Origin of the sequence: Erwinia sp. S43, assembly GCF_016624745.1 — a bacterium.
Classification (GTDB): Bacteria; Pseudomonadota; Gammaproteobacteria; order Enterobacterales; family Enterobacteriaceae; genus Erwinia; species Erwinia coffeiphila.
Map to the genome: position 1 here is coordinate 229,544 of NZ_JACVTX010000005.1, position 115,343 is coordinate 344,886.

The window sequence follows — 115,343 nt, forward strand, 5'->3', positions numbered from 1 at the left end:
ATCAGTTCCCGCTCATCAACTCCGTCCCCCGGGAAGACGGCGACGCCGATACTGAGCGATACCTGCAGCTCGTAGCGGGAAATATCGAACGGCTGCTCGATGCTTTTCACCAGCGCTCCGGCCACAACAGCCGCATCGTTGGGGTCTTCAATCTCCATCAGCAGCACAAATTCATCGCCACCCAGACGCGCCAGCGTGTGGTGCCCCAGCAGCAGCGATTTCATTCGTTCGGTAACGGCGATCAGCAGGCTGTCGCCGATATGGTGGCCGAAGGCATCGTTAACGCCCTTGAAGCCGTCCAGATCCATAAACATCAGGGCAAACTTCGAGTTTTCCCGCGTGGCTTTGTTGATCGCCTGATCGAGCCGGTCTTCCAGCAGAATGCGGTTAGGCAGGCGCGTGAGGTTATCGTGCAGCGCCAGCTGGGCCAGCTCGCGGTTGGCTTCCGCCAGTGAGGTTGCCAGCAGCGAAGTCCGCGCCTGCAAGCGGGCATCCAGCATGGATATCAGCAGGGTAATGCCAAGGATAGACAGCGTGACCACCACCACCAGCACCGCCAGCCAGTTGCTGTTGACCCCCATGTGCGTCGCGTGGCTGTCCATCGGGAAGCTGGCTGCTGCCATACCGGTGTAGTGCATTCCGGCAATCGCAATACCCATAATCAGCGATGCACCGCTGCGCATCAGGGTTAAATGGCTGGTCCCCTGGCGAAGATGGAAGGCCAGCCACAGCGCGGCTCCGGAAGCCACCAGCGCGATCAGCACCGACAGCGCAACCCAGCCCCAGTGCCAGACGATGCCCGGCTGTACCATCAGCGCCGCCATGCCGGTGTAGTGCATCGCGACTACGCCGCTGCCCATGATCACCGCACCTACACTCAGCCGATACCAGGGCAGTTCACCGTAGCAAACCGTCCACAGCGCGAAGATCGATGCCGCAACGGCAATCACCATCGACACGATAGTCAGCGTGGCGTCATAGCTCATCACCATCGGCAGGCTCATCGCCAGCATACCGATAAAATGCATTGACCAGATGCCAATGCCCATAGCGAATCCACCGCCGAACAGCCAGAGCCGGGCGGCTTTACCACTGGCGGTCGCAACCCGCCCGGCCATGTCCAGTGCGGTATAAGAGGCAAGGAATGCGACGATAAACGAGATGATAACCAGCAGCTGGTTGTAGGAACTCATTAACATGTGACGATCTCGGGAGCAGTGTGTCAGGGCATGAATCTCCCCGTCTCAGCTGAACTGACCCGAATCGATTTGGGAGCCAGCCGCCGCTACGGGATGAAAATAATTAAAGAGGCTGATTTAACCATTCAGAATATCCCTATAATTTATAAAGTTTATTAATCTTCCTCTCCATCAGAGTGAAAATAGCATCACCTCAAAATTTCGCCTAGCTCGGCCTAAGATTATTCTTGAAAATGTTTGCTTTCCATCGTGCCGGAAGGGGAACTTTCATTGGTGAATTTCATCGCCATAATTTAATTTTTTTTTCTTGCTGGTGCTTCACAGCGGGAAATCCGCTGCCTATAGTTAATTCAAATAATTTAACCTGTTAAGACAGGTAACATAATATGACCGAAGTACACTTCAGTCATAATTTGGTTATTTTTCCATTGTCCTTGCTGCGTTTAGCGTTGCTGGCGCGGTATTTCATCAGGCGAAAAAGTTCTTTACTCACTCTAATCATTAAGGAATGGTTATGAAAATAAAGCTTTTTCTGCTGGGCTGTGGTCTGACTATGGGTGTGGCCACCTCGGGGATTGCTGCAACCACCGGGACCATCGCTGCAACACTCACCTTAACCGCTGGCTGTCTGGTCAACGGACAACCGGCCACTACCGGTGCCAACTTCGGTACCCTTAACTTCGGTAGTCAGGTCGCCACCTTCGGTGCGCTGCAGGCTGCGGTCACCGGATCGCAGGGGGCGGGTATTTTCGTCCGCTGCACCGCCGGAGAAAACTACAATCTGCAAATCACCGGCAGTCTCAATACTGCACCAGCCACCGTATTCGGCACCGCCCCGGCAACCGGTGCGCGCTACCTGATCCGCTCTACCGACGCAACGCGCGGGGTGGCCTATGGCCTTTACCCTTCCGCAGCGTCAACCGCCCCAATTGTTGATAACACCATCGTCAGCCCACTGGGAACGGCCGATGCAACCTACGGCGATAACTACACCATCTACGGGAAAATCGCAGGCGGTAACAGCACCCTCGTCCCTATCGGGACTTATGTTGACACCATCAACGTAGCAGTAAACTACTGATAATTGGGAAAAAAATGGTGCCGGATCGCATCAATTTATTTTCGTACTGCTGGCACTTACTCACCCCGCTGCTGCTCATCAGCGGCAGCGGGTGGTCAATGCCAACTCCCGTCGCCGTAGAGGTAAAAGCCAGTATCGTTAACGGCTGCGTGGTTTCCGGCACCAACCCAAGTGCAATAGGGACGTTAAATTTCGGTACGCTACCCGGTATCAATTCTGCCGCGACGACGGCCAGTGCCGTCTTTGCCAACAATACCACCATCACCCTGGCCTGTACGCCGGGCACCACGCTGACGATGAGTATTGACGGCGGCGTTAACTACGCCAACAGCAGTCGCAATATGAAGATTGCGAATAATACCAATCTGGTGTCTTACGCTCTGTACACCAATGCCGCGCATACCACGGCCATCCCGCTAAATACGGCTCTGAACGTCACTTATAGCAGTGCTAACAATATTGTCCTGCCAATTTATGGCCTGGCGCAGATCCCCAGAGTTAACCGGGCCGGCACCTACACCGATACGCTGACGGTAACGCTAAATTGGTGATTTATTTCGAAGAAAGGAACCGCTTATTATGAAATGCTCGCGCATCACCGGATTCGGCTTTCTACTTTTAGCCTCTTTAACAGCATCTAACAGCTGGGCGGCAAACTCGGTGCTTCTGTGGCCGATCGACCCGAAAATTGCGAGCGATGAAAAAGCCACCGAGCTGTGGATGGAAAACCGCGGAGACAGCACCACGTTAATGCAGGTGCGCGTATTTCTCTGGCAGCAGCAGGACGGCCAGGATCGGTATCAAACCCAGCAGCAGGTGCTGGCCAGCCCGCCGATGGTGCGGATTGAACCCGGAAAAAAACAGCTGATTCGCCTGGTGAAGCAAACGCCGGTCCCCGCCGGTGAAGAAACGGCGTTTCGCATTCTGATTGACGAGATCCCGTCGCCGCAGACGCAGCCCTCAACGCAAAATCAGGCCGGACTGAACTTCCAGATGCGCTATACCGTGCCGCTGTTCGTTTACGGTAACGGCGCCAGCGCCACCAGCAGCAAGCCGCAGCTGGCATGGCAACTGGTCACTAAGAATGGCCACCAGGCGCTTGAGGTAACCAACAGCGGTAGCGGGCACGCTCGCCTGAGCCACGTCTCGCTCGGCGGGCGCAGCGTTTCCGACAGCCTACTCGGTTACGTTTTACCGCATTCGAGCAATACTTTTCCCCTCAGTTTTTCGGCAGCGGCAAATGCCGAACTGAGTGCGCAATTGAGTGATAAAACCGTCTGGCGCGGCCGCAGTTCCCGCTAACTGATGAGGATTGACTTCGTGGCGTCAACTCCCCTGAAGCTGGCAATGGCCGGGCTGAGCGGCTGCCTGCTGCCGCTGTTCGTCGGTGCCGAAACCTGGACTTCTCTGCCGCCGCCGCCGACGGTGCAGGCACCTGTGGGTGAAGCGCAGAGCTGGATGCTGGGACTGATGCTAAACGGCTACGATACGGGTGAGGTCGTCAGCGTTCAGTTCCAGGGCGATCACTATGTGATGCGCGCCGGTGACTTAATGAAAGTCGGCATCCCCAGCTCGAAGATCAACTCGACGATGATGGACGTCTCGGCAATGGAAAACGTCAAGGCCGAGTATGACAGACAGGGGCAGCGGCTGCTGCTGACGGTGCCACCTGAGTGGCTGCCGCAGCAAACGTTTGGCAAAGCCACGCAAAACGGCCCCCGCTATGATGGCCAAAGCAGCGCCGGTGCGCTGTTCAACTACAATATTTACGGCAGCCAGACCGACGGCGGCGGTAGTCGCATTTCTGCCTGGAACGAACTGCGCCTGTTTGGCGGCTGGGGACAGTTTTCCAACAGCGGCATCGTGCAGCGCCAGCTGTCGGGCGGTGATGCCCTGAACGATGGCTATATCCGCTATGATACCTGGTGGTCGAATCAGAATGAAGATAACGCGCTGACTCTGCGGGTGGGTGATCTGATTACCGACTCCCTGGCATGGAGCAGCAGCGTGCGCGTCGGCGGCATTCAGCTGGCGCGTGATTTCTCACTGCGCCCCGATTTGGTTACCTATCCCCTGCCTTCTTTCTCAGGCCAGGCGGCAGTGCCGTCTACCGTCGATTTGTTTGTGAATGGCTACCGTACCAGTACTAACAGCGTGCAGCCCGGTCCCTGGTCGATGACCAATCTGCCGTTTGTTAACGGTGCGGGCAGCGCGGTGGTGGTCACCACCGATGCACAGGGACGCCAGGTGACTACCACCCTGCCGTTCTACGTTGCCAGTAACCTCCTGCAGAGCGGCCTGTCGGACTATGCGATTTCCACCGGGGCGCTGCGTGAAAACTACGGCCTGGAAAACTTTGATTATGGTCCGTTAACCGCCAGCGGCTCTTACCGCTATGGCTTGACCGACTGGTTAACCCTGGAAAGCCACGCCGAAGCGGCCGAATCGCTGGCACAGTTAGGCGGCGGCGGTCAGCTGCGGATCGGTGCGCTGGGCGTGGTCAACGGCTCCGTCAGCCAGAGCCAGATGATGGGGCAAAGTGGCAATCAGTACAGCTGGGGCTATCAGTACAGCACGGGCCTGTTTTCCGTAGGCATGCAGCAAACGCTTCGCTCCAGCGGCTATGGCAACCTCGCGCTGTACGGTGACCGCAAGAATGGCGAAACGTGGAACAATGCCGAACCGGACTACTACACGCTGAGCCGCCGCAGCTCGCAGTACAGCGCCAGCCTGTCGCTGGATCGTTACGGCAGCCTGGGTGCTGCGCTGATCGACATTACCAGCGGTAACGGCGATCGTACTAAGCTGCTCAATCTGACCTGGAGCCGTGGACTTTGGGGCGGCAGCAGTATTTATGTCTCCGCCAGTCGGGACAATCAGGCAGATAACTGGGCGGGCGCCATTTCGCTCAGCGTGCCGTTCAGTAGCCTGATGAGCGGCGGAGTCAGCGTAGAGCGCGATGCGCAGGGCAAAAATTCCCAGCGCCTGTTTGTCTCCCGCTCCATGCCGAGCGACGGCGGCTTCGCCTGGGATGCCTCATGGGCGAATCAGAGCAGCGGCGGAGACTACCGGCAGGGCAGCCTGCGCTGGCGTAATCAGCAGGTGGAAACATCCGGCGGCTTCTACGGTGACGATGATTACATGACCAAATGGGGCCAGGTTAACGGTTCGCTGGTATTGATGGACAGCCAGCTGTTTGCAGCCAATCAGGTCACCGACTCGTTTGTGCTGGTGAAAACGGGCTACCCGAATGTCGGTGTGCGCTTCGAGAACCAGCTGCAGGGCCAGACCAACAACAAAGGCTACCTCCTGGTACCGCGCGTAACCTCAAACTATGCCGCCAAATATAATATCGACACGCTCGATCTGCCAGCGAATCTGGGCACCGATGACGTGGAAAAACGCGTGGCGGTGAAACGCCAGAGTGGCTATCTGCTGGATATGGAAATCAAACCGCTGCGCGCCGCCAGCGTGATTATCAACGATCAAAACGGCCAGCCGCTGCCGGTAGGGACTGCAATTATTCGCACCGCCCCACCGGAGGAGGTGGTCGGCTGGGATGGCATCGTGTGGATGGATAACCTCGAACAGCGTAACCCGATTCGCGCCCGTACGCCGGACGGCCGCACCTGCGAGACGGAACTCACCCTGCCGAAAGAACTGCCGGACACGCTGGTCACTTACGGTCCATTGGTTTGCCCGCTGTCGCCCCCTTCAGGAACTACGCCATGAAACGAGTATTTTTATCCCTGACCTTTCTTCTGCTGATGAGCGGATCGTGGCTGGCGCAGGCAGCCTGCACCATCAGCCCGACCAGCAGCACCGCCAGCTTCGGTACGATGACCTCGTTCGCGGTGACTACCGCGCAAACCACGCTGAATGGTACCTATACCATTGACTGCGGCGCCGGACTGGTGGTGTTGCTGGGTACAGACAATATTACCGTCAGGTTAACTAATGCCAGCTTCACTTACAGCTCAACCCAGGGGGCGCTCGGACTCGGCAGCGACCGTATTCCGTTACTGCTGTGTACCGACTCCAACTGTGGTTCAGTGGTTACCCTGAACGGCACGGGAGTTGCTATCCCGCGCAGCACTCTGCTAGACCTCGCCGGATTGCTAAACGGGTTTAAATTCCCGATTCCGCTGTTTGTCCGTATGGTACCCGGAGCAGTGGTAGCGGCGGGAAATTATACAGTGGTGCTAACGGCGTCATTCACTTATGACATTTGTACTTCCATTTCGATCGGCAACATTTGTCTGTTGGCGAACCGCCAGCAGGGCACTTTTAATGTGCCTATTACGCTGAATATGACCGTCACGCGCGACTGCACCACCATCACCGCGCCGGGCATTAACTTCGGCAGCGCACCGCTGCCCGCCAGCTTCCAGACGGTCAGTCAGTCGCTGAATGTAATCTGTACCAAAGGCAGTACCTACACCGTCGGCATTACCAACGGCGGCTACGCGGTGGGCACTCAGCGCTATATGGCTTCCGGCAGCAACCGGCTGGCCTATCAGATATATAAAGGCACCACCGGCACCACTTACTGGGGGCCAAACGGCACCGATCGCGTTGACAGCAGCACGGCCAGCGCAACCAGCACCGATGGCTTAACCAAAACCTTTAACTATCGCGCGCTGATTATCAGTACCCAGACGCCACCGCCGGCGGGGAGCTATCTGGATTCGGTGTCGGTGGATGTGACGTTTTAAAAATAATGTGCGGATTTTAATCAATATGTGCATTGTTAATTATTTGTTACCAAAGTAAATATCCTGTGCCCGGTAACGGTGATGTGTATCACATTAATACCGTTACCGGCAGGCTAAAACGGGGGGAAACCACAATAAGGATGTCCCTATGACCCCTGAGACAGTCAGCACTTCATCGCGGCAGGGCGGTGCCAGAACGATCTTCAACGTTACCAGCGGTAACTTCCTCGAAATGTACGATTTTATGGTGTTTGGCTACTACGCCACCGCCATTGCCAAAACCTTCTTCCCCGGCGACGACCCCTTCGCTTCACTGATGCTGACACTGATGACCTTCGGTGCCGGGTTCCTGATGCGCCCGCTGGGGGCAATTATTCTCGGTTCCTACATCGACCGTCAGGGGCGCCGTAAAGGGCTGCTGTTAACGCTGGGGCTGATGGCTATCGGCACGCTGACCATCGCGCTGACGCCGGGTTATGCCACGCTGGGCATGGCCGCACCGGTGCTGATCCTGCTGGGCCGACTGCTGCAAGGATTCTCTGCCGGTGTTGAGCTGGGTGGCGTATCGGTGTATCTCTCCGAGATTGCGCCAAAGGGTAAAAAGGGGTTCTACGTCAGCTGGCAGTCCGGCAGCCAGCAGATTGCGGTGATCTTCGCGGCGCTACTGGGGCTGGGGCTGAACCATCTGCTGGATAAAGGCCAGGTCACCGAGTGGGGCTGGCGTATTCCGTTTGTGATTGGCTGCATGATCGTGCCGTTCCTGTTCTGGATACGCCGTGCGCTGGAGGAGACGGAAGCCTTCAGCCAGCGTAAACATCATCCCACCATGGGGCAGATTACCCGCTCGGTGGCACGCAACTGGGCGCTGGTGCTGGCGGGTATGCTGATGGTGGTCACCACCACCGTGATGTTTTATATGATCACCGCCTTTACGCCGACGTTTGGCAAGACGGTGTTGATGATGAGCGATAAGCAGAGTTTTCTGGTGACGCTGTGCATCGGCGTTTCCAATCTGTTCTGGCTGCCGTTGATGGGTGCCGCATCCGATCGATTTGGCCGCCGTCCGCTGCTGCTGCTGTTTACCGTGTTGATGATTTTGACCGCGTGGCCGGTGCTGCACTGGCTGGTTGGTTCGCCGAGTTTTGCCCATTTGCTGGAGGCGGAGCTGTGGCTGTCGTTCCTGTACGGCAGTTATAACGGTGCGATGGTGGTGTATCTGGCGGAGGTGATGCCTGCCGAGGTGCGTGCAACCGGATTTTCTCTGGCCTACAGTCTGGCGACCGCGTTGTTTGGCGGTTTTACGCCAGCGGTGTGCAGCTATCTGATTCATGCTACCGGCGATAAGGCGATGCCGGGGGTATGGCTGACTGTTGCTGCGGTGTGCGGTCTGGTGGGTACGCTGATTATTAAGCGGCTGGTGAAGCAGTATCAGGTTCGGCGTTTGTCCGAGCCGGCGATTACGGTTTAGTTGGGGTCGGCTGGCAGTTCGGCGATCCCGCCTACGGGCTGTATCCGCTTACCCGGCGGTCCTCGCGCCGCTTCGCGGTGTCATCACTCCGCTCGTCAGCCTCACGGACCGGCACAGACGCGCGTCCTGCACGGCTGTGCCTTTCGTCCGCGTCCATGCGGCCGAATCCTGGCCTCCTCTCTTCGTTCAGCGCTGCGGATTGCCGGGTAAGCGGAGACAGCCCGTCTGCTTTGCTATGTTTGCGTTGCCTTTACGATGACCTTAACCAAAGCGAGCACGTTTTAAGCTGGGAGTGGCCTCTGCGGCGGTCGGGCAATCCGCAGCGCTGAGGCGCAGGCGGCGGGGCCGTAGAGACCAGCATGGATACTGGGCTCAGGCCTGGCGCGCGCAGGACGCCCGCTCCGGGCCGATCCGTAAGGCCCGCTGCCGGAGCCGAAGGCACCACGCAACGCGTGGCGCGAGGACCGCCCAACTGCCGCAGAGGCCGCTCCCCAGGCACCAAACCCACCAGCCACCAGCCACCAGCCACCAGCCACCAGCGACACGCATAAAAAAACCGCTATCTAAAAGACAGCGGCTTTAATTTTAAACCGGAGAAACATCACCTGAAACGGCAGCCCTTAAATCGGCAACCGCAACCCGGTTATTTCGACACGGTTTCCATGCCCATCAGGCCAATCTTCAAGTAACCCGCCTGACGCAGCTTATCCATCACGCCCATCAGCGTTTCATAACTCACTGACTTATCGGCCTGGAAGAAGATAGTCGTATCTTTCTTGCCTTCGGTCTGCTTAACCAACGCATCCACCAGCGTCTCTTCCGATACCGCATAGTTACCGATAAACAGCTGATTATCAGCCTTAATCGACAGATACACCGGTTTTTCCGGGCGCGGCTGCGGCGTACTGGTTGAAGCGGGCAGGTTGACGCGAACGTCAACGGTAGCAAGCGGCGCGGCGACCATAAAGATAATCAGCAGCACCAACATCACGTCGATAAACGGCGTCACGTTGATTTCGTGCATTTCACCGTTGCTATCGAGATCTTCGTTTAATCGCATTGCCATAACGCTTAACCTACCCGCAGTTTCTGCGCCGACTGAACGCGGTGAGAACCTTCGCTGGCGGCAAGGTCAAGATCGCGGCTTTGCAGCAGCAGAACCTGTGCAGCCACATCACCCAGAGACGCTTTATAGCTGGCGATCATGCGAGCAAACACGTTGTAGATAACCACCGCAGGAATTGCCGCAACCAGACCAATCGCGGTGGCCAGCAGCGCTTCCGCGATGCCCGGTGCCACAACGGCCAGGTTAGTGGTCTGGGTTTTGGCAATGCCGATAAAGCTGTTCATGATGCCCCAGACGGTACCGAACAGGCCCACGAATGGCGCAATCGCACCGATGGTGGCGAGGTAACCGTTGCCGCGGCCGGCGTGGCGGCTGAAGGCAGCAACGCGGCGCTCAAGGCGGAAACCGGTACGCTCTTTGATTCCGTTGTTATCGTCGGTGCCAGCGGAAAGCTCCAGCTCGTTTTCAGCTTCTTTAATCAGCAATGCGCTGAGGCTCTGACCGGTGAAACCGGCGCTGGTTTTTGCAGCTTCATCCAGCGAACGTACGGTTGCCAGCTGCTGCTGCTCGCGCTTCAGACGTCGGCGGGCGGAACTCAATTCGATTGTTTTGCTAAAGAAGATGGCCCAGGTGACAACGGATGCCAACAACAGTCCAATCATTACGGCTTTAACCACGATGTCTGCATGCTGGTACATGCCCCAGACGGAAAGGTCCATCTGCATCAAATCATTTGTCACGCTGTGTCTCCAACATCTAATTGCTGATAGCGAAAAAATTCAGGCCAGATCATACCAAACCCGTTAGGAATTGATAGTAGTTCTCATTACTATTTACACCCTATAAGACATTTTTTGAACAATTTTTTTCTCATTTACGGATGTGATGGCGCTCACAGTGAAATTTTATCACTTACCCGCAGGCTGAATACCTCAGGAGAGGTAGCCGTGTTAACGTAAAAAACATAACTGAATAAAGAGATCGTTTTAATGACCAGCAAAAAAATCGAAACGGCCCTGGTGGCCGCCGGACGCAGCAAACGATACACCCAGGGATCGGTGAACAGCGTGATCCAGCGCGCCTCTTCTCTGGTTTTTGACACCGTAGCCGATAAGAAACGTGCCACCGCAGGGCGCGCCAACGGCGAACTGTTTTATGGCCGCCGGGGTACCCTCACCCATTTTTCGCTGCAGGATGCGATGACCGAACTGGAAGGCGGTGCGGGCTGCGTGCTGTATCCGTGCGGTGCCGCCGCCGTCGCTAACGCCATTCTGGCGTTTGTAAACGCTGGTGATAATGTGCTGATGAGCGGCAGCGTTTACGAGCCTACCCAGGACTTTTGCACCAAAATCCTCAGCAAACTGAATGTCAGCACCACCTGGTTCGATCACTGCATCGGGTCTCAAATCGCCGATTTAGTGCAGCCCAACACCCGCGTGGTGTTCCTTGAGTCACCGGCATCAATCACCATGGAAGTGCAGGATATTCCGTCAATCGTGGCGGCGGTTCGCAGCAAAGCGCCCGATGCCATTATTATGGTCGATAACACCTGGGGCGCCGGTATCCTGTTCCGCGCACTGGATTTCGGCGTGGATATCTCCATCCAGGCCGCGACCAAGTATCTGGTTGGCCACTCGGATGCGATGATCGGGACTGCCGTAGCCAATGAACGCTGCTGGGCACAGCTGCGCGAAAACTCCTATCTGATGGGCCAGATGGTCGATGCCGATACCGCCTATGTCACCAGCCGTGGGCTGCGCACGCTGGCCGTGCGCCTGCGTCAGCATCAGGAGAGCAGCATTCAGGTTGCACAGTGGCTGGCAGAACGTGACGAAGTTGAGCGGGTGAATCATCCGGCGCTGCCGCAGTGCAAGGGCCATGAATTCTGGAAGCGGGATTTCAGCGGTTGCAGCGGTCTTTTCTCGTTTGTGTTGAAAGAACGCCTGAGCAGTGAACGCCTGGCGCATTACCTGGATAACTTCAGCCACTTCAGTATGGCCTACTCCTGGGGCGGCTATGAGTCGCTGATCCTTGCCAATCAGCCTGAAGAGCTGGCGGCTATCCGCCCCGCGGGCGGCGTTGATTTTAACGGCACGCTGGTTCGGGTACATATCGGTCTGGAGCACGTGGACGATCTGATCGAGGATCTTCGCGCGGGCTTCGACAGACTTAGCCAATAATCGCCTGTGCTTCAACAAATTATCAATAAGGCGCGCTGTTCGCGCCTTTGATCAAGATATCCGACACGATTTGCGAGTACTATAGGGATATAGCTATAGATGTAGTTAACGGGATAACGAATGGGTGTTTTACACGAGATTGTTCAGGCGCTCTGGCATCAGGACTTTACCGCGCTGGCCAATCCGGATGTGATTTGGGTTGTTTACGGGATTATGTTTATCACGTTGCTGCTTGAAAATGGTTTGCTTCCGGCTTCATTTCTCCCCGGCGATAGCCTTCTGCTGCTGGCCGGTGCCATGGTGGCCAAAGGCGTTATGGCGTTTATTCCCACCATGCTGATCCTGACCGCCGCCGCCAGTATTGGCTGCTGGCTGAGCTATCTGCAGGGCCGCTGGCTGGGCAACACCCGGCTGGTCAAGGGCTGGCTGCTGCACCTCCCCGCGCAGTATCACCAGCGGGCGTGGAGCCTGTTTAACCGCCACGGGCTGCTGGCGCTGCTGGTTGGCCGCTTCCTCGCTTTTGTGCGAACCATTCTGCCCACCATGGCCGGCATTTCGGGGCTGAAAAATGGCCGTTTCCAGCTGTTTAACTGGCTCAGCGGGCTGCTGTGGGTAACGATTCTGGTGACGCTCGGCTATGGCATCAGCCAGGTGCCGTTTATCAAACGTCATGAAGATCAGGTCATGGCGATTCTGATGATCCTGCCGCTGATGCTGCTTTGCGCCGGACTCACAGGTAGCGTTGTGCTGGTTCTGAGGCGTAAAAAGGCCCGCTAATCCGGGCCGGTTTTATCCTGTCTGCCGCATCCGCGTCATCTCTTCCCCTGGCGTTACGCCAAAGTAGCGTTTGAACTCGCGCGAGAACTGCGAGGCGCTTTCATATCCCACTTTCATGGCCGCCACGCTGGCCTTCATCCCTTCCTGCAGCATCATCATACGCGCCTGATGCAGGCGGTAGCTTTTCAGGTACTGTAGCGGCGAGGTGCTGGTCACCGCCTTGAAATTATGATGAAACGCCGAAACGCTCATGTTGGCCTCGGCCGCCAGCAGGTCAACGCTCAGGTTATCGGTGAAGTGATGTTCAATGCGCCGCAGCGCGCGGGCAATCTGGCTGAACTGCGTCTGCCGACTCACCAGCGCCAGCAGCGCGCCACCGCACGGCCCCTGCAGGACGTAATAGAGGATCTCCCGCACCAGCTGCGGCCCCAGTACGCGGGCATCGCGCGGGTTATTCATCATGTCCAGCAGGCGCTCCGTGGCGCAGAGCATCTCCTCCGTCAGCAGCGCCGAATGAATCCCGCAGGTTTTCGGTTCAGGATGGAAGGCATCGTCATCACCTATATCCATCAGCAGATCCTGAAGCTTCAACGGATCGACCCGCAGCATCATGCCAGCCAGCGGCGCTTCCGGAGTGGCGAACGTCTCACATTCAAACGGCAGCGGTACGGTCAGCATCAGGTATTTATTGGCGTCGTAGCTAAACACGCTGTTACCCAAGTAGCCGGTCTTCTGCCCCTGAAACAGGATCACAATCGCCGGCTGATACATCACCGGAGTGCGCGACACATGTTTGTCAGCATAAATCAGGCTGATGCCGGGAACCGACGATACTCCCTTATTCTGCGTCACCAGGCCGATAACCTGACTGGCCAGCCGTTCACACGTCGCGCTTCTGTTCATTCACTCTTCCCGCTGCTGAAAGTTTTACGTCAGCATCATCGCCTGACGCCCGTCATTTCTCCAGTGGTTTGGAGAATCAGGCAAGATTCCGGCAGAAATGTGCATTGAGCAATGCGCACCTGCTGCGCACAATGATCCATCTGATAAACGTCATACTTCCAGGATTATCGCGATGAACAATTTCGTACTGCATACGCCCACCCGCATCCTGTTTGGCCAGGGACAAATCGCCCAGCTGGCCACCTCCATTCCTGCCAACAGCAAAGTGCTGATCCTGTTCGGCGGCGGCAGCGTCAAGAAAAATGGCGTCATGGATCAGGTCTATAGCGCGTTACAGGGCTTTGATCTGCAGGAATTTGGCGGCATCGAGCCTAACCCGGACTTCTCGACGCTGATGAAAGCGGTGGAGATCGTTAAACGGGATAAGATCACCTTCCTGCTGGCGGTGGGTGGCGGCTCGGTACTGGACGGCACCAAGTTTATCGCCGCTGCGGCGCTTTATCCGCAGGACCCGTGGCATATTCTTGAAACCGGCGGTGCTGAAATTGAACAGGCGCTGCCTGTCGGGTCGGTGCTGACCCTGCCCGCGACCGGCTCCGAGTCTAACCGCAGCGCGGTGATTAACCGCCGCGCCACGCACGATAAGCGGGCGTTTCGCAGCAACCACCTGTTCCCGCTTTTCGCGGTGCTGGACCCGGTTTACACCTACAGCCTGCCGCCGCGCCAGATCGCCAACGGCGTAGTGGATGCCTTTGTGCATACCATTGAGCAGTACCTTACTTTCCCGGTTGACGCCCGCGTACAGGACCGGTTTGCCGAAGGCCTGCTGCTGACGCTGATTGAAGAAGGCCCACATGCGCTGGCCGAGCCGGAAAATTATGACGTCCGCGCCAACGTGATGTGGAGCGCCACCATGGCGCTGAACGGCCTGATCGGTGCCGGTGTGCCGCAGGACTGGTCAACGCATATGCTCGGACACGAGCTGACCGCGCTGCACGGCATTGACCACGCGCAGACGCTGGCTATCGTGCTGCCGTCGCTGCTGAATATCAAACGCGATACCAAGCGGGAAAAACTGCTGCAGTATGCGGAGCGCGTCTGGGGAATCACTGACGGCAGCGAGGCGGAACGCATTGACGGCGCGATTGCCGCTACGCGCGAATTCTTCGAGCGGATGGGTATCGCTACCCGGATGTCCGATTATCAGCTCGACGGTTCATCTATCCCCGCCCTGCTGGAAAAACTGGCGGAGAAGGGACTTACCGCGCTGGGTGAACGACAGGACATTACGCTGGAAATCAGCCGCCAGATCTATCTGGACGCACGCTAGTCCCCACGAATCCTCTGCTTATCAACTAGACTTAATTCCATCAACCGGTGCCCCTGCACCGGTTTTTCCGCAGAAAAGGAGCGAACATGGCAGATCAACCAATCATTAAACTGCACGATGGCAACATGATGCCGCAGCTTGGGCTGGGCGTCTGGCAGGCCAGCGTGGATGAAGCGCGAAGCGCGGCAGTGACGGCGCTGGACGTCGGTTATCGTTCGATTGATACCGCGGCAATTTACAAGAATGAAGAGGGTATTGGCCAGGCGCTGCGCGAAACCGACGTGGCGCGGGACGATATCTTCATCACCACCAAACTGTGGAATGACGACCAGCTGAATGCCGAAAAGGCGCTGGAAGCCAGCCTGAAAAAACTGCAGCTGGATACGGTCGACCTCTATCTGATGCACTGGCCGTGCCCGGAAAAAGACACGTTTGTTGCGGCATGGCAGTCGATGATCAAGCTCCAGCAGCAGGGGCTGACCAAAAGTATCGGCGTATGCAACTTTAACGAGCCGCATCTTAAGCGATTGCTGGATGAAACCGGCGTCAGCCCGGTTATCAATCAGGTGGAGCTGCATCCGATGCTGCAACAGCGCACTTTACACTCATGGAACGCGATGCATCATATTCAGACGGAATCATGGAGCCCGCTGGCACAGGGCGGTGAAGGCGTTTTCGATCAGGAGATTATCAAACGGCTGGCGCAGAAGTACGGTAAAACCCCGGCTCAGATCGTTATCCGCTGGCATCTGGATAGCGGACTGGTGGTGATTCCTAAATCCGTGACGCCATCGCGTATTAAAGAGAATTTTGAAGTTTTTGATTTCCGCCTGGAGAAAACGGAAATCAGTGAAATTACATCGCTCGATCGTAATAATCGCCTGGGTCCGGACCCGGAAAGCTTCAATTAATCAGCCACGATTTGCCCGCCTCAACAGCGGGCAATTCGTCCGGGATCTATAACACAGGGTTGACCAGCATCTGCCCCGCCGTGCCGCGATCGGCCATTTCCAGCATCTGGCTGTAATAAACAAACGGGAAGTGCTCGGAAGATGACTGAGTAAATGACACCAGCAGCTCCACGTCACCGTCTATCCAAACCGTATCCTTCCAGCCGCGATCTTCGGCCATGGTCTGTGCGCCATTGACGCTTTTAATCAGAAACATCACGCCCTGAATATGAAACGCCTGCGGTATATCTGAATGAATCATCCAGCGCTCAAAACTGCCCTGCTGTGCCTGGGTGTCAATTCGCGTCATATTCCAGAGCGCGCCGTTAATACCCGGCGTGGAGTCACCCAGGCGGAATTCACGGGTTCGGCTGACGGTGCCGGGAATGATTTGGTCCGCCAGAATGCGCATAGGTAAGTTATCGGTTACTAACGGTAACAGCCCCGTAGGGCGCAGGGTCAGTACCAGTGTGGAGATCAAAATGCTGGAGGGTTCGAAGATACCACGCAGCCGATCGACAAAACCTGCCGCTTCACCTGCGGTAATCGAAACTTCATCCCCCTGGGTCATATCGATCAGGACTTCACGACGCTCACCGGGTGCCAGTGACAGTTGTTCAACCACAACCGGCGCAGGCAAAAAACCCTGATCGCTGGCAATGACATTGAAGGGGCGGGCATCGCTCATACGTAATTGGTAGCGGCGGGCATTGGAGGCATTCAGCAAACGCAGGCGAACCCAACCGCGAGAAACCTCGATGAAAGGATTCTGCACGCCGTTAACCAGCAGCGTATCACCAATAAAGCCTCCGTCGCCGGGCGGGTCATATTCCGGCGAGCCGAAGTTATCGAGTCGTTTGTCCTGAATAATGAGCGGGAAGTCGTCCACGCCATAGTGTTTGGGAATGGGTAAGGACTTACTAACCTCATCCTCTACCAGCCACATTCCCGCCAGCCCGTTATACACATGCGGGGCCATACGATTCGGCGTATTGGCATGATACCAGCAGGTTGCAGCAGCCTGACGAATGGGAACGACCGGCGACCAGTCAACGCCCGGTGACATCATGCGGGCAGCTCCCCCCATCAGCGCACCGGGCACCTGCAGACCGCTGACAGTCATCGCTACCGGTTCATTTAGCCGATTGCTGTAGATCAGCTTGACGTCGTCACCGCTCCATACGCGTACCGTTGGCCCCAGATAGAGACCGTTAAACCCCCACACCTGCGCCTTGCTGCTGCCGTCAAAAGACCAGTGGCTACGCTGCATCGTCAGAAACAGCGGCTGCCCACGGCGAGACTCAATCAGCGGTGGAACCGGCAGTGGCGTGCCCGGTCCTGCCGCCCGCACGCTGAAAGGTAACGAGGAAGCGCAAAGGGCAATGCCTGAGGCCTTAAAGAACTGACGACGACTAAGGGACATACCCGACTCCGTAAGCCAAAAACCGCCAACAGGGCGGCCAAAATCCATTGTTATCATGGTGCGCGGGCTGTTCTGCCGCATCAATAACTGAGAGTGAGCATGGGGCCATGCTCACTCCGATAATTTATAGCTTACCTGATGCTTCGCGTGCAGCGACTTCAGCATTTAACTCATCAAGTTTTGCCGACATTAGCTCGCGGCAGTGGGTCGCAAGCTTTCGAACGGACTGATTTTCAAATGATTTTGTATCGACAGGTGGCATCATTTCGACGATAGCAAGGCCATTTTTCAACCTGTTTAGTTTGATTTTGTCATGCGTGTTGGAAACGACGACCGGAATAATCGGCACACCGGCAGCAACGGCAGCATGAAACGCACCGGTTTTGAACGGCAGCAGCCCACGGCCGCGGCTACGCGTGCCTTCCGGAAACATCCAGAATGAGATTTTTTTCTTCTGAAACTCGTTAACCAGTTCACCAATCGTACCGTGTGCCTTGGCGCGATTATCACGATCGATTAGCAGGTTGCCGGTCAGCCAGTACAGCTGGCCGAAGAAAGGGATCCATAGCAGGCTTTTTTTGCCAACGGTCACGGTCGATGGCTCAACGATATTCGCCGCGGTGATCATGTCGTAGTTGTTCTGGTGGTTACAGATATAGATCGCGTTGGGGAAATTTTCATGGCCTTCGGGGCGGCGCAATTCAACCTTTAAGCCAAACACCGGAGCCAGCCGGCCGAAAAGGCGGCCAAAGGTAGAAACATGCTTCGGGTTTCGCGGACTGAACAGGCAATAAATACAGCCAAAAACACAAACCAGTATCGAATAAATAATAACCACAATGATACGTAAAATAGAGAGCATCACAACCTCGTTATTGCATGCCGACAACGTATGCTGACCGAATGATTTCGGCATCATACGCTGACTAAAAGTGGCTTAACTGTTTTTTTATTTGATGATTTCGGCAGGCTGGCGACATTGGCGTCCCCAGCCTGCAATCGGCACAGGAGAATTACTCCTCGCTGTCATCTACGACAGGACGTGACGGACCATCAACATCAACACGATCGATACGCTGCAGTCCACGCGGCAGCTGAGTGCCACGACGCCCACGTTCTGCACGGAACTTCTGTAAGTCTTCCGCTTTCAGCGTCAGCTTACGCTTGCCGACGTACAGAGTAATGGCACTTTGCGGCGTCAGCAACAGTAGCCAGGCCAACTTATCTTCACCCGATGCCGCCTGAGCCGCCGGAATAGAGATAATCTTGTTGCCCTTCCCTTTGGAGAGCTGCGGCAGGTCGCCAACCGCGAACATCAGCATACGTCCGGCAGCGGTAATCGCCAGCAGCAGATCGTCATCACCATGAATAGCCAGCGGCGTCATGACTTTGGCATTTTCCGGCAGGCTGAGCAGCGCTTTACCGGCACGGTTACGAGAAACCAGATCGCTGAAGGTGCAGACAAATCCGTAACCTGCATCCGATGCCATCAGCAACCGCTGCTCATCAGCCTCCATCAGTACCTGTTCAACTATCGCCCCCGGCGGCGGCGTCAGCTTACCGGTGAGCGGCTCGCCCTGCCCGCGCGCCGACGGCAGCGTGACAGGGTCGAGCGCATAGCTGCGCCCGGTGGAGTCGATAAAGACGACCGGCTGGTTGCTCTTCCCGCGTGCCGCTGCACGATAGCTGTCCCCGGCTTTATAGCTGAGGCCCGCCGGATCGATGTCGTGCCCTTTGGCGCTACGCACCCAACCCATTTGCGACAGAACAATGGTCACCGGCTCGGAAGGCACCAGTTCGTGCTCGCTGATGGCTTTCGCCTCTTCACGCTCGCGCAGCGGAGAACGGCGGTCGTCTCCGTAGGTATCGCTATCGGCCTGCAGCTCTTTTTTCAGCAGCGTATTCATTTTACGTTCAGACGCCAGAATACCCTGCAGGTGATCGCGCTCCTTTTCCAGCTCATCCTGCTCACCGCGAATTTTCATCTCTTCCAGCTTGGCGAGATGGCGCAGTTTCAGTTCCAGAATGGCTTCAGCCTGGGTTTCTGAAATGTTGAAACGTGACATCAGTACCGGCTTAGGCTCATCTTCACTGCGAATGATATGAATCACTTCGTCGATATTCAGGAAGGCCACGAGTAAACCGGCAAGGATATGCAGGCGCTTCAGGACTTTCTCAAGACGATAGTTCAGGCGACGACGAACCGTTTCACGGCGATAAACCAGCCACTCGCTGAGGATCTCCAGCAGGTTTTTCACCGCCGGGCGGTTATCCAGACCAATCATATTAAGATTGATACGGTAGCTGCGTTCCAGATCGGTGGTGGCAAACAGGTGATTCATCACCTGCTCCAGATCGACACGATTGGAGCGCGGCACGATCACCAGACGGGTCGGGTTCTCATGGTCCGACTCATCACGCAGATCCTCCACCATCGGCAGCTTTTTATTACGCATCTGGGCGGCGATCTGCTCCAGCACGCGAGCCCCGGAAACCTGGTGCGGCAGCGCGGTGATCACCACGTCGCCATCCTCTTTTTTCCACACTGCGCGCATCCGTACCGAACCACGGCCGCTTTGGTAAATTTTGCGGATCTCACTACGCGGCGTGATGATTTCGGCTTCAGTGGGATAATCCGGCCCCTGGACGATATCCAGGAGCTCATCCAGCGTGGTTTTCGGGCTGTCGATCAGCGCGATAGCCGCCTTAGCCACCTCACGCAGGTTATGCGGTGGAATATCCGTTGCCATGCCGACCGCAATACCGGTGGTGCCGTTTAGCAGGATATTAGGTAACCGCGCAGGCAGCATCTTCGGCTCCTGCATGGTGCCGTCAAAGTTCGGAATGTAATCGACCGTTCCCTGCCCCAGCTCGCCCAGCAGCACTTCGGCATACTTTGACAGGCGCGACTCCGTATAACGCATCGCCGCGAAGGATTTCGGGTCGTCCGGCGCCCCCCAGTTTCCCTGGCCATCAACCAGCGGATAGCGATAAGAGAACGGCTGCGCCATCAGTACCATCGCTTCATAACAGGCGCTGTCGCCGTGAGGATGGTATTTACCCAACACGTCACCCACGGTACGGGCTGACTTTTTGAATTTCGCGCTGTTACTCAGTCCCAGCTCAGACATCGCGTATACAATACGACGCTGCACCGGCTTAAGACCGTCGCCAATATAGGGAAGTGCGCGGTCCATGATCACGTACATGGAGTAATTAAGGTACGCATTTTCTGTAAACTTGTGCAGCGCAAGGCGCTCGGCACCATCCTGCATCAGATCGCTCATTGTTCTCTTTTCCTCACATTGCGGTGCTCCGGCCTGACAACATCGAACGGAAGCCAACAACAGGTTGATATCTTGCCATTCTCAGTCAGGCAACTCCGCCCCACATCGCGGTAAGTTTGGCGAGGATAGTACCTTATCCGGTTAGGGCATGTCACAGGGTTCAGTAGAGAATACAGCAGGGAATCGCATTAAAATTTAGCGACTTTGATAATTAAAAACATCTAAAATGACAAATTAAAACTCCAAAAATATCTAATATAACTTAAAAACATTAGATTAATTACTATTCCACCGTTGACTTTCAACATCTATACTGCTGACCCACAAAATGTTAATCATCAATAAAATTTAAATTAGATAGCTCAGCAAAGTGGGCTTGTTTGCATTTCATCTAAACATTCGTTTTTCAACGAACCGCATTCTTTAATGACATCATTATCGCTTTGATAGCGTTAACGGCAAGCAAAAAAGGCAAGGAAAGCCAAAACACTGCCAGATTCAATTAATTTTTTCTGGAAGTGTGCTTTTTAATGGAGATTTATCGTGACACCGTATGCTTTTAAACTTCATCACCTGGCAATATTACTCATTTTGGTGACAAAAAGTGCATTTCCTGCCAATCCGGTCGCCAATATTCAACAACAGAATGCGAATCAGCAAGAACAACAAAAAGCGCTACAGTCCCAGTTGGATACAACAGGTAAAGATGTACGTTCAGAACCTGCCCCGGATATAATTAAAGGACAAAAATATCTTGATGAGCCTGATTGTCTAAAAATTAAAGACGTACAGCTGGATAAAGATGGCGCGGTCCCCCACTGGCTTCCTTTACAAAGGATCGCCAATCAGGCCGTGGGTCATTGCATGAATGCCAGTAATATCAAAACAATAGCCATCACCCTACAGAATAAACTTATCGCTTCAGGCTACATAACATCCCGTACTGAGCTACCGGAACAAAACGTTAAAGATGGTGATTTAAAAATCAAGGTAGTATCAGGCCTGATTGGGAATATTTTCTTGCAAGATGGTTCAGATAAATATGTTCACGTGACCAACACCTTCCCAACTCATAAAGGAAAAATTCTCGATCTTCGCGATCTTGAACAGGGACTGGAAAATATGCAGGGGATTCCAACGACGGATGTGCATATTAATCTTCTCCCTTCTTCTGAAGAAGGAAAAAGCGATGTCGCTATCGACCGGTCACAGCAATCATTCTGGCGCGTGGCTGGCTGGGCTGATGACTCAGGCAGCAGAAGTACCGGACGCTATCAGGCAGGACTTGCACTTTACCTTGATAACCCAACGTCGTTGAACGATCTGTTTTACATCTCAGCATCGCATGATCTTCAGGACAGCCATACTAAAGGTAATAAAAGCACCTCACTAAATTATACCGTACCGTTTGGATACTGGTCGTTTAACGTTTATGCCAGTGAAAACAAGTATCATCAGGCTCTTGTCGGTGACTATTCTAATTATCATTATCGCGGAAATAACAAAGTGGTTATTGGTAAAGTCAGTCGTGTTGTGCATCGCGGTGCGCAGCAAAAAACAACATTTAGTACGCAGGTGATCAAGCGCGATGCGCACTATCACATTGGCGATACGGAAATGGAGTTACAGAGATTAAATCTGACTAACCTACGTTTCGATCTCGCCCATCGCCACTATCTTAGAAATTCGGTAGTCGATGCCGATCTGAGCTTCCAGCGAAATGTTCGCTGGTTTGGGAGTAAAGAAACGGCCAGTTCAAAGTATGGTGAAACCAGCGATATTAGCCGGATAGTGACTCTGGATTTACAGGCGCAGGCCCCCTTTGAGCTTGCTGGCCTGGCAATGAGCTGGCAGCCACGTTATTACCAACAATACAGCCCCGACCAATTGATTACGCAGGACCAGTTCAACATTGGCAACCGCTGGACGGTACGCGGTTTCAACGGTGAAAACACCCTTATGGGTGACCGCGGCTGGTACTTTAGCAATACAATTAATATAGATATGCCCCAATCATGGAATAATCAGCTCTATGTGGGCGTGGATTATGGCAGGGTTTCACATATTAATCAGGAGTGGGTTACCGGTAAATCAATTTCCGGCGGTACGATAGGATTTCGTGGTATGAAATGGAAAACCGGGTATGACGTCTTTGCAGGCACCCCGATTTCAAAACCTAAAGGACTGGTTACCGATCATCTGACATTAGGATTCACCCTACAATGGATGTATTGAAAAGTTAAACATTGAAAATAGAATAAATACATTACTATTTATAGAGCATAAAAAGAAATTATAACATTACTGGCTATATTAAGTTCATTTAAACAAACAAGGATCGGTTATGTTATCAATTAAAATAAATCACCAAAGCAACACTGATAGTAAAATTTCAAAGCTTTTCAAAGTAGCCCCGATTTGTCTGATGACATGGGCGATATTCGGTGGCATTTTTTCGGCAGAAGGTGCAGTGATTGCGGATTCGGGCATGGTAAACCGGCCTGGTATCCATGAAAATCTGACCGGACCAACCATTGTTGACATTAACGACCCATCAAAAAATGGCGTTTCACATAATAAATTCACTGAGTTCAATGTTAATAAAAACGGGCTCGTACTTAATAATAACACAAGTGAATCCAGGACTATTCTTGGTGGAAAAATAGCAGGAAACAGTAATTTATCAAATGGACCCGCCACGGTTATCATCAATGAAGTGGCATCAAAAAACATGACTCAGTTAAATGGCATGATTGAAGTTGCAGGTAAAAAAGCAAATGTCATTGTTGCAAGCCCGTCAGGAATATCCTGTGACGGATGCGGTTTTATCAATACGGAACGAGGTGTGTTGACTACCGGTAAAGTGGACATTTCAAACAATCCGTCCATGAGTGTTTCAGAAGGAAATATTATTCTGCAAGGGAATGGTTTGCAGGATCAGTCTGACTACACTGCACTGATCGCTCACACTATCAATATCATTGCTGAAGAAAACTCTGCAAATAATTTAACGCTGATGGCGGGTAAAAACGCTGATATCAATCATGTTGACGGCGTGCTGAAGAGTCACGCAGCCGAAAATGAACAGGTTGATTATGTGGGGATTGATGTTGCTAAACTTGGTGGTATGTATGCAGATAAGATCACGCTTATTGCCGGGCAGAAAGGTGTATCAATAAAAAACAGGGGAATCATATCTGCGGATACCGACCTGGTTATTCAAAATAACGGCACCATCAGAAACACAGGAAGTATATCCAGTGGAAATGATATGACAATTTATGCCGATACGATCAATAATCGCAAAGGCAGCCTGACCGCTGGTGGAAACTTTATGTCATCATCACAAAGACTGGAAAACATATCGGGCAGCATACTTGCCGATGGTAAATTAAATATTTTAGCCGATGCTAACATCAACAACTATCATGGTGCTATCACGGCCGAGAGTGTGGATATTAAATCTGCTTCAATACAAAATATCAAAAATAGTAAACGTGGTTCTTCAGATTCAGATAAGAAAAGTCAAATCATCGCAAAAAATGGTGATGTGATCATTGTGACTAATGGAGAAATGTCAATCGGGAACGGCGGAACAAAAATAACGGCATCAAAAGGTAGTGTTTCTCTCAAAGCAGGCAACAGGTTGGGAATCAACTCAACTGAAATCAATGCGAAAGATGTTGTTATCAATGCTGCTTTTGCCAACAGCCCTATTGTGAATGGCCTGGATGGAACCGTAATCAAAGCAGATCAAGATGTTAACATAAATCTCAATTCACTTTTCGCTATCACATCAGATTCCGCTATTAAAGCAGGAAATGATATCAACCTCAATATTGCTAATCAGGATGAGAATGCAAGAAACCTGAATAACTTAGGCACATTCTCTGCCGGCAATAACTTCAACTATAAAAGTTCCGGTGCATTTTCGAACTTTGGTACAACTGAAGCAGGGAAAGTTATGAACATTCATTCCGCCGGATTTAATAATTACGCAAAAATCAGCGGTAATCAAGTCAATATCAACTCAACAAGTGGATTTTACAATAAGGATAATGGTCAAATATTGAGTAAAACAAACATTGTATTGAGTTCCAAAGGATTCTTTAGAAATACAGGAGGAATCACCTCAATTAATGGAACTAAAGTAATGAGTAATTTCTATCGTAACGATGGAAAAATAGAAGGAAAAGTAGAAGTACAGCCTTACAAGTAATCAACCAGCTCCTCACCGTTTGTGGGGAGCTCATTAGTTTACTTGTATAAATCCAGAATGGAAGCAGGCGACATAAAAAATCAACTATTTGATAACCACCCCTAAAAAATAACAGGCGCGGCACCCATATTAAATAAATTACTATATATGAAATAATTAAAACCTTTAAAATGGATATAAGTACTGGACTCAAGTACTCATTCTTCAATATATGGAGACACACAATGATCAATGGAAAATCATCTAATTTATTTAAAGCATCGACAATCTGCATGATGACATGGTTGGCAATGGGATATATTACCACTGCACAGGCAGCAGTAGTTGTTGATATTAAACAAGCAGAGCGTCCCTGGGTAAAAGCCAACACAAATGGTTCTGTCACGGTTAACATTAATTCTGCATCATCAGCAGGAGTTTCCCATAATAAATACACTCAATTCGACGTTACGAAACAGGGTTTAGTTCTAAACAATAGCAAAGCAGCGATAAACTCACAGTTAGCGGGCCAGATTGCTGGAAATACTAATCTTAGTGCCGGTGAAGCAAAGTTAATTATCAACGAAGTCACATCAAATATCGCAAGCCAGCTTAACGGCCAGATTGAAGTTGCCGGTAAGAAAGCGGATGTTATTGTCGCTAACCCATCAGGAATTACTTGCAGTGGATGCGGTTTTATCAATACCGGCCGCGGTACATTAACCACCGGGACTCCCACTATCGGCAACGATGGCAGCCTTACCGGTATTAATGTACAGAAAGGAAAGATCATCATCAACGGTCAGGGGATGACGGATACCGCTGACTACACCACGCTGCTGGCTGCCGCATTACAGGTTAATGCCAAAATCGATGCCAAAGAAATCCAGGTAATGTCTGGTATTAACAGTAATATCGTTACTTCAGGTAATCAACTGGTCAATACTGGCTATACTAAAAATGCTCCCGCCGTAGGTATTGACGTCTCTGCACTGGGCGGTATGTATGCAGACAAGATTACCTTAATGGCTGCATCAACTCTTGATGGTGTTCGTAACAAGGGTATCATTTCTGCGAACTCAGATCTGAACATTAATCTTGATGGCACTATTACTAATATTGCTGGTACTCTGGAGTCAAAAACTGGCAGCGTGAGTCTGAGTGGAAAACGTCTTAACAATACTACTGGAAAAATTTTTGCTGGTAAGGATATCGACATTCTTTCGGAAGATACCCTGACAAACTCGAAAGGGCTCATTAATGCCGAGAAGATGGTGGCTATCAACGGCACAAACGTAAACAACGATCGTGGATTTATTACCGGGAACGAAGTTAGTATTGTGTCGGGCACGCTGACAAACACCAACAGCAAGTTATTTTCCGACAATCCTAAGGCTGTTAGTGAAGGCGGGATCTATGCTGAAAAAGATGTCAGTGTGAATACCAATGGCTTACTAAACACCTCTGCCGGTTGGATTTATTCTGATTCAGGGAATGTTTCTCTGGTATCAAACACCGACATGGTTCTGAACTATTCTCGAATTTACGCCAACAAGGATATTCTGGTATCATCGAAAACCGTTGACTATCCAGCAAGACCAAAGCCAGACCCAATTGATGCACATCTGGTAGCGGGAAATGATATTAACTTTGTAGTGGGAAATCTTGGCAAGTTTGATGGAACAACCGTACTGGATGCGGGCCATGACATTAATATCAGCAGCCTGGATGGGCGTAATACAGGGACGTTCCTCAACTATGCAACACTTTCCGCATCAAATAACATTAATTATGACCATGGAATCATCAACAACTATGGTGTATTAGATGCTGGCAATGAAATTAGCATTAAAACAAACCAACTTATTAACCATGCCGTTATTAATGGATATGGCAATGTGAAAGTTGATGCCAGTCAGTCCATTTACAATGATCTTAATGGCATGATCTCATCCATGAAAAACCTAACGCTAAGCGGCCCCACCATTAATAACTACCGCGGTCGATTAATCGGTAAAAAAGGCATTGATGTTTATACCAACAAATATACCAATACGGGTTACACTTCTGGAACCCTTAATCAGAACCCATTAAACTAAAAACCATAACACTATTTACTTATAATATTATTTAATTTTTAAGCCCGCAATCTGCGGGCTTTTTTACATCAAAAACAAATAAATTACTATTTTTAAATAATAAAAGTTACATTAATATAATTAACGAATACATCAGGCGATTAGTTAAATCAATTAACAAGGAAAGAATCATGAGCATGAAAAACTCATCATATGGATGTTCTAAAAAAAATCACCTCAGTAAAGTATCACGTATCGCACCAGTATGTGTGTTGACATGGCTATCTCTGGGATATATTTCACCAACCAATGCCGAAATCATTGCTTCACAAAATCAAAGCAACATCCCAACCATTATCAATAACAGTAATCAGTCCACGACAATAAATATCAACAGTGCATCATCATCCGGAATATCTCATAATAAATTCAATCAATTTGATGTAAATCAGAATGGCGTCATTCTTAATAACAACGCCAGTGAAAGCACAACGACTCTGACAGGGAATGTTGCCGGTAATACCAATATGGCGAAAGGCCCGGCGTCATTGATCATAAATGAAGTTATCTCAAACAACCCCAGCCAGCTAAACGGTATGATTGAAGTGGCGGGAAAAAAATCTGATGTAATCATCGCTAACCCTTCGGGAATATCATGCGACGGCTGTGGATTTATCAATACCGGGAACGGCACCCTGACAACTGGAAACATTAAGATTCAGAATGACAAACTGACAAGTATTAATGTCAAAAAAGGTGACATCATCATTACCGGAAATGGAATGAATGATAAATCTGATTTTACCAATCTGCTGGCCAATACAGTTAAGATCAGTGCAGAACTGCGCGCTAATGATTTAAAGGTCAACGCTGGTAAGACGAACTCTCGAACAGCCGCCGAGCCTGGGGCTGTGGGTATCGATATTGCTGCACTCGGGGGAATGTACGCAAATAAAATCACAATGATAATAGATCAGGATGGTCCAGGAATCAGCAACAAAGGGTTAATTTCCGCAGATTCCGAACTATACATTACAACGATGGGGACGATCGGCAATAGCGGTAAGATTAGCACATCCAGTCGCGATGCGAACATTATTGCAATGAATGTTGATAACACGTCTGGCTCTATCTCCAGCGCTGGGGATATTTTCATGATTGCCGCAGACGAACTCAATAACAACCAGGGGACTGTTAGCAGCGCTAAATCCATTGCGCTTAACGGCAGCACCCTGGATAACACTTCAGGGCTAATTTCGGGCAATGATATCAGTCTGGTTGCCAATCAGATAATCAATCAGGATAGCAAAAAATATGCTATCAATGATGAAGAAATGACTAAAACTAACGGTAAAAGAAATCCGACATCAGGTGGAATTATTGCAAAAGGAGACATTGCAATTAATGCAGGAAGTCTGTTGAACAATAGTGCGGGCGTCGTTCATTCTGAGAATGGTACTGTTGCGCTGGCCTCTCAGCAGGATATCAACATGGATAATGCTGATGTCTCCGCCAATACGATCAATATCTATGCCGAAGAACTGAAAGGTAAAGAGTTTGGTATTGTCTCGGGTAAGCTGCTTGCTAAAAATGATATTAGCATTGAAGCCAATACCCTTGGCGAATTCGACCAAAATACCTCCCTTGATTCAGGCAACAATCTGGTTATCAGCAACAATGGAAGCGATGAAAGTATCCAGTTCACTAATGAGGGTATCTTAAAAGCCGGAAATAAATTCAGCTATGATCGCAGTGGTTCATTCGTGAATGCCGGAGAAATTCAGTCTGCTAATGAATTGGTCATTAAGGCGGATACCATTGAAAATCGCAACATTATCAGCAGTGCAAAAAAAGCGCTGCTACAGGCCAGTACGTCGTTGACGAACACCAGCGGAAAGATTTCTGCCGACGAGAAGTTGATGATTAATGCTCCTGAAGTCCTGAATATCAAAGGAGAATTATCATCAACTAATCCTATAGAAATTCAGAGCGATAAGTTTGAAAACACCGGAGAATCATCCGAGGTTACACTGAGCCCTTATCAAACCCCCTATCAGTAAGGTTCAGCCTTACAGCCGCTGAAGCTAAACGCTTTCAGAAGCACCAGCACCTTCGGCCCCGCACATCACTGTACGGGGCCGGTTCATACGCTTTATCGCTCACGCAATTGCTCCCTTATTGTTGCCTGCCAGGCAAGAGTGTTGTGACCCATACCGCATTTTACGCCCCCATATGCTGCTGTAGACTTGCATCAAATTCACAGAATCAGGATTAAGTCATGAGCCATATTTTAATTATCGATGCCGGTAAAACCTTTGCACATTCTAAAGGTGAACTGAACCACACTTTGACCGGTATCGCCGCCAGCTGGCTGCGCGATGCCGGACATCATGTTGACGTCACGGTAGTGGATGACGGATACGTCGTTGCCGACGAGATTGAAAAATACCTCGCCGCTGACACCATCATTTATCAAATGCCTGGATGGTGGATGGGTGAACCATGGACCCTGAAAAAATACATAGATGAAGTCTTTACCGAAGGCCACGGCAAACTGTATGCCAGTGACGGGCGCACGCGCTCAGATGCGGCAAAAAAATATGGTTCCGGCGGCCTGCTGCAGGGCAAAAAGTATATGCTGTCTCTGACGTGGAATGCGCCGCTGCAGGCCTTTACCGACCCGGAACAGTTCTTTGAAGGCGTTGGCGTGGACGGCGTTTATCTGCACTTCCATAAGGCTAACCAGTTCCTGGGTATGGAAGGATTACCGACCTTTATCTGTAATGATGTGATAAAACAGCCTGATATCGCAGGGGATATCTCCCGTTATCGGACTCATCTGAGTACAATTTTTGCTTAACTTAGTCTGTTAATTCGATTCATCGATCCGAGGAGCGCTATGTTAACTGTTGTGGCTGAAATTTGTATCAAACCGGGCCGTCGCGCCGCCGTACTTGAAGCGATCGAGCGGCTGATTCCGCTGGTACTGGAGGAGGAAGGATGCGGCAGCTATCAGGCACTGATCGATCATAAAGCTCAGGTGCCGTGGAAGCAGCACTCACCGGACTCAATTTTTATGGTGGAACACTGGGAATCGCTGCGTCATCTGGAGCAGCATCAGCAGGCGGATCATATGGAAACCCACCGCGCGATCATCAAAGATGATGTGGTCGACGTGAAGATCTTCGTGTTGGAACCCGCGTAAGAAGGTCATTGGCGAGCGGCTTACAGCAAATTTTTGCTGGCAAGCTGCTCGCTGAGGTAGTCCAGAAAACAGCTGATCCGTGCGGCCAGCGTACTGTTACGGTAGTAAACTGCATTGATCGGATGGCGCATTTCGCAGGTTTCGGCCGCCAGTACCGGCACCAGTTGGCCGCTGGCCGTCGCCTCCCGGCAGAGAAAATCTGAAACACGCACTATCCCCTGCCCATGCAGCGCCAGATGCAGCAGCGTTTCACCGCTGGATGCCCCTACGCCAGGTTTAATCTGCAGCAGCTCGCCGTCGGCCTGGCGAACAGGCCAGATATTATGCTGTTCCAGCTGGCTAAATCCCAACAGCCGATGATGCGCCAGGTCGGCTACGCTCTGGGGCGTACCGTGCTTTGCCAGGTATGCCGGACTGGCCATAAGCCGCAGTTTGCTGCTGCCCAGCATGCGTGCGTGCATGGTCGAATCCCGCAGCTCGCCAATACGAATCGCAATGTCGGTTTGCTGTTCGAGCAAATCAATCACCACGTCATCGGTATTCAGCTCCAGCTCGATCAGCGGATAGCGCTGAATAAACCCGTCAATCAGCGGCACAATGACGTGCAGCATAAACGGGGAAGCCGCATTCACCCGGAGTCTTCCTGACGGAATTTCCCGACGCTGTGCGATCTGTTCTTCGGCGGCCTCTACGGAGGCGATAATTTGCCGGGCATGCTGCAAGAAAATCTGCCCCTCTTCGGTCAGCGCAATGCGGCGGGTCGTTCGATGCAACAGCGTGGTTTGCAGCTTGCTCTCCAGCCGACTCAACGCACGGCTGATACCGGAAGTGGTTTGGTCTAGCTGCTCAGCAGCGGCGGTAATCGAGCCACAGTCGACCACTACCACCCACGCACGCAGTTCTTCAAGGGTAATTTTCAATGGGTCGGCCTTTGGGAGAAGAGGAGAATGAGGTTTCTTAGCAGATTATGGATGAGCTGAAGCGGATCGTAAATAACGATCCGCTCCGGCGTTTTATACTTCGATTTCGGCAGTATCGCCTTTTTCCTGCAGCCAGTTACGACGATCTTCGGAGCGTTTCTTCGCCAGCAGCATATCCATGACTGCCAGCGTCTGATCCACATCGGTTTCATCGACCGTTAACTGTACCAGGCGGCGGGTATTGGGATCGAGCGTGGTTTCGCGCAGCTGCAGCGGGTTCATTTCACCCAGACCTTTAAAGCGCTGCACGCCCGGTTTGCCTTTCTTACGCTTCAGCTGTTCAAGGATACCGGCCTTCTCTTCCTCATCCAGCGCGTAGTAAACCTCTTTGCCCAGATCGATACGATAAAGAGGCGGCATGGCGACGTAAACGTGACCATTTTGCACCAGCGTGCGGAAATGGCGAACAAACAGCGCGCACAGCAGCGTGGCGATATGCAGTCCGTCGGAGTCAGCATCGGCGAGGATACAAATCTTACCGTAGCGCAGCTGGCTGAGATCTTCACTGTCCGGATCGATACCAATAGCGACAGAAATATCATGTACTTCCTGCGAAGCCAGCACCTCATCGGAGGAGACTTCCCAGGTATTCAGGATCTTACCTTTCAGCGGCATGATCGCCTGATACTCACGATCGCGCGCCTGCTTAGCCGATCCGCCCGCTGAATCCCCCTCCACCAGGAAAAGTTCAGTACGGTTGAGATCCTGTGCGCTACAGTCAGCCAGTTTACCCGGCAGCGCCGGGCCGCTGGTCAGCTTTTTACGCACCACTTTTTTAGCGGCACGCATGCGGCGCTGAGCGCTGGAAATTGCCAGCTCGGCCAGCAACTCTGCCGTCTGCACGTTGTTGTTCAGCCACAGGCTGAAGGCATCTTTCACAACACCTGAAACAAATGCTGAACACTGGCGCGATGACAGACGTTCTTTTGTCTGACCGGCGAACTGGGGATCCTGCATTTTTACCGACAGCACGTAAGCACAACGATCCCAGATATCTTCCGCCGAAAGTTTAACCCCGCGCGGCAGGATATTACGGAATTCACAAAACTCGCGCATTGCGTCCAGCAGCCCTTGCCGCAGACCGTTAACGTGCGTGCCGCCCTGCATGGTCGGGATCAGGTTAACGTAGCTTTCGGTGAGCAGTTCACCGCCTTCAGGAAGCCACAATAGCGCCCAGTCAACCGCCTCAACATCACCGGAAAATGCGCCAACAAACGGCTTTTCCGGTAATACAGGCAATCCGTTTACCGCTTCCATCAGATAGTCTGTCAGGCCATCGGCATAGCACCAGGTTTGCTCAGTGTTGTTAACCTTATCTTTAAAGACGATCTCAACACCCGGGCAAAGCACGGCTTTCGCCTTCAGCAAATGGCTGAGGCGCGAAACGGAAAAGCGTGGGCTGTCGAAGAAGGATTCATCCGGCCAGAACTGCACGCGGGTGCCGGTATTGCGTTTGCCTACCGTGCCCGTCACCGACAGGTCCTGCACCTTGTCACCGTTTTCAAAAGCCATTTCGTAGACTTCGCCGTTACGGCGCACGGTCACTTCCACGCGTTTTGACAACGCATTTACCACCGAGATACCCACGCCGTGAAGGCCGCCGGAGAACTGGTAGTTTTTGTTGGAGAATTTACCACCGGCATGCAGGCGGCAGAAAATCAGCTCAACGGCCGGCACGCCCTCTTCGGGATGGATATCCACCGGCATACCGCGCCCGTCGTCGATAACTTCCAGCGACTGATCGGCATGCAGAATTACTTCCACACGTTTAGCGTGGCCGGCCAGCGCTTCATCCACGCTGTTATCGATCACTTCCTGACCTAAATGGTTAGGCCGCGCTGTGTCGGTATACATACCCGGGCGACGACGCACGGGTTCAAGGCCGCTGAGAACCTCAATGGAATCAGCGTTATAGCTGGATTGAGTCATGGTAACAATCTGAATTAGTGGCTAAAAATGATTGCCCAAACTCCGTCTGATTTCACGCTTGCGAGGTTAGCCCCAGGAAATCAAACATAGCGGAGAAATGGCGTTCGAATCCGATAAAAGCATGATTTCCGCCCTCTTCTACCGTCTGACGACAGGCGCTGTAATAGTCCAGGGCCTGACGGTAGTCGAGCACTTCATCACCCGTTTGTTGCAGCAGCCAGATCAAATCCGGCGACTCTAACGGGTCAATCTGCATCACTTTTAGATCGTAAATATGGCGCGACTCTAACACATATTGCTGGCCGGTGTAGGGGTTCTGATTTTCACCCAGGAAATCCACCAGCAGCTCAAACGGCCTCACAGCGGGATTCACCACCACCGCAGGCAGCGTAAAACATTGGGAAAGCCAGGTCGCATAATATCCGCCAAGCGATGAGCCGATGATGCCCAGCGGCTCCCCTGACGCCTGCAATACGATATTTTCAAGCAGTGCCGCCGCTTCAGCCGGAAAGGCAGGGAGCTGTGGAACCAGCAAATTGATCGACGGATGGTGCTCCCCCAGCCAGCGACCGAACGCGGTCGCTTTAGCCGAACGGGGTGAGCTGTTAAAACCGTGAAGGTAGAGCAGCGTCGCCATCGATCAGTAACCTTCCGAATCCAGGTCAGGGCTGAAAATTCGCGTTGTCAGCCTACAGACTTCAGTTTCTACGCGGCCATCATCGAACAGATTAAGCCAGCGCCAGCCGGGAGATTCTGCGTCAATGGTAAAGTTGGTGCAGTGCGGCTTGAATTGCACGCAGGTTGAAGGAGAAGCCAGCACGCGCCGGCCCTGCCATTCAAGGTCCAGCTCCTGATGAATATGGCCACAGAGTAGCGTTTTCGCCAGCGGATAACGCTGCAGCACGGCATCCAGCATATGTGGATTTCGCAGGCCGTGCTGATCGAGCCACGTACAGCCAGAAGGCAGGGGATGGTGGTGAAGCAAAACCAGCGTATGCCGATGCGGCTCCCTGGCCAGCGTTTTATCCAGCCATTCAAGCTGATACTCACTCAGCTCGCCGTGAGGCACCCCAAAAACCTGGCTATCCAACAGCACAACCTGCCAGCAGTCACCGATCAGGACGTGTTTTTCATCGGCGATGCTAGCGCTTGCCAACGTACTGAACATCGTCGGCTGAAAGTCATGGTTGCCTGGCAGCCATACGCAAGGAGCAGGCAGACGAGCGATACCCTCAGCAAAATGCTGATAGGCTTCGGTAGTGTGATCCTGAGCCAGATCGCCAGTAGCGACGATCAGGTCATAATGCCGCCGTTGTGCCGCGATGGCTTCCAACACCGCTTCATAACTGGCCCAGGTATTCACACCCAGCAGCGTTTCATGTTTGCCTGCAAAAAGGTGAGTATCCGTTATCTGTAAAATCCTGATACTGGACCCACTCGCCACAGGAAGTTTCAACAAGCTATCCAATCAAAGTCCTTAGGGTTACCGCTCTCTTACAACGTGTTGCAGCGGGTTCAACAAACCGGAACGGCTACCGCTCCATGCGATAAACAGTAGCGCAGCCATTCCGCCAGAAACTGGTTAATCTGGTGTTTTTCATCACGCTGATGCAGCTTTTTATTAGGATAATCATAGCGTGCTTTAAATCGATAGATCTGCTGTGTTGAACACACTTCCGCCACCATGGCATCGTGATAAAGCCTGATCGACATGGAAGGCAGACTCCAGTAGCTCACGGCCGGAGCGGTTTGCTTAATCTCCACCAGCGTGGTGTAACGCGTCGATTCCAAAATGGTAATTTGATAGCTGGCACCGTTTACCTGGTACGCCACTGACACTCCGGCCTGGTCGTCACGCGGTAGTAAGCGCCGCAGTTGTGCAAAGTTAGTTTCGCACACGCGCATCATTTCGGGAAAGTCAGGAACGTAACGCTTCATCGTTAAGGCTTCCACTCATTACATAGTTGTTTATAGTGCAACTCGAGCCATTGTAAGGCAATGATCGCCGCTGCATTATCTATTTTCCCCTCTTCCACCCATTGATAAGCCTGACTACGGCTCACCACATGGACAAGAATATCCTCATTCTCTTCCTCCAGTCCGTGGTTTCCCTTCGCCACACTGGCATCCACTTCCCCAACATACACCATCAATCGCTCGGTCGTGCCCCCCGCGCTGGACAGGTAATTGCTGATAGGTTTGGTTCGCCCGGCGGTCAATCCGGCTTCTTCAACCGCTTCACGTCTGGCGACCTCTTCCGGTGCTTCACCTTCCTCAATCATTCCTGCAACCAGCTCAAGCTTCCACGGGGTCGGACTGGTATCCCAGGAGGCGATGCGTATTTGCTCGATGAGTACGACTTCATCACGCAGCGGATCATAGGGTAGCAGCACCGCAGCATGACCGCGCTCGAAAATTTCCCTGCTCACTTCACCACTCATTTCGCCGTTAAACAAGCGGTGGCGAAAGCGATAACGTTCCACCGAAAAAAAACCGCGATAAAGCGTCTCTCGTGCGATAATTTCTACATCGTCTTTGGTAAACGTTACCGGGAATGTGTTACAGATTGCCATAGGAACCTCTCCTGAAAATGATCGCAATGACGAAAAGTGCAATAGTAATACCGCTAGATTTGTAGTTTCTGAGGAATTATTTGCGTAAATTAAAGCGAGATGGCACTTTCAGCCAACTTACCTTAACGGCACACTCTGCTAGAATCGGCGATAATTTTTTGGCCTACGCCAGCGCTACCATAGCAATTTTGCGGCACTACAAGGAATGCAAATGAACAAACTGCTCCCTTTACTCATTGGTCTGAGCCTGGGCGGCTTCAGTGTTGCCAGCCAGGCTGAAAACCTGCTTCAGGTCTATCAGCAGGCTCGTTTGTCCAACCCTGATCTTCGTAGCTCAGCGGCCGATCGCGATGCTGCTTTTGAGAAAATTAACGAAGCCCGTAGCCCACTGTTACCGCAGCTCGGGTTGGGAGCGGACTATACCTATACTAACGGTTATCGCGATGCTCGTGATTCGAACAGCGATACGAAAAGCGCATCGCTGCAGCTTACCCAGACCATTTTTGATATGTCAAAATGGCGTGCGCTGACACTGCAGGAAAAAACAGCCGGGATTCAGGATGTCACCTACCAGACCGCACAGCAGAAGCTAATTCTGGACACGGCAACGGCCTATTTCAACGTCCTGAATGCGATTGATACCCTTTCCTATACCGAAGCGCAGAAGCAGTCAATCTACCGCCAGTTAGATCAAACCACCCAGCGTTTTAATGTTGGGCTGGTCGCTATCACTGACGTGCAGAACGCCCGTTCACAATACGACAGCGTGCTGGCAAGCGAAGTGAGCGCACGTAACGACCTCGATAACGCCGTAGAGTCTCTGCGCCAGGTTACCGGGAATTACTATCCAAGCCTCGCGTCGCTTAACGTTGATCGTTTCAAAACGGATAAGCCACAGCCGGTGAAAGATCTGCTGAAAGAAGCGGAAAGCCGCAACCTCAGCCTGCTCTCCGCACGTCTGTCACAGGATCTGGCTCGTGAGCAAATTCGCTCAGCCGAAACCGGTCATATGCCAACCGTCGGTCTGACCGCCTCAACCGGTCTGTCCAATAATCGTTACCATGGCGATCGCTCTACCGGCACTGACAATATCAGCGGCAGCAACCAGGTCGGCTTAAACTTCAGCCTGCCGCTGTACAGCGGTGGTTCGGTCACCTCACAGGTCAAACAGGCGCAGTATGCGTTTGTTTCCTCCAGTGAGCAGTTAGAAAGCGCCCACCGTACTGCCGTTCAGACCGTCCGTTCTTCATTTAATAACGTGAACGCGTCTATCAGCAGCATCAACGCCTATAAGCAGGCCGTAGTTTCTTCACAGAGCTCACTGGATGCGATGGAAGCCGGTTATCAGGTCGGTACGCGTACCATCGTTGACGTGCTGGATGCGACAACAACGCTGTACAACGCCAAGCAGCAACTGGCGAATGCGCGCTATAGCTATATGATTAATCAGCTGAACATCAAATCCGCTCTGGGTACGCTCAACGAAGACGATCTGACTGCCTTGAATAATCATCTCGGCAAAGATATTCCCACCACGCCGGATGCTGTTGCACCTGAGAATCCAAAACAGGATGCTGCCGCCGATCGTGATTTGAGCCAATCGGTTAAAGCGCAATAAATAATAAGGCCAGCGATAATCCGCCGGTCAGTAACTATCGAGAAGGGCAGCCTGCGCTGCCCTTCTGCTTTTCAAATGCAATTTGTAAGCCGTCCTTCACAATCAAACGTATAGCTACGTAAAGATCCCCGTACCATCCAGCCGCATCGCTTCATTTTTCACCGCCGTTCCCCTATCCTATGCACTATCTTTGGGCACAGGACAGAAAGCCATGAAACGGACTAAACAGATCAATCACGCCTCTTTTCGTAAAAGCTGGGGCGCACGTCATTTAACGCCGGTGGCCCTTGCGGTGACCGCAGTCATTATGCTGGCGGGCTGTGAGCAAACGGACGAAAGCGTTTCGATGTATCAGAATGCGGATGACTGCTCCAGCGCCAATCCGGGTAAATCAGAGCAGTGCACCGTCGCATTTAATAAAGCGAAAGAAGAAGCTGTTAAGACCGCGCCGAAGTATGCCAGCCGTGAAGACTGCGTGGCCGAATTCGGTGAAGGTCAGTGCCAGCAGGCTCCGGCACAGGCTGGTGTAACCACCAATGCGGAAAATCAGTCCAGCGGCAGTTTCTGGATGCCGCTGATGGCCGGTTACATGATGGGTCGAATGATGAGCGGAGGCATGGGCCAGCAGCAGCCACTCTTTAGCTCAAAAAACCCGGCCAGCCCGGCTAACGGTAAGTTCGTGGATGCCGCCGGTAAGAGCTATGGCCCGGCTGTATCAGGCCGTACGATGAACGTACCGAAAACAGCGATGGCGCCTAAACCTGCAACCACCAGCACGGTAACGCGCGGTGGCTTTGGTGAAAGCGTGGCTAAACAATCCACTATGCAGCGTAGCAGTGCGTCCGGTAGCAATCGTTCCAGCACCACCAACCGCAGTTTAGGGGGCTAACGCCGGATGAAACGCATTGCTATTGCTGAGCGTCCTGACTGGCGAGCAAAAGCCACTGAGTACGGTTTTAATTTTCACACCATGTACGGCGAGCCTTACTGGTGTGAAGATGCCTACTATCAGTTTACCCTGCAGCAGATTGAAACGCTGGAAGATGTCACCAGCGAAATTCATCAGATGTGTTTACAGGCGGTGGATTTGGTCACCGGCAGCGAAGAGCTGCTGGAGAAGTTTCGCATTCCTAAGCACACCTGGGATTTCGTGCGTGAATCCTGGAAAAGCGGCCAGCCATCGCTCTACTCCCGTTTAGACCTTGCGTGGGACGGGCACTCTCCTGCCAAGCTGCTGGAGAATAACGCCGATACGCCAACCTCACTTTATGAAGCCGCATTCTTCCAGTGGGTCTGGCTGGAAGAACAGCTTAACACCGGGAAACTTCCGGCAGGCAGCGATCAGTTCAACAGCCTGCAGGAAAAGCTGATCGAACGTTTTGCCGATCTGCATCAGAAACACGGTTTTGGCCTGCTCCACTTCTCCTGCTGCCGCGATACTGAAGAAGATCGCGCCACGGTGCAATATTTGCAGGACTGCGCGACCGAGGCCGGTTTACCGAGTGAATTCCTGTTTATAGACGAGATTGGTCTGGGGGAAAAAGGCCAGTTCACCGATGTAAATGACCAGGTGATAAGCAACATGTTTAAACTCTATCCCTGGGAGTTTATGCTGCGCGAGATGTTCTCCACTAAGCTTGCCGATGCCGGTGTGCGCTGGCTGGAGCCGGGATGGAAGAGCATCATTTCCAATAAAGCGATGCTGCCGCTGCTATGGAAAATGTTCCCTAATCACCCGAATCTGCTTGCAGCTTACTTTGCCGAAGATAACGTGCCGCATATGGATAAATACGTGGTTAAGCCACTGTTTTCCCGTGAAGGCGCGAATATTCGCATCGTGGAAAATGGTAAAGAGATCGCCCGCGTTGACGGGCCTTACGGCGAAGAGGGAATGATCGTCCAGCAGTTCCATCCGCTGCCGAAGTTTGGCGACAGCTATACGCTGATCGGTTCCTGGCTGATCGACGATCAGCCAGCGGGAATTGGCCTGAGGGAAGATCGCGAACTGATCACCCAGGATCTGTCACGCTTCTATCCGCACGCGTTTATCGAGTAATCTTTTCGGGCGAGGTTACCCTCGCCCAATATCAAAGCGGCAAGTCATCCTGGCAGTCTAGCCCACCTGCACGGACAGCATACTCAACGACCCCATCACAATGCCATCCACCGGCACGGTTACCGCTTCATCCTGCGCTCTGGCGCCCAGCACGTAAAGCAGCGGCAGATAGTGCTCTGGCGTTGGATTCGACAGCGCCGCGCCCTCATGCTGCATAAAGTTAACCAGCGGATGCTGAGCATCGTCACCCTGCCATGCCAGATTATCGCGCACGTACTGATTAAACGACTCAGCCCACGGATAGGCTGGTGCTTCTCCCTGCCAGCGAACCATACGCAGGTTATGCACTACGTTGCCGCTGGCAACGATCATCACGCCCTGCTCGCGCAGTAGCGCCAGTTTGCGTCCCAGCTCAAAGTGATACGCTGCTGGTTTTGTGCCATCAACACTCAGCTGAACAACCGGAATATCGGCATCCGGGTACATCTTAATTAACACTCCCCAGGAGCCGTGGTCAAAGCCCCACTCCTGATCGAGCTGAACGTCAACCGGCGACAGCACTTCCGCAATCTGGCGGGCCAGCGCCGGGGAACCTGGAGCAGGATAGCGCGTGTCAAACAGGGCCTGCGGGAAACCACCAAAATCATGAATGGTACGTGGTTTCTCCATCGCGGTAACCGCGGTTCCGCGCGTATACCAGTGCGCGGAAACCGCAATAATCGCTTTTGGCTTCGGTAATGTTTCACCCAGCTTGCGCCAGGTTTCGGTATAGATATTCTCTTCCAGCACATTCATCGGGCTACCGTGGCCAAGGAAAAGTGCGGGCATACGTTGGTGACTCATGGTCTTACTCCAGAAGTGTTCGTTCAATGACGCTTACATTACGCCCATATGTATCGTGATGAACCTGGATAACCCTGATGAAGATATTCAGATAATTTGAACAGAGATTGCAGAATGGATGACGGTTGGCTGATGTATATCAAGACTGCCGCTGTGGTCTGAAGACAGGAAGCAGGAAGCAGGAAGCAGGAAGCAGGAAGCAGGAAGCAGGAAGCAGGATAAATTAACAGGGCCGGGTAAACCGGCCCAGAGAAGATTAACTTGCCTGACGCGTTTCGTGGCTACGGCGATAAGCCACCAGATCTTCGATAGTGACGACCGGCATGTCATGCTGCTTAGCGAAGACAACGACTTCCCCCGCATGTGCCATTGAACCATCATCGTTAGTCAGCTCACACAGCACGCCCGCCGGCTTGAAGCCCGCCAGCGTCACCAGATCGATAGTGGCTTCGGTGTGCCCACCGCGGGTCAGCACGCCGCCAGCACGACCGCGCAGCGGGAAGACGTGCCCCGGGCGATTCAGATCGGCAGGCTTGGCATCATCAGCAATAGCGGTACGGATAGTGGTAATGCGGTCTGAAGCGGAAACGCCGGTAGTGACACCCTGCGCAGCTTCGATGGTGACGGTGAAACCTGTGCCGTAGGCGCTGGTGTTATCTTCAACCATCATTGGCAGGTCAAGCTGACCGAGACGTTCTTCGGTCAGACAAAGGCAGACGATACCGCTGCCGTGACGAATAGTTAATGCCATCTGCTCTACGGTCATGGTTTCGGCGGCGAAGATCATATCACCTTCATTTTCACGATCTTCATCATCTAAAACCATTACACCGCGGCCAGCGCGAAGCGCTTCGATAGCACGGGTTACACGCTGTTCAGGCGTGCCAAATTCAGAAAGTAGCGACTGATTCATGGTAAATAAACCTTAATAAATGTATGGGTTACCAGAATCAGGGCGTGCTTAGGAGTGTCAAGCTGTGACAAAAAAATAACGCGAGGCGAGCGCAGGCCCGACAAGATACGTTACTCTCTCCCATCCGGACTCTAACCGTCGGCCCCGGAATTACACCGGATCTGCTGTCCTTCAGGAATGACCCTGAAGCGCTCGCGGGCTTTCAGCCGAAGCTGATTTACCGCCGGTGGGGAATTTCGCCCCGCCCTGAGAATAAGCAGACTTACTATAACGCTGATAATGAACGCGGGCAACGAACAAAATTGGCAAATTTATATCCATTTATTCGCTATGCTCATTTCCGGTTTATCCTTTCCCCCGGAGGGATTACACTTAGAGAAAATTTGCTGCTACCAGGAAGCTGACATGATTGATGCTAAAAAAATTGAACAACTGGCCCGCCAGATCCATGAATCTATGCCAAAAGGTATCCGCGAGTTAGGCGATGATGTGGAAAAGAAAATTCGTCAGACCATCCAGGCCCAGCTGACCCGTCTTGATGTCGTAAACCGTGAAGAGTTTGATGTGCAGACTCAGGTGCTGTTGCGCACACGCGAAAAGCTGGCAGTGCTGGAACAACGCCTGGCGGCGCTAGAGAATCAGTCTGCTGCACCAGCGGCGGCGGCAGGAACGGCCACTGCACCGGTCACGACGGCACCTGCTGCGCAGGCAGCATCAGAGCCTGGGGATGCAAAAGATCCTGTCTGATTTACAAAGAAAAAGCTGCCCAACCGGGCAGCTTTTTTTAGCTCTGACGACGGGTATCGGCTCATTCTGACAATCGATACCTGTGTGTTCTTACAATCGATACCGGTTAGTTCTTACGATTGATAATCGTCTTAATGATATTGCTGGTTGAGATACCGTCTTCGAAGTTCAGCACGCGTACGTCACCGCCGTTAGCCCACACTTCTTTACTGCCTGCGATATCCTCTGGCTTATAGTCGCCGCCTTTAACCAGCAGGTCCGGTAGCACTTCAGCAATCAGACGCTGCGGTGTGTCTTCTTCAAAACCCACCACCCAGTCTACGGCTTCCAGCGCACCCAGAACGATCATACGATTTTCCAGCGGGTTAACCGGACGTGTTTCGCCCTTCAAACGGCGGGTAGACGCGTCGCTGTTGACCGCTACAATCAGCCGATCACCCAGCCTGCGGGCATTCGCAAGATAGGAAACGTGCCCGGCATGGAGAATATCAAATACGCCGTTGGTCATCACCACGCGCTCGCCGCGCTGGCGTGCTTTAGCGACTTCAGCCTTCAGCTGAGCCTCATCCATCACGCCAAAACCCGACTCTGGGCGCGCATGAATCGCATTTTCCAGCTCAATCGGGGAAACCGTCGATGTACCCAGTTTACCCACAACCACGCCCGCAGCCGCATTGGCCAGGAAGCAGCTCTCTTCCAGGCTGTTGCCTGCCGCCAGTGCGGCAGCCAGTACGCCGATAACAGTATCGCCAGCACCGGTTACATCGAACACTTCCTGCGCCTGAGTTGGCATATGGAAGGGTTCTTTGCCCGGCTGGAGCAGCGTCATACCGTTTTCAGAACGGGTCACCAGCAGCGCCGACAGGCCGTGCTTCTGCATCAACGCAGTGCCACGCTCAACGATGTCTGACTCGCTTTTACACTTACCGACTACGGCTTCAAACTCCGAAAGATTCGGCGTCAGCAGGGTGGCGCCATGATAGCGGCCGAAGTCGGTCCCTTTCGGGTCCACCAGCACTGGCACACCGGCTTCACGTGCCAGCTTAATCATGGTTTCTACGCTCGACAACGCGCCTTTGGCGTAGTCAGAAAGCACCAGCGCACCGATTTTAGGCAAGGCCTGCTGAATGCGCTCGTGCACAGGTTCCGGGTTAACCCCTTCGAACCCCTCTTCAAAATCAAGGCGGATTAACTGCTGGTTACGTGAAAGAACGCGTAGCTTAGTGACGGTTGGATGGGTTGGTACAGAAACAAAATCACACTGCACGTTTACCCCAGTCAGCGTCTCGCTCAGTACGCGCGCAGCATCATCAATGCCGGTTAGTCCCACGAGGCGAGATTCAGCGCCAAGAGAAGCGATATTCATCGCCACGTTAGCCGCCCCGCCGGGGCGCTCTTCCACGTGTTCAACCTTGACAACCGGCACCGGAGCTTCGGGAGAAATACGGCTGGTTGGCCCGTGCCAGTAACGATCCAGCATCACATCACCAACAACCAGAACACCCGCACGTTTAAAATCAGGCAGTGTAACTTTCATTCAGACACTCCACTCCAGACAGCATAAAAACCAAAAATTCAGGCGCGCGATAATAGCACAAATGTTGCCGTGCCTGACTATCGCGGCCACGTTGTTCACTTCGTCACCAAACCACGGATACGCTCTGCGTCCTCAGTCGCCAAACCAGGTTTGCCAGCTTTGATTAACCTGGGTTTTTTCACTGGCATAGGCGCTTTCTTCCACATGCCCCGGCAGCTCCTGTAGCGCCAGGTGGTGCAATGCATCGCGCAGCGTGACGTAGGCATGAGTCAGTGCTTTCGCCTCCGGCTCTGACATTTTTCCCCCGTTTGCCAGCAGTTCGAAAATACGAACATTATCGGACCAGCGGGTCAGCGTCAGATCCTGTGAGGCATAGCGTAGGACCAGATATTGCGTAATGAATTCAATATCCGTGATGCCACCGGCATCGGCTTTAATATCCCAGCGGCCTTTATGTTTCTGTCCAAGATGCGCACGCATTTTTTCACGCATCTCCCGAACCTCAACCTTCAGGGTTTCTGCCTCACGCGGCAGCGCCAGGATACCCCGGCGAATTTCTCCAAAGCGCTGGCTGAGCTCCCCATCACCGTAAACGATGCGAGCACGTACCAGCGCCTGATGCTCCCAGGTCCAGGCTTCATTGCGCTGGTAATCGTCAAAGGCTTCAAAGGTACTCACCAGCATACCGGCAGCACCCGAGGGGCGCAGGCGGGCATCGACTTCATAAAGAATACCTGACGAAGTTCGGGTACTGAACAGATGCATCACCCGCTGTGCCAGCCGCAGATAGAACTGCCGCCCATCAATACTGCGATCGCCCAGCGTGACCGCTTCCTGAGGGCAGTTGTGCAGGAACACCAGGTCCAAATCGGAGCTGTAACCCAGCTCCCAGCCACCCAGCTTGCCGTAGCCGACAACGGCAAAGCCACGCTCGCTGTCGCTGGTCAGATGCGATGGCCGCCCGTAGCGCTGTACCATCATATTCCACGCCTGCTGTACTACCGCTTCTATCATCGCTTCGGCAAGCCAGGTCAGATGATCGCTGACCTTCATTACCGGCAGCGTGCCGGCGATATCCGCCGCGGCAATACGCAGATGCTGGGCCTGTTTAAACTGCCTGAGTGCTTCCAGCTGCTGCTCTTCATCCTCTTCCGGGATACGCAGCAGATACTGACGCAGCTCGTCGCGATAGGCATCGGTTGCCGTTGGCTGGTAAAGCGTCGCCGGGTCAAGCAGCTCATCAAGCAGCAGCGGATAGCGCGCCAGCTGGCTGGCAACCATCGGAGAGGCGGCACACAGGCGAATCAGATGCTGGAGCGCGCCGTGGAATTCCGTGAGCAGCTCCAGATAGGTGGTGCGTGTGACCACGCCGAGCAGCAGCGGCGTCAGGCGGCCAAGCGTGACAACCGCATCATCGCGCGGCACTACCTCGCTGAGCAGACGAGGCATCAGCTGATCGAGCGCCTGGCGGCCACGTGGGCCGATCGTGCGCTTATCCACATCCAGACGAAAATCGGTAATCGCCCGCAGCAGTTGCTGGCATGCTTCACCGTTAAGATGCGGGACGAGCGGCAGCAGTTCAGCTTCCTCTAACTGGTCCTGCCACAGCACACCATATTCCCCGGCTTCACGGTTCTCGCCGCTCTCCGGGGCATCGTCGCCAATCAGCTCGTCGAAGATTGAGCGTACCGCCACCATATGGCCATCCAGCCGATCGTGCAGGCCCTGCCAGTCGGCAAATCCCATCGCCCAGGCCAGACGCGCACGATCCAGCTCACTGGCCGGCAATGTCTGCGTCTGTTCATCATTAATGCTTTGCAGCAGATTTTCCAACCGCCGCAGGAACAGATAGGCGTCGTGCAGCTGCGCGACCTGAGGCTGTGGAAGTAAATTCAGTTCTTTGATTGATTCAAGAGTAGGAAGTAATGAACGCAGCTGCAGCGATCGTTCGCGACCACCACGGATCAGCTGGAAGACCTGAACAATAAACTCTATTTCACGGATACCACCGGCACCGAGCTTGATGTTATCGGTCAACCCGCGCCGCCGCACCTCACGCGCAATCATCGCTTTCATATTGCGCAGGGACTGGATCACGCTGAAATCAATATAGCGACGGAAGACAAACGGCCGCAGCATCTGCCGTAGTTCCTGGCTCCAGCGATCGTCACCGCCGCCCATTAACCGGGCCTTGACCATCGCATAGCGTTCCCAGTCGCGCCCCTGCTCCTGGTAATAATCTTCCAGCGCCGCAAAGCTCAGCACCAGCGGGCCGCTGTCACCAAACGGCCGCAGCCGCATATCTACGCGGTAGACGAAGCCGTCCACGGTTGGCTGATCGAGCACTTTGATCAGCCGCTGCCCCAGACGAGTAAAGAACTGGGCGTTATCCAGCTCACGCCGTCCGCCCTGCGTCACGCCATTTTCCGGCCAGGTGAAGATCAAATCGATATCGGAAGAGAAATTCAGCTCGCCGCCACCCAGTTTACCCATGCCGAGGATCAGCAGCGGCTGCGGCTCTCCGGCGGCATTAACCGGCGTGCCAAAATCCTTGCAGCAGGCGTGCCACAGCCAGTCACGGGCAGCTACGATCAGGGTTTCTGCCAGTTCGCTCAGCTGCGTTAACGTTTGTTCGGTGCTGCTGGTCGCCAGAGTCTGCATCCAGGCGATGCGCGTCAGCATATGGCGGCGAAACAGCCGCAGTTCGCGCATCAGCGTGTTTTCATCCAGCACCGAGGCCAGCCGCTCTGCCAGCCACGCGGTATAGTGCTGCCACTCGTCGGCAAGCGGCGGCTGAGTTTGCAGCTGCTGCCACCATTCAGGATGTTTCGTCAGGTTATCGCTGATGAAGTCACTAAACGCCAGCACGGACTGCTGCTGCGGAGTGGTCCCGTCCGGCAGAGGATCGATAACGGAAATCTGTTCAGCCAGCAAAGATGGCAGCGGCTGCGATAGTAAAGGCACCATAAACACTCCCTGATTAATCACCCCCGAGACTCAGGCTCCAGGGGCGTTGGCTGCCATCCTGCAACACACGATCAACGGGTTTGGAAAATAAGCGTTTCTAACGGCTCAGGCGTTACCATTTTTCCAGAATGCCGGCTGTTTCAGCGCCTGCCGGCGGTGGCCATCCAGCCATACATCCTGCCGATCGATGATCGCCTGACGCAGTAGCTGCCAGTGACCGAGCCACTCACTTACCGCTGCCTCGTCATAGCTACCGGCCAGCAGATGTACGGCAAGCTGCTGCCGATGGAGGCGTGTCAGCTTATCCTGGTATTCATTCAGCTGATTGACCTGGCCAAAAGTCTCTTTCAGATCGGCGGAAATACGCCCCAGCATGATATCGCTGAAACGCTTAAAGGAGCCCTGTAGCTTGGCATCGGTTTTCGCGTCGATAAAATCACGCCAGCGCGCCGTTGCAATCCAGGTGGTCAGCGCCAGCTGCGTTTCCAGCCACAGCGTGCTAAAGCACACGGACAGGGCGTCCAGATCGTCCTCCAGCAGCGCCGCTTCCAGCTCGGTCAGGCGCTGACGCAGCTCGCTACTGGCCTTGCGCGGCACCAGCGCACCGTACAGAGAAAATGCCTGACGCAGCGTTTCCAGCGCCTCCTGGATTTCCCCGAGCGCGTCAGCATTGCCGCGCAGCCACAGCTCTTCATGGTACTGCCACTGGCTGAGCGCCAGCAGGAAAGCCGCCAGCATCCCCTGCTCTACCGTCGCCTTCGGCTTGACCTTGAGTAGCGGAACCGGACGCAACTTACGAGGTGGGTTGCCTTTCGCCAGCGCATAGCCGCGCGCCGCTTTACTCAGGCTTCCCAGACGCAGGCCACCCATTTTTGCCAGTTCGGCGGCAAATGCCAGAAGATCGTCGCGATTACCGTTTTTCAACTCCAGCTCTATTTCATGCAGCGGCTCGCTCAGTTCTCCGGCGCTCACCTCTCCCAGATCGAAAGCCACTTCTATTTCGCTTTCACCATAGATCACCACCCACTTCTCACGGACGAAATGAGTGCTGAACAACGGGTTTAGCTGCTGCTGCAGAGCATCAAGATCGGTACCTTCTGGCCAGACGTCGGCAGGAAGCTGATGAATATCCAGCACCGGTTCATTGAGTGCGACGTTGTACTCCGGTCGCTGGTGAAGACCACCAATCGTCTGTCCGGCAGTTTTCAGCGTCATTTCGAAACTGTCACCAAATCCGCGAATGCGCAAACCCATGTCCCAGCTGCGCAGCTGGCCGTTGACCGTTTCAAAATAGATGTTGCTCAGCTTCTGCCCGGGGGTGTGTTCATGGGGCCAGAGAGCCAGCTGGCTGGCGAGTTTTGTCGCAGCATCGGCGGTGGTAATGAACTTTAGCTCGATTTCGATGGTCATAATGTCTTATCTAAATGATTACCGGCACGGTAAATGGTGGTAGTGTTTGATAATAACCGCAAATTTCCCGATAGCGCAGAAAGAGCTGATTCAGCCGCTGCAAAAAAGCAGGGCAACTTGCGGATCATCGCACCTGAGATACCAAGAAGAGTAATGCACAAGCAGCAGGGATGTCTCTGCTTTATTACGCTTTCGCGCGTTGCCTCCCATGTCGCCTGAGATCAGGACAGTTCTCATTCAGCTTTCTGCGAGGCCGCTCCAGACTGTGCTATTACTTTCGCCCAGTACTTATGCAAAAAGAGTTCGAATGAAAAAAACTCACTTTATTGGCCTGACTTTTCTGGCTTTTAGCGCCGTCGCTAACGTGCATGCTGAAGAAAAACGTTACATTTCCGATGAACTCTCCACCTGGGTTCGCAGCGGTCCCGGCAATGATTATCGCCTGATCGGCACGCTGAACGCCGGGGAAGAAGTCACCCTGCTGCAGTCTAATGAGAACAGTAAATACGGACAGATCCGTGATGCGCAGGGCAGAACAACCTGGATACCGCTGAGTCAGCTCAGTGAACAGCCCAGCCTGCGTTCACGCGTGCCGGAACTGGAGCAACAGGTTAAAGACCTGACCGCCAAACTGGCGAATATTGACGGCAGCTGGAATGAACGTACGGCAGAAATGCAGAAAAAAGTGGCCGGCAGTGACGATGCGATCAACAGCCTGAAAGAAGAAAACCAGCAGTTAAAGAACCAGCTGGTGGTCGCCAGTAAAAAGGTGGATGCCGCCAACGTTCAGCTGGATGATAAGCAACGCACCATCATTATGCAGTGGTTTATGTACGGCGGCGGCGTTGCCGGCTTCGGCCTGCTGCTCGGTCTGCTGTTGCCGCATATGCTGCCGCGCAGGAAGAAAAACGACCGCTGGATGAACTAACCGTCCCGATTTGGCCAAAGGGTATCCGTGGATGCCCCCTTTCGCATACCTGCAATTTGGCATCATCCCTGACGGATGTTGTAGTATTACGGCTACTATAAAAAATGCTTTTCCTCTGACCCGACGTTTTATTCTGGAGATGTGCAGTGAAAACATACCTTGTCGGTGGCGCGGTTCGCGACGGACTGCTGAATTTGCCGCTGAAAGATAAAGACTGGGTGGTGGTTGGTGCCACCCCCGAGCAGATGCTTGAGCTGGGCTATTCCCAGGTCGGACGTGATTTCCCGGTTTTTCTGCATCCCGAAAATCATCAGGAATATGCGCTGGCACGTACCGAACGAAAATCAGGCAATGGCTATACCGGGTTTGTCTGCTATTCCGCACCCGACGTAACGCTGGAGCAGGATCTGGCGCGCCGCGATCTGACCATCAATGCCATTGCGCGCGATGATAACGGCCAGTATTACGACCCTTACAACGGTCGTGCGGACATTGAGCAACGTATTCTGCGCCATGTTTCCGCCGCGTTTAATGAAGATCCTTTGCGCGTGCTGCGCGTCGCACGGTTTGCCGCGCGCTTCGCCCATCTTAACTTCCGCATCGCCGATGAAACGCTGGAGCTGATGCGTTCTATGGCGCACAGCGGCGAGTTGAATCATCTGACGGCGGAACGCGTGTGGAAAGAGACCGAAAGCGCGCTGCTGACCCGTAATCCACAGGTGTTTTTCCAGGTGCTGCGCGACTGCGGTGCGCTCGCCGTGTTGTTCCCCGAGCTGGACAACCTTTACGGCGTGCCCGCCCCGGCGAAATGGCATCCGGAAATCGACAGCGGCGTTCACTCGCTGATGACGCTGGCGATGGCAGCATATCTCAGCCCGGAGCTGGATGTGCGCTTCGCTACGCTGTTCCACGATGTCGGCAAGGCCCTGACGTCGCCGGAAAAATGGCCCAGCCACCACGGCCACGGGCTGGCTGGCGTACCGCTGGTTGCCGCGCTGTGCGAACGCCTGCGCGTGCCGAATCACGTTCGCGATCTGGCGCTGCTGGTTACCGAATTTCACGATCTCGTTCACACGATCCAAAATCATTCTGCCGCCACGCTGGTTAACCTGTTCGACAGGCTCGACGCCTGGCGTAAGCCGCACCGCGTTGAGCAGATTGCATTGACCAGCGAAGCCGATGCGCGTGGGCGTAGCGGGTTCGAAAATAACCCCTATCCACAGGGAACGTATCTGCGAGAAGCCTTCAGAATTGTGTCAGAAGTGCCTACGCGCGATGTGGTCGCGGCCGGGTTTAAAGGTGCAGCGGTGAGGGAAGAACTGACACGCAGGCGCATTGCGGCGCTGGAGGTCTGGCAGGTGCAGTAAGGGCGGATCGGCGATCCGCCCCTGGTATCACTTACAGCACAAACACCGCATAAACGGCAGCGGCGATAATAAAGCGGTAGATCGCAAACGGGATAAACGAAATCCGTTTGATGATATGCAGGAAGCTCTTGATAGCAATCAGCGCCACGATAAAGGCGGTCACAAAGCCCACCGCAAACATCGGCACATCGGCGACGCTCAGGAAGCCCATGCTCTTATAGAGGTCCAGCGCGGTGGCACCCATCATCATCGGCACCGCCAGCAGGAATGAGAATTCCGATGCAGCATAGCGGCTTACGCCCATCAGCATTCCGCCGGAGATGGTCGCACCCGAGCGGGAAAAACCAGGCCACAGCGCCAGGCACTGGAAGCAGCCGATAATAAACGCCTGACGATAGGTGATATCATCCACGCCCACTGCCTTCGGCTGTTTCGGCTTCAGCAGTTCGGCAGCAATCAGCAGGACACCACCGACCACCAGCGCATACATCACGTTAACAGGGTTAAACAGGGTTTTAATTTTGTCGTGCAGCAGCAGACCGATAACCACCGCCGGGACCATACCCAACAGGATATGAATCAGCGTTAAATGCCCGGTGCCGGTGCCTTCATGCTTAACTTCACCAAAGTTAATACCGATCAGGCCGAACAAACGACGCCAGAACATCACCACTACGGCAAGAATCGAACCTAGTTGGATAACAACTTCGAAGGTTTCCGCCTTCTCTCCCTCAAACCCCAGCAAATGACCCACGATAATCATATGTCCGGTAGATGACACGGGGAGAAACTCCGTTAACCCCTCAACTATCCCTAGTATCGCTGCAACCCATAGCTGATGAATATCTGCCATCAAAATACCTTTCGCCCTTTAAAATCATGAAAAAGGCGGTTGCTAACGCTTCCGCCAATCAGCCCTGAATTTACAGTAAAAATTCAGGATCACCCCTAAGCCGCAACTTAAGACAAACCTTACTGTGATTTGGTTTCATTGTGATGGCAATCACATTGAATTTATTTCGGAATATTACCGCGTTCGATAATCACGCCAACCTGGCGTGCCTGCGCAACGGCACCGGGTTTGCTGACCTTGATGCGCACCCAGGGCGAGGCGAACTGGTTCAGCAGGAGTGTGGCTATCTCTTCCGCTACGCGCTCAACCAGCGCAAATTTTCCATTCTGTACGTGGGCAATAATCGCTTCTGATACATCGGCATAGCTCAGACAGTCATTCACATCGTCGCTGGCGGCAGCTTTACGGTTATCCCACGCCATTTCGACATCGAACACCAGCTTCTGCTGAATGGTCTGTTCCCAGTCGTAAACGCCGATGGTGGTAATAACGGACAATTGATCAATAAATACGATATCCATGATACGGCTCTCTGTTTTTGTGGTTGCCGGATACCATCCCCGGCGGTTTATGCGTATTATCCACGGATGTTAACAACAAAACGACCCCAACAAGACGGAACGGTGTTATGAGTGTATTCGCGCTTGGCATGATCCTTTTCGCGTATCTGTGTGGCTCCATCTCCAGCGCGATTTTGGTCTGCCGACTGTTCGGATTGCCGGACCCACGCCAAAATGGATCGGGCAACCCGGGTGCCACCAACGTACTGCGATTAGGCGGAAAAGCTGCGGCGGCGACGGTACTGGTTTTTGATGTTCTCAAAGGTATGCTGCCGGTTTGGCTGGCCTACAGTCAGGGCATTACGCCGCTCTACCTTGGCCTGACCGCGATTGCGGCCTGCCTCGGCCATATCTACCCTGTTTTCTTCCATTTCAAAGGCGGCAAAGGCGTGGCGACGGCATTCGGAGCCATTGCACCCATCGGTTGGGATCTGACCGGCCTGATGACCGGTACCTGGCTGCTGACCGTACTGCTGAGTGGATATTCGTCATTGGGGGCGATTATCAGCGCACTGATTGCGCCGTTTTATGTCTGGTGGTTCAAACCGCAGTTCACCTTCCCGGTCGCCATGCTCTCCTGCCTGATCCTGCTGCGGCATCATGACAATATCCAGCGCCTGTGGCGCGGCCAGGAAAATAAAATCTGGAAGAAGAAAAAGAAAAACGGCCAGGATAAACCCCAGCCGTAATGTTGAATAGCCAGCCTGAAATACAGCGATTTCAGGCGGTCAGGCTTAAATCGCCGGCAGTTCCGCCAGCGGCCAGCGAGGGCGCACGGTCACGTTCAGCCCGGCGTAAGTCCCGCCTTTAAGGCGTACCATGCCCGCATAGGCGATCATCGCGCCGTTGTCGGTACAAAACTCAGGCCGGGCGTAAAACACTTCGCCGCCGCGTTTTTGCATCATTTCCGCCAGTTTGCTGCGCAACGTACGGTTAGCGCTCACGCCGCCGGCAATCACCAGACGCTTAAACCCGCTTTCATCCAGCGCACGGCGGCATTTTATCGCCAGTGTATCCACCACCGCATCCTCAAACGCGCGCGCAATATCGGCACGGGTCTGGTCGCTATCGTCATTATCCCGAATGGTGTTGGCCGCGAAGGTTTTCAGGCCGGAGAAGCTGAAGTCCAGCCCCGGGCGATCGGTCATCGGTCGCGGGAAAACAAAACGCTTTTCTACGCCCTGCTGCGCCATTTTCGACAGCATCGGCCCGCCGGGATAATCCAACCCCAGCAGCTTAGCGGTTTTATCAAAGGCTTCACCGGCGGCATCGTCAATCGATTCACCCATCAGCGTATATTCGCCGATACCGGTGACGCTGATAAGCTGGGTGTGACCACCGGAAACCAGCAGTGCAACAAACGGGAATTCCGGCGGATTATCTTCCAGCATCGGCGCTAACAGGTGCCCTTCCATGTGATGCACGGCGATTGCCGGAACATCCCACGCGAAGGCCAGCGAACGGCCAATGGTTGCTCCCACCAGCAGCGCACCAACCAGTCCCGGACCCGCGGTATAGGCAACGGCGTCGATATCCTGCGCCTGTAGCCCGGCTTCACGCAGCGCGGCCTGGATCAGTGGAACGGTTTTACGCACGTGGTCGCGCGAAGCCAGTTCAGGCACCACGCCGCCGTAGTCAGCGTGCAGTTTGACCTGGCTGTAAAGTTGATTAGCGAGCAAACCCGCAGCATCGTCGTAAATGGCAATGCCGGTTTCATCGCAGGATGTTTCAATTCCGAGAACACGCATGGCTGTCTTTTTTACCTCAATTCTTGCGGCGCGCAGTGTAGCACGAGCGGGCTTTTAACGGCGGCAATTTTAACCTTCCTGTGGTTAACTGTTGTGCAAAAGGTGAATTTTTTCCCACCGCCGATGCCTGTTTGATGTATAATCTGCCCCCTGAAAAAAGCCGGCAGCCGCACAGGCGCATCTGTTGGTTACTTTATGCTATGGTGCTTTACAACGCAGCCTGTGTTGGAGTAAAATTCCGCACCATTTTGAAATGAGCTGGCACTGATGCCAGCGGCAAAACCGAATTTATCCGAGGTGAGAGTTACATGCCGGTAATTAAAGTACGTGAAAACGAGCCATTTGACGTAGCACTGCGTCGCTTCAAGCGTTCTTGCGAGAAAGCAGGCGTTCTGGCTGAAGTTCGTCGTCGTGAGTTTTATGAAAAACCTACTACCGAACGTAAGCGCGCTAAAGCGTCTGCAGTAAAACGCCACGCGAAGAAACTGGCTCGCGAAAACGCACGCCGCACTCGTCTGTACTAATTTCCTGAGGGTTCGCCCTCACGTTTCACAGACAAGTTAGTAGTTATCAGGCCGTGCTTTCCGAAAGGAATGCGCGGCTTGTTCTCGTTTATAGCCATAAGTGAATAACGGATTATTCTCAGGGCAGCATTCGAAGGGGATTTATGGCTGGACGCATTCCGCGTGTTTTTATCAATGACTTATTGGCCCGCACGGACATCGTGGATCTTATCGATGCTCGCGTTAAGCTAAAAAAGCAGGGTAAAAATTATCACGCATGCTGTCCTTTTCATAATGAGAAAACCCCCTCCTTCACCGTAAACGGCGAAAAGCAGTTTTATCACTGTTTTGGCTGTGGCGCGCACGGTAACGCCATCGACTTCCTGATGAATTACGACCGTCTGGAGTTTGTCGAAAGCATTGAAGAACTGGCGACGGCCTATGGCCTGGAAGTGCCGTACGAAAGCGGTTCTGGCCCCAGTCAGCTTGAGCGCCACCAGCGTCAAAGTCTTTATCAGCTGATGACCGGCCTGCGGGATTTCTATCAGCAGTCGCTGTCTCAAAACCAGGCCGCTGGCGCACGTGATTATCTGGCACAGCGCGGGTTGAGCGATGATGTTATACAGCACTTTTCTATCGGCTTTGCTCCTGCGGGTTGGGACAACGCCTTAAAGCGTTTTGGCCGTAATCCGGATGATAAGCAAACGCTGATCGATGCCGGAATGCTGGTCACTAACGATCAGGGTCGCAGCTACGACCGCTTTCGTGAACGCGTGATGTTCCCCATCCACGACAAGCGTGGACGGGTGATTGGCTTCGGTGGCCGCGTACTTGGCGACGGGATGCCGAAGTATCTGAACTCACCGGAAACCGATATTTTCCATAAAGGCCGTCAGCTTTACGGTCTGTATGAAGCGCAAAAGAATCATCCTGAACCGGCGAAACTGCTGGTTGTTGAAGGTTATATGGATGTGGTTGCCCTGGCGCAGTTTGGCGTGGATTACGCCGTTGCGTCACTGGGAACCTCAACCACGGCAGAGCATATACAGCTGTTGTTCCGCACCACCGATACGGTCATTTGCTGCTACGACGGTGACCGGGCGGGGCGTGAAGCCGCCTGGCGCGCACTGGAAACGGCTCTGCCTTACATGAACGACGGGCGTCAGCTACGCTTTATGTTTCTGCCCGACGGTGAAGACCCGGATACGCTGATTCGTAAAGAGGGCAAAGAAGCGTTTGAGGCCCGGATGGAGCAGGCCATGCCGCTGTCAGGGTTTCTGTTTGATACGCTGATGCCGCAGGTTGATCTACGTTCTCCTGATGGCCGTGCCCAGCTCAGTACCCTTGCGCTGCCGCTGATAAGCCAGGTGCCAGGTGAAACGCTGCGCATCTATTTGCGCCAGGAGCTGGGCAATAAGTTGGGCATTCTTGACGACAGCCAGCTTGAGAAACTGATGCCCGGTAAGGCCGAAAATGCTATACAGCCCGCGCAGCCCCAGCTAAAACGCACAACCATGCGTATACTTATTGGGCTGCTGGTGCAGAATCCGCATCTGGGTGCCATGGTCCCTTCCCTTGAAGGACTGGAGCAATCAGAGGTCGCAGGATTCCCGCTCTTTGTAGAATTAGTGAGTACTTGCGTTGCTCACCCTGGCCTGACCACCGGACAGCTACTAGAGTTATATCGCGGAACAAAATTTAGCCAGAGCCTTGAAACGCTGGCAACCTGGAACCATATGATTGTTGATGACGAAGTCGACACCATGTTTCAGGATGCGCTGGCCAGCATGTACGATGCCGCACTTGAGCGTCGGCTTGAAGAGCTCATCGCCCGCGACCGCACTCACGGGCTGAATGCCGAAGAGCGCCGCGAATTATGGGCGCTAAGCCAGGCGCTGAAAAAGCAGTAAAAGCCATATTGGCTACACTACAGATTATTGACAGCGGGTGACATTTTTATTGCTCATCCCCTTAAACGACAGAATTCAGAAGCGCGAGCTTCGAAACGAGATCTCAGCGGCTTAGGTGCCGATTATCCGTCAGGTTGACCCTGACAGCCGCCACGATGGGCAGCGGCAATAATCCAAACGCCCTCACTGTTATTGTTGGCATGTTAGCCGACCGACACCAATCTAATTTAACAGAAGTGTGGATACCGTCTTATGGAGCAAAACCCGCAGTCACAGCTGAAACTTCTTGTCACCCGTGGTAAGGAGCAAGGCTATCTGACCTATGCCGAGGTCAATGACCATCTGCCGGAAGATATCGTCGACTCCGATCAGATCGAAGACATCATCCAGATGATCAACGACATGGGCATCCAGGTGGTAGAAGAAGCACCCGATGCCGATGATCTGATGCTGAACGAAAACAGCACCGACACCGATGAAGACGCTGCGGAAGCCGCCGCTCAGGTCTTATCCAGCGTTGAATCTGAAATCGGTCGTACAACCGACCCGGTGCGTATGTACATGCGCGAAATGGGTACCGTTGAGCTGTTAACGCGCGAAGGCGAGATCGATATCGCAAAACGCATTGAAGATGGTATCAACCAGGTTCAGTGCTCCGTCGCGGAATATCCTGAAGCCATTACCTATCTGCTGGAACAGTACGATCGCGTAGAAGCAGGTGAAGCACGCCTGTCCGATCTGATTATCGGCTTTGTCGATCCAAATGCTGAAGAAGATCTGGCCCCAACGGCAACGCACGTCGGTTCTGAACTCTCTGAAGAAGAGCGTGATGACGACGAAGATGAAGACGAAGAGTCTGACGACGACAGTTCGGAAGATGACAACAGCATCGACCCTGAACTGGCCCGTGAGAAGTTTAACGATCTGCGCGTGCAGTATGAAGCCACTCGCACTGTGATTAAAGCGAAGAGCCGCAGCCACGCTGATGCTATCGCTGAAATTCAGAACCTTTCCGACGTGTTCAAGCAGTTCCGCCTGGTACCGAAGCAGTTCGACTACCTGGTTAACAACATGCGTACCATGATGGACCGCGTTCGTACTCAAGAACGTCTGATCATGAAGCTGTGTGTTGAACTGTGTAAGATGCCGAAGAAAAACTTCATCACTCTGTTCACCGGTAATGAAACCAGCGAAACCTGGTTCAAAGCCGCACTGGCGATGAACAAACCGTGGTCAGAGAAGCTGAACGACGTTTCTGAAGATGTCTATCGCAGTCTGCAGAAGCTGCAACAGATTGAAGAAGAAACCGGTCTGACTATCGAGCAGGTAAAAGATATCAACCGTCGTATGTCTATCGGTGAAGCGAAAGCCCGCCGTGCGAAAAAAGAGATGGTTGAGGCTAACCTGCGTCTGGTTATCTCTATCGCGAAGAAATACACCAACCGTGGTCTGCAATTCCTCGACCTGATTCAGGAAGGTAATATCGGCCTGATGAAAGCGGTAGATAAGTTTGAATACCGTCGTGGTTATAAGTTCTCGACTTATGCGACATGGTGGATTCGTCAGGCGATTACTCGTTCTATCGCTGACCAGGCGCGTACCATCCGTATCCCGGTGCATATGATTGAGACAATTAACAAGCTCAACCGTATCTCCCGTCAGATGCTGCAGGAAATGGGACGTGAGCCGACGCCGGAAGAACTGGCTGAGCGTATGCTGATGCCGGAAGATAAAATCCGCAAGGTGCTGAAAATTGCCAAAGAGCCAATCTCCATGGAGACACCAATTGGTGATGATGAAGATTCGCATCTGGGTGATTTTATCGAAGATACCACGCTGGAGCTGCCGCTGGACTCTGCCACCTCTGAGAGCCTGCGTTCTGCCACCCACGACGTGCTGGCAGGCCTGACGGCCCGCGAAGCGAAAGTTCTGCGTATGCGTTTTGGTATTGATATGAATACCGACCACACGCTGGAAGAAGTGGGCAAGCAGTTTGACGTAACGCGTGAGCGTATCCGTCAGATCGAAGCGAAGGCGCTGCGCAAGCTGCGTCACCCAAGCCGCTCCGAAGTGCTGCGCAGCTTCCTCGATGATTAATCGAAGCATCGCGTAACAGAATGGCCCCTTTACGGGGCCATTTTTTTTAGTGGGGCTTTTCTCTTTTTAATCGTTCAAACGCCGCGCGCCGTCAGCGCCTGCTCCAGCGCCGCATAGGCAGCACTCATTTCTTCCTGCGAAGCACGATTCAGCCCGCTGGGATTAGGCAGAACCCAGACCTCCGTATCACCGATTAACTCCGGCTGCTTGCCCCACTCCACTTTGCTGCGGCGAAAGGCCTGCTGATAGGCCTGTTTTCCCAAAACGGCCAGCGCCGCCGGTCGATAGCGTTCGATTTTTTCCCTCAGCGCCAGCCCGCCGTCACGCAGTTCGTTGCCCGCAAGCTCGCTGGCCAGTACGGTCGGACGCTCCACCAGCATAGTAATGCCGCAGCCGGTTTCCAGCAGCCGCTGTTCCTGTTCGGGTTTGAGCTGGCTCAGGGTAAATCCTGCCTGAAAGATAGTTTTCCAGAATCGGTTACCGGGATGGGCAAAGTGAAAGCCGGTATGAGCTGAAGATTTTCCGGGGTTGATACCACAGAACAACACCCGCAGACCGGGCTGAATAATATCGGTAATACCGTGCGCTTCCATACAGCAAAGGCTCCTTTCAGACGGGCCTCCTGATTAAAGAGGCCCGGATTGAAATCAGATAGCGGCGATCACCGCTGCGGTGATTTCCGCCGTTGTTAACCCACCGTTCACTTTTGCTTCTGCGGTAACCGCTTCAACGGCATGCAGAATAGCATCAGCCGCCTTGGTTTCACCCAGATGCTCCAGCATCAGCGCCGCAGACCAGATCGCCGCAATCGGATTGGCGATCCCCTGACCGGCAATATCCGGAGCGGAACCGTGTACCGGTTCGAACATCGAGGGTACACCCGGATTCGGATTAAGGTTGGCTGAAGCAGCATAGCCCAGTCCGCCCTGAATCGCCGCCCCTAAATCGGTCAGAATATCGCCGAACAGATTGGAGGCAACAATGACATCCAGGGTTTCCGGGTTCATCACCATGCGGGCTGCAATGGCGTCAATATGATAACGGGTTACGCTGACGTCAGGATATTCCTTCGCGATCTCCTCAGTGACTTCATCCCACATCACCATGGTGAACTTCTGCGCGTTGGATTTGGTCACCGATGCCAGACGCTTGCTGCGCTTGCGCGCCGCCTCAAATCCGAAACGCAGGATGCGTTCAACGCCACGCCGGGTGAAAATAGAGGTTTCAACCGCAACCTCATCCGCCGTTCCCTGGTGAATGCGACCACCAGCCCCGCTGTACTCGCCTTCGGTATTTTCACGAATGCAGAGGATATCGAAATCACCTCTACGCAACGGGCCTTCTACACCGGGCAGCAGGCGGTGGGGGCGGACATTGGCAAACAGATCGAACTGCTTGCGGATGGGCAACAGCAGGCCATGTAATGACACGCTATCAGGCACTTTTTCCGGCCAGCCTACGGCACCCAGCAGTACGGCATCGAACTGGCGCAGCTTATCGATGCCGTCTTTCGGCATCATCTCACCGTGCTCAAGATAGTACTCACAGGACCACGGGAAGCGCTCACCGCTGAGGGAAAAATCAAACTTAGCCGCGCTGTGTTCCAGTACCTGCCAGGCTGCATCAGTCACATCCACGCCGATACCGTCTCCGGGGATCAACGCCACTTGATAGCTTTTCATGACTCTCCTTAGGTTAATTCAGGGCAAAATAGCTCAGCACTTCACAGCCGCGGCCGACCGACGGCGTGGCAATCACCTGCCTGCTGGCCAGATCGATCACGCTCAGCGTACCGTCATCTTCGTTTGCGATGAGCAGCTGGCTGTTGTCCGGGCTGAAGCAGCCATCCATGGGTTTATGGCCGACGGCAATCTGCCCGAGTGGATTCAGGGTGGCATCATACAGGCTGATAACGGGCTCGCTATCGCCAATGACCACCAGCAGGGAACCATCTTCGCTGAAGCGGGTAATTTGTGCTGCTTTATTGTGGCCGTTCAGCGGCAGATGCTGCCGAATACGATGGCTCTGCGCATCAACCACATAGAGCAGCGGTCGCCGCGCATCGGTAGCGACCAAATAAGGATAGAGCGGCGAGGCGGCAATACCGCTGATGGGCCCCGGCATCAGAATATTATCCAGCACCTCACCTCTGCCGTTAGCCAGTCCGACGACGGTAATCGTCGCATCCTCTTCATTATCGGTAAATAATTTACGCCCGGACGGCAAAATAGTCAGTCGGTGGCTGTTGTATGAAGTCAGCGGAATATGACCGATCATCCGTTCACTTTCCGGATCGAGTATCAGAATCGTCGCGCTATTTTCACAACACATATAGACGTAACCATCACTACCCAACCGCCCGGTATGCGGCGACTCCAGCGGACTGATATCGATAAATCCCGTCAGCTCACGAGATGCCAGATCGATAACCGCGATTTTATGACCAGGATGGGGGTTATCGCCGTGGATGCCATCACCGTAGATCGGCACCCAGGCCTTGCGCTGTTTGGGCAGGATCAGCAACTCATGAGGACGGGGTGGAAAAGCGTTAAGCTCGCGATCTACGGCAAAGGTCTGCGGATTGATAAACAGGACATTGCTGCCCTGCTTATCAACGGCAATCAGGCCAAACTGGCGATCGGTTAGCGGCATACAGATACCCCTTAGTTTTATCACACTATAAGGGTAGTTCATCCGGCTACACGATGAGGGTTCAGAGCACCTGCTGGATGGCCCAGACGGCCAGCGCATGATCTTCATGAGAAGGCAAACCGCTGACGGTGACCGTGCCAATCACGCCGCCGTTACCCAACAAGATCGGGAAGCTGCCGCCGCTGTCGGTGTAACGCTCAGGGTCCATGTAGTTCATCTCGGACATCGGCGTGCCCTTTGACTTATTCAGCTCCTGGGTGTAGAGCGAGGAGTGGGCATTGCGCAGGACGGTATGGCGCTTACGTGCAATCCACTCAAGGTTTTCCGCGCTCGAACCGCTCAGCGAGGTGCTGAACAACACCTGTCCAAACGCGAACACTTCAATGGCGACCGGCATCTTCTCACTGACGGCACGCTCACGGATTAGCGAGCCAATTTTCCATGCGGTATCAAAATCAAACTGGCTAACGCGAACGGTGGCTTCCTGCTGTAACAGCGTTTCAAGGCTGGGAATGGCTGACATAAAACATCTCCGGCAAGTTTGACGAAATCAGGCTTGCAGGATAAATGAAGTTATTTTTCCAATAAATCACAAAAGGAAATAAATATTTTATTTGAGAAGCAGATCAACTATTTCCTGTAACAAAGGGCAATCATGCCCTTCTTGATAGTGAAGCGCTCACCCGGCAGAAAATGCCTCACGCAGCCAGTGGATAAAGCCACTTACCGCGCGCGGCACCTGGGCCGACCACGGGCGCACAACATAAAGCATGTCGGCAAAAGCCCCGACGGTTTGCCACTCTGGCAGCAGTTGAATCAGCTTCCCCTCCTTTAATGCTGCTTGCGCACTGAAATCCGGCAGCAGTGCGATCCCCAACCCTTCCAGCGCCGCATCGCGGATCGATTCGCTGTTATTGGTGGCAAACGGGCCGCTGACGTTAACTGCCAGCCTTTCACCACCGGAAAGAGGCTGAAAGCTCCAGCGGGGAGGTTCCACGCCGCGTGGATAATACAGGCACTGATGCTCGCTCAGTGACGACGGCGTCTCCGGTGTACCGTAGCGTGCCAGATAGTCCGGTGATGCCACGACCAGCGCACGGGTCGTACACAGCGGCAGTGCGACGTGGGTTTCCGGCAGGGTGTTACTGTGGCGAATAGCCAGATCAAAACCTTCACTGGCAAGAGAAACCAGCCGGTCAGAGACCTCCAGCTGTACCCTGACCTGCGGATGCTGGCGGAGAAATGCGGTGATATGCGGCACCAGCTGCTGGCGGGCAAATGCCACCGGTGCAGTGACCCGAACCAGACCACGCAGCGGTCCGGCAGAATCACGCACGCTGAAAAAACTCTGTTCGATCTGGGCAAACGGCGCTCGCAAATCGTCAACCAGCTTTTCACCCGCGCTGGTCAATCGTACGCTGCGCGTGGTTCGCGTTACCAGCGGCACACCCGCCAGCTGCTCAAGCTCTTTAATCTTCTGCGACATCGCCGCCTTACTGACTTCCAGCCGATCGGCCGCGGCGGTAAAACTCCCCTGCTCGGCCAGCACCGTCAGCCAGTGCAGATGCGTCCAGAGCGCATCGGTCTTCAGTTCTTTCATCGACATTGTTCACTATAGTAAATAATCAATTCAAGTATAGCGCTTTTTCCCAACGGAGTTTATGGGTAAATTTATCACCAGAGACGAGCAGGAGGGGCTGACAGCTTTCCATAAAAGCACAGCAAACCGGCCCAATAAAACCAGCAATAGAGAGTGTCGAGGTTATTATGCCATTACTGCAATTTGATGTTATTCAGGGCCGTTCCGAGTCAGAGCTGAAAACGCTGCTTGATGCCGCGCACCGTGCAGTGCTGGCAGCATTTAAAGTACCGGAGCGCGATCGCTACCAGATTGTTCACGAAAACAAAGGTTACCAGATGGTATTTGAAGATACCGGTCTGGGTTTACAGCGAACCGATAATCTGGTGATGGTGCGGGTATTTACCAGCCCGCGCAGCAGCGAGCAGAAGCAGTTCTTTATGGCGGAGCTGTGCCGCGAGTTTAAAGAGAGCTGCGGTATCCTGCCTTCAGATGTGATGATTACCTTTATCACTAATGAGAAAGGTGACTGGAGTTTCGGCAACGGCGTGGCACAGTACCTGACCGGCGAACTGTAAGACGTATCCAGATTAAAACGCTCCCCGACAGCCGTCGGGGAGCACAGTTAAATCAGAAGTCGTAGCGCAGGCGCACCAGGTTCATATCACCCAGATTGTCGGTGCTTGAGGTAAAGACGTGCTCGTAGTCAACACGGAAGCCGTAATCCAGCTTGAAGGTAACACCCAGACCGTTGTCGATACGCTTGTAGTTGCGGCCAGTGACGTACTCCAGACGGTCACCCATCACATACGGCATCACTGATTTCAGCCCGTACTGCTGTACCGGAATGGTATAACCTGCCAGATATTCGATACCCCACGCATCACCGGCAAAGTAGTTGTGAACGTTAGCCTGCTTGGTGGTCAGGAAATTATCATACCAGCCACCGCCGGCGGTGAAGGTCCAGTTATCCGGCGTCCAGCTCAGTGCCGTACCGAAGATATTTTGATCGTAGGATTTATCATCGCCGTTGCCAGGATTGCGCATTTCAGCGCGTGTATAGTTCCATGCCGTACCCCAGGTCAGATCTTTTGTGATGTGGTAGTCCACACCCAGCGAGCCGCCGCCCTGACGTTTGTAACGCAGGCCATTACCCGGCAGGTATTCATTGTCGGAGAACAGATAGGAAGCGTAAAAGTCGGTATTGCCTAGGGTATTTTTGTATTTCAGCATCTTACGGCTACGGTAAGAGCCGTCATAATCGCCGTTAATCCCGTTGCCCGGTGCCTGGCCCAGCATATCGTAATCCCAGATATCGGTTTTAGCGCCGACAACATCGTAGTAGACGCTGTTCTGCTGACCAAAGGTCAACTGACCCCAGGTTGCGCTTTTAAGACCGGTATATAGCATACGACGTGAAGTGTTATTTGCACCTTCGGCATGATGGTTATCCCAGTCGAACAGCGCCGGAATATTCACACCCAGTTCGTAATAGCTGATCCAGCTAATATCATCGAACAGATAATAATCTGCCGCGAAACGGAAACGCGTACCGCCATCAAAACCGTTTCTTTTATATGAACCTTTATCACCATCGCCGGTCATATTGTTGAACTGTGGTCGAATGCTGCCGCCCACGGTAAAGTTCAGGCGGCTAAGCGGATCGCCTGCCTGAGGATCTTGTTTCAAAAGGGTAATTTCAGCATTGGCTGCGAAAGAAGCACTGCCCACAATCAGTCCCAGCGCCACTGCCTGAGCAAGCTTACGTGTTTTAATTAACATCTTGTATTCCTGTGTAATATTGGAAAATAAATATTGAACAAAATATTACACTGGAAAAACTAATATAAAACACACCAACCTTATTATTTTGTGCTTTTTCTCTTAGTAAATAACCAATATTTGTTTTCAATATATTTCAAAACAATCGCAATTAATCATTTTGTGCTTACTCCCTATATATACTAGTTAAACAATAGCATTATTTGTTCGCTTAAAAATCATACTGCATAACGCAGAAATTCACTTGTCGTCGCGCAAAACACCGGAAAGTTATCGCCCTGGCCGTCAGGGTAAAGAATGAGATGGGGTTCGCCATTACGACCGTCCCCCCTTCCTTCACGTGGGTCTTTTCCCATCATAACAGGCTGATGTGACGCCTACCCGCAAACGAAAGAGAAGTGCCAAACAGCCATTAAGAATGTGAGCCGCATCTGAGTTTTGTAATTATTGCAGGATGAAAAGAAAGATTAGCAATATTTACCCAATCGCTCACCGTATGCATTCTCTCATCAACACTGTGATAGTACATGGCAGATAACGAAGAAATAAATTAATGATATAAAAGAGTTTTATATCCCTGCCATTGCAAGCTGAGTTAAACCGGCTTTGCTTAACATTTGTTACGTTTACTCTCGGGAAAGTTAAACAAAACCTAAACGGACAGGCTTGAATGGCCCCGACACCCACATTTCGCTGTCCCCCCCATTTATTGCCAGAGATAATTCGCTGCGTTAAATTATTTCGTTCACTCGAATCATTTCATCTCGCCGCTACCTGACAGGGATTGCGTCATACACAGGGTAAAATCGATCCAATGGTTTCAGAATGGTTATCTTTAATATTGTTTGTCGCTTCTGCTGCTCTCTACACCTGGAAGGGGGGGCAACATAAGCTGTGGTTTTCTGCCGTGCTGGCGCTGCTCGGCATCTATATCATTCTAAATGCTTCACTTTTTGCCAGTAACTACTTTACCGGTGAAGGAATTAACGATGCGGTTATCTATACAATAACCAGCAGTCTGAGTGGCGCAGGATTACAAAAATATATTATGCCCGCTGCTGGCCTGATCGTCGGGTTATTATTGCTATTCCTGTTTTTATCCTGGGTTTTACGTCTGCGTAAAAACCATAATTACAGCAAATTATATAGCCTGCTGGCGCTGGTGCTCGCTGCGGCATCCATTAAAACAACACCGGCGTACCAGCAGGTTAGCGATCTGATCAAATCACAGGTCGCAAAAGGGGATTCCGACTTTTACAGTCACTACAAGGTGCCGGGGAAGAACCTGCGCGGCGATCGCCCAAATCTGGTTTACATCTACGCGGAGAGCCTGGAACGCACCTACTTTGATGATAAAGCGTTTCCCGGCCTGGCTCCCGAGCTGAATCAGATCAAAGCGGACTCACTCGATTTCAGCAACACGGAACAGCTGCCCGGGACCGAATATACGATTGCCGGCATTGTCGCCTCACAGTGCGGCATCCCGCTGTTTGCTCCTTTTGATGGCAACGCGTCCAGCTCGCTTTCAACCTTCTATCCGCAAAACGTCTGCCTGGGTGACATCCTTAAAGCGTCCGGATATCAGAACTATTTCTATCAGGGAGCCAGCCTGAGCTTTGCCGGTAAAGATCTGTTCTTCACCTCCCACGGCTTCGACCATATTTATGGTTTCAATGAATTGAAAAGCATGGTGAAAGATCAGAACTATCGTAACGACTGGGGCTGGTACGACGATACCGTGCTCGATATCGTCTTTGATAAGTATCTGGAACTGGCGAAGAAAAATCAGCCTTTCTCACTGTTCGCGCTCACCGTGGATACCCATCATCCAGACGGATTCATCTCCCGCAGCTGTCAGAGAAAGTCCTATCCATTTGATGGAAAAGAGAATAAGTCTTTTGCTGCCGTCGCCTGCGGTCAGGAACATATAGCCCGGCTGATTGAAAGAATACGTGCAACACCGTACTTCAAAAATACCATTATCGTTGTCGGCTCCGATCACCTGGCAATGAACAACACCGCCTTTAAGTACCTGAACCAGCACGATCGTCGCGACCTGTTCTTTATGCTGCGCGGCGACAACGTCAGCAGCAAAGTTATCACGGCCAAACGCAGTACGCTGGATAACGGTGCGACCGTACTGGATGCCATGGGCGGCGATAACTTTATCGGTCTGGGGCGCAGTTCGCTTTCATCCACGTCACTTTCTGCCACTTATCTGAATATCAAAGAAAAGATCAACGAGTGGAAGCCCGACGTGATTAAGTTGTGGAACTTCCCGAAAACGATTTCGGATTACAAAATAGACAGCAAAAATAATACATTCAGTTTCTCCGGCTCCCACTTTAAGCTGCCGCTGCTTTTATCGGTGATGCCTGACAAGATTGAACCCAAGCTTGATGCCTATCTGGCAACGCCTCTGAAACAGCAGCTGGCGAGATTTGGTCCTGATGACAAATTTGTCTGGGCCGATCGCTGTTACAAAATTGGTAGCGTATGGGATGAATCCCTGACGCTGAATAACGGGCTATGCGTTGCCAACGGCACGCTGAATGCGAAACCGCATATTGAACAGCTCAAACCGGGCAGCACATTGGGGAAAATCACCTTTACCCCAACCAACAGCAGCAGTGACGAACAGTATCAGCGCAGCGTAACCCGCCTGCGAATCGCCGATGCCGATTTAAAATATCGCTCGGACCGTATTCTGTTTAACCTGCCAGGGCTACCGCAGCAGGTACTGAAAATCACCGGTATGTCTTACGTTGAGCCATGGGGCCGATGGTCTGATGCGAATCTGCTACCGGAAGTGACCATACAGTATCTGGAACCTCTGCCTGAAGCGTTCCAGCTGAAGCTGACGGCGCGCGCCTTTGGTAACAACGCATTACGCCCGGTAATCGTTAAAGTGGGTGACTGGCAGCAGGAGATCTCTCTGGGCGAAAGCGATACCACCCTGACGTTACAGGTAAGCAACCCTTCAGGTGCGCGCAGTATCATTCTGGTGCCTCCAGAACCGGTTGAGTCAACGCTGGGTACCGTTGATGGTTTTGCTGCCCGCCGACTGGGCATTGGACTTATCGACCTGCAAGTATCGCCACAGCAGTAAACAAACCCGCCCCCGACATCGGGGGCGCTTGTCATTTTATCGAATGATAAATCTGGAATTTCGACTAACCCAGATTCTGCTAACCAAACGCCCGGCTTGTACTATTGGCGGTATTTTTATGCCTTCGCGGGGGTTATTTCAGAACCGTTGTTAATTCGCCGCGCTTTATTTCCTACCAGAATGAAACACCTGCCCGCTATTGATTCCATTCGATACCTGTCGTGACACTTTTATTCACATGAAGGGCTTGCAGTAAAAAACAGAAAAATTACTATGGCGTAGTAACCATTCACTCACAGGAAAGCCTTCCCGTTGAAATCTTTGCGCTACGCCCTGATATTTTTACCTGTGCTTGCTCTGCCAATGCAAAGCCAGGCGCAGAAAACGCCCGATCCGCTGCTGGCCTCCGAACTGGTTAATCGCTACGCCGATAATATTTTCTATAACACCAAAGCCAGCGGGATGGCGATTGTCGCCATTGATGCCAACCAGCGTATCTTCGCCAGCCGCGGCGTAGTGCGCCCCGGAAGCAAACAGCCACCGGCAAAAGATTCACTGATTCGTATCGCCTCGCTAAGCAAACTGATGAGTAGCGAACTGATGGTCAAACTGGCGGAAGAAGGTCGGCTCAAACTGGACGATCCTCTTAGTAAATACGCCCCTGCCGGTGCCCGCGTACCAACCTGGAACGGGCAGCCCATCCGACTGATTAACCTTGCAACGCACACCAGCGGCCTGCCCCGTGAGCAACCCGGCGGTAAAGCGATGCGGCCCGTGTTTACCTGGCCTACTAACAGCCAGCGCTGGGCATGGCTGCGTACCGCGCAGCTAAAGTCAGCTCCCGGTCAGGTTGCTTCTTACTCTAATTTAGCCTTTGACCTGTTGGGTGACGCCCTGGCAAAAGCCGGAGGTAAACCCTATCCGACCCTGCTGCAGGAGAAAGTCACTCGACCTCTGGGAATGAAAGATACCACTTTCACCCCCTCTCCAGACCAGTGCGCGCGGCTAATTATCCCGGCGAAGAATCCCAGCCCGTGCAATAACTCACTGGCTGCGATTGGCAGCGGCGGGGTTTATTCCACACCGGATGATATGGGTCGCTGGATGCAGCAATTCCTGTCATCCGATGTACAGGCGCGTAGCGCACATGTTGACCGGCTACAAACGATGATTTACCAGCGTAGCCAGCTCACTAAAGTAGAGGGAATGGATGTCCCCGGTCGTGCAGATGCACTCGGTATGGGATGGGTTTACATGGCTCCGCGCGAAGGCAGGCCGGGGATCATTGAAAAAACCGGTGGAGGTGGCGGCTTTATTACCTATATGGCGATGGTGCCACAGTACAGCGTAGGTGTATTTATTGTTGTCGCCCGCTCGAATGAAACCCGCTTCACGCCAATGAGTGATGGCGTCAATAACCTGCTTACCGAGATGATTGGTAACACGTCAGGCAGCGCTCAGCTGGCCGCCAGCATTATGGCAAACTGATTGTGCTACGTTCGGTATGCATTTCATTCTGCATCCCCTTCTTCAGTTAATGCTGAATCATCTGCTGCAACATCACCCTGTGTGCGGCGGATAAGCTTCTCGCGCGGGAGCAGACGCCCGCGCTTATCATAATAACGACTCGGCCAGATTTCCGATGGGTGCATATCCAACGCGGCGGCAATAATAAACTCACCTTTTGGCCAGGGTTTTTTCAGTGCGTTCGCCAGCGTCCCCGAACTCAGCCCTACCTCACGCGAAAGTGCCGCTAGTGAATTTTTACGTTTTTTAATCGCAGCAATAATATCTGCACTGTGCATATCCTGTCTTTTCGCCATAGCATCCTCTGCGTGTCGGTGAGTTCCTGTTTTATGCTCAATCTAACACTAAGTATTACTTAGTACAATTTGCATTAGCAACTAAGAGAATCCCGTTAATTGTTTCAATACCGGGATTATTATGCTGGCACATCGTTTAAAAGAGGCTCGCCTGAGAAAAGGGCTATCGCAGCAAAAACTGGGCGTTTTAGCGCAAATTGACGAGGCCACAGCCAGTGCCCGTATGAACCAGTACGAACGGGGTATTCACGTGCCTGATTTTGAACTGGTATGCCGTCTGGCCGTTATCCTGGACGTGCCATCCTGCTATTTTTATACGGTAGAAGATGAACTTGCCAGACTGGTGCTGGCCTGGTACTCGCAGCATAAATCACACTAAAAGCTAAAACGCATTCCCTGTTACGCCCCCAGTCGATTAGACTAAGTTCTACTTAGTACATTTTATTCGAGCGGCTAAGAGAATCCTGTTATCTGTTCAGAAGTCAGGATCGACATGCTGCCACAACGTTTAAAACAAGCGCGAACAAGGATGAAGATATCGCAGCAGAAGCTGGGGATTTTAGCCGGAATTGACGAAGCCACCGCCAGTACCCGAATGAACCAATACGAGCGCGGTATTCATACACCCGATTTTGAACTGGTTTGCCGCCTGGCAGCCATTCTGCACGTGCCCGCATGCTATTTCTACACACAGGAAGATGAACTGGCCGACATCATAGAGCACTGGTATGAGCACCATAACGGCTCAAACTAAAGCACCCGCCTACCACGAAAACCACATCAGATAGCCTCTCACGCGCCCCTTACATCATCCGGCTATAAGTTGTTCTTTTTTATCATATGGACGAACGGTTGACTCGATCGAGGAATTACGGTTATTTGACAGCCTTCTACCTCTTTGAATTCAGGGAAAATATCGTGTTCAAGCCTGCCATAACTCGTTCTGTCACCACTACCGCACTTCTGCTGGGATTACTACTCACCGGCTGCGATCAGAAAGCCGCTGACAGCCATCATATTAAAGTTGGCGTCATTAACGGTGCGGAGCAGGATGTCGCTGAAGTGGCGAAAACGGTCGCTAAAGAGAAATACGGATTAGATGTTGAACTGGTTGGTTTCAGTGGTTCTCTGCTGCCTAATGAACCCACGGCAGGCGGCGATCTGGATGCCAACGTGTTTCAACACCGACCGTTCCTTGAGCAGGATAATAAAGCCCATGGTTATAAACTGGTCGCGGTTGGCAATACGTTCGTTTTCCCAATGGCTGGTTACTCAAAAAAAATCAAAACAATCAGTGAACTGAAAGATGGCGACACCATCGCCATCCCAAATGATGCCACCAATCTTGGCCGGGCACTGCTGCTGTTACAGAAAGAAAAGCTGATTACGCTCAAACCGGATACCGGTCTGTTACCAACCGCCGTGGATATCACCGCTAACCCACTGCATCTGCAAATCATGGAGCTGGAAGGCGCACAGCTGCCCCGCGTGCTGGATGATGCCAAAGTGACGGTGGCAATTATCAGCACCACCTATATTCAACAAACCGGGCTGAATCCGGTGCGTGACAGCGTATTTATTGAAGATAAGCAGTCACCTTATGTGAATATCATCGTGACTCGTGAAGAGAATAAAGACGCTGAGAACGTTCGCGATTTTATTAAATCCTATCAGTCGCCGGAAGTGGCAGCCGCTGCGGATAAAATCTTCAACGGCGGTGCCGTTGCAGGCTGGTAATCGCACTCAGTCGCAGTGCCATAATGATTAACACTGCCAGTTGTTTAGATTACTAAAATCAAATATTTGTGAAAAGCCACACAGTATTTGGATAATCTTCAACGACGCCGCACACCGTTGATCGCGATCAAGAAGGATCATACCTGCTCATCGGTATGATCCGACCTGTAAAATGAATCTCATGACCTGGCTACTTTCCTGTTTCGTTCTGACTATTTTCAACCACGGAGAACTTCACTGAGACACGGGTAAGCAATCTCATAATGACTTTGCTTAATGACGGGCAACATGGATGAGCTGCCAATGCGATACAACATTAACGCCAGTCTTATTTATGACGCCGCAGACGGAAGCATTTCGCTGCCGGGCAGTAATGCTCCGGATACTCAGCTCTCGATTACGGCCAGTGCGCTACTGCTGTTTTTCCTGCAGCATCAGGAGGTTGTTAGCCGGGAAGAAGTCCTAAAAAAAGTCTGGGATGATAACGGCTTAACATCATCAAACAGCAACCTTAATCAGTATCTGAGTATGCTGCGCAAAACATTCCGCCACTATGATATAGAAAATATTATTTTGACTATTTCGCGGGGTAATTTGCAGTTTAATCCGGATATTGCAGTCGAGATGCTCGATAGTCTTTCCCCTCAGCCCGCACCAGAAGTACATTCTGAGCAGACGACGCCGCCGAAGATGGTGGAAGAACATCAAGCTTTTCCAGCGGCCAGAAAAATCAACTGGAATATTGCCAGCGCCGTATTGCTGGTTTTATCGCTCTTAATGCTTCCCTTTTCCTTAATTAACCGTCTCCATCCGGTTTTTATCTCCCCCGTTTCGGTCTCGGGCCAGGGCTGTGAATTATCAGGCACAACGGATATGGTCGGATCGGTGACCACTCACGACTATGAAAAAAATTTTTTAAATGTCTTACATGAACTTAACCTTACCTGCAAACCCGGGCAGCGGTACATATTTTTCTACAGTGACAAATTACAGACCAAAGGATTAGGTCGCGTTTTCCTCGCTCACTGCGCCATTCATGGGAATATCCCTTTCGGTTACTGTGATAACTACTTTTATTATTCATGGGAGCCAAAATGAAGATGTATCCCAGATCTTTTTTTGCCGTTTCGTTGATGATATTTAGCGCAACAGCGGCATTTACCGGCTGGCGTTTACTACCGCACCAGGCTTCAACGCAGATTGACTGTTCGTCGCGCGTTATCATGCGGTTTGAAAATATGGATAAGGAAAACGTGAACGGTTCGGTTCACTTCAACTTCGGCCCGGGCGGGAAAGGCTCCATGGTGGTGGAAGGCTATACCGATTCGGATGAAGGCTCCCTCTATCTTCAGCGCTACGTCAAATTCACCTATAGCGTCAGGCACGTCTCAGCGGCGGAAAATCACTACATGATTAATCAGTGGCAGGCAAGCGCCTCTTCAATCGACAGGTCGCCGGATATCATCTTTGACTATTTCATGCGTGAAATGTCAGACAGTCGCGATGGTCTGTTTCTGAATGCACGTCGGCTAAGCAGCAAAACCGTGTTATTCAGCTCAATCAACTCACCTTTATATATCTGCACCCTAAAATCCGGCAGCACTTTCAATTAAATTCAATAACGCCACCGCCCTATCCGCAAGACTGAAAAACAGCACATTATGTATTTAGCGCTAAGCTAAAAAACCCAGTGAAATATGAGGCACGCCACAGTTTTATGGGTGGTTGTCTTTACTCATATTCAAACCATTAGCATCGGGCTAACAAAGTGACACGCCTGCGAATAGCCAGGAAATCAGACATCTTTAATCAACCACAACCACAGTAAAAATCAGCACAGACAAGTAAATACAGGACATGTGAACGCTAAATTTCAGATGAAAAAACTAAAAACCTCAAAAATCTGAATTTAAATTTTGATTTCCATATTCAGGGATATAGTGAGCTGAAGAGCATTCGTTACGCATTTTAATCACGATGTAGTCGGAGTTCTTATTGCTGTTGTTCAGCACAAGTTCAACCGCGTATCGGCGATAGTGAACTCATCGCCTCAAAGCAACAATTTGATGCGCCTGGTTTTCTTTATTGACCCTGATTAAGGATAACTGATGATGACAATGGATAAGGATTTACTCTCCCGGCAGAACGCGCGGGACCTGGTACGTAATGCCAAGAAAGCGCAGGCGGTTCTGGCCACATTTTCACAGCAGCAAATTGATGCGATCGTAAAAAACGTTGCCAAAGAAGCAGCTGCCCAGGCCGAACCTCTGGCAAAACTGGCCTGTGAAGAGACCGGCTTTGGCAACTGGCAGGATAAGGTACTGAAAAATACCTTCGCATCAACCTTCCTTTATGAATCAATTAAAGACATGAAAACCGTGGGAATTATCCACGAAGATAACGAAAAAAAAGTGATGGATGTGGGCGTGCCTTTAGGCGTGATTTGCGCTCTGGTCCCTTCCACTAACCCCACCTCTACCATCTTCTATAAGAGCATCATCGCGTTGAAATCCGGCAACGCCATCGTTTTCTCTCCGCATCCGGGTGCTCGTGAATGCAGCTGGAAGGCCATCGACGTTGTAAGAAAGGCCGCTGAAGCCGCAGGAGCACCGGCGGGTATCGTCAGCGGCATTACCGAACTGACCCTGCAAGCAACGCAGGAACTGATGCACAGCAAAGACGTCTCCCTCATTCTGGCTACGGGCGGTGAAGGCATGGTGCGGGCTGCCTATGCATCCGGCACGCCAACGATTAGCGGCGGACCAGGTAACGGCCCCGCATTTATCGAACGCACGGCAGACGTCCACCAGGCGGTGAAAGACATCATCACCAGTAAAACCTTCGACAACGGGGTTATCTGTGCTTCCGAGCAGTCGATTATCGTTGAACGCTGCATCTGGGAAGAGACTGAACGTGAGCTGAAGGCGCAGGGTGCCTACTTCATGAATGAGGAGGAGAGCGCGAAAATTTCCGCCCTGCTGATGCGCGCCAACAACACCATCAACCCGGAAACGGTGGGAAAAACCGCATTGACCGTCAGCCAGATGGCCGGTTTTAGCGTTCCAACCAATACTCGTGTACTTGTCTCTGTGCAAACCGTTGTTTCAAAACAAAATCCTTTCTCGCGCGAAAAACTGTGCCCGGTACTGGGGCTGTACGTGGAAGATGACTGGAAATCGGCCTGCGATCGGGTCGTGGAACTGTTAAACAACGAAGGGCTCGGCCACACGCTGGTGCTCCATACCCGGAACCAGGAAGTTATCCGCCAGTTCAGTCTGGAAAAACCCGTCCACCGCATTTTGATCAATACCCCGGCAGCGCTGGGGGCCATTGGTGCCACCACTAACCTCACTCCGGCGCTGACGCTGGGATGCGGAGCCATTGGCGGTGGCTCTACCTCCGATAACGTCGGACCGATGAACCTGGTCAACATTCGCAAAGTCGGATTTGGCGTTCGATCCATTGAAGACCTGCGCCAGTAGCCGTTTTTTGGCCATGAGTATAGCCCGGCAATAACGGTGATCCATCAATAACCACACTCTGGACCACGGCCACCTTTTCCACAGGTGGCCGTCACCGCGAGCACAGCTCGTACCCGTATTAAGAACGACTGGAATAGATTCAGGAGAGTAATATGGAACATGATACTTTAGCGACTCCCGTACATAATAATGTGCCGAAGAAAAGCTTCAGCGCCACGGATATTCCTGCCACTCAGCATCAGAACAGCGTGACTGAAGGGCTGTCACCGCGACTACAATATCTTCGCCAGCACTACCTTGAAGCACGCCCAAGCGTTTCAATTTACCGCGCTTTAGCGTTTACCGAGGTGGTAAAAAACAACCCCGGCCTGCCTGTTATCCTGCTGCGAGCAAAAGCCTTCCGCCACGCCTGCGAAACGGCACCAATCCTGATTCAGGACCAGGAACTGATCGTGGGCCATCCTTGCGGCAAGCCCCGGGCGGGTGCGTTCTCACCGGACATCGCCTGGCGCTGGGTGCGGGACGAACTGGACACCATGGGCACACGTCCACAGGATCCTTTCGTCATCAGCGAAGAAGATAAAAAAACTATCCGTGAAGAAATCGTTCCCTTCTGGGAAGGTCGTTCGCTGGATGAAATCTGTGAAGCACAGTATCGCGAAGCCGGCGTATGGTCTTTCAGCGGTGAAACCTTCGTCAGCGATCTCTCGTATCACCAGATTAACGGCGGCGGCGATACCTGCCCTGGCTACGACGTACTGCTGTTTACCAAAGGGATGAACGGCATTAAAGCCGATGCCGAAGCCCATCTGGCGGCACTGAGTATGGAAAACCCAGGAGATATAGACCGGATTTACTTCTACAAAGCGGCAATTGAAACCTGCACCGGCGTGGTTAATTACGCTAAGCGTATAGCAGCACACGCCCGCGAACTGGCAGCGGCGGAGAAAGATCCGCAGCGTAAAGCCGAGCTGCTGAACATCGCGCAGGTTAACGAAAACGTACCGGCTAATCCGCCAAAAACGCTGCAGGAAGCGCTGCAAAGTATCTGGACTGTCGAATCGCTGTTTGAAGTAGAAGAAAACCAGACCGGCCTGTCTCTGGGCCGCGTCGATCAATATTGTTACCCGATGTATGAAGCCGATATCCGTGAAGGCCGCCTCACCGAGGAGACCGCACTGGAAATGATGGAGGCCTTTATCATCAAATGTGCCGAGCTGATGTGGATGTCCAGCGAATCAGGCGCGAAATACTTTGCTGGCTATCAGCCCTTTATCAACCTCACGGTCGGCGGCCAGAAGCGCACGGGCGGCGATGCCTGTAACGATCTGACCTACCTGATTATGGATGCGGTCCGATTCGTGAAAGTGTACCAGCCATCGCTGGCATGCCGTATTCACAACCAGTCACCGCAGAAATACATGGAGAAAATTGTCGACGTAGTGAAAGCGGGAATGGGCTTCCCGGCCTGTCACTTCGATGACTCGCATATTCGCATGATGCTGCGCAAAGGCTTTGATTTCGACGATGCGCGTGATTACTGCCTGATGGGCTGCGTGGAACCGCAGAAATCGGGTCGTATCTATCAGTGGACCTCCACCGGCTATACCCAGTGGCCAATGGCCATTGAATTTGTACTGAACCGTGGGCGTATGGTGCTGTTTGACAGCCATCAGGGCCTGGATACTGGCGATCTGCGTGAATTACGTACCTTCGAGCAGTTTGACGCTGCGGTCAAAAAGCAGGTTGAGCATATTGTTCGCCTGTCGGCTATCGGCACCGTTATCAGCCAGCGCGTACACCGTGACGTCGCACCAAAACCGCTGATGTCTCTGCTGGTCGAGGGCTGTATGGAAAGCGGTAAAGATGTTGCCGCAGGCGGCGCAATGATTAACCACGGCCCTGGCCTGATCTTCTCAGGACTGGCGACCTACGTTGACTCAATGGCCGCCATTCGCAAGCTGGTTTACGAAGATAAGAAATACACGCTGGAACAGCTGCGTGATGCGCTGCTGGCCAACTTCGAAGGCTACGAGGCAATGCGCCGCGACTGTCTGAACGCGCCGAAATATGGCAATGACGATAACTACGTTGACCAGTATGCCGCCGACATTACCGAATGGACCGAGAAAGAGTGCCGTAAATACGACATGCTCTACTCCACCCTCAGCCACGGCACATTGTCGATTTCTAACAACACGCCAATTGGTGAACTGACCAACGCCACACCTAACGGTCGACTGGCGTGGATGCCGTTGTCAGATGGGATCAGCCCAACCCAGGGCGCTGATAAACAGGGGCCAACGGCGATCATCAAGTCGGTCAGCAAAATGAACGTGGAAACCATGAACATTGGCATGGTGCACAACTTCAAGTTCCTGAAAGGGCTGCTCGACACACCTGAAGGCCGTACAGGTCTGATCACGCTGCTGCGCACCGCCTCAATTATGGGCAATGGCCAGATGCAGTTCAGCTATGTCGACAACGAAGTATTGAAAAAAGCCCAGCAGGAGCCAGAAAAATATCGCGACCTGATTGTGCGCGTGGCGGGATACAGCGCCTACTTCGTTGAGCTGTGCAAAGAGGTTCAGGATGAAATTATCAGCCGTACGGTAATTGACGGATTCTGAGGATAATCCACAGGGAAGAACGATGAACAGGGACGTTCACACAGAGGCATGAGGTAGAAATGATGACCACTAAGGAACTGACGGGGCGGATTTTCAATATCCAAAAATATTCAATTTATGATGGAGATGGCATTCGCACGCTGATTTTTTTCAAAGGCTGCAATATCAGCTGTCCCTGGTGCTCAAACCCGGAAGGCCTGAACGGCAACTTTCAGGTGATGTACTCCCACGATAAATGCATTGACTGCGGCGACTGCGTCAGCGTTTGTCCTTCGGGGACCCACTACCGGGCCAATATCAACGGCAGCTTGAAACATTTCATCAACCGGGAAGCGGGCTGTAGCGGCTGCCGAAAATGCGAAGAAATCTGTACTCAGGATGCCATCAGCATCGTCGGCAAAGATTACACCGTCAGCGAACTGATGGAGGTCATTATGCAGGACTACTTTTTCTATACCTCCTCTGGCGGTGGCGTCACTATTGGCGGTGGTGAGATGAGCCTGCAAACGGACTTTGCGGTTGCGCTGTTTAGCGAATGCAAAAAAGTCATGATCAATACGGCAGTAGAAACGCAGGGAACAACGCCGCTGGAAAATTACAAGAAACTGGCAGCCGTTACGGACACCTTTTTATTCGATCTGAAAGAAATGGATAGCGCGAACCATAAGACACTGTTCGGCATGGGCAACGAACGCGTTAAACGAAACCTGGAATGGCTGGTTGATTCAGGAGCCAATGTCGTTGTCCGCATTCCACTGGTGCGGGGTTACAATGACTCTGAAGAATCCGTGCTCACCGCAATTGATTATATAAAAAAACTTTCACGGCGAGGAAATATTCGCCGCATTGATATTCTCCCCTATCACCAGCTTGGCAAAAGTAAATATCAAAAACTTGATATGGACTACCCGGTATTAAACGATCCTTCATACACACCGGAAGAATTAAATTACATGGAATCACGATTTAAAACGTTTGATTTTGATATCCGTTTAGTTCGCCATTAATTCATTATTTTTTAAAATATCACTCAGGAGTTTACCCATGTCTTCGAAAAAGAAATGCTGGCTATGGCTGCTGCTGGTTATCGTCTCCGAAACGTCAGCAACCTCAACATTAAAAATGTTTGATAACAGTGAAGGTCTGACTAAAACCCTGCTGTTGGGGCTTATCGTTGTGCTCTACTGTATCTGCTACTACTCCCTGTCACGGGCGGTGAAAGATATCCCGGTTGGCCTGGCCTACGCCACCTGGTCAGGTACCGGCATCTTAACCGTTTCAACGCTGGGTATGCTGTTTTACGGCCAGCATCCCGATACCGCAGCGATTATCGGCATGCTGGTTATCGCCAGCGGCATTATTATTATGAATTTATTTTCCCGCATGGGCAATGAAGATGCAGAAGAAACAACACCTCTACCCTCTGAACTCACTGAAAAAAGTTCACCAACACACTAAGGGGAATTATCATGGCTAACGTGGGATTTTTATGGCTGGCATTGTCGATCTGTTCCGAAATAACCGGCACTTCAATGATAAAAAAAACCTCCGGATTCAGTAAACTGGCACCTTCCATATTGGTTATTATTGCCTATGCCGTTTGTTATTTTGCACTGACCAGGGCAATGAGCACAATCCCGGTGGGAGTGGCTTATTCACTCTGGTGTGGGTTTGGTATTGTGGGCGTAACGCTTTGCTCAATGATTTTATACAAACAGAAACCCGACTTACCCGCGATATTTGCCATGCTGCTGATTATTTCTGGTGGTGTCATTATGAATGCCTTCTCCACCATGTAAGCCAGAAATAAATTGACTATTCGGTCACCCGGGACATTAAACACGTTTAATAAACTCACTGCGTAACAGGATTTGTCGTACCTGTTGCGCAGTGAGTAACGTATTTTTCTTAAAATTAGTGCAGTGGCTGCTTCACATACAGGCTGATTGCAGCAGGACGAATGGCCTCAACGCTGATTTCATACTCTTCAACGGTAAGCGTTTCCAGCCGCTCAAAGTTCTCTTCACGCCCGTGTAAGGCGATAACCAGCAGAGAAGGTTCCTGTGATGGCGGCAAAGAAGACCAGTCTCCCAGATCAACGCCTTTCATATAGCCAAAGCACCATTCCTCTACCACCGTGTAATCTTCACCGTTAACGGTGTTAATACCAAACAGCGGCTCGAACTGGTCAGGATAATCAGTCAGACGATCGACAATATCATTCATATGTTGGGAAAGCAGGTCGTGGAAACGGCGGAATTCCTCTTCAGATTCCCAGTCAGGCATCTCCTCCTCTCCGCCCCAGATGGCAGGCAGCCATTCACCTGGCGGAATCGGCACCGGTGCAGAAACGATGGCCGTCAACATGCCGTCCAGTTCGGAGGCATCGACCAGCGAAGTGTCGGTAGAATATTTCATTAAAATATCATCCAGCCATTCCAGCTGTTCTTCCGTCAGGGGACCCTGTTGCATAGCGTTACCTCTCTCCACATAACATTTTCACCAGCCGCGCCGGTGAGTATGGGGGTATTCTCGTTGCCAGTGCAGAAAAAAGCTATCCTGCTGCCGATTTAAAGCATCAGATAACCTGTAAATTGATTATCGTCGCCGGTGCGCTAAAAGCCAGTCTGGCCAGCTAGTGTAAAACCCGACGGGACCAACAACTCAAACTTTGCGTGCGAAACAACACCGCCTTTCGTGAAAGTCGTCACGCAGATACCGGGCTCTAAGCCCCTTTTAAATGATAATGATTATCGGCAAGTTCCAACTCTGATAGAATTTGTGCGCTTTTCCCCACTGCCTTTCATTAAGATTCCGGAGAGAACCATGACTGATGCTGATGTGCATCCGGCTATCCAGCCAGCAACGCAAACGATTGCGGCATACCGTAAAATCACCTGGCGACTGATCCCCTTTCTGTGTCTGTGCTATCTGGCTGCCTATCTGGATCGCATCAATATTGGCCTTGCCAAGCTACAAATGGCCAACGACCTGCAGCTCAGTGAAACGGCCTTTGGTTTGGGTGCCGGGTTATTTTTCGTTGGCTACATTCTGTTTGAGGTGCCCAGCAACCTGATCCTACAGCGCGTAGGGGCCAGCGTTTGGATTGCCCGCATCATGATCAGCTGGGGGTTGCTCTCAGCGGCCACACTGATGGTACAGACACCATCGCAGTTCTACGCGCTGCGTTTTTTCCTGGGAGTCGCAGAGGCCGGATTCCTGCCGGGGGTGCTGTTTTATCTGACCCGCTGGTATCCATCGTGGCGACGCGGCCGCATCATCGCGCTATTTATGATTGGCCTGCCGCTATCCAGCCTGATTGGCGGACCGCTGTCGGGCTGGATTATGACCCACTTTGACCAGCTTCATGGCCTGAGAGGCTGGCAGTGGATGTTCCTGCTCGAGGGGCTGCCCAGCGTGTTACTGGGTGTGATGACGCTGTGGGTGCTGCCCAACAGCGTGGCGCAGGCGAACTGGTTGAGTCAGGAGGAGAAGGCATGCGTTCAGCGGGATCTGGAAACCGATGAGCGGGAGGGCCGCGAGAGTAAGCATCGGCTACGCGACGGGCTGTTAAATATCCGCGTACTGATGCTTGGCGGCATCGATTTTTCGATTCTGCTAAGCGCCTACGCCATGGGTTTCTGGTTGCCTACGCTGATTAAACAGGCCGGAGTGAGCAATATCAGTACTATCGGCTATTTGACGGCCGTTCCGAGCCTGGCCGCCCTGGTGGGGATGTTGCTGATTGGCTACAGTTCGGATCGTATGCGTGAGCGCCGCTGGCACATTATTGTGCCATTTATCATCGGTGCGGGGGCGATGGCGGCCAGCACGTTTGCCGGGTACAGCGTGCTGGCAACGGTTCTGCTTTTCTCACTGGCGCAGGCGATGATTATTGGTGCCGTGCCGGTGTTCTTTAGTCTGCCAGCGACCTTTTTAACGGGTACGGCGGCGGCGGCGGGATTTGCGCTGGCCTGTTCGGTGGCCAATATTGCCGGGCTGGTGAGTAATTCGATTATGGGTCTGGCGTTGGATTTGACCGGCAGCAGCAGCGGTGCGATGTGGTTTTTTGCGGTTTGTTTGTTGCTCAGTTCGCTACTGGTGGTGGCTTTGCCTGCCAGGCTGGTGAATCGTTAGGGGGTAGCGAAGCGGCGTTGTCGATGGCTGTGGTGTACAGCTGGCTGGTTGTGCCTCCGCTCGGGCGGTCCTCGCGCCGCTTTGCTGTGCCTTCACTTCGTTCGTCAGCCTGACGGATCGGTTTAGACGGTCGTTTGCAAAGTCAGAAGTTGGCGCTGGCTGGTTGTGCCCCCGGGCGGGCGGTCCTCGCGCCGCTTTGCGGTGCCCTCACTTCGCTCGTCAGCCGGACAGACCGGCACAGACGCGCGTCCTGCGCGGCTGTGCCTTTCGGCCGCGTCCATGCGGCCGAATCCTGGCTTCCTCTCTCCGTTCAGCGCTGCGGATTGCCCGCCCGGGGGCACAACCAGCCTGCTATCTGACTTCCGTGTTGTCTGAAGAAGGAATCCCGGCATTTTCTTTGTATTCAGCGATGCGGATTGTACGATCGGGAATACAACCAGCCCGTTTCATACAGCAGTGCTGTCTGTCAGTTAAAAATCACTTCAGAACAATTCAATACGACCGCGTAAATCTAATTTTGAAATGTGATACGACCTGTACCGGTGCTGCTTCAGAGAAGACACCACTGTTTCTGTATTAGTCCATATTTCTGAAATGGGTTCTCGACGTCAAAGAACTCACAAATATGCGACGCCTAAAACCATAGTTACAGCAGCTCAACAGTTCAGTCGTCGGGCAGTCGGGCAGTCGGGCAGTTAAGCAGTTAAGCAGTTAAGCAGTTAAGCAGTTAAGCAGTTAAAAGCGAGCACAGAACAATAAAAGGAGGCCAGCCTCTGCGGCTACCGGACAATCCGCAGCGCTGAGGTGGAGGCTACGAGCCAGGAGACGCCAACAGGACGTTGGCGTCAGGCATGGCGCGGGCAGGACGCCCGCTCCAGGCCGGTCCGGAAGGCACGAAGCCGTAACCGAAGGCATCGCGCACGGCGCGACGTGAGGACCGTGCGGTAGCCACAGAGGCTGGCTTCCGGGCCACCATCCACCAGCGAAAAGCAGCACCAACCGGGCTGAAGACATCATACAGCATAACGTGAGGACCGTCCGGCAGCCGCAGAGGCTGGCCTCCGGGCCACCGTCCACCAGCGAAACACCACAAAAAAACCGCCGTCAAAAAAAACAGCGGTTCAGTCAGTGTGAATCAGAAGACGCTAACGCTTAACCCGTCAGAAACGGAACTCCCCACCGAACACCCACGTACGACCACGCGCAGTCGTATTCACCGACACACCCTCGGCCGCCGTACTCAAATCCTGGTTCATGCGGTTCAGCGCTTCCGCATAATCCTTATTCTGCACGTTCTGCACCGTCAGACGCAGCTGCAAATTATCCGTCACCTGATAGCTGCTGTAGAGATCGATAATCGTCGGGATCTTCGGCATGCTGTGCTTAGTCACGACGGTAGCATCGTCAGAATTCCACCAGTCAGGATCGAGGCGCTTCGACCTGCCGGTATATTTAATCAGACTACCGATAGTCAGCTTCTCATCCAGCAGGCGCACCCCCAAATCGGCCGTAATATAGCGGCGCGGCAGATCGGCCAGATCGTCATAGGCAAACAGATTTGACGTACTGGCAATCGAAGTCGGCTGGTTGGTGTACTGCTCGCTGTAGGAAAGATTCAGATAGGCGAGGCCCGCATCATAGTTCGCCTCTACCTCATAACCTCGCGACTGCACCGGCGAGAGTGAATTAACGTAAACGTTGGCGTTAAAACCGGCCTCGGAATTATCAACATCCTTGCACAGCGAACCGTCGTAGCACAGGAAGAACGTTTCGCTGGTGATGTAGTCTTTGGTGCGGGTCTGATAAACCAATGCCTTCAGCATCAGCTTATCTTTCTCCACCACCAGCCCTTCCAGATTCACGTTGGTCCCCAGCTGCCAGGTTTCCGCTCTTTCCGGCTTGAGGAACGGGTTCATCGAAGCACCGCCCTCGTTAGCAAAGAACACTTCCTGCACGTTTGGCGCACGGGATGAGTGGCTGTAGCTGACAAACGGCTGCAGCCACGGCGTCACCTGCGCAGAGAGCATCACCGACGGATTGAAGGCTTTATCGTCAAGATTCAGCTCCGCCTCGCCCTGCGGGAAACATTTTTCGTTATCGGCGCAGGCAGGCTTGTGGCCATTCACCTTGCTGCGGGTGTAGTTCAGGTTCAGATCGAGCTGGTAGATGTCTTTGTTAATCGTCAGACCGGTATAGAGCGACTCGATCTTCTGCTTACCGGCCGGGGCAAACGCATTGCGATCGGTGTCATTCCACTGCGTAAACTGACGGGTGTAATCGGTTTTCATCACCTTGCTGCCCAGCAGGAAAGTGAAGTCGTAATCGTCCAGCGAGAAGCGGCTGGTGTTACTTAAATCCACCGCGTTGGACTTATTGGTGCTGGAGGAGCTGCGGAAATTAGAGAACGCATTCGGTACGTAGTTCTGATTGGAACGGCTGCTGCTGAGCAGCAGGTTCACGCCCACCAGCTCGGAGAGCGGGTTAAACTTATAGCGCAGCGAGTAGTCATCGCTGGTGATATCACGGCGGGTGAAAGTATTGCTGTAATTACGACCGTTAAATTCAAACTTGTTGTAGCGGTCCGGGCTGAAATCCAGCTTATACAGCTGCGACTGCGGATTCTGCTTCATAAAGTCAGTATCGTCGCCGATAAAGTCTTTGCTGCTCTCACCCGCGCCGTTTTTATAGGTGGCATAGGTGGTGGTTCCGCTCATCCCCACCAGCGCACCAAGCTGGCCGCCGTTACCGAACTCTTCCGTTTTACCGGCTACCGACACCATGCCGCTGCGGCCCATGCCGTTATCCCCGACGGAGAAGCGGCTCAGCACGCCCACCTGGCGGCCTTCCTGCACCACATCGTCCACGCCGATAGTGCGAATGCCGGCGCTGCCCATCAGGGCGTTAACCCCCTGAGAACCGGCGCTGTTGCCGCGCGTGATATCAATCCCGGCGATAAAGTTAGGATCGATCAGCACGGAAGCGGCGCTGTTGCTGCCGCCGTGATAGTTGGTCGGTGCCATACCGTAAAAAGTCTGCGTCACGCCATCAACCATGGTGTTAACGCGCCCCAGCCCGCTCATCCCACGAATGTTAACGCTCACCCCGCTCTGCAAGGGATCGAGCTGGGTGAAAGTGCCGGGAATCCCGCGCAGGGTATTGTCCAGGCTTTGCAGCTTTTTGTCGGCTCCCCGCGAGCTGACCGCGCCCGGAGTGGAGAAGGTTTCGGCGGATGACCCCACATCATCAGCCTGTTTTTTATGATTGCTGTCCGACACGCTGAGGGTGGAGAAGACGGTGCTACCCTTTTCCCCCTCGGCGCTGGCAACGGCAGGTATAACAAGGCAACTGGCTAACGCGAGGTTAGCAAAAGAGTAATATTTCAACGCGGTGCTCCTGGTGTCTGGCTATTTTTGTTATCAAGGTGAATCAAGAAACTGAATGCCTGCGCGGAGTCTTCAAGGCGGGAGTAGCGTCCCGAGCGACCGCCGTGGCCGGCCTGCATATTGGTGGTCAGCAGGATTTGCGATGAGAGATTGCGGTTGACCGTGCGCAGGCGCGCGACGTATTTGGCGGCTTCCCAGTAGGGAACGCGCGAGTCATACAGCCCACTGGTCACCAGCATCGTCGGATAGGCGCGAGGGGTAAGATTGTCGTAAGGGCTCCAGGCCTTGATCTGCCGGTAAGCAACCGGATCGTTAGGATTGCCCCACTCCTCGTACTCCTGCTGGGTGAGCGGCAAGGTCTTGTCCAGCATGCTGTTCAGCACGTCGACAAACGGCACCTGCAGCACCACCGCCTTAAACAGTTCCGGTGCCTGATTCACCGCCGCAGCGAGCAGCAGGCCACCGGCGCTGCCGCCCATGCCGTAGAGCCGAGCGGGGCTGCCATAGCCCTGTTCAACCAGCCCACGGGAGGCGTCGATAAAGTCGTTGAAGCTGTTCGGCTTGTGCTCTTTTTTACCGTTGAGATACCAGTTAATCCCTTTCTCGCCGCCGCCGCGTACGTGAACCAGCGCGAAGACAAAACCGCGATCCAACAGACTGACGCGCGGGGCGCTAAAGGCCGCATCCAGGCTGATGCCGTAAGCGCCGTAACCGTAGGTCAGCAGCGGATTTTCCCCTTTACGGAACAGATCCTTGCGATACACCAGCGACACCGGAATGGACTCGCCATCGCGCGCGGGCAGGTTGATAAACTCGCTGCGGTACAGGCTTAAATCCACGCCCGGCACCTGCTTCTGATGAACCCGCCGCGACTGGCCGTCGTTCAGATCCCACTGGTAGTAGCCCAGCGGTTTATCCAGTGAAGAGTAGATGTAGTTGAAGGTGGTGGCTGCCGCATCGCCGTTGCTGCCGGGGCGCGCCATATAGCTGTTATCAGGGAAGGTCAGATCCTGCCATTTGCCATCAGCGAGGGTCAGTCTGGCAAAATGGGTCTGCCCGTCGCTGCGCCGGGCAATCACCAGCCAGCGGTCGAAGAGGAAGAAGTTTTCCAGCTCGCGATCCTGCTGGGGGGCAACAACGGTATGCCATTTTTCTTCCGGATAACCGAAAGCGTAAAGGCCGAAGTTCTTATCCCAGCTGTTGCTGCGCGCGTAAAACTGGCCGTTGTTGTGGTCGACGTAGTACTCCTGACCTTTCACTCTGGCACGGATGATTTTGGGCTCGGCCTGTGGAACGCTAAGCGACAGCACCCGGGCTTCCGACGTGTCGTTGCCGCTCAGGGTGATAATCAGATATTCGCCGGAAGACGAACGCGAAATTCCGGTGTAGAGGCTGTCATCATCTTCCTGGTAAACCTGGCGATCCGCCGCGCTGGAACCGAGCACGTGCTGCATCACCCGATACGGCGTCAGGGTCTGCGGATGATTCATCACGTAGAAAATCCTGCTGCCGTCGCGGCTGAACACCATATCGCCCGAGGTCTGCGCCAGGGTATCCGGCAGCCAGCGCTGCTGCTGCATATCCAGAATGGCGATCTGGTTCTGCCCCTCGCCGCGCGTGTCCTCGGCAATAGCGAGATAGCGGTTATCTTCGCTGACGGCATAGCGGGAGATAGCGTAGTAGGCATGTCCTTTGCTGCGCGGGTTCGCGTCCATCACCGGCTGCCACTCGCCGTCGCCCTGCTTACGCATCAGCAGCGGGTAATCGGCTCCTTCAGGGAAACTGCTCTGATAGGTGTAATCGTGGTTCTGCCACGGCTGGGAGTAGTTATCCTGCGCCTGCCGCGCGCTCATCTCTTTGTAGAGCTGGCGGCTCAGCGGCTGCCACGCTTTGCCAACCGCGGCGGCATACTGGTTTTCCGCGTTGAGGTGATCCAGCACCGCTTTATTTTTTCGCGTGTCGTCGCGCAGCCAGTGGTAGTTATCCTGGCGGCTGTCGCCGTGCGTCACGACGGTAAACGGCTGGCTTTGTGCCACCGGCGGAACCGGCTGATTTTCGGCAATAGCTACGTGTGCGATCGACAGGATGCCGATCGCCAGACCCCAAAGGCGATTCATTTTTTAAAGGACTCTCAATCAGTTTTTATTTTTTAAGGAAAAACTTATCGGCATCGTCACCGTATACCGTCCGGCCACCAGCAGTTCGGCAGGCGGCGGCGGCAGTGGGCTGGCCCGCTCCAGCATCGCCAGCGCCTCGCGATCCAGGGCAATGGTGCCGGAAGATCGATCCAGCCGGCTGCCGCTAATTTCACCACCGGCACTGACGGTAAAGGTCACCGTTGCCACCCCTTCCCGCTCGCGGCGGCGCGCATCCGCCGGGAACTGCTTCACCCGGTTAAGCTGCCCCATCGCCAGCCCCTCCCAGCTCAGCCGCACCCGATCCATCTGTTCGGCATTACTTTCCACCGGCGCGGCGGTTTTGGCCGCCTGCTTCTGGGAAGGCAGCGGCGCAGCCCGGCTGTTCAGCGTGGCGTTACCTTCTACCGCCTGCTGATTGAGGCGATTTTCTTTATGCACATTCTGCTTTTTCACCGGCTTCGGTACCGGCGTTTTCGGTTTTTTCAGCGCCAGCTCACCGTCATCGGCGGTCACCGCGCGGTGCGTTTCGGTTTTCTCCGGGGTGACCTGTGCGCGAGAGGCCTCTACCCGCCGCTGCTGGTTAACGCCAATCGGCATATCCAGCGGCACCTTTTCGGTTTGGAGTTCCGGCGCAAACTCCAGCATCACCGCCGGGGGAGAGTTAACGGTGACGTGCTGCTTTTCAAAGGTGACGATCGCCAGCAGGGCAATAATGCCGTGTGCCGCCATGCTGAGCAGCGTTCCCCGCCCCCACGGCTGCGGAACCTGCTGTGCTTCGCTGTGTTGCAGTGCGCTCATTACTGACCCGACGCCGGGATATACCAGACATAGTCAGCCTGATCGGGGGTGACCTCGGTACCGCTGGCCGCCAGAATCAGCACCAGCGGGCGCGGCGCGTTGAGGTCCTGCAAATGTAGCGGCACGCCGAGGCTTTTCGCCGCGTGATAACCACCGGCAATCAGCAGCGCCGGGCGCGGCGCGTTCATCAGCTGCTGGGCCATAAAGCGGTCGCGATTCTGCTGCACAGACAGCATGGACTTCAGCTGTTCCGGCGCCATTTTTCCACCGTGCATGGCCGTAATCACCGCGGAAAGCGTGTCGCGGACTTCCGGCCGGGACGAATGCTGACCGGCAGGGAACTGCGGTTCGGCATACAGAGCTTCAATCTGCGGACGGCTGAGGTTGGCGGCCAGCAGCGGAGCCTTGCCGTGCAGCGAGGACATCACCACGCCGCGATACAGCGGCCACGGCCAGCCGGTGCGCCACTGCAGCAGCTCCTGGATACGCTGCTCGCGAATATACGGATCGGATTTCAATCCCTTCTGTAGCTCGCTGACGGCGGCCTGCTGATCGTTATTAATCATTTCCATTAGCACGCTGCCCTGCGGGCGTTTCTGCGTCAGCTGCTCAATCAGCCACTGTTCGGCCTGGTGATGCCGTGCGTCGCTGTGCTCTTCACCAACGATCACCATTGGTGCCTGGCTGAGCTCATCGAGCAGCGCCTGCGGCGTCAGGGTGCGCGAGGAATCCAGCGCCTTAATCGTTGAGGCTGAGGCAAAGTCAGAAATGGACGCCGCCTGCGGTGCGAGCGTTTTTGGCTGCTGGCAGGCGGTGAGTAATGAGGCGAGAGAGAGCAGCAGCGCGGTAGCGGCTAATTTTGTTTTCATCATCATTGAAATAACTTTGTGCCAGCCTTCTTCGCGAAGACTCCCCAGAAAAGCCACGATGCGGCGAAAATGAGACATTATTCTTTTTGATAATGAATATCAATATTACTATCATTCTTATTATTAATTTTTAGCGTTTGCCTGCAAAAAATTAGCATCAGTGCTAGCAATAAGAATTGGGGTTGATAATGCGAAACGGACCGCACGGTTGAAGCAGGTATCCGGCATCTGGCGCACGGCTAATGTCAGACCGGGAGAGCAATGAGAAAGGCTCCGACAGGGAGACATGGCCTGGAATGGGCGGCGTGAACGTGAATAACTCAGACAGCAGGCTCAGCTCCCGGAATGGATGGCTGCAATGTAGCCGTGGTTTGCATGCAGATACAGCCTCCCTGATGCCGTCGGGGTTCAGACGATGGCGTTTTTCCGGTTGCTCACCCGCCAGCAGCGCTGAGGCTGCTGCAAAAGCTGCTGATGGTGATACTGCAAATCGGCCAGCGACAGATGCTCAGCCGCTTCTGTCGTCAACGCAGGTGCCGGGTCCTGCTGCTGTAGCCACCCTTCGCGGCTGGCCGTCAGCGGATCGTCGTGATGGGGATTGAGTGAATCCAGCAGAACCCGACGATACTCAGCCAGCCGGTCCGCCGTGAGAGACGCAAGAGACATTGCCATCCGCTGTAAAAATGCGTCTATCGCCTGCCACAGATCGTCATGCGTCAGCGTCGGCGATTGCAGGCAGAATAGAATCCCCGCCCGCCCCACCACCTGCCACCAGCGGCAGCTGACCACGTAACCGATATTCTGCTCCACTCTCAGCTGCTGGAAAAATGCGGGCTGGAAGATCAGCGCCAGGCATCGCCAGGCGGCCACGGCCTGCGGGGTTGACCCGTTTAGCGGGCAGAACAGCACGACGGCGGCATCATTGCTGTCGGTAACCACGGAGTACTCCCGCTGCGGCACGGGCAGCGGGCGCGATGCCTCAACCGGCGAATTCATCCTCCCCGGAAAATGCGACAGCTGCCGCGCGATCTGCTGATGCAGTTCACGGCTTCCGCCGTAAAGGCTTGCCTGCCAGTGCATCGCGGGCAGAGGCGACACGGACGGCGAAGGGCTGGCGTTCTGCCACAGCAGCGGCAGCCCATTAATCAGCGCACGCACCGCAATTTCGGCCTGCTGCGCGCGCTGCTGGCGCTGATATTCCCGCTCACCCTGCTCGATAGCCACGGCGGGCAAGGCAGCCAGCCGCGCCGTCAGCGAGGAAAGCGTCGCCATCATCAGCTCGGGAGGACCGCTCAGCTGGATTAGCCACAGCCCCTGATAACACTCCAGCCTTAGCTCGCCGCCGCCGTGGATGCAGCTACCGGCCAGCGCACGCAGCGCGGCCTGCATAATCTGCCCCCAGGGCAGCGGCATAACCGCAGCCGGGCTGAGCAGCAGCACTGCCTGCCCGCCATCGGGATGATGATGCGGCAGCGGTAGCGCAGCGGAAACGCTTTCAGCGGCGAATAGCGGCTGCGGGCGCGGGAAGAAATCCAGCGTGGGTATCGCAGCGGGCAGCACAGCCTTATCGAGCCGACGCGCCGCCAGAGCCAGGCTGAATCCCTGCACCAGCCGGTACCCGGCTATCCATTTATCACCTGTGCCTCGTGGCTCAGTTTGCAACCCGCCAGCGGGCCGGGGCTGCTCAATGGCACCCTCGCGACTGAGAGGCGTTTGCCCGGTTTCCTGCCTGCCGCTGCGCAGCCGGGTCAGATTCTCCGCTACCAGCTGCGCCAGCAGCGGCTGCCAGCGCAGCGGCCAGGCTTCCGGCAGCGCAAAGCCAAACGCCCGTTCGCGCAGCCTGTCCATCACCGGCAGCCGGTTGAACTCCCGCACCGCCAGCGCCGCATAATGCTGAAGCTGCTCGTCGCTTAGCCCCGTCAGCCGACGCAGCCAGTGGTGCAGCAGACCTTCCGCCACGGCTGCGTGCTGCGGAGCCACCAGCGTCAGCTCGATACTCAACACCTGCTGCCGCGCGCTAACGTAGGGCCGCAGCACGCGCAGCTCGTCGCACAGCCCTTCCGCCCTCAGCGCCGCCATCAGGCTGCCTTCGGCTTCATCGCGCAGCAGCTGGCGCAACAGGGTCAGCTCTTCGCGGAAATGCCCGTTCAGCAGGAAGGAGAGACGCAGCCGATCACCGTCCGGGCGCTGAAGCAGATAATCCCGCTGCGCTGATAGCACCAGCGGCGGTATAAGAACCGTTGAAGGCTGGGTTTGATCCGCAAAACGCAGACCGGCGCGTTCGGCCAGCTGCCACAGTTCCTCAGCGGACTGCGGCCCCTGTAGCCACAGCGTGGTATTCGCAGCGTAGTAAGCCTGCTGATGGAACCGCATCAGCGCCCTGCGCAGCGCGGCCGTATCGGTGCCAAAATGTGCGCCGTCGCCGACCTGAAAACGCTGCCACGGGTGCGCTGCAAATGCCGCGCTCAGCGCCGCATCGGCCAGCGTGTCCTGATGGCCGCACAGCAGGCGATACTCCGCATCGATCGCCGCCGTTTCCTGGCTGATGGCGCTTTCCGCCAGCAGCGGAGCCACCAGCATATCGGTCAGCCGCGCCAGCCCGTCCGCCAGCAGCGCAGGGGAACACTCAAAAAAGAAGGCCGTACCGTTGCCGAGGGTGGTCGCGTTCAGCCGCCCGCCCTGCGCCTGCGCCCACATCATCAGGCGCTCGTCATCCTGAAAACCGGCGCTTCCGGCAAACAGCACGTGCTCCAGCAGATGCGCCAGCCCCGGCCAGGCATCCGGCTCGTGCAGGCTGCCGACGCCCACCTGCACCAGCGCCGAGGCGCAGCGGGCCTGCGGGTCCGTAATAATGCGGACCTGAAGACCATTGCTGAGCTGGCGCTGTTGTACCGGCATCGGTCAAACTTTGAAAATCAGCTGGGAATTAACCCGCTCGGAGTTGGCGCGGTTGCGAAATTGCAGCTGGTCAACGCGCATGGTGGTGCAGTTGGCCTGCTCGCGGGCGGCGAGGATTTTGTGGTGATGTTCGGACTTGCTGCACACCGGGTCCGCATTGTCCGCGTTGCCGGTCAGCATAAAGGCCTGGCAACGGCAGCCGCCGAAGTCCTTCTCTTTCTCCGAGCAGGATCGGCAGGGTTCCGGCATCCAGTCAAAGCCGCGATAGCGGTTAAAGCCGAAGGAGTTAAACCAGATATCCTGCAAGCTCTGCTCCAGCACCGACGGGAACTGTACCGGCAGCTGGCGCGCACTGTGGCACGGCAGCGCGGTGCCTTCCGGCGTTACGCTGAGGAAAATCGCCCCCCAGCCGCCCATGCAGCCTTTCGGGCGCTCTTCGTAATAATCCGGGGTCACGAACAGCAGGTTGGTCAGGTTATCGCTGGCGGACATCTTCTCACGGTAGCGAGCAACCACCGCTTCGGCGCGTTCGATCTGATCGCGGGTCGGCAGCAGCCCTTCGCGGTTCAGCTGCGCCCAGCCGTAGAACTGACAGGTCGCCAGCTCCACGTCATCCGCTTCCAGCTCGATGCACAGTTCGATAATGCGGTCGATCTGGTCGATATTGTGGCGGTGCAGCACAAAGTTCAGCACCATCGGGTAGCCGTGGGCTTTCACCGCGCGCGCCATCTCCAGTTTCTGCTGGAAGGCCTTCTTCGATCCGGCCAGCGCGGCGTTCAGCGTCTCGTCGCTGGCCTGGAAGCTGATCTGAATATGATCGAGGCCCGCTTCGGCAAACGAATCGATCTTTTTCTGCGTCAGGCCGATCCCCGAGGTGATCAGGTTGGTGTAGAACCCCAAATCACGCGCCGCGCGGATCAGCTCCGGCAGATCTTTGCGCACCAGCGGCTCGCCGCCGGAGAAACCGATCTGCACGGCACCCATCGCGCGGGCCTGCTTAAAGACTTCTATCCACTGCTCGGTGGTCAGCTCTTTTTCCTGCTGGGCAAAGTCCAGCGGGTTCGAGCAGTACGGGCACTGCAGCGGGCAGCGGTAGGTCAGTTCAGCCAGCAGCCACAGCGGCGGGTTGACCTTATTATCAGGCTGGGTCACGTAATATTATCCACTTCTGTTCCCTCGCCTGGGCGAAGAAATCCTGTACATCGTCATCCACGCCGCCCGCTTCCGGGAAGCGATCGTTCAGCGTCTGAATGATGTCGGCCAGCGTGCGCTTACCGTCCACCAGTTCGAGGATCGCCGTGGCGCTGTCGTTCAGCTTGGCCATGCCTTCCGGGTAAAGGATCACATGGCAGTTCTGCACTTCTTCCCACTGCAGGCGATAGCCACGGCGGAACATCGGAATAGTTTGTGGGTTGCTCACAGCAGTTTTCCTTTATGCCAGACGGGCTGGTCGGTGACAGTATGATACGGCGGGCGATCCAGGGCGTAGGCCATAGTCATGGCGTCCAGCATAGTCCACAGAATGTCCAGTTTGAACTGCAGGATCTCCAGCATGCGCTGCTGTTTCTCCACGGTATTGCAGTACTCCAGCGCCAGCTCAAGGCCGTGCTCAACGTCACGACGTGCCTGGCTCAGGCGTCCACGGAAGTAGCCGTAGCCCTCTTCTTCAATCCAGGTGTAGTGCTGCGGCCAGCTGTCGAGGCGCGACTGGTGGATCTGCGGCGCAAACAGTTCGGTCAGCGAGCTACAGGCGGCTTCCTGCCACACCGCACGGCGGGCAAAGTTGACGTAGGCATCCACGGCAAAGCGCACGCCCGGCAGCACCATCTGCTCGGAGAGCAGCACATCACGATCCAGCCCGACCGCTTCCCCCAGCCGCAGCCAGGCTTCGATGCCGCCGTCGCTGTCGCCGTAACCGTCGTGATCCAGAATGCGCTGTACCCATTTGCGACGGGTCTGCGCGTCCGGGCAGTTGGCCATAATCGCCGCGTCTTTCAGCGGGATATTGGTCTGGTAGTAGAAGCGGTTCGCCACCCAGCCCTGGATCTGCTCACGCGTCGCCTCGCCGTTGTGCATGGCGATATGGTACGGGTGATGAATGTGGTAATAGGCACCGCGCGCGCGCAGGGCCTGTTCGAACTGCTCGGGGGTCATCAGTGCTGGCTGGCTCATAGGTCGATACTCATTCCGTCAAAGCTGACCTCAATGCCGCGCTGCGTCAGCGCCTGGCGCTCCGCCGAGGATTCATCGAGGATCGGATTGGTGTTGTTAATATGGATCAGGATCTTGCGGCGGGCCGGGAGATTACTGAGCAACGCCATCAGCCCCTGCTCTTCACCCAGCGCCAGATGGCCCATATCGCGCCCGGTATTGCGCCCCACGCCGGTATTGGCCAGCTCGTTGTCCTGCCACAGCGTGCCGTCGATCAGCAGGCAGTCGGCCTGCTTCATCAGCTCCAGCAGTTCAGCATCCGGCTCGCCCAGCCCCGGCGCGTACAGCAGTTTGCTGCCGGTGGTGGTGTTCTCAATCATCAGCGCGATGTTATGGCCGGGCAGCGGCCGCCCGCGATACGGCGAGTACGGCGGTGCATTGCTGAGGATCGGAATGGCGGTAAAGCGCAGCGCCGGGCACACCGCGACCGAAAACGGCTCTGCGGGCTGGATGGCATGATGCACCAGCCCACCGTTCCAGTGGGACAGCATGGTAAAGATCGGGAAGCCGCTGGTCAGATCGTCGTGAACTTCCGGCGTGCACCACACCTGATGCGGGCAGCCTTCACGCAGATTCAGTAAACCGGTGCAGTGATCGATCTGGCTGTCGGTCAGGATGATTGAGCCGATCGCCGTGCCGCGCAGCACGCCGTGCTTATTCAGTTCGGGATTAGCGGCAATCTGATGGCAGATATCCGGCGAGGCGTTGCACAGCACCCAGTCGGTGCCGTTATCGCTGACCGCGATTGAAGATTGGGTACGCCGCGTGGCAGGGATGCTGCCGTCGCGCACACCCTGGCAGTTGCGGCAGTTGCAGTTCCACTGCGGGAATCCACCGCCCGCCGCAGAGCCAAGAACTTTGATTTTCATGGATAAACCGGGAAAAAGGAAAAAAATGCCCGCGGAACACAGCAGGCATCAGCTGTGCCTGAAAAAATCAGGCCACAGATTTATTAACGGTTAGAAATGTACAGAGTCACTTCTAAGCCCAGACGCATATCGATGAAAGTAGGTTTAGACCACATATTCATATCCTCTAAATATCGCTAAAAAACACCCCACCGGACGCGCCAGGTGAAAGGCATGTTGTCAAATTACAAGAACTTGGCGGCGCAAATGTTGCGCCTATGCTAAATCGATATCAACCCTTAATTCTTTGTGGGTTACCAAATTTTGTACTATTTGGTTCAAAAACCACGATTTATTTTTGCCAGGTTTGCCGTAAAACCCGCAGCCAGTTCGCGTGGCCGAGCTTGTTAATCAGTTCGTCACCATAGCCCGCATCCTTCAGCGCACTCACCAGTCTCGGCAGGCCGGTGACGTCGCCAATCTCATCCGGTACGTTAATCCCGTCAAAGTCCGATCCGAACGCCACGCGGTCTTCCCCCAACTTTTCCAGCAGGTAATCAAGGTGTTGCACCATCACGCTGAGCGGCGTATTGCCGTCACGTTTACCGTCGCTGCGCAGGAACGAGGTGCCGAAGTTCAGCCCGACCAGCCCGTCGCTTTCTTTAATCGCCGCCAGCTGGCTATCCGTCAGGTTGCGCGGCTGCGGGCACAGCGCATGAACGTTAGAATGGCTGGCCACCAGCGGTGCGTCGCTAAGCTCGGCGGTCTGCCAGAAGGTTTTCTCATTCATATGCGACAGGTCGATCATCAGCCTGTGTTGGTTACAGGCACGGATCAGCCGCTTACCGGCCTCGGTCATCCCTTCCCCGGTATCCGGTGAACCGGGAAACGTACCGTTAATGCCGAAACCGAAACGGTTGGGGATATTCCAGAACGGCCCGATGCTGCGCAGCCCGGCGGCGGCCCAGCCTTCCAGCTGGCTCAGATCCTCATCCAGCCCTTCGGCACCTTCAATGTGCAGCACCATCGCCAGCACGCCCTGCGCCATGCACTGCTCAATATCGCTGACGCTGCGGCAGATGCGCGCCTGTCCTGCCGACTGCTGCGCAATCTGCTGGAAGATGGCGATCTGCTGCTCGGTGATCGCCAGCGGATCGTGCCGCAGCGCCTCCTGCTCGGCATCGCGCTTGAAGAATTTAGCCACGTGCTCCGCAGGAGGCACAAACACGGCAAACAGCCCCCCGGCAAAGCCACCCTGCCGCATGCGGTTCAGGTCGAGATGGCCGCCAAGGCGCTGCTGAAGAAAGGCCTCGGCCGGGCGTTCAGGATGATGCAGCCACAGGTGCAGCAGCACATCATTATGGCCGTCAAAAACCGGTTGCGGGATATCGCTCATTTGCAGTGCCTTTATTACGCGGGAAAATCAAAGCATAACGCAGTTTTCGCCGTTGTCAGAACCGGCGATCACATGGTTTCGCCCATAAAGATTTGATAGCTGAGGTCCACCGAGTCAGCGGTAAAGCTGTCATCGCTGATTTTTTTCAGCAGCAATTCGGCGGCGGTGTAGCCGATCGCATAGCGTGGGGTGATCACGCTCGCCATCGTCGGGTACATTTCCCGGCTGATATCCAGCCCGTGAAAACCGGCAATCGCAATGCGGCCCGGCACCGCAATCCCCTGCCGCTGGCAGTAGAGCAGCGCACCGAGTGCCAGGTCATCATTGGTGCAGAATACCGCATCCAGATCGGGGTACTGCTCCAGCGCGGTGGTGAGCATCGCCGCGCCCAGCTTCTGCGAGGAAATGGCTTTCGGGTTAATCCGCCGCCCTTCTCCGCCCCGCTCGCTCATCGCCTGGCAATAGCCGCGATAGCGAAACTCATCGCGACGGTCATCCTGTGAGCCAAAATAGATAATGTTTTTCCGCCCCTGATCGAGCAGCGTGCGCGTCATATCGTAGCCCGCGCTGTAGTTGTTAAAGCCGACCTGCATATCCAGACACGCGCCCTGGGTATCCATCACCTCCACAATCGGGATTTTCGCCGAGCGCAGATACTTCACCGCCCGCAGGGTGTGGTCTTTTTCGCTGAGCAGAATGCCGTCGATATTGTAGGACAGCAGATTGATGATCTGTTCCTCTTCCACCTGCTTATCGTAGTTGTAGTTGGCGATCAGCGTCTGATAGCGCCCCTCTTTGGTCGCCGCTTCAATACCGCTGAGCAGGTCGGCGAATATCTGGTTTTTAAACGACGGGATCAGCACGCCCAGCGTATAGCTCTTCGCGTTGAGCAGCATCTCCGGCGCGCGGTTAGGAATGTAGTTAATCTCTTCAATGATCTGGGCAATTTTCGCCCGGGTTTCCGGCGCAACGCGCTCTGGCGTCCGCAGATAGCGGCTTACCGTCATCCGGGTTACGCCAGCCAGCGTGGCGATGTCCTGTAACGATATGCGGTGCGATCTCATAAGCTTCCATGGAATCAAATAAAAGTAAAAAGGGCCAGGCAAGCCTGGCCCTTACGGGACGACGACGGAAGTAACCGGCCGTCTGACAGATTAGTGAATAATGGCGTTCAGAATCAAGACGCCCGCCAGGCCGAGGAAGGAAATCAGCGTTTCCATCACCGTCCAGGTCTTCAGCGTTTCAATCACGCTGAGGTTGAAGTAGCCCTTGAACAGCCAGAAGCCAGGGTCGTTAACGTGTGAAGCAATCACGCTACCGGAACCCACCGCCAGCACCATCAGCGCCGGGTCGGCGTGGGTGATAGCAATAATTGGCGTGACGATACCGGCGGTGGTGATCGCCGCAACGGTCGCAGAACCCAGCGCGATACGCAGCATGGCTGCCACGGTCCAGCACATCAGCAGCGGAGACAGCGACGAGCCTTTCATCATATTCGCAATGTAGTCACCCACGCCGCTGTCCACCAGCACCTGCTTAAAGGCACCGCCACCGGCGATAATGAACACGATCATCGCAATCGCGCCGATGGAGGAGCTGCACATCTCCATCACGTCGTCCATCTTACGGCCGTTGCGCAGGCCCAGGGTGAACACCGCAATCACTACCGAGATAAACAGCGCCACCGCCGGGTTACCGACAAATTCAAAGAACTGGCGCAGCACGTTTTCTTTCGGCGTGGTCAGCTCAAATACCGCCGCCACCGCCATCAGGATCACCGGGATAACCGCCGCGAAAATACTGGTCCAGAAGCCCGGCATTTCATGGTCTTCAAACACTTTCGGGTTATACAGCCCTTCCGGCGGTGATTTTTCAAAGTTTTTCAGGAATTTCGAGAATACCGGCCCGGCAATAATGACCGTCGGGATAGTGATGATCATGCCGTACAGCAGCGTAGTACCGAGGTTAGCACCAAAGATAATGGCGATAGCGGTCGGGCCCGGGTGCGGCGGCAGGAAGCAGTGGGTCACCGACAGTGCGGCCACCATCGGCACGCCGACGTATAGCAGCGGCAGGCGAGCGGCTGCCACCACGGTAAACACCAGCGGCAGCAGCAGCACGAAGCCGATTTCATAGAACATCGCCAGGCCAACTACCAGACCGGTGACCATCAGCGCCCACTGCACGCGCTGTTTACCGAAGGCGGCAATCAGCGTGGTCGCCACACGCTGCGCGGCCCCGGTGTCGGACACCAGCTTGCCGAGCATGGCACCGAAGCCGAGGATTAGCGCCAGCCCACCGAGCGTGCCGCCAACCCCTTTCTGGATCGAAGCGATAACCGCCAGCGGCGTCATCCCTTCGGCCACGCCGACCACGGCAGAGACAAAAATCAGAGCGATGAAGCCGTTGACCTTAAATACGATCATCAGCACCAGAAGCAGAATGACCCCAAAGGCTATTATTGTAATGGGCATAGAAATTCCTGTGTTTTAAAAGGTCCGGTGTCTTAAGGTGTAGCCGCTTACACTGCTACGCGCATCCCGCCGTCGACAAAAAGCAGGTGCCCGTTCACAAAATCAGAGGCTTTTGAAGCAAGGAACACCGCAGCACCGATCAGCTCTTCCGGGTTGCCCCAGCGCGCGGCCGGTGTGCGTTTACACAACCATGAGGTGAAGGCTTCATCATCCGCCAGCGCCTGGGTCATTTCGGTTTTAAAGTAGCCCGGCGCAATGCCGTTTACCTGAATGTTGTAGCGCGCCAGCTCAACGCACATGCCGCGCGTCAGCATGGTCACCGCACCTTTTGACGCAGCGTATGGGGTGATGGTGTCGCGGCCCAGCTCGCTCTGCATCGAGCCGATATTGATGATTTTACCCTGCTTGCGGGTCACCATCTGGCGTGCCACCGCCTGAGAAACCAGGAATACCGCAGTCTGGTTCACGGCGATAACGTCGTTCCAGTCCTGCTCCGGGAACTCCAGGAACGGGCGACGGCGCTGAATACCGGCGTTGTTCACCAGCACGTCGATCGGCCCGATCTCGCTCTCAATTTTTTCCACTGCCGCATTCACTGCCGCTGACTGAGTCACGTCAAAAGCTACCGCGTGTGCCTTAAAGCCCTGCTGCTGCAGCGCAGCGGCGGCTTTATCCGCACCTTCCTGCGTGGTGGCGTTGATGATCACTTCGGCACCGGCCTCGGCCAGCCCTTTCGCCATCAGAAAACCAATACCGCGGCCGGAACCGGTGATCAGTACACGTTTGTTAGCGAGTGAGAAAAGCGTTGTCATGATTTGTCCTTAAAAAGTCAGCTGCACTTTGGCGGCTTTTTGTTTATCACCGGCAAATACCAGTGCAGCATCGATATTCTGATAGTCATATTCACCGCTGAACAGCGGCAGCGGGTTCACCGTACCGTTGCCCAGCCACTCCACCGCCGTATTGAACTCGGTGGTAAAGCGGAAGGAACCGACCAGTTTTATTTCTTTGGCGATCAGCATCATGATCGGGAAGCCCGGCACGTCGCCGCCCATACCTACCTGCACCAGCGTGCCTTTTGCACGGGTCACTTCCAGGCAGCGGGTCAGAGAAGAAGGATGACCGGAGGCTTCAAACGACACGTCGAAGTAGCCTTTCTCCGCCAGATAAGGTGTGAAGTCGCCGTTGGCCGCGTGAATGGTGTCAGTTGCACCCATCGCCACCGCCATCGCCAGCGAGCGCTCGCTGATATCGGCACAGACCACTTCCGCCGCGCCCTTGGCTTTAGCCGCCGCGGCGATCAGGCAGCCGATAGGACCCACGCCGGAGATAAAGACTTTTTTGCCCTGCAGATCGCCGCCCTGATTGGCCGCGTGGATGCACACCGCCAGCGGTTCGGCAAATACCATCACTTTCTCATCGGCCTGGTTGTCGAAAGGAATGCACTGGCTGCTGTCGACTACTTTGTACTGAGTGAAGCCGCCGTCAACGTGTGGGAAGTACATCGCGCTGCCGAAGAAACGCATACCGGTACACTGGTTCTCTTCCTGCGCTTCGCAGTACTTGCAGTGGCCGCAGGGCTTAGACGGGTTTACCGCCACTTTTTGATTCTCTTTCAGCGCCGGGTTATCACTTTTCACCACGTAGCCAATCACTTCATGACCGAGGATCATCGGCATTTTCACCGCAAAGTTGCCGACTTTGCCGTGCTGATAGTAGTGCAGATCGGAACCGCAAATGCCGCCGCGCGTGATGCGCACCAGCGTGCCTTCGCCCTGGTAATCCACCTGCTGGCTGACAACCTCGACCTGCTCTTTACCGTTGATCATGCAGGACTGCGTGGTAGTACTCATGAGAAACCTCTAATACGTATTCATTGAGGCGCCTATGAGAACGATTTTACAGATGCAAAACTGTGAACAAGATCACTAAAAATCATGTTACTAAACTCATGTTACGCATAACGTGACGCTGCTACCCTTTCGGAGAAACCTTAATCAGTGGCATACATCACAAAGCCAATAACTGCACTTTCGTTGCGGTAATATGATCGCTACAGTTAACTCATCCGACCACTTCCGGGATTTACGATGAGCGTGTCACTGTTCTCTCCGCTGGACCTGGGTTTTACCCAGCTCAAAAACCGTTTTCTGATGGGTTCCATGCATACCGGGCTGGAAGAGCATCCGCAGGGTGCAGAACGACTGGCGGCGTTTTACGCCGAGCGCGCGCGGGCCGGAGTGGCGCTGATTGTCACCGGCGGCATCGCCCCCACACCGGAGGGCGTGGTCAGCCCCGGTGCTTCGGTACTGAACGATGAGTCGCAGCTGGCACACCACCGCCGGGTCACCGACGCCGTGCATCAGGCCGGTGGGAAAATTGCCATGCAGATCCTGCACACCGGCCGCTATAGCTATCAGCCCGGCCTGGTTGCCCCTTCGGCGATTCAGGCTCCCATCAATCCCTTTACCCCACGTGCGCTCAGCCACGAAGAGATCCTGGCGCTGATCGCCGCCTATGCCCGCTGCGCGCGTCTGGCACAGCAGGCCGGTTACGACGGCGTAGAGATCATGGCGTCCGAAGGCTATCTGATTAACCAGTTTCTGGTGACCCACACCAATCAGCGCGACGATGAATGGGGTGGCGATGACGTGCGCCGCCGCCGCTTCGCGCTGGAGATTCTGCGCGCGGTACGGGCGGCGGTAGGCGACGAATTCATTATTATCTTCCGCCTGTCGATGCTGGATCTGGTGGACCAGGGCGGCACGCTGGAGCAAACCATCACTCTGGCGAAAGAGGTGGAACAGGCCGGTGCCACGCTGATCAATACCGGTATTGGCTGGCACGAGGCGCGTATTCCGACCATTGCCACCGCCGTGCCGCGTGCCGCTTTCGCCTGGGTGACGCAGGCGCTGAAGCAGCATCTGCGCATCCCGCTGATCACCACAAATCGCATCAATCACCCGGATGTGGCGCAGGCGGTGCTGGATGACGGCTGTGCCGATATGGTATCGATGGCGCGACCGTTCCTGGCCGATGCCGAATTTGTGCTGAAGGCGCAGCAGGGGCGCAGCGATGAGATCAACACCTGCATCGGCTGTAATCAGGCCTGTCTGGATCAGATTTTTGTCGGCAAGCTCACCTCCTGCCTGGTCAATCCCCGCGCCTGCCACGAAACCACCCTGCCGCTGATCCCCGCAGCCGTGCGGAAAAACCTCGCGGTGGTCGGTGCCGGGCCAGCCGGTCTGGCGTTCGCGGTGAATGCCGCCGCGCGCGGGCATCAGGTGACGCTGTTTGACGCGCTGCCCGAAGTGGGCGGGCAGTTCAATATCGCCCGTCAGATCCCGGGGAAAGCGGAGTTCAGCGAAACCCTGCGCTATTTCCGCCGCCAGCTGGATATCCACGGCGTGACCCTGCGGCTCAATCAGTACGTCGGCGCCGCGCAGCTTGCTGACTTTGATGAAGTGGTGCTGGCAACCGGTATTGAGCCCCGCACCCCGGCGATCCCGGGCATCGATCACCCTTCGGTTCTCAGCTATCTGGACGTAATCCGCGATAAAAAACCGGTCGGACAGCGGGTGGCGATTATCGGCGCGGGCGGCATCGGTTTTGATACCGCAGAATATCTGGTGCAGCCTGAAACCGCCGAGCCGCAGGATATCGCCGACTTCTGCGAAGAATGGGGCATTGACCGCACGCTGACCCGGCCCGGAGGCCTGACGCGCCCGGTAGCGCCTCACAGCGCCCGCCAGGTCTGGCTGCTTCAGCGCAAACCCGGTAAGCCCGGTGCAGGGCTGGCGAAAACCACCGGCTGGATACATCGTGCCAGCCTGCAAATGCACGGCGTGCAGATGTGGGGCAGCGTTGAATATCAGCGAATTGATGATGACGGGCTGCATATTCTGCGCGATGGTGAAGCGCAGCTTCTGGCGGTGGATAATATTATTATCTGCGCCGGACAAGAGCCAAGGCGGGAACTGGAAACGCAGCTCCTCGCCCAGGGCAAGCCGCTGCATATTATCGGTGGCGCAGATATAGCCCAGGAGCTGGATGCCCGCCGGGCTATTGCGCAGGGAACTAAACTGGGACTGGGGATTTAGCCTCAGCGCCCGGCGGAGGTGGCAAGGCGCTCCTCGGCATCCCGGGCGCGGGTTATGCGGTTACGCAGGTCGCGGCGGAATATTTCAATCGTCCACATCCAGAGGATATGGCCGAAGGTTTCGGACAGGATTTCATCGGCGGGAAGATCCCACAGGGCCGGTGCCCAACCCGCAGCCGGTAAAACCACGCCGTGAAAAATCACGGTGATGACCAGCGCAAATGCCACGCCCTGCCAGAGCTTAATCGACGGGAAAATCTCCGCCAGCCAGCAGTAGAGCATGGCGAAAAAAACCGAAAACAGGTGGTGAACGCCCGCCACACCCCAGTTCACCACGTGCCCGGACCAGTGATAGATCATCGCTTCGGTGTTCAGGCCCAGATCGTTGAGCATTTCAACAGGCGGAATCGCCCGATCGGCCGTGCGCGGCGGGAATGGATTCTCACTGCCCCACTTAACGAAGCTGGCAACATTACCCCCTGCAAAGCCCGCCAGCAGTGCGGCAGAATAACGGCGATACGATTTATTGGTCATGCGGTAAAGCTCTCCATGCAAAAAATCCTTTAAGTTCCCGGAAATACCGTTCCGGTGATGCAGCATAACCTTTTTTGTACTCGGAAGATTGTTATTGCAGGCGGCAAGGTAAACCCGCAGCATCAATCCATGCACGGCCAGCGAAAATATTTTGGCAAAATGTCGTAAAACGTTAGCCTCGAAGGCGTATAAAAAATCTGTCGCCCGTCCCTTAAGGAGCATTTTGATGTCGTATTCCTGGCGTTCCTCGCTACTTTCCCGCTTCGACTGGCTCGATCACGCCTTTTTACCCGCCGGAGAACGGCCCCCGGTAGAGACGATTTACAACCAGCAGCGGCACAGCGCCCGCGTGGTGCCGAGCGCAACGGCGCTACCGGTAAAAAGCGTGGAGGCCGACGGGCTAATCGCCAGCGATAACCGCCCCGTTGCGGTCTACACCGCGGACTGTCTGCCGATCCTGCTGATAGACGCTAAACAACATCAGGCGGCAGCGGTACACGGTGGACTGAAGGGTATTCTCGGTGGCGTGCTGGCTAATGCCATCCGCCAGCTGTGCCAGAACGGCAGCGCGCCGGGGGACCTGTTTATCGCTATCGGTCCGTCGATTGGTCCCTGCTGCTACGAGCTGGGAAAGGACTTAATTGCTCGCGCGGAGCAGGACGATCCGCACCATCTGGCACCGTTAATGGCGTGGTCTGAGCAGCCGTCGACAAATCCGGCGGCAGTCCGCCCGCAGGCGCAGGGAACGACCGATGGCGTATGGTTTGATTTGCCGCTGTTGGCAAAACGCATCGCGCTGAGGGAGGGGGTTCCGGAGGGGCAAATTGAGCTAAGCGGGATCTGCACCTACTGCATGGCGGAAGAGCAGGCCAGCTACCGGCGCAACACGCACCGCCAGCACGGCTACCAGCAGCGTTTTTCGTGGATCCGCGTAAAAAATTAATGCGCGGCGGTAAGCATCGCAGCCCATCCATCCCAGCGGCGGAGTGGTATGCACGCAGTGTGCGGCATCCCTGCCGCACCGCTGGCGATCAGCGCATTTTCACCGAGCGCAGGATCACAAACTTCTGATTGGTGGCGACGGTGGTGCAGTTGCCAAACAGCTTCTTCATTTTGTGGTAGTAATCCAGGTGGCGGTTGCCGACGATGCGCAGTTCGCCGCCGTACTGCAGGCAGCGGCGGGCATCGCGAAACATCTGCCAGGCAATATGATCGGTGACCGCGTTCTGCTGATGGAACGGCGGATTGCACAGTACCGCGTGCAGACGGTCGGACGGATAGCCCGCCAGCACGTTATTCACGCGAAACTCGCAGCGCGCTAAGTCGTCCGGGCAGTTTGACTCCACGTTCAGGCGGCTGGATGCCACTGCCATATAGGACTCATCCACAAAGTGAACCTGCGCCAGCGGGTTCTGCCGCAGCGCCGTCAGGCCAATCACGCCGTTGCCGCAGCCGAGGTCAACGATCTCACCGTCAATATCTTCCGGCAGGTGCTGCATAAAGAAGCGTGCGCCGATATCCAGCCCGCCACGGGCGAACACGTTGGCATGGTTGTGAATCAGGTAATCGGTGCCGTCCAGCGGCCACGTGGCGATCACATCGCTGTCCGCCAGCTTCGGAGCGCTGAACGTGGTGTAAATCAACCGAGCCTTTTTCCATGCCAGCGAGGTGGTGGTTGGACCGAGAATTTTCTCAAACAGCTGTAGTGTGGAAGTATGGATATCCTTCGCCTTGCCGGCGGCGATAATCTGCGTCTGCGGCGTGACGACTTTACGCAGCGCACGCAGCTGCTGCTCTAATAGCGCCAGGGTTTTCGGCACCTTAATCAGCACCCGCGTTGGTGCCGCAGGAAGCGGTGCCAGGCTGTCCAGCAGCTGCACATCACACTCGTCCAGCTCGTTCAGCGCCAGGTTCTGCCGGGTCGCCTGCTGGTTAAGCCAGGAATCGCTGATGCTGTAAACGCCCTCGCCCGCGACCGCGCAGGCCAGTGCCCCAAAGGTGTCATTGAAAATCAGCGTGGGTCCGCCGGTCACTTCATCGCCGATGTGTTTCAGCAGATATTCATCGGCCGAATCCCAGGCCTGCAACGGGCTTTCTTCGCGCATTTGGGGAAAACGATGCAGCGTCAGCATACGGTTGCTTAGTTCAAGTTGGCTCATGGGAACACCTTAGTGGTAAAATTTCCGCGTTTTATCCCCTAAAATGAGCGAACAGTAAACGTTTTTCTTAAAATTACCCGTAATGGATATCGCGTATCGGGTAACACAGCGCAAATTAATTAGAGAGTTATGACAACATTACGCTATCTCAATGGCTATCCTACTGAACTGATTGCCCGCGTGCAGCAGCTGTCCGATCGCGGCCAGCTGGCAACATGGGTAGAGAAGAAGTATCCCGGCCAGCACAGTATTCAGGACGATAAATCGCTTTATCAGTACGTCGGCGGGCTGAAGCAGCGCTATCTGAAGAACGCCCCGGCGCTGTCGAAAGTGATGTTTGATAATAAGCAGAATCCCGTGAAGGGTACGCTGGGCACAAACACCTTTGTTTCCCGCGTGCAGGGCGGCAAGCTGAAAAGTAATAACGAGATCCGCATCGCCACGCTGTTTCGCGACGGGCCTGAAGAGTTTCTCAAAATGATCGTCGTGCACGAGCTGGCGCATCTGAAAGAGAAGGATCACAACAAAGCGTTCTACCAGCTGTGCTGCCATATGGAACCGGACTATCACCAGCTGGAGTTTGATATGCGCATCTGGCTGAACTTCCGCGACCTGAAATAGCCCTGAAGCCAAAAAACCGGCTAATTTTCTGGCCAAAAATAGTGAGTTAACGTGATATTTTCACTGATTTATTAAGTGAAATATTGCGAAGCAGATCAAATAAACATTCCATAAAGCTCCATATCGGAAAATAAATTCTATAAGTTGCATTGACGACTTTACCGATAACATGATCTCTGGAGCTGGCTATGCCTGTATTAATTGTCGCGATAGGAATCGCAATATTACTGATACTAATCATGGCGTTAAAATGGAATACCTTTGTATCGCTGGTCATCGTTTCGTTTCTGGTGGCGCTGTTTCTGGGAATGGACCCGACGCAAATTGCGCTAACGATTGAGAAAGGGATTGGCGCACAGCTGGGCCACCTGGCGCTGGTGTTTGGTTTTGGTGCCATGCTGGGCCGCCTGGTGGCCGATGCCGGAGGCGGCTACCGCATTGCCGCCACGCTGATCGCCGTCTTTGGCAAAAAGAACACTCAGGTGGCCGTGGTGATTGCCTCGTTTACCGTGGGTATCGCGCTGTTCTTCGAAGTGGGTCTGATCCTGCTGCTGCCGATTATTTACGCCATCGCCCGCGAGCTGAAGCTGCCGTTTCTGTATCTTGGCATTCCGATGGCCGCCGCGCTGAACGTCACCCACGGTTTCCTGCCGCCCCACCCGGCCCCCACGGCGATCTCGCTGGCCTACAGCGCCGATATCGGTCACGTGCTGCTGCTCGGTATTGCGGTCGGCATCCCTACCACCATTGTTTGTGGGCCGCTGTTTAATAAGGTGCTTTATCGTCTGGCTCCGGCGGTGTACCAGGGGCAGAGCGACCTCAGCGCCTTCGGCGAGCAGAAAAGCTATCGCCTGGAAGAGACGCCGGGGTTCCTCTCCAGCGTGCTGACCTCGCTGGCTCCGGTGCTGTTTATGGCGCTGGCGACGGTGGTCGATCTGCTGTTCCCCGGCAGTGATGCTGCGGCGGTGAAAGCGGTGAAGTTTATCGGCACACCAGCGATGGCAATGCTGATTTCGCTGATTATCGCCTTCTGGACCATGGGCTTTGCCCGCGGCCGCAGCGCGGAAGAGATTGGCAAAACGCTAACCAGCGCCATTGCGCAAATCTCTATGATGCTGCTGATTATCGGCGGCGGCGGTGCCTTTAAGCAGGTGATCGTTGACGGCGGCGTGGGCGATTATGTCGCCGGGCTGTTTGCCGCCTCCACCCTGTCGCCGCTGATTATCGCCTGGTCGATTGCCGCGATGCTGCGCGTCTGTTTAGGTTCGGCCACCGTTGCAGCATTAACGACCTCCGGCATTGTGGCACCGATGCTGCCGATGTTTCACATCGATCCGGCGCTGATTGTGCTGGCGACGGGCGCAGGCAGCGTGATTGCCTGCCACGTTAACGATGCCGGATTCTGGATGGTGAAAGAGAGCTTCGGCCTGACCATGAAGCAAACCTTCTGTACCTGGACGGTGCTGACCACCGTGCTGTCGGTTTCCGGGCTGATCTTTATTCTGATTGCGGAAAGGCTGTTCTACTGAGGCAGCCGTTCGTCTGAGGAACATGCTGAGGGGATTGTGCTGCAGGCCAACCGGCCTGCAGCGGGTGCTGAACATCACGGCAGCGCGTAAGCCACCGGGGTGATCGCATTGCGGTCGAGGTTTTTACTCAACGCTTTCACGGCGGAACGCAGCGGGCACAGCGTACCCACGTTGGTTACCCGGCAGTCCGGCTGACGCCACTCCTCGCGCAACAGCGGATGTTTGCCATCCACCTGCTGTAAATTACGCAGATCGTCCAGGCTCTGCCCCTGGAAGTAAACATGCAGGAAACGCTCTCCGGTTTTGCTGTCACGCCAGCGCTCCAGTACCAGGCTGCTGCCCGGCGGGATATTGCCGCGCGTGTAGCCGGGCAGCGTCCAGCTGAAATCCATCAGCGTGCGTACCATCGCGATGTTGGTATCATGCGCCACCAGCAGCAGCCAGCGCGTATCCGGCATGTTATCCGTCGGCTTATTTACGCCCTGCTCAACGCCCTGCAGCATGGCGTTAAGCAGGATGGAACCGCGCTTCTGCGCGGTGTAAAGCACGTCGTTGCTGAGATCGTAATTAGCCGTTAACAGCGGTAAAACGGCGGTGATCTGCGCCGATGAGGTGATATTGCCCCATGCAAGTTGGGCAACCGGCAGGTTTTCATTCCAGCCAAGGCGCAGCGTTTCCACCATATTGGCCAGCACGCTCAGGCCATCAACGTAGGCTTTACCGCTTTTACTCTGTTTAATCTGCCAGGGCTTTTCAAAGAAGGTGCAGGAGGCATCGTCCCGGCACACCGCTTTTTTCAGCGCCTGAACCGCAGGCTGTAACGCCTGCTGACGGGCCGCCAGATCGCCCGCCGTCTCTTTGACCTTCACCAGTTGCGTTGCCGGATCGGTGTTGGTCGCCGGGAACGCTTCGGTCTGGAACAGCGGATCGTGGTCACCCTCAACCCGATGAACGGCTACGCCACAGCCGGGAAACGCACCGTCCACCAGCGCAGCGGCGGTTGCCCGGGTGCGCTGTAGCGGGCTGGCCCGCACATACACGTCCTGCGGCTGCGGGCAGCCCGCAGTGAGCAGCCCCAGCTGGCGATAATGTTCGCCCTGCCAGCGCCCTTTGTTCACCACCGCCGCATAGCCGTGGCCGGTCAGCTCGCCGTCGGCGGTATTCCACTGCGTCCAGGGACGGTTGGTTGCGGCCTCAATATCCGTGCGGTTGCCAGGCGTCGGCGGCCGGATGCCGTGGCGGCTAAGCTCCACCACTTTTTCCAGGTCATAGGTGGCCTCCGCATGTGCCTGAGCGGCGCTGAACCACAGCGTTCCGGCGATAAACAGGCGTGCAGCAGCCTGATGTCTTTTTGCCATCATTGTGTCTTCCTTCTGTTGAGGTAATTAAGATGAAAACAGGGTGCGGCGCTCGCTGGCGTTGCGTCTTGCCACCATCACGGCGGTAACAAAGCACAACAGCGCAGAGATAAGACCGGCTGCCACCCAGAACTGGGACAACGTGTGGAAATCGTAGAGTTTGGTGCCATTTTCCATCACCGACGTTTTATCGATGATGATACCCGTCAGGAATTCACCGAATCCGGCCCCGGCGTAGCTGACAATGCCGATGGTCCCGAGCGCCGCCCCGGCCGCTTTCCGCGAGGAGATATCCACCGCCAGCAGGCCACCGAGGAAACAGGTCAGTGCACCGATAGTCGCGCCGAAGATAACCATCGACAGAATATCGGTGTAGTAATTGCGCGGCAGCCACAGCATCAGCGCGAATCCGGCAGTATTCAGCAGGCTGATAAATCCGGCCATAATACTGCGATTGCGCGAGAAAAAGCGGTCGGAGAGCATGCCCGCCACGATGGTGCCAACAATCCCGGCAACGGCATTCACGCCGATAATCGCCGAGGCTTCAACCGTGCTGTAGCCCTTCCCCTGCTGCAAAAAGAAGATGCCCCACGAATTTACGCCATAGCGGTCGATGTACATAAACGCCGAGGCCAGCGCCAGCGTCCACAGCGCCGGGTTGCGCAGCGCCATCAGCTGATTGCTAAACACCGATCCTTTGGCCTCTTCTTCTTCCTGCGGTTCGTTGCTGATGTCATGAATCGACGGGAAGCCGCTGCTCTGCGGTGAATCACGCATAAACAGCAGCATCAGCACCACGCCCGCCGCGCCCAGCGCTGCGGTAGAGAGGTAGCCCATATGCCAGCCGTAGCCCGCAATCACCGCCGCGATCACGATGTAGGTCAGCGCCTCGCCGATGTTATGCGCCGTCGACCAGATGGAATAGAAGGTGCCGCGCTCTTTGGTGCCGTACCAGCGCGCGAGGGAAACCGCACATGGCCCCACCCCCATCGACTGCGCCCAGCCGTTGATGCCCCAGAAAATGGCCAGCATCATCGCGTTGGTGGTCATGCCCATCATCAGGTTCATCCCCGCGCTGAGCAGCAGCCCAAGACTCATAAAGCGCACCACGTTGGCGTGATCGGCCAAAAACCCGTTAACCAGTTTGCCGATGGCGTAGCTGAAAAACAGCGCCGAGCCGATCATCCCCAGCTCAGAGGGCGAAATACCCAGCTCCACCAGCGCGGTTTTCGCCACGGTGAACGAGAGCCGACAGACGTAAAACGTTACGTAGGCCAGCGTCATCGCCAGAAACGTTTGCCAGCGCACGCTGCGGAAGCGCTGTTCATTGAATACGGCGGTAGTTTTCGCCGGGCTGGCCCGGAAAAAACGGATTAATCCAGACATCATCTTGTCTCCGTAGGGCGGAGGCGGTGCTGATTGATTTTGTCTTCGTCCCTGAAGGCTGTTTCCGTGTTATGTAGAGTACGCAATCAGATGCCAGACCCGTGCAGGTTAGTTTAAGGGTTGAACAACCCATTGTTTTAATTGTGGATAGAGCGTTTTACTGGCCAGCAGCACCGGATTGCCTTGCGCAATGCCGTCCGCCGCCAGGTAATCGTTGGTGGCCCCGCCCGCTTCGCGCATCAGCACGATCCCCGGCAGCCCATCCCACGGATTCATATGCGGTTCGTAATAGCCAATCAGGCGACCGGCGGCGGCCCAGGCGCTCATCAGCGCGCCGGAACCGTTGCGGACAAACATGCCGCCGTGCTGCAACAGTTGGTCGAGAAACGGCAGGAAATCGGCCGCCGTCACGCGGTGCGAGGTCCCCACGCCCATCACGCCACCGGCAACCGTTTCTGCCGAATGCGGCGCGATTCTCCGATCGTTGAGCCAGGCCCCTTCCCCTTTCAGGGCATGGAAAAGCTCCTGGTGATTGGGGTCATACACCACGCCAATCACCGGTTCACCGTCAACGACCACCGCCAGCGACAGGCACCAGGTGTGCAGGCCGTTAAGGAAACAGCTGGTGCCATCGATCGGATCGACGACCCACAGTACGCGCTGGTGTGCATCGGACGTGCCGCTCTCCTCGCCCAGAAACCCGTCTTCCGGGAACGCCTCTGCGATGCGTGATTTGACAAAGGACTCCACCTCGCGGTCGGCCAGGCTAACCACATCCTGCGCATCGCAGCCCTTGTGTTCGACCCGCAGGCTGTCGCGCTGCTGATAGAATCCATAAGCCAGTTTTCCCCCGGACTCAGCAAGACTGCAGGCGAAGCGGTAGCGCGCCAAAAGCGAATCGTTTTCTCGGGTTGTCATAACATCTCCTGAAAATGCACACGTGTGCATTTGTTAACAAAAAATAAGCCCCGTAGGGCGAAAGAGAGTGTGACGGCAGTTCACAGAATAATCTGTGAGCTACCGCATAAAATTAATTTTTCATTACGCGCTCTGGCGAATGATTAATTTCACCGGCACGGCGCGATGGCGGGAAGGAAGATCGAACTGGGCAATACGGGTGATCAAAAGATCCACCGCCTGCTGCGCCAGACCTTCAGTATCTTGTTGAATAGTCGTCAAATGATAGGGGTCCCAGTCCGCCTGGGGAATATCATCAAAGCCCATGACGGCGGGTAGCGGATCGTCGCCGTTGAGCGTTCGCAGACCGTCGATCGCGCCTAAAGCCAGCATATCCGTGGCGCAAAGCAGCACCTGGCAGGAACGTAATTCAAGCGCTGCTGCCTTGCCAGCCGCATAGCCGCCGCCGGGGATAAACCGCGTGGCAATAGTCAGGTCCGGCGCGCAGGCCAGCAGCGCCTGATAGCGATCTTCCGTACTGAAATTACGCCGCTCTTCGCCGATAAACCCAACGTGTTTCCAACCGCGCTGGCGGCAGTAATCCGCCATCAGCTGCATACCCTGGGCGTTATCGCTGGCGACACGATCGCAGCCTGCCAGATCGGCATCCCGGTTGATTAAGGTCACCGGGATCTTACGCTCCAGATACTCTTCGGCCAGCGACAGCGGCGGCGCGCCGGAGGTGATAATCACCCCGGCCACGTGGTAGCTGAGCAGCTGTTTTAGTGAGGGAGCCAGCTGTTCCGGATCGTCGGCATTCATCAGCAGCGGCATAAAACCGTGCAGCGCCAGCTGATGAACCAGCGGCGACAGCAGCTTGCTGCGGAAGGGGTTATCGAAACCGGCGGTGACGATGCCGATAAAGTTGCTGCTGCCGGTGATCATCGTGCGGGCGATGATATTGACCTGGTAACCCAGCGTTTCCGCTGCGGCGAGGACTTTTTTCCGCGTTTTTTCCGCCACGGAGGCACCCGGGGTAAACGTGCGGGAAACCGCAGAGCGTGATACCCCTGCCAGGCGGGCGACATCTTCGGCATTGACCCAGTTTTTTTTCTTCTCGCTCATGCTCACTCTGCGCGGGTTACGGTGTGCGTGAGCCTATGTTAACCTCCCCGCACCGATCCGCGCCACACCACATCGGCCTGATAGACCAGACTGTCGTGCTGCTGCTCACTTTGCGGGGTAAAGCCGTTTTCCGCCTGCTCGGTCTGGATCAGCCACTGCACCGCGTCGCGGGCAAAGCGCTCTACCGGCTGGGCAAAAGTGGTCAGATTGAAGGATGACCACCCGGCCTGCACGATATTATCGAATCCTATCAGGCAGATATCCTCCGGCACGCTGACCGCAAAGCGGTGCCGTGCTTCATCCATAAAGCCGCAGGCCACCAGGTCGGTGACGCAAAATACCGCATCCGGGCGCTGCTGGCGGGTCAGCAGGCGGTGCGCCAGAATCTGACCGCTTTCATAGGATGTGGAACCAAAACGCTCAACGGTGACCGCTAATCCGGCCTGCTCCGCCACCGCGACAAACGCGGCTTCGCGCTTCATCAGGCTGGGCGTTCCGGCCAGCGAGTTGGCAAACGCCAGATGCCGACAGCCCGCGCGCTGAAAGGCCATCACCGCTGTTTCGGCCGCCGATTGTGCATCCAGATTAATACTCAGCGATCCGGGCAGCGACTCATCGCGGTTAATCAGAATAATGCGCTGTCCGTGCTTATAGCACTGGCGGGTGATGGCGCGGTCCGGCATGCCGGAAAGGATAATCGAGGCGTCGGCGCGGAAATTAATCGCCTGCTGCAGCGCCGCCGAGACGCTGTTGTCCGAGCGGTCGGTGTTGATAAGCATCGCCACTTTCCCCGCCTCCTGCAAAAACTGGGTCAGCCAGCGCACCAGCATCGCGCGGTAGGGGGTAGCGATTTCAGACACCACCAGGCAGACAATCCCGCTGCGGTTGCGCACCAGCCCACGCGCCAGATGATTGACGTGATAGCCCAGTTCCTCTGCCGCTTTCATCACCCGCGCACGGGTCGTTTCCGACACGCTGGCCCCCGGCGTATAGGTCCGCGACACCGCAGAACGCGAAACCCCCGCACGGTCGGCCACGTCCTGCGCACTCACCACCGCTTTCTCATTTTGCATGCTGCTCTCCATCAAAATCCCGGCTGAGATTGAGTCTGCCTCAGATTGCAAAGCTGTGCAAACTGACCGATATCACAATTGTTATATTTTTGTGACAAGGGCTGCTAATTCAGCTGCAAGCCATTTGACAGTTTATTTCTTGTTCATTATTACTTTGCACACACGTGCAAAAACAGGTGCCAGTGAAGCACCAACCCTACAAACCAAGGAGATCATCATGCGATATACCTCAATGGCCATCGCGCTATCCCTCTGTTGCACTGCTTTACCGTTTGCCGCCTCGGCGGCGGGCAATCTGAATATGGTCTGCTCGGCGGATGTGGTGGTGTGCGAGCATATGACGCGTATTTTTAGCCAGTCTCATCCCGATATTAAAGTCAGCATGGTCCGCCTGTCGGCGGGCGAGGCCTATGCGCGGCTGCGCAGCGAGGCGCGCAATCCGCGCACCGATATCTGGTGGGCGGGCACCGGCGATCCGCATATGCAGGCGGCGGATGAAGGGCTGACCCAGGTGTATAAATCACCGCTGCTGACCGAACAGCAGGACTGGGCGCAGAAGCAGGCTGAAAACTCCGGCTATCGCACGGTCGGCATCTACGCCGGAGCGCTCGGCTGGGGTTACAACACCAAACTGCTGGCCGACAAAAAACTGAAGGAGCCGACCTGCTGGGCCGATCTGCTCGATCCGGGCTTTAAGGGTGAGATCCAAATCGCCAACCCGAACTCCTCCGGCACCGCCTACAACACCCTGGCCACGCTGGTGCAGATCATGGGCGAAGATAAAGCCTTCGATTATCTGAAAAAGCTCAACGCCAATGTTTCCCAGTACACCAAGTCCGGTTCCGCACCGGTGAAATCCGCCGCGCGCGGGGAAACCACGGTCGGTATCGTGTTTATGCACGATGCCGTGGCGATGCAGGTGGATGGCTTCCCGATCAAGACCGTTGCACCGTGTGAAGGCACCGGCTACGAAATTGGCTCAATGTCGATCGTCAAAGGCGCGCGTAACCTCGCCAACGCCAAAGTCTGGTACGACTGGGCGCTGAGCGCGGAAGCTCAGTCACATATGAAAGAGGCCAAATCCTTCCAGCTGCCGTCCAACCGCAACGCCGAGATTTCCGAATATGCGCCGCGCTTTGAGAACATCAAGCTGATCGACTACGACTTCAAAACCTACGGCGATTCCGCCAAACGCAAAGCGCTGCTGAGCCGCTGGGACAAAGAGATCGGTGCCAGCGCGCAGTAATCCCCGCCGTTTTGTGATGCTGATACGCGGTGGCTTCGGCCTGATGTCCGCTTCAGCCTGGTTTTCAGGTCGAGGTATGTCATGAATGCAAATAATCGTCGTCTGACCGGCGCGCTGATAATGGGCGCGGCGGCTTTGCTGCTGCTGCCGTGGTACAGCCTTGAGGCCGGTTTCTTTGACGGCGGCTGGCTGATAAGCCTGTGGAGCGATGCCGCGACGGCCCCGGCGCTCTGGCAGCTGGGCGAACATCCGTGGCTGGCAATAGCGGTGGCGCTGTTCGCGCTGTGCGGCGGCTGCGGCCTGTTGCCGTCGGGCGCACGCAGCCGGTTGCTGCTGCTGTTCAGCGCCCTCGGCGTGCTGTTTTTAATCATTGAAGGCCATGCGATTGGCTACAGCGGCTGGAGCTGGCTGTGGCTGGAAAACCGTTTTGGCGCGCTGGAATCAGGCCAACCGGCGATGGGTGCCGGTGCGCTGCTGCTGCTGGCCACCTTTCTGCTGCTGTTCTCCTTCGCGTTGGCCGAACGCGGTGTGATGAAGGGCGATGCTTTTGTGGTGGCTTCGCTGGTGTTGCTGACGGCGCTGGTCAGCATCTTTGTGCTTTATCCTGTGCTGAGCATGTTCGTGGTGTCGGTGCAGGATGTGGACGGCAGCTTCCAGCCCGCGGGCTTAATCAGCAATATTCAGGACCCGGCCATCTGGAGCCTCTCCTGCTTAAACGGCGGCACCTGCGGCACGGCCTGGCGCACGCTGTGGCTGGCGCTAATGACCGCAACGGGATCGACGCTGCTGGGGCTGGCGTTTGCCCTTGCCGCCACGCGCACCCCGCTGCCGTGCAAAAAAGCGCTGCGCATGCTGACCATCCTGCCGATCATTACCCCGCCGTTTGTGATCGGCCTGGCGCTGATCCTGCTGTTTGGCCGCTCCGGCGTGGTAACCGAGCATCTGGCGGCGCTGTTTGGCATCGAGCCGGGCCGCTGGCTGTATGGTTTAACCGGCATCTGGATTGCTCAAGTGCTGTCGTTTACACCAATCGCCTTCCTGGTGCTGATTGGCGTGGTAGAGGGCGTTAGTCCTTCGCTGGAGGAAGCTTCGCAGACGCTGCGCGCCAACCGCTGGCGCACCTTCAGCCGCGTGTCGCTACCGCTGATGGCCCCCGGGCTGGCTAACGCCTTCCTGATTAGCTTTATCGAAAGTATGGCCGACTTCGGCAACCCGATGGTGCTCGGCGGCAGCCACGGCGTGCTGTCTACCGAGATCTTCTTCTCGGTGGTCGGGGCGCAAAACGATCCGAGCCGCGCGGCGGTGCTGGCGATGATCCTGCTGTGCTTTACTCTGGCGGCGTTTATCCTGCAGCGGCTGTGGCTGGGCGGCAAGAACTTCGCCACGGTCACCGGTAAAGGCGACGGCGGCCAGCACGGCCAGCTGCCTCGCGCGCTGCGTTTTGGCGTGTACGGCATGGTGATCCCGTGGGGCCTGTTCACCCTGGTGATCTACGGCATGATTGTGGTGGGCGGCTTTGTGCAGTCGTGGGGGCTGGACAGTTCCCTGACCATCAATCACTACGTCCGTGCCTTCGGCATCAGCTTTAGCGAGGGGCATCTGCTATGGAGCGGTGTGGCGTGGAACTCGTTCTGGACCACGCTGGAGATCGCACTGATCGCCGCGCCGCTGACGGCGATCGTCGGGCTGCTCACAGCCTGGCTGATCGTGCGGCAGAAGTTTGCCGGTCGCCAGACCTTTGAGTTCCTGCTGATGCTCAGCTTCGCCATTCCCGGCACGGTCATCGGCGTCAGCTACGTGATGGCCTACAACCTGCCGCCGCTGGAGATTACGGGCACCGCGCTGATTCTGGTGGCCTGCTTTGTCTTCCGTAATATGCCGGTGGGCGTTCGCGGCGGCATCGCAGCAATGAGCCAGCTGGATAAAAGCCTGGATGAAGCCTCTCTGACTCTCGGCGCTAACAGCTTCCGC

96 protein-coding genes, 2 pseudogenes and 1 riboswitch (2 of these 99 running past the window's edge) are annotated in these 115,343 nt (G+C 54.5%); of the genes and pseudogenes, 46 read left to right on the top strand and 52 right to left on the bottom strand.

Features of this window, described 5'->3' with window-relative positions; all coding sequences use genetic code 11:
• Positions 1-1,199, bottom strand: partial view of a bifunctional diguanylate cyclase/phosphodiesterase gene (locus tag IBT47_RS09155; RefSeq protein ID WP_200560190.1) — the 5' portion only. The gene continues 925 nt to the left of window position 1, outside the view; 1,199 of the gene's 2,124 nt are visible here — the first part of the coding sequence; it begins with the start codon at positions 1,197-1,199; its stop codon lies off the left edge, out of view.
• Between the two features lie 514 nt (positions 1,200-1,713).
• Between IBT47_RS09155 and IBT47_RS09160 the strand changes: the two genes are divergently transcribed.
• The 6 genes from IBT47_RS09160 to IBT47_RS09185 all read left to right on the top strand — a co-directional run bounded on the left by IBT47_RS09160 (position 1,714) and on the right by IBT47_RS09185 (position 8,463).
• Positions 1,714-2,280: a spore coat protein U domain-containing protein gene (locus IBT47_RS09160; RefSeq protein ID WP_200560191.1), complete on the top strand. Its 567-nt coding sequence runs from the start codon at positions 1,714-1,716 to the stop codon at positions 2,278-2,280.
• Positions 2,281-2,294: 14 nt separating this feature from the next.
• Entirely contained in the window at positions 2,295-2,831 is a 537-nt protein-coding gene (locus IBT47_RS09165; RefSeq protein ID WP_200560192.1) for a spore coat U domain-containing protein, read from the top strand.
• A gap of 25 nt (positions 2,832-2,856) precedes the next feature.
• The gene (locus tag IBT47_RS09170) at positions 2,857-3,582 is read left to right on the top strand and encodes a molecular chaperone (RefSeq protein WP_370569877.1); all 726 of its coding nucleotides are present in this window, start codon (positions 2,857-2,859) and stop codon (positions 3,580-3,582) included.
• Between the two features lie 45 nt (positions 3,583-3,627).
• Positions 3,628-6,012: a fimbria/pilus outer membrane usher protein gene (locus IBT47_RS09175; RefSeq protein ID WP_234471813.1), complete on the top strand. Its 2,385-nt coding sequence runs from the start codon at positions 3,628-3,630 to the stop codon at positions 6,010-6,012.
• Positions 6,009-6,995 (top strand): spore coat U domain-containing protein, encoded by a 987-nt coding sequence (locus IBT47_RS09180; RefSeq protein ID WP_200560195.1) that lies wholly within the window; start codon positions 6,009-6,011, stop codon positions 6,993-6,995. The genes IBT47_RS09175 and IBT47_RS09180 overlap by 4 nt, the downstream gene beginning before the upstream one ends.
• A 148-nt stretch (positions 6,996-7,143) precedes the next feature.
• A complete protein-coding gene (locus IBT47_RS09185) occupies positions 7,144-8,463 on the top strand; it encodes an MFS transporter (protein ID WP_105592502.1) in 1,320 nt (439 codons plus the stop codon).
• A gap of 643 nt (positions 8,464-9,106) precedes the next feature.
• On the opposite strand, the gene exbD is transcribed toward IBT47_RS09185, so the two are convergent.
• Positions 9,107-9,529 (bottom strand): TonB system transport protein ExbD, encoded by a 423-nt coding sequence (gene exbD, locus IBT47_RS09190; protein WP_200560196.1) that lies wholly within the window; start codon positions 9,527-9,529, stop codon positions 9,107-9,109.
• A gap of 5 nt (positions 9,530-9,534) precedes the next feature.
• Positions 9,535-10,269: a tol-pal system-associated acyl-CoA thioesterase gene (exbB, locus tag IBT47_RS09195; RefSeq protein WP_105592505.1), complete on the bottom strand. Its 735-nt coding sequence runs from the start codon at positions 10,267-10,269 to the stop codon at positions 9,535-9,537.
• 249 nt (positions 10,270-10,518) lie between these two features.
• Here exbB and metC point away from each other — a divergent pair, with 249 nt between their 5' ends.
• Both metC and IBT47_RS09205 read left to right on the top strand, forming a co-directional pair.
• Positions 10,519-11,709: a cystathionine beta-lyase gene (gene metC / locus IBT47_RS09200; protein WP_200560197.1), complete on the top strand. Its 1,191-nt coding sequence runs from the start codon at positions 10,519-10,521 to the stop codon at positions 11,707-11,709.
• 120 nt (positions 11,710-11,829) lie between these two features.
• A complete protein-coding gene (locus IBT47_RS09205) occupies positions 11,830-12,486 on the top strand; it encodes a DedA family protein (RefSeq protein ID WP_200560198.1) in 657 nt (218 codons plus the stop codon).
• A 12-nt stretch (positions 12,487-12,498) separates the two neighbouring features.
• On the opposite strand, the gene IBT47_RS09210 is transcribed toward IBT47_RS09205, so the two are convergent.
• Positions 12,499-13,389 carry an AraC family transcriptional regulator gene (locus IBT47_RS09210; protein WP_200560199.1) on the bottom strand — a complete coding sequence of 297 codons (891 nt, stop codon included), beginning with the start codon at positions 13,387-13,389 and terminating at the stop codon, positions 12,499-12,501.
• Positions 13,390-13,561: 172 nt separating this feature from the next.
• Here IBT47_RS09210 and yqhD point away from each other — a divergent pair, with 172 nt between their 5' ends.
• Together yqhD and dkgA are read left to right on the top strand one after the other, a co-directional pair.
• Positions 13,562-14,719 (top strand): alcohol dehydrogenase, encoded by a 1,158-nt coding sequence (gene yqhD / locus IBT47_RS09215; RefSeq protein ID WP_200560200.1) that lies wholly within the window; start codon positions 13,562-13,564, stop codon positions 14,717-14,719.
• 86 nt (positions 14,720-14,805) lie between these two features.
• A complete protein-coding gene (dkgA, locus tag IBT47_RS09220; protein WP_200560201.1) occupies positions 14,806-15,630 on the top strand; it encodes a 2,5-didehydrogluconate reductase DkgA in 825 nt (274 codons plus the stop codon).
• A gap of 46 nt (positions 15,631-15,676) precedes the next feature.
• Here dkgA and ftsP read toward each other — a convergent pair whose 3' ends face one another.
• From ftsP to parC, 3 genes are all read right to left on the bottom strand, one after another.
• Complete coding sequence (gene ftsP / locus IBT47_RS09225) at positions 15,677-17,092, bottom strand: cell division protein FtsP (RefSeq protein WP_200560202.1); 1,416 nt, start codon at positions 17,090-17,092, stop codon at positions 15,677-15,679.
• A gap of 124 nt (positions 17,093-17,216) precedes the next feature.
• Complete coding sequence (locus IBT47_RS09230) at positions 17,217-17,954, bottom strand: 1-acylglycerol-3-phosphate O-acyltransferase (RefSeq protein ID WP_105592602.1); 738 nt, start codon at positions 17,952-17,954, stop codon at positions 17,217-17,219.
• Positions 17,955-18,105: 151 nt separating this feature from the next.
• Positions 18,106-20,379: a DNA topoisomerase IV subunit A gene (gene parC / locus IBT47_RS09235; protein ID WP_200560203.1), complete on the bottom strand. Its 2,274-nt coding sequence runs from the start codon at positions 20,377-20,379 to the stop codon at positions 18,106-18,108.
• A gap of 543 nt (positions 20,380-20,922) precedes the next feature.
• Between parC and IBT47_RS09240 the strand changes: the two genes are divergently transcribed.
• From IBT47_RS09240 to IBT47_RS09265, 6 genes are all read left to right on the top strand, one after another.
• Positions 20,923-22,614 carry a ShlB/FhaC/HecB family hemolysin secretion/activation protein gene (locus IBT47_RS09240; protein WP_200560204.1) on the top strand — a complete coding sequence of 564 codons (1,692 nt, stop codon included), beginning with the start codon at positions 20,923-20,925 and terminating at the stop codon, positions 22,612-22,614.
• Between the two features lie 109 nt (positions 22,615-22,723).
• Positions 22,724-24,598 carry a filamentous hemagglutinin N-terminal domain-containing protein gene (locus tag IBT47_RS09245; protein ID WP_200560205.1) on the top strand — a complete coding sequence of 625 codons (1,875 nt, stop codon included), beginning with the start codon at positions 22,724-22,726 and terminating at the stop codon, positions 24,596-24,598.
• Positions 24,599-24,822: 224 nt separating this feature from the next.
• The gene (locus IBT47_RS09250; RefSeq protein ID WP_200560206.1) at positions 24,823-26,676 is read left to right on the top strand and encodes a filamentous hemagglutinin N-terminal domain-containing protein; all 1,854 of its coding nucleotides are present in this window, start codon (positions 24,823-24,825) and stop codon (positions 26,674-26,676) included.
• A 170-nt stretch (positions 26,677-26,846) separates the two neighbouring features.
• Positions 26,847-28,715 carry a filamentous hemagglutinin N-terminal domain-containing protein gene (locus IBT47_RS09255; RefSeq protein WP_200560207.1) on the top strand — a complete coding sequence of 623 codons (1,869 nt, stop codon included), beginning with the start codon at positions 26,847-26,849 and terminating at the stop codon, positions 28,713-28,715.
• A gap of 218 nt (positions 28,716-28,933) precedes the next feature.
• A complete protein-coding gene (locus IBT47_RS09260) occupies positions 28,934-29,515 on the top strand; it encodes an NAD(P)H-dependent oxidoreductase (protein WP_200560208.1) in 582 nt (193 codons plus the stop codon).
• Positions 29,516-29,554: 39 nt separating this feature from the next.
• On the top strand, positions 29,555-29,860 hold the full coding sequence (locus IBT47_RS09265) for a putative quinol monooxygenase (RefSeq protein WP_200560209.1): 306 nt from the start codon (positions 29,555-29,557) through the stop codon (positions 29,858-29,860).
• A gap of 20 nt (positions 29,861-29,880) precedes the next feature.
• Here the strand turns inward: IBT47_RS09265 and IBT47_RS09270 are convergent, their stop codons facing one another.
• The 6 genes from IBT47_RS09270 to nudF form a co-directional block, all read right to left on the bottom strand.
• Positions 29,881-30,780 (bottom strand): LysR family transcriptional regulator, encoded by a 900-nt coding sequence (locus IBT47_RS09270; RefSeq protein ID WP_200543547.1) that lies wholly within the window; start codon positions 30,778-30,780, stop codon positions 29,881-29,883.
• A gap of 93 nt (positions 30,781-30,873) precedes the next feature.
• Positions 30,874-32,769 (bottom strand): DNA topoisomerase IV subunit B, encoded by a 1,896-nt coding sequence (gene parE, locus IBT47_RS09275; protein WP_105592520.1) that lies wholly within the window; start codon positions 32,767-32,769, stop codon positions 30,874-30,876.
• A gap of 52 nt (positions 32,770-32,821) precedes the next feature.
• On the bottom strand, positions 32,822-33,406 hold the full coding sequence (gene yqiA / locus IBT47_RS09280) for an esterase YqiA (RefSeq protein ID WP_200560210.1): 585 nt from the start codon (positions 33,404-33,406) through the stop codon (positions 32,822-32,824).
• A 3-nt stretch (positions 33,407-33,409) separates the two neighbouring features.
• Positions 33,410-34,237 carry a 3',5'-cyclic-AMP phosphodiesterase gene (cpdA, locus tag IBT47_RS09285; RefSeq protein WP_200560211.1) on the bottom strand — a complete coding sequence of 276 codons (828 nt, stop codon included), beginning with the start codon at positions 34,235-34,237 and terminating at the stop codon, positions 33,410-33,412.
• Positions 34,238-34,284: 47 nt separating this feature from the next.
• Positions 34,285-34,707: a DUF1249 family protein gene (locus IBT47_RS09290; RefSeq protein ID WP_200560212.1), complete on the bottom strand. Its 423-nt coding sequence runs from the start codon at positions 34,705-34,707 to the stop codon at positions 34,285-34,287.
• A gap of 2 nt (positions 34,708-34,709) precedes the next feature.
• On the bottom strand, positions 34,710-35,342 hold the full coding sequence (gene nudF / locus IBT47_RS09295) for an ADP-ribose diphosphatase (protein WP_200560213.1): 633 nt from the start codon (positions 35,340-35,342) through the stop codon (positions 34,710-34,712).
• Between the two features lie 211 nt (positions 35,343-35,553).
• On the opposite strand from nudF, the gene tolC reads away from it, so the two are divergent.
• From tolC to IBT47_RS09310, 3 genes are all read left to right on the top strand, one after another.
• Positions 35,554-36,960, top strand: a complete 1,407-nt coding sequence (gene tolC / locus IBT47_RS09300; RefSeq protein ID WP_200560214.1) for an outer membrane channel protein TolC — start codon at positions 35,554-35,556, stop codon at positions 36,958-36,960.
• 211 nt (positions 36,961-37,171) lie between these two features.
• Positions 37,172-37,849: a DUF1190 family protein gene (locus IBT47_RS09305; protein WP_200560215.1), complete on the top strand. Its 678-nt coding sequence runs from the start codon at positions 37,172-37,174 to the stop codon at positions 37,847-37,849.
• 6 nt (positions 37,850-37,855) lie between these two features.
• Entirely contained in the window at positions 37,856-39,016 is a 1,161-nt protein-coding gene (locus tag IBT47_RS09310; RefSeq protein ID WP_200560216.1) for a glutathionylspermidine synthase family protein, read from the top strand.
• 57 nt (positions 39,017-39,073) lie between these two features.
• Here IBT47_RS09310 and ygiD read toward each other — a convergent pair whose 3' ends face one another.
• Entirely contained in the window at positions 39,074-39,859 is a 786-nt protein-coding gene (gene ygiD, locus IBT47_RS09315; RefSeq protein ID WP_200560217.1) for a 4,5-DOPA dioxygenase extradiol, read from the bottom strand.
• Positions 39,860-40,115: 256 nt separating this feature from the next.
• Entirely contained in the window at positions 40,116-40,772 is a 657-nt protein-coding gene (gene ribB / locus IBT47_RS09320) for a 3,4-dihydroxy-2-butanone-4-phosphate synthase (protein WP_200560218.1), read from the bottom strand.
• A gap of 108 nt (positions 40,773-40,880) precedes the next feature.
• Positions 40,881-41,030, bottom strand: a riboswitch (FMN riboswitch).
• Between the two features lie 147 nt (positions 41,031-41,177).
• Here ribB and IBT47_RS09325 point away from each other — a divergent pair.
• A complete protein-coding gene (locus IBT47_RS09325) occupies positions 41,178-41,519 on the top strand; it encodes an accessory factor UbiK family protein (RefSeq protein ID WP_200560272.1) in 342 nt (113 codons plus the stop codon).
• 106 nt (positions 41,520-41,625) lie between these two features.
• Here IBT47_RS09325 and hldE read toward each other — a convergent pair whose 3' ends face one another.
• The 3 genes from hldE to IBT47_RS09340 form a co-directional block, all read right to left on the bottom strand.
• Positions 41,626-43,056, bottom strand: coding sequence for a bifunctional D-glycero-beta-D-manno-heptose-7-phosphate kinase/D-glycero-beta-D-manno-heptose 1-phosphate adenylyltransferase HldE (gene hldE / locus IBT47_RS09330; RefSeq protein ID WP_200560219.1), 1,431 nt, complete (start codon positions 43,054-43,056; stop codon positions 41,626-41,628).
• Between the two features lie 132 nt (positions 43,057-43,188).
• Positions 43,189-46,023, bottom strand: coding sequence for a bifunctional [glutamate--ammonia ligase]-adenylyl-L-tyrosine phosphorylase/[glutamate--ammonia-ligase] adenylyltransferase (gene glnE, locus IBT47_RS09335; RefSeq protein WP_200560220.1), 2,835 nt, complete (start codon positions 46,021-46,023; stop codon positions 43,189-43,191).
• Positions 46,024-46,128: 105 nt separating this feature from the next.
• On the bottom strand, positions 46,129-47,433 hold the full coding sequence (locus IBT47_RS09340; RefSeq protein WP_200560221.1) for an inorganic triphosphatase: 1,305 nt from the start codon (positions 47,431-47,433) through the stop codon (positions 46,129-46,131).
• Positions 47,434-47,740: 307 nt separating this feature from the next.
• Between IBT47_RS09340 and IBT47_RS09345 the strand changes: the two genes are divergently transcribed.
• Positions 47,741-48,361, top strand: a complete 621-nt coding sequence (locus IBT47_RS09345) for a TIGR04211 family SH3 domain-containing protein (protein ID WP_105592534.1) — start codon at positions 47,741-47,743, stop codon at positions 48,359-48,361.
• Positions 48,362-48,507: 146 nt separating this feature from the next.
• Positions 48,508-49,728: a multifunctional CCA addition/repair protein gene (locus IBT47_RS09350; RefSeq protein ID WP_200560222.1), complete on the top strand. Its 1,221-nt coding sequence runs from the start codon at positions 48,508-48,510 to the stop codon at positions 49,726-49,728.
• A gap of 31 nt (positions 49,729-49,759) precedes the next feature.
• Here IBT47_RS09350 and bacA read toward each other — a convergent pair whose 3' ends face one another.
• Together bacA and folB are read right to left on the bottom strand one after the other, a co-directional pair.
• The gene (gene bacA, locus IBT47_RS09355) at positions 49,760-50,581 is read right to left on the bottom strand and encodes an undecaprenyl-diphosphate phosphatase (protein WP_200560223.1); all 822 of its coding nucleotides are present in this window, start codon (positions 50,579-50,581) and stop codon (positions 49,760-49,762) included.
• A gap of 161 nt (positions 50,582-50,742) precedes the next feature.
• Complete coding sequence (gene folB, locus IBT47_RS09360; protein ID WP_105592537.1) at positions 50,743-51,102, bottom strand: bifunctional dihydroneopterin aldolase/7,8-dihydroneopterin epimerase; 360 nt, start codon at positions 51,100-51,102, stop codon at positions 50,743-50,745.
• Between the two features lie 107 nt (positions 51,103-51,209).
• Between folB and plsY the strand changes: the two genes are divergently transcribed.
• Positions 51,210-51,830 (top strand): glycerol-3-phosphate 1-O-acyltransferase PlsY, encoded by a 621-nt coding sequence (gene plsY, locus IBT47_RS09365; protein ID WP_105592538.1) that lies wholly within the window; start codon positions 51,210-51,212, stop codon positions 51,828-51,830.
• A 45-nt stretch (positions 51,831-51,875) separates the two neighbouring features.
• On the opposite strand, the gene tsaD is transcribed toward plsY, so the two are convergent.
• A complete protein-coding gene (gene tsaD, locus IBT47_RS09370; RefSeq protein ID WP_200543506.1) occupies positions 51,876-52,889 on the bottom strand; it encodes a tRNA (adenosine(37)-N6)-threonylcarbamoyltransferase complex transferase subunit TsaD in 1,014 nt (337 codons plus the stop codon).
• A gap of 308 nt (positions 52,890-53,197) precedes the next feature.
• Between tsaD and rpsU the strand changes: the two genes are divergently transcribed.
• From rpsU to rpoD, 3 genes are all read left to right on the top strand, one after another.
• Positions 53,198-53,413, top strand: a complete 216-nt coding sequence (rpsU, locus tag IBT47_RS09375; protein ID WP_001144069.1) for a 30S ribosomal protein S21 — start codon at positions 53,198-53,200, stop codon at positions 53,411-53,413.
• Between the two features lie 143 nt (positions 53,414-53,556).
• The gene (gene dnaG, locus IBT47_RS09380) at positions 53,557-55,302 is read left to right on the top strand and encodes a DNA primase (RefSeq protein WP_105592540.1); all 1,746 of its coding nucleotides are present in this window, start codon (positions 53,557-53,559) and stop codon (positions 55,300-55,302) included.
• Positions 55,303-55,554: 252 nt separating this feature from the next.
• Positions 55,555-57,399, top strand: a complete 1,845-nt coding sequence (gene rpoD / locus IBT47_RS09385) for an RNA polymerase sigma factor RpoD (RefSeq protein ID WP_105592541.1) — start codon at positions 55,555-55,557, stop codon at positions 57,397-57,399.
• Between the two features lie 74 nt (positions 57,400-57,473).
• On the opposite strand, the gene mug is transcribed toward rpoD, so the two are convergent.
• The 5 genes from mug to IBT47_RS09410 form a co-directional block, all read right to left on the bottom strand.
• A complete protein-coding gene (gene mug / locus IBT47_RS09390; RefSeq protein ID WP_200560224.1) occupies positions 57,474-57,992 on the bottom strand; it encodes a G/U mismatch-specific DNA glycosylase in 519 nt (172 codons plus the stop codon).
• Between the two features lie 54 nt (positions 57,993-58,046).
• On the bottom strand, positions 58,047-59,081 hold the full coding sequence (locus tag IBT47_RS09395; protein ID WP_200560225.1) for a tartrate dehydrogenase: 1,035 nt from the start codon (positions 59,079-59,081) through the stop codon (positions 58,047-58,049).
• Positions 59,082-59,094: 13 nt separating this feature from the next.
• Positions 59,095-60,051 carry a WD40 repeat domain-containing protein gene (locus tag IBT47_RS09400; RefSeq protein ID WP_200560226.1) on the bottom strand — a complete coding sequence of 319 codons (957 nt, stop codon included), beginning with the start codon at positions 60,049-60,051 and terminating at the stop codon, positions 59,095-59,097.
• A gap of 61 nt (positions 60,052-60,112) precedes the next feature.
• Complete coding sequence (locus IBT47_RS09405) at positions 60,113-60,574, bottom strand: heme-degrading domain-containing protein (RefSeq protein WP_200560227.1); 462 nt, start codon at positions 60,572-60,574, stop codon at positions 60,113-60,115.
• Between the two features lie 156 nt (positions 60,575-60,730).
• On the bottom strand, positions 60,731-61,651 hold the full coding sequence (locus IBT47_RS09410; RefSeq protein WP_200560228.1) for a LysR family transcriptional regulator: 921 nt from the start codon (positions 61,649-61,651) through the stop codon (positions 60,731-60,733).
• A gap of 167 nt (positions 61,652-61,818) precedes the next feature.
• Here IBT47_RS09410 and IBT47_RS09415 point away from each other — a divergent pair, with 167 nt between their 5' ends.
• The gene (locus tag IBT47_RS09415; RefSeq protein WP_105592547.1) at positions 61,819-62,208 is read left to right on the top strand and encodes a tautomerase family protein; all 390 of its coding nucleotides are present in this window, start codon (positions 61,819-61,821) and stop codon (positions 62,206-62,208) included.
• A 52-nt stretch (positions 62,209-62,260) separates the two neighbouring features.
• Here IBT47_RS09415 and IBT47_RS09420 read toward each other — a convergent pair whose 3' ends face one another.
• Positions 62,261-63,412 carry a porin gene (locus IBT47_RS09420; RefSeq protein WP_200560229.1) on the bottom strand — a complete coding sequence of 384 codons (1,152 nt, stop codon included), beginning with the start codon at positions 63,410-63,412 and terminating at the stop codon, positions 62,261-62,263.
• An 814-nt stretch (positions 63,413-64,226) separates the two neighbouring features.
• On the opposite strand from IBT47_RS09420, the gene opgB reads away from it, so the two are divergent.
• Positions 64,227-66,521 (top strand): phosphatidylglycerol--membrane-oligosaccharide glycerophosphotransferase, encoded by a 2,295-nt coding sequence (gene opgB, locus IBT47_RS09425; protein ID WP_200560273.1) that lies wholly within the window; start codon positions 64,227-64,229, stop codon positions 66,519-66,521.
• 363 nt (positions 66,522-66,884) lie between these two features.
• Positions 66,885-68,009, top strand: a complete 1,125-nt coding sequence (gene ampH / locus IBT47_RS09430) for a D-alanyl-D-alanine-carboxypeptidase/endopeptidase AmpH (RefSeq protein ID WP_234471817.1) — start codon at positions 66,885-66,887, stop codon at positions 68,007-68,009.
• 23 nt (positions 68,010-68,032) lie between these two features.
• Here ampH and IBT47_RS09435 read toward each other — a convergent pair whose 3' ends face one another.
• Positions 68,033-68,344 (bottom strand): helix-turn-helix transcriptional regulator, encoded by a 312-nt coding sequence (locus IBT47_RS09435; RefSeq protein ID WP_105592550.1) that lies wholly within the window; start codon positions 68,342-68,344, stop codon positions 68,033-68,035.
• A gap of 121 nt (positions 68,345-68,465) precedes the next feature.
• On the opposite strand from IBT47_RS09435, the gene IBT47_RS09440 reads away from it, so the two are divergent.
• The 10 genes and pseudogenes from IBT47_RS09440 to IBT47_RS09485 all read left to right on the top strand — a co-directional run bounded on the left by IBT47_RS09440 (position 68,466) and on the right by IBT47_RS09485 (position 77,992).
• Positions 68,466-68,723, top strand: a complete 258-nt coding sequence (locus IBT47_RS09440; RefSeq protein WP_105592551.1) for a helix-turn-helix domain-containing protein — start codon at positions 68,466-68,468, stop codon at positions 68,721-68,723.
• A gap of 114 nt (positions 68,724-68,837) precedes the next feature.
• Positions 68,838-69,098, top strand: a complete 261-nt coding sequence (locus tag IBT47_RS09445) for a helix-turn-helix domain-containing protein (protein ID WP_200560230.1) — start codon at positions 68,838-68,840, stop codon at positions 69,096-69,098.
• Positions 69,099-69,262: 164 nt separating this feature from the next.
• On the top strand, positions 69,263-70,081 hold the full coding sequence (gene nlpA, locus IBT47_RS09450) for a lipoprotein NlpA (protein ID WP_370569371.1): 819 nt from the start codon (positions 69,263-69,265) through the stop codon (positions 70,079-70,081).
• Positions 70,082-70,384: 303 nt separating this feature from the next.
• Entirely contained in the window at positions 70,385-71,179 is a 795-nt protein-coding gene (locus tag IBT47_RS09455; RefSeq protein ID WP_200560274.1) for a helix-turn-helix domain-containing protein, read from the top strand.
• Positions 71,176-71,694 (top strand): FidL-like protein, encoded by a 519-nt coding sequence (locus tag IBT47_RS09460; protein ID WP_200560231.1) that lies wholly within the window; start codon positions 71,176-71,178, stop codon positions 71,692-71,694. Before IBT47_RS09455 ends, IBT47_RS09460 begins: the two co-directional genes overlap by 4 nt.
• Before the next feature lie 495 nt (positions 71,695-72,189).
• Positions 72,190-73,557: pseudogene (locus IBT47_RS09465) on the top strand (acetaldehyde dehydrogenase (acetylating)); the annotation flags it as partial.
• Positions 73,558-73,817: 260 nt separating this feature from the next.
• Positions 73,818-76,193, top strand: a pseudogene (gene cutC, locus IBT47_RS09470) (choline trimethylamine-lyase); the annotation flags it as partial.
• A 59-nt stretch (positions 76,194-76,252) separates the two neighbouring features.
• The gene (gene cutD / locus IBT47_RS09475; protein WP_200560232.1) at positions 76,253-77,200 is read left to right on the top strand and encodes a choline TMA-lyase-activating enzyme; all 948 of its coding nucleotides are present in this window, start codon (positions 76,253-76,255) and stop codon (positions 77,198-77,200) included.
• A gap of 37 nt (positions 77,201-77,237) precedes the next feature.
• On the top strand, positions 77,238-77,651 hold the full coding sequence (locus IBT47_RS09480; RefSeq protein ID WP_200560233.1) for a multidrug efflux SMR transporter: 414 nt from the start codon (positions 77,238-77,240) through the stop codon (positions 77,649-77,651).
• An 11-nt stretch (positions 77,652-77,662) separates the two neighbouring features.
• Complete coding sequence (locus tag IBT47_RS09485) at positions 77,663-77,992, top strand: multidrug efflux SMR transporter (RefSeq protein WP_200560234.1); 330 nt, start codon at positions 77,663-77,665, stop codon at positions 77,990-77,992.
• Positions 77,993-78,107: 115 nt separating this feature from the next.
• Here IBT47_RS09485 and IBT47_RS09490 read toward each other — a convergent pair whose 3' ends face one another.
• A complete protein-coding gene (locus tag IBT47_RS09490; protein ID WP_200560235.1) occupies positions 78,108-78,665 on the bottom strand; it encodes a UPF0149 family protein in 558 nt (185 codons plus the stop codon).
• A 354-nt stretch (positions 78,666-79,019) separates the two neighbouring features.
• Here IBT47_RS09490 and IBT47_RS09495 point away from each other — a divergent pair, with 354 nt between their 5' ends.
• Positions 79,020-80,330, top strand: a complete 1,311-nt coding sequence (locus tag IBT47_RS09495) for an MFS transporter (protein ID WP_200560236.1) — start codon at positions 79,020-79,022, stop codon at positions 80,328-80,330.
• Positions 80,331-81,141: 811 nt separating this feature from the next.
• Here the strand turns inward: IBT47_RS09495 and IBT47_RS09500 are convergent.
• The 16 genes from IBT47_RS09500 to idnD all read right to left on the bottom strand — a co-directional run bounded on the left by IBT47_RS09500 (position 81,142) and on the right by idnD (position 99,198).
• Complete coding sequence (locus IBT47_RS09500; protein WP_200560237.1) at positions 81,142-81,282, bottom strand: hypothetical protein; 141 nt, start codon at positions 81,280-81,282, stop codon at positions 81,142-81,144.
• A 208-nt stretch (positions 81,283-81,490) separates the two neighbouring features.
• Positions 81,491-83,713: a TonB-dependent receptor domain-containing protein gene (locus IBT47_RS09505; RefSeq protein WP_200560238.1), complete on the bottom strand. Its 2,223-nt coding sequence runs from the start codon at positions 83,711-83,713 to the stop codon at positions 81,491-81,493.
• Positions 83,710-85,830: a S9 family peptidase gene (locus IBT47_RS09510; RefSeq protein WP_200560239.1), complete on the bottom strand. Its 2,121-nt coding sequence runs from the start codon at positions 85,828-85,830 to the stop codon at positions 83,710-83,712. Before IBT47_RS09510 ends, IBT47_RS09505 begins: the two co-directional genes overlap by 4 nt.
• 18 nt (positions 85,831-85,848) lie before the next feature.
• Complete coding sequence (locus IBT47_RS09515) at positions 85,849-86,649, bottom strand: energy transducer TonB (RefSeq protein WP_200560240.1); 801 nt, start codon at positions 86,647-86,649, stop codon at positions 85,849-85,851.
• Positions 86,649-87,596 (bottom strand): ChaN family lipoprotein, encoded by a 948-nt coding sequence (locus IBT47_RS09520; RefSeq protein ID WP_370569871.1) that lies wholly within the window; start codon positions 87,594-87,596, stop codon positions 86,649-86,651. The genes IBT47_RS09515 and IBT47_RS09520 overlap by 1 nt, the downstream gene beginning before the upstream one ends.
• A gap of 330 nt (positions 87,597-87,926) precedes the next feature.
• A complete protein-coding gene (pqqF, locus tag IBT47_RS09525) occupies positions 87,927-90,416 on the bottom strand; it encodes a pyrroloquinoline quinone biosynthesis protein PqqF (protein ID WP_200560241.1) in 2,490 nt (829 codons plus the stop codon).
• A gap of 3 nt (positions 90,417-90,419) precedes the next feature.
• Positions 90,420-91,568, bottom strand: a complete 1,149-nt coding sequence (gene pqqE / locus IBT47_RS09530; RefSeq protein WP_200543476.1) for a pyrroloquinoline quinone biosynthesis protein PqqE — start codon at positions 91,566-91,568, stop codon at positions 90,420-90,422.
• Positions 91,555-91,836, bottom strand: a complete 282-nt coding sequence (gene pqqD, locus IBT47_RS09535) for a pyrroloquinoline quinone biosynthesis peptide chaperone PqqD (protein WP_105592565.1) — start codon at positions 91,834-91,836, stop codon at positions 91,555-91,557. The genes pqqE and pqqD overlap by 14 nt, the downstream gene beginning before the upstream one ends.
• On the bottom strand, positions 91,833-92,588 hold the full coding sequence (gene pqqC / locus IBT47_RS09540) for a pyrroloquinoline-quinone synthase PqqC (protein WP_105592566.1): 756 nt from the start codon (positions 92,586-92,588) through the stop codon (positions 91,833-91,835). The genes pqqD and pqqC overlap by 4 nt, the downstream gene beginning before the upstream one ends.
• Positions 92,585-93,496 carry a pyrroloquinoline quinone biosynthesis protein PqqB gene (gene pqqB, locus IBT47_RS09545; protein ID WP_200543473.1) on the bottom strand — a complete coding sequence of 304 codons (912 nt, stop codon included), beginning with the start codon at positions 93,494-93,496 and terminating at the stop codon, positions 92,585-92,587. Before pqqB ends, pqqC begins: the two co-directional genes overlap by 4 nt.
• Before the next feature lie 83 nt (positions 93,497-93,579).
• Positions 93,580-93,651, bottom strand: coding sequence for a pyrroloquinoline quinone precursor peptide PqqA (pqqA, locus tag IBT47_RS09550; RefSeq protein ID WP_105592606.1), 72 nt, complete (start codon positions 93,649-93,651; stop codon positions 93,580-93,582).
• Positions 93,652-93,827: 176 nt separating this feature from the next.
• A complete protein-coding gene (locus tag IBT47_RS09555) occupies positions 93,828-94,871 on the bottom strand; it encodes a dipeptidase (RefSeq protein ID WP_200560242.1) in 1,044 nt (347 codons plus the stop codon).
• Positions 94,872-94,939: 68 nt separating this feature from the next.
• Positions 94,940-95,935, bottom strand: coding sequence for a LacI family DNA-binding transcriptional regulator (locus IBT47_RS09560; RefSeq protein WP_200560243.1), 996 nt, complete (start codon positions 95,933-95,935; stop codon positions 94,940-94,942).
• A gap of 90 nt (positions 95,936-96,025) precedes the next feature.
• A complete protein-coding gene (locus IBT47_RS09565; RefSeq protein WP_105592570.1) occupies positions 96,026-97,345 on the bottom strand; it encodes a gluconate:H+ symporter in 1,320 nt (439 codons plus the stop codon).
• Between the two features lie 47 nt (positions 97,346-97,392).
• On the bottom strand, positions 97,393-98,157 hold the full coding sequence (idnO, locus tag IBT47_RS09570) for a gluconate 5-dehydrogenase (RefSeq protein WP_105592571.1): 765 nt from the start codon (positions 98,155-98,157) through the stop codon (positions 97,393-97,395).
• Positions 98,158-98,166: 9 nt separating this feature from the next.
• Positions 98,167-99,198 (bottom strand): L-idonate 5-dehydrogenase, encoded by a 1,032-nt coding sequence (idnD, locus tag IBT47_RS09575; RefSeq protein WP_105592572.1) that lies wholly within the window; start codon positions 99,196-99,198, stop codon positions 98,167-98,169.
• Positions 99,199-99,435: 237 nt separating this feature from the next.
• Here idnD and IBT47_RS09580 point away from each other — a divergent pair, with 237 nt between their 5' ends.
• Positions 99,436-101,445 carry an NADPH-dependent 2,4-dienoyl-CoA reductase gene (locus IBT47_RS09580; protein WP_200560244.1) on the top strand — a complete coding sequence of 670 codons (2,010 nt, stop codon included), beginning with the start codon at positions 99,436-99,438 and terminating at the stop codon, positions 101,443-101,445.
• A 2-nt stretch (positions 101,446-101,447) separates the two neighbouring features.
• Here IBT47_RS09580 and IBT47_RS09585 read toward each other — a convergent pair whose 3' ends face one another.
• Positions 101,448-101,978, bottom strand: coding sequence for a DUF1440 domain-containing protein (locus tag IBT47_RS09585; protein WP_105592574.1), 531 nt, complete (start codon positions 101,976-101,978; stop codon positions 101,448-101,450).
• 226 nt (positions 101,979-102,204) lie between these two features.
• Here IBT47_RS09585 and IBT47_RS09590 point away from each other — a divergent pair, with 226 nt between their 5' ends.
• Entirely contained in the window at positions 102,205-102,921 is a 717-nt protein-coding gene (locus tag IBT47_RS09590; RefSeq protein ID WP_105592576.1) for a polyphenol oxidase family protein, read from the top strand.
• A gap of 88 nt (positions 102,922-103,009) precedes the next feature.
• On the opposite strand, the gene rlmG is transcribed toward IBT47_RS09590, so the two are convergent.
• Entirely contained in the window at positions 103,010-104,137 is a 1,128-nt protein-coding gene (rlmG, locus tag IBT47_RS09595; protein WP_200560246.1) for a 23S rRNA (guanine(1835)-N(2))-methyltransferase RlmG, read from the bottom strand.
• A gap of 129 nt (positions 104,138-104,266) precedes the next feature.
• Here rlmG and IBT47_RS09600 point away from each other — a divergent pair, with 129 nt between their 5' ends.
• Both IBT47_RS09600 and IBT47_RS09605 read left to right on the top strand, forming a co-directional pair.
• Positions 104,267-104,758 (top strand): M48 family metallopeptidase, encoded by a 492-nt coding sequence (locus tag IBT47_RS09600; RefSeq protein WP_105592578.1) that lies wholly within the window; start codon positions 104,267-104,269, stop codon positions 104,756-104,758.
• A gap of 188 nt (positions 104,759-104,946) precedes the next feature.
• Entirely contained in the window at positions 104,947-106,287 is a 1,341-nt protein-coding gene (locus tag IBT47_RS09605) for a gluconate:H+ symporter (protein WP_200560247.1), read from the top strand.
• A gap of 74 nt (positions 106,288-106,361) precedes the next feature.
• Here the strand turns inward: IBT47_RS09605 and IBT47_RS09610 are convergent, their stop codons facing one another.
• The 5 genes from IBT47_RS09610 to IBT47_RS09630 all read right to left on the bottom strand — a co-directional run bounded on the left by IBT47_RS09610 (position 106,362) and on the right by IBT47_RS09630 (position 112,126).
• Positions 106,362-107,648, bottom strand: a complete 1,287-nt coding sequence (locus tag IBT47_RS09610; protein WP_200560248.1) for a histidine-type phosphatase — start codon at positions 107,646-107,648, stop codon at positions 106,362-106,364.
• 24 nt (positions 107,649-107,672) lie between these two features.
• Positions 107,673-109,031, bottom strand: a complete 1,359-nt coding sequence (locus IBT47_RS09615) for an MFS transporter (protein ID WP_200560276.1) — start codon at positions 109,029-109,031, stop codon at positions 107,673-107,675.
• 108 nt (positions 109,032-109,139) lie between these two features.
• Positions 109,140-109,949 carry an inositol monophosphatase gene (locus tag IBT47_RS09620; RefSeq protein WP_200560249.1) on the bottom strand — a complete coding sequence of 270 codons (810 nt, stop codon included), beginning with the start codon at positions 109,947-109,949 and terminating at the stop codon, positions 109,140-109,142.
• 123 nt (positions 109,950-110,072) lie between these two features.
• Positions 110,073-111,053, bottom strand: coding sequence for a LacI family DNA-binding transcriptional regulator (locus IBT47_RS09625; RefSeq protein ID WP_200560250.1), 981 nt, complete (start codon positions 111,051-111,053; stop codon positions 110,073-110,075).
• Positions 111,054-111,091: 38 nt separating this feature from the next.
• A complete protein-coding gene (locus IBT47_RS09630; RefSeq protein WP_105592583.1) occupies positions 111,092-112,126 on the bottom strand; it encodes a LacI family DNA-binding transcriptional regulator in 1,035 nt (344 codons plus the stop codon).
• 217 nt (positions 112,127-112,343) lie between these two features.
• Between IBT47_RS09630 and IBT47_RS09635 the strand changes: the two genes are divergently transcribed.
• Positions 112,344-113,372: an ABC transporter substrate-binding protein gene (locus tag IBT47_RS09635; protein WP_200543453.1), complete on the top strand. Its 1,029-nt coding sequence runs from the start codon at positions 112,344-112,346 to the stop codon at positions 113,370-113,372.
• A gap of 81 nt (positions 113,373-113,453) precedes the next feature.
• Positions 113,454-115,343: the 5' portion of an iron ABC transporter permease gene (locus IBT47_RS09640; RefSeq protein WP_200560251.1), read on the top strand. 333 nt of this gene lie beyond the right edge of the window; only the first 1,890 of its 2,223 coding nucleotides appear in the window; it begins with the start codon at positions 113,454-113,456; the stop codon falls past the right edge of the window.

Coding starts and splice junctions, on each gene's coding strand:
- IBT47_RS09415 (WP_105592547.1), top strand. CDS start 61,819: ATGCCATTACTGCAATTTGATGTTATTCAGGGCCGTTCCGAGTCAGAG.
- dkgA (WP_200560201.1), top strand. CDS start 14,806: ATGGCAGATCAACCAATCATTAAACTGCACGATGGCAACATGATGCCG.
- IBT47_RS09515 (WP_200560240.1), bottom strand. CDS start 86,649: ATGAGCGCACTGCAACACAGCGAAGCACAGCAGGTTCCGCAGCCGTGG.
- bacA (WP_200560223.1), bottom strand. CDS start 50,581: ATGGCAGATATTCATCAGCTATGGGTTGCAGCGATACTAGGGATAGTT.
- IBT47_RS09510 (WP_200560239.1), bottom strand. CDS start 85,830: ATGAATCGCCTTTGGGGTCTGGCGATCGGCATCCTGTCGATCGCACAC.
- pqqB (WP_200543473.1), bottom strand. CDS start 93,496: ATGAAAATCAAAGTTCTTGGCTCTGCGGCGGGCGGTGGATTCCCGCAG.
- idnD (WP_105592572.1), bottom strand. CDS start 99,198: ATGAGTACTACCACGCAGTCCTGCATGATCAACGGTAAAGAGCAGGTC.
- IBT47_RS09255 (WP_200560207.1), top strand. CDS start 26,847: ATGAGCATGAAAAACTCATCATATGGATGTTCTAAAAAAAATCACCTC.
- ribB (WP_200560218.1), bottom strand. CDS start 40,772: ATGAATCAGTCGCTACTTTCTGAATTTGGCACGCCTGAACAGCGTGTA.
- opgB (WP_200560273.1), top strand. CDS start 64,227: ATGGTTTCAGAATGGTTATCTTTAATATTGTTTGTCGCTTCTGCTGCT.
- IBT47_RS09520 (WP_370569871.1), bottom strand. CDS start 87,596: ATGTCTCATTTTCGCCGCATCGTGGCTTTTCTGGGGAGTCTTCGCGAA.
- exbD (WP_200560196.1), bottom strand. CDS start 9,529: ATGGCAATGCGATTAAACGAAGATCTCGATAGCAACGGTGAAATGCAC.
- pqqF (WP_200560241.1), bottom strand. CDS start 90,416: ATGCCGGTACAACAGCGCCAGCTCAGCAATGGTCTTCAGGTCCGCATT.
- IBT47_RS09590 (WP_105592576.1), top strand. CDS start 102,205: ATGTCGTATTCCTGGCGTTCCTCGCTACTTTCCCGCTTCGACTGGCTC.
- ygiD (WP_200560217.1), bottom strand. CDS start 39,859: ATGAGTCACCAACGTATGCCCGCACTTTTCCTTGGCCACGGTAGCCCG.
- IBT47_RS09340 (WP_200560221.1), bottom strand. CDS start 47,433: ATGACCATCGAAATCGAGCTAAAGTTCATTACCACCGCCGATGCTGCG.
- IBT47_RS09445 (WP_200560230.1), top strand. CDS start 68,838: ATGCTGCCACAACGTTTAAAACAAGCGCGAACAAGGATGAAGATATCG.
- IBT47_RS09210 (WP_200560199.1), bottom strand. CDS start 13,389: ATGAACAGAAGCGCGACGTGTGAACGGCTGGCCAGTCAGGTTATCGGC.
- hldE (WP_200560219.1), bottom strand. CDS start 43,056: ATGAAAGTTACACTGCCTGATTTTAAACGTGCGGGTGTTCTGGTTGTT.
- IBT47_RS09160 (WP_200560191.1), top strand. CDS start 1,714: ATGAAAATAAAGCTTTTTCTGCTGGGCTGTGGTCTGACTATGGGTGTG.
- IBT47_RS09265 (WP_200560209.1), top strand. CDS start 29,555: ATGTTAACTGTTGTGGCTGAAATTTGTATCAAACCGGGCCGTCGCGCC.
- IBT47_RS09580 (WP_200560244.1), top strand. CDS start 99,436: ATGAGCGTGTCACTGTTCTCTCCGCTGGACCTGGGTTTTACCCAGCTC.
- IBT47_RS09305 (WP_200560215.1), top strand. CDS start 37,172: ATGAAACGGACTAAACAGATCAATCACGCCTCTTTTCGTAAAAGCTGG.
- IBT47_RS09420 (WP_200560229.1), bottom strand. CDS start 63,412: ATGTTAATTAAAACACGTAAGCTTGCTCAGGCAGTGGCGCTGGGACTG.
- IBT47_RS09180 (WP_200560195.1), top strand. CDS start 6,009: ATGAAACGAGTATTTTTATCCCTGACCTTTCTTCTGCTGATGAGCGGA.
- IBT47_RS09290 (WP_200560212.1), bottom strand. CDS start 34,707: ATGAAGCGTTACGTTCCTGACTTTCCCGAAATGATGCGCGTGTGCGAA.
- mug (WP_200560224.1), bottom strand. CDS start 57,992: ATGGAAGCGCACGGTATTACCGATATTATTCAGCCCGGTCTGCGGGTG.
- IBT47_RS09610 (WP_200560248.1), bottom strand. CDS start 107,648: ATGATGGCAAAAAGACATCAGGCTGCTGCACGCCTGTTTATCGCCGGA.
- glnE (WP_200560220.1), bottom strand. CDS start 46,023: ATGGTGCCTTTACTATCGCAGCCGCTGCCATCTTTGCTGGCTGAACAG.
- tolC (WP_200560214.1), top strand. CDS start 35,554: ATGAACAAACTGCTCCCTTTACTCATTGGTCTGAGCCTGGGCGGCTTC.
- IBT47_RS09410 (WP_200560228.1), bottom strand. CDS start 61,651: ATGAAAGAACTGAAGACCGATGCGCTCTGGACGCATCTGCACTGGCTG.
- IBT47_RS09405 (WP_200560227.1), bottom strand. CDS start 60,574: ATGTCAGCCATTCCCAGCCTTGAAACGCTGTTACAGCAGGAAGCCACC.
- IBT47_RS09615 (WP_200560276.1), bottom strand. CDS start 109,031: ATGTCTGGATTAATCCGTTTTTTCCGGGCCAGCCCGGCGAAAACTACC.
- pqqC (WP_105592566.1), bottom strand. CDS start 92,588: ATGAGCCAGCCAGCACTGATGACCCCCGAGCAGTTCGAACAGGCCCTG.
- yqiA (WP_200560210.1), bottom strand. CDS start 33,406: ATGGCGACGCTGCTCTACCTTCACGGTTTTAACAGCTCACCCCGTTCG.
- IBT47_RS09480 (WP_200560233.1), top strand. CDS start 77,238: ATGTCTTCGAAAAAGAAATGCTGGCTATGGCTGCTGCTGGTTATCGTC.
- plsY (WP_105592538.1), top strand. CDS start 51,210: ATGAGTGTATTCGCGCTTGGCATGATCCTTTTCGCGTATCTGTGTGGC.
- parC (WP_200560203.1), bottom strand. CDS start 20,379: ATGAGCGATCTGATGCAGGATGGTGCCGAGCGCCTTGCGCTGCACAAG.
- folB (WP_105592537.1), bottom strand. CDS start 51,102: ATGGATATCGTATTTATTGATCAATTGTCCGTTATTACCACCATCGGC.
- ftsP (WP_200560202.1), bottom strand. CDS start 17,092: ATGTCCCTTAGTCGTCGTCAGTTCTTTAAGGCCTCAGGCATTGCCCTT.
- rlmG (WP_200560246.1), bottom strand. CDS start 104,137: ATGAGCCAACTTGAACTAAGCAACCGTATGCTGACGCTGCATCGTTTT.
- IBT47_RS09630 (WP_105592583.1), bottom strand. CDS start 112,126: ATGCAAAATGAGAAAGCGGTGGTGAGTGCGCAGGACGTGGCCGACCGT.
- IBT47_RS09600 (WP_105592578.1), top strand. CDS start 104,267: ATGACAACATTACGCTATCTCAATGGCTATCCTACTGAACTGATTGCC.
- IBT47_RS09345 (WP_105592534.1), top strand. CDS start 47,741: ATGAAAAAAACTCACTTTATTGGCCTGACTTTTCTGGCTTTTAGCGCC.
- IBT47_RS09490 (WP_200560235.1), bottom strand. CDS start 78,665: ATGCAACAGGGTCCCCTGACGGAAGAACAGCTGGAATGGCTGGATGAT.
- IBT47_RS09455 (WP_200560274.1), top strand. CDS start 70,385: ATGCGATACAACATTAACGCCAGTCTTATTTATGACGCCGCAGACGGA.
- ampH (WP_234471817.1), top strand. CDS start 66,885: ATGCAAAGCCAGGCGCAGAAAACGCCCGATCCGCTGCTGGCCTCCGAA.
- parE (WP_105592520.1), bottom strand. CDS start 32,769: ATGACTCAATCCAGCTATAACGCTGATTCCATTGAGGTTCTCAGCGGC.
- IBT47_RS09205 (WP_200560198.1), top strand. CDS start 11,830: ATGGGTGTTTTACACGAGATTGTTCAGGCGCTCTGGCATCAGGACTTT.
- IBT47_RS09605 (WP_200560247.1), top strand. CDS start 104,947: ATGCCTGTATTAATTGTCGCGATAGGAATCGCAATATTACTGATACTA.
- IBT47_RS09620 (WP_200560249.1), bottom strand. CDS start 109,949: ATGACAACCCGAGAAAACGATTCGCTTTTGGCGCGCTACCGCTTCGCC.
- rpoD (WP_105592541.1), top strand. CDS start 55,555: ATGGAGCAAAACCCGCAGTCACAGCTGAAACTTCTTGTCACCCGTGGT.
- IBT47_RS09560 (WP_200560243.1), bottom strand. CDS start 95,935: ATGAGATCGCACCGCATATCGTTACAGGACATCGCCACGCTGGCTGGC.
- IBT47_RS09260 (WP_200560208.1), top strand. CDS start 28,934: ATGAGCCATATTTTAATTATCGATGCCGGTAAAACCTTTGCACATTCT.
- yqhD (WP_200560200.1), top strand. CDS start 13,562: ATGAACAATTTCGTACTGCATACGCCCACCCGCATCCTGTTTGGCCAG.
- IBT47_RS09585 (WP_105592574.1), bottom strand. CDS start 101,978: ATGACCAATAAATCGTATCGCCGTTATTCTGCCGCACTGCTGGCGGGC.
- dnaG (WP_105592540.1), top strand. CDS start 53,557: ATGGCTGGACGCATTCCGCGTGTTTTTATCAATGACTTATTGGCCCGC.
- IBT47_RS09555 (WP_200560242.1), bottom strand. CDS start 94,871: ATGAGCGATATCCCGCAACCGGTTTTTGACGGCCATAATGATGTGCTG.
- IBT47_RS09245 (WP_200560205.1), top strand. CDS start 22,724: ATGTTATCAATTAAAATAAATCACCAAAGCAACACTGATAGTAAAATT.
- IBT47_RS09435 (WP_105592550.1), bottom strand. CDS start 68,344: ATGGCGAAAAGACAGGATATGCACAGTGCAGATATTATTGCTGCGATT.
- IBT47_RS09635 (WP_200543453.1), top strand. CDS start 112,344: ATGCGATATACCTCAATGGCCATCGCGCTATCCCTCTGTTGCACTGCT.
- idnO (WP_105592571.1), bottom strand. CDS start 98,157: ATGACAACGCTTTTCTCACTCGCTAACAAACGTGTACTGATCACCGGT.
- IBT47_RS09175 (WP_234471813.1), top strand. CDS start 3,628: ATGGCCGGGCTGAGCGGCTGCCTGCTGCCGCTGTTCGTCGGTGCCGAA.
- IBT47_RS09250 (WP_200560206.1), top strand. CDS start 24,823: ATGATCAATGGAAAATCATCTAATTTATTTAAAGCATCGACAATCTGC.
- IBT47_RS09495 (WP_200560236.1), top strand. CDS start 79,020: ATGACTGATGCTGATGTGCATCCGGCTATCCAGCCAGCAACGCAAACG.
- IBT47_RS09310 (WP_200560216.1), top strand. CDS start 37,856: ATGAAACGCATTGCTATTGCTGAGCGTCCTGACTGGCGAGCAAAAGCC.
- tsaD (WP_200543506.1), bottom strand. CDS start 52,889: ATGCGTGTTCTCGGAATTGAAACATCCTGCGATGAAACCGGCATTGCC.
- IBT47_RS09395 (WP_200560225.1), bottom strand. CDS start 59,081: ATGAAAAGCTATCAAGTGGCGTTGATCCCCGGAGACGGTATCGGCGTG.
- metC (WP_200560197.1), top strand. CDS start 10,519: ATGACCAGCAAAAAAATCGAAACGGCCCTGGTGGCCGCCGGACGCAGC.
- IBT47_RS09485 (WP_200560234.1), top strand. CDS start 77,663: ATGGCTAACGTGGGATTTTTATGGCTGGCATTGTCGATCTGTTCCGAA.
- IBT47_RS09440 (WP_105592551.1), top strand. CDS start 68,466: ATGCTGGCACATCGTTTAAAAGAGGCTCGCCTGAGAAAAGGGCTATCG.
- IBT47_RS09625 (WP_200560250.1), bottom strand. CDS start 111,053: ATGAGCGAGAAGAAAAAAAACTGGGTCAATGCCGAAGATGTCGCCCGC.
- IBT47_RS09230 (WP_105592602.1), bottom strand. CDS start 17,954: ATGCTCTCTATTTTACGTATCATTGTGGTTATTATTTATTCGATACTG.
- IBT47_RS09185 (WP_105592502.1), top strand. CDS start 7,144: ATGACCCCTGAGACAGTCAGCACTTCATCGCGGCAGGGCGGTGCCAGA.
- IBT47_RS09565 (WP_105592570.1), bottom strand. CDS start 97,345: ATGCCCATTACAATAATAGCCTTTGGGGTCATTCTGCTTCTGGTGCTG.
- cutD (WP_200560232.1), top strand. CDS start 76,253: ATGATGACCACTAAGGAACTGACGGGGCGGATTTTCAATATCCAAAAA.
- IBT47_RS09460 (WP_200560231.1), top strand. CDS start 71,176: ATGAAGATGTATCCCAGATCTTTTTTTGCCGTTTCGTTGATGATATTT.
- IBT47_RS09165 (WP_200560192.1), top strand. CDS start 2,295: ATGGTGCCGGATCGCATCAATTTATTTTCGTACTGCTGGCACTTACTC.
- IBT47_RS09400 (WP_200560226.1), bottom strand. CDS start 60,051: ATGCCGCTAACCGATCGCCAGTTTGGCCTGATTGCCGTTGATAAGCAG.
- rpsU (WP_001144069.1), top strand. CDS start 53,198: ATGCCGGTAATTAAAGTACGTGAAAACGAGCCATTTGACGTAGCACTG.
- nudF (WP_200560213.1), bottom strand. CDS start 35,342: ATGGCAATCTGTAACACATTCCCGGTAACGTTTACCAAAGACGATGTA.
- IBT47_RS09325 (WP_200560272.1), top strand. CDS start 41,178: ATGATTGATGCTAAAAAAATTGAACAACTGGCCCGCCAGATCCATGAA.